Origin of the sequence: Prosthecobacter dejongeii (assembly GCF_014203045.1) — a bacterium.
Lineage (GTDB): Bacteria > Verrucomicrobiota > Verrucomicrobiia > Verrucomicrobiales > Verrucomicrobiaceae > Prosthecobacter > Prosthecobacter dejongeii.
In genome coordinates this window covers 288,358-403,700 of the sequence record NZ_JACHIF010000001.1, presented here as the reverse complement: position 1 = coordinate 403,700, position 115,343 = coordinate 288,358, and the positions used below count along the sequence as shown (strand labels likewise).

Genomic DNA, 115,343 nt, shown 5'->3' with positions numbered 1-115,343 from the left:
GTCCACTGCGCCAGGGTCACCTGAAACGCGGCTAACAAAGTATTGAACAACGTCGCGCCCGTGGTCTTTGCCAGAGCGCGGATGTTGCGGGTGGCCTCCGGCGAGAGGCTGGAGGCCCAGTAGGTGAGCTTCCCAGCACGGGCGTTTTCATCGGCAGGGCGTTCCCACAGGCGGGGGATTTCCGCCAGATGCTTGCGCCAGAAAGCAGCGCGAGTCTCCAGCTCTGCGGCTTGCCAAGAGGCGCGTTCTGCCGCCGCCCAGGCGGTGTAACTCATCTCCACTGGCGGCAGGGAGCCACCGCCAGGAAGCTTGTTTTGCAGATAGGCCGCCGCCAGTTCCTGAACGAAGACGCCCAGGGTCCAGCCATCGGCGATGGCATGGTGGATGGCAAACACCAGCACCAGATCTCCCGGCCCACGTTGCAGCATCTCCACTCGGTAGAGAGGCCCGCGCAGCATGTCGAAAGGTCGGGTAAAAATCTCCCGCATCACGGCTTCCAAGGCTTCGCCATGGGCCTGATCTGCGGGCAGTTCACGGTAATCCAGCACCACGGTGCCCGTGCGGCGGATCATCTGAAACGGCTGCTCCTTTCCGGGGAGGAAGGATAGCCGCAGAACCTCCTGCCGCTCCACCACCAGCTTCAGCGCCGCCTCACAATCCGCCTGCGTGATGTTGCCTCGCACCTCGATGAAAGCGCAGATGTGGTTGCCGATGTCACCAGGGGCGACGGGCGAATTTTCCCACAGCTCACGCTGGGGCAGGCTCAGGGGCTGGAGACGGATTTCACCGCTCTCCAGCCACTGTTTGAGGTTGGCACGAAGGTCTAGGGACATGTCAGGATGACATCGGCTTAGGCACCGGCTTTGCGTGCGGCTTTGGCAGCCGGGGCCGGGGTTTCCTCTGCCGCAGTCACATCATCCAGCAGGCTTGCGATGTCGTCATCCGAGATGGCATCCAGATCCACTTCATCCACGGAGGTGGGAGCCTCCACGACCGCAGGGGCCGCTGGCGCTTTCGCCGCCGCGCCGGAGGCACCGCCCAAATGCTCGCCAATGAGCGCGGCCAACTGGCCGATGGTGCGGGCACGCATGAGGCTGGTGGGTGGCAGGGCCACGCCGATGGTGCTTTCGATGAGGTTTTCGATCTCGACGCCCATGAGGGAGTCCAGGCCCAAATCCGTCAGCGGCTGGTCATCGCGCAGGCTGTCAGGCTTCACGCGCAAGACGGAGCCCACGACTTCTCGCAACGCTTGGGCGATGATGCCCGCGCGATCTTCGGCTGAGGCAGCGTCAATCTTCGCACGCCAATCCCCCGTCATGCCGCCAGACTCGGCACTTTCCACGCCGGAGGCGAAGATGTGCTCCAACAACGGATTTTCCTGGAGACCCCGGAAGGACTGGCGCCACTTGGCCCAGTCCACCCGCAGAGCAGCCACCTGGGCGGAGCCTGCGGTGAGGAAAGTTTCCAGCAAGGAGACGACCTCGCCCGGAGTGATGGCGGAGGTGCCCTGGCGTGCCAGGAACTCAGCCACCTTCTCATTGCGCGCCACGTAGCCTTCGCCACCCAGCACACCCCAGTTCACGGCCAGGGCAGGCAGGCCCAGGGCACGGCGATGATGCGCCAGGGAATCCAGGAAGGCATTGGCACCGGAGTAGTTACTCTGGGCCGGATTGCCGAACACGCTGGAGATGGAGGAGAACATGACGAAGCAGTCCAGATTCAGATCCAGCGTGCCTTCATGCAGCTTCCAGGCTCCGAGCGCCTTCGGTGCCAAAACGGTGCGCATGCGCTCGCGGTTCAGCACGCCCATCGGCGCATCGTCAATGACCATGGCCAGGTGGAACACACCCTTCAGCGGCACCTTCGCAGCCTCGATCTCACGCAGCATTCGCGTAATGTCCTCCGGCTCGCCAGCATCGCCTTTCAGGATCTGGATCTTCACCCCCTGATTTTCCATCTGGGTGACAAAGGCCTTCGCCTCAGGCGTGGAGGCACCACTGCGGCTGGCCAGCGCCAGATGACGCGCGCCACAGTCCACCAACCACTGCGACAGCACGCGGCCAAAGCCACCAAAGCCACCGGTGATGAGGTAAGTGCCCTCGGCCTTCACTTCAAAGCCAGGCGCTGGGGCCTCACCCCGGCGATTCACAAACGCATCTGTGAAGGTCACCACCACCTTGCCTGTGTGCTTCCCAGCCGCCATGAGGCGGAAGGCAGCATCCACACGGCTAGCTGGGTAAGCGCGGAATGGCAGCGGGCGCAGGGCCCCCTGTTCCACCAGCTCCACCAGCTCGCCTAACAAACGACGTGTCAGTTCTTCATCCCCACCAAAGACGGCATCCATCGCCACGACGTGGAAGGAGGCGTTCTTGCGCAGGTGCCACAGCGGGATGCGGGAGTTTTGGTAAATGTCGCGTTTGCCGATCTCGATGAAACGACCGAACTCGGACAAACAGGAAAGGCCCATGGGGATGGCCTCCGCCGCGAGGGCATTCAGCACCACATCCACGCCTTTACGATTCGTCAGGTCCATGACCGCATCCGCAAAGTCTGCACGGCGGGAGTCAACGACATGCTTCACGCCCAGCGTTTGCAGCAGGGCGCGCTTGGAGGCGCTGCCTGCCGTGGCGATGACTTCGCAACCCAGATGCAGAGCGATCTGGATGGCCGACATACCCACGCCACCGGCACCGGCGTGGACCAGGATGGTCTCGCCTTTGCGCATGCGGGCCACATTGTTCAGCGCGTGCCAGGAGGTCATGAAGACCACCGGCAGTGTGGCTGCACCCTCAAAGGACAGGTGATCTGGAATGCGTACCACATCCCCACCACGGGCCAGGGTGTGCGTGGCCAAGCCATACACGGCCAAACCAAAAACGCGATCCCCCACAGCGACGTGCTTGATGTCCTTGCCGATGGCGACCACGACCCCGCCGACTTCATCGCCAAAGATGCGGGCGTCCGGTGTTTCCGCCGGATACAGCGCCAGCGCTTTCAGCACGTCGCGGAAGTTCATGCCAGCGGCTTTCACTTCGATGAGCACCTCACCATCCCCACACACCGGCAGGGTGAAGGGGGTGAGTTTCAGCGTGTCCAGCATGCCGCGTTCACGCGACTCCAGGCGCAGCGGCACCTTGCGATCCAGCACGGTTTCTTTCACGGGCAGACCGCGCTTGATGCGCTGCACGTAGCGGGCTTCACCACGGATGGCGATCTCGCGCTCACCATGCTCCTGCAGCAGTTCACGCCACAGCAGGGCGGCATCTTCAGCGGAGGCTTCCGGCGGCAGATCCAGGCCACGGCAGGCAAAGTTCGGGTGCTCACTGAGGATGACGCGGAAGACACCGATGGACGGTGCCTGGGCCACATTCGTCAGTCCCATGTGCTGGCCAGCAGGCTGGGCCCCACGGGTGATGAGGTCCATCCGCAGCTTGGCTGCCGGGGTGGTGTTTTCAATCGCCTGCGTTAGGTGCAGCAGGGCGTCAATGCCCATCAGCGCGGCATCGCCTTCGCCTTTGCCCGCAGGTTCATCCAGCGTCCACAGGTAGGTCATGCGCTCTGGCGGGGTATCATCCGCGTAGGAGGTGACCAGGGTCATCCAGTCTTCTGGCGTATCGGCACGCAGGGTGTAGTCATCACCCTTCGCAGCATAGGCAGCACCCCGGCGGGCCGTGCGTACACGGACACCGGCGGCTTTGAGCTGCGCCACCAGTTGATCTCCCAGCCCCCCCTGGTCAGCGAACACCAGCCAGGAGGCTTCAGGGGCCGGTGGCAAAGTTTGTTCGGCATCGCCCTGCGTCGCCGCTGGGGTTTCCGTCCAGGCTTTGCGACCGAAAAGACCGATCTGCCCCTCTCCCCCACGCGGGCCACGCAGGCCCGGGATGGAGGTGGTTTCAGCAAAGCCTGCCGTCTTCATCGCCGCTTCCCACTCAGGGCGCTGCATCAGCGGCTGATCCGGACGCAGATCGCGATCTGTCAGATGCCACCACCCGCTGGTGAGGCCGAAGACGCTTTCCGTCCAGAGCTGCGGCGTGGCCACATCCATGAACACCAGGCTACCGCCCGGTTTCAGCACCTCATGCAGGTAACCCAGCGTGGCACGTACATCTGCCACGGCATGGATCACGTTCGTGCCGATGACGAGGTCATAGGTGCCCGCTTCGTAGCCTTGCGCGGCGGGTGGTTGTTCCAGGTTGAACACTTTGAACTCCACCTCGGGGAAGGCGGCCAGCTTTTGGCCAGCCACGGAGAAGAACCCAGCCGAGACGTCGGTGAAGGTGTAGGAATGCAGGCCGCGTGGTAGCAGCGGCAGCAGGTAGGCACTGAGGCCCCCGGTACCGGCACCCACTTCCAGGATGCGCAGTCCGCGCCCTTCCGGCAGGTTTTTCGCCGCCTCATTCACCGCGCTGGTGATGGCCGCCATCCAGTGACTGGAGAGCAAACCGTCACCGTAGAATTGATCCAGCAGGTCGCTGTTTGAGCCGCCGAAGAGCACCTGCACGGCATCTTTTTCACCGCGTAAGATCGGGCCCAAGTCGGCACAGGTGATGTTCACCAGCATGCCTTCTGGCAGGTGGCCGGGGTTTTGATCCAGGAAGGTTTTCAGCACTTCTGTGGCGTTGTCCGCAGCAGCGTCGAAGGTCGCCGTCGGCACATGGCCTGCGCCCTTCACAGCCAGCAGGCCGCGCTTGGTCAGGTCATTCACCAGGTGGTGATACACGCGCTGCATCGGCGCGGCCACTTTCAGGCTGTCCACAGTCCACACCGCATCGGCCTTCAGGTCGGCGGCCATTTGGCGCAGACCGCGAGCGATCTGGGCGGCTGCGAGGTCATCCTCAGCGGCCATGGTGGCCTCCAAGTGGGCCTTGCCACGCACGGCGATGACTTCTTCCAGGGTCTTTTGTGCGGCCTCTTTGAGGTCGGCCAAAGGCACCGGGGTGAGGGTGGCGGGGGTGCCCACAGAGGCGGTGCGCTCCCAGTCCACATGATACAGCAGATCGCGCGTGCCACTGGTGCCTGCGCGGCGGGCGGCGGCCATGCTGACGGCGCGGAAACCATCCACCAGCACGCAAGGCGCGCCGGATTCATCGTAGAGGCCGATGTTGCCCTCGATGAACTCTTCATTGAACTGCACCACCTTCGCCTGCACCCGCGTCACCGCGCCTGGAGAGCGCAGATACAGGATGCGGCCAAAGCGCACGGGCAGCTTCATCTTCGCCTTGCGATCTTCCACCGTTTTGGACCCAGCAGAGAAGGTATGCAGCGCGCCATCCAGAAGGACGGGGTGCAGGCAATATTCACCCGCACGATGAGCGATGTTTTCAGACAGCGCCACCCGGCCTGCCGCCTTGCCACCGGCTGCCCACAGCTCACGCACAGCGCGGAATTCGTCGCCATAACGCAGGCCCAGGTCACTCATGTGCTGGTAAAAATCCGTCACGTCCAGGGAGGTGAGGCCCTCCGTGGCGCCTTCCCAGGTCGTCGCATTGAAGAGAGATTCCGTACGTTCGCCGCGCATGGAGCCGACCACGTGGACAGACCATGCCGCCCCGGTATCAAATTTGCTCTGAATGGTGAAGGTGCGCTCGTTAGGCTCATAGGTCACCTCCAGCACCACGCCGGAAGGATTTTCTGTGAGGATCAGCGGCTTGCGGATCTCAAAGTCTTCCACGGCGAAGGGGCGACCTTCAAAGTATTGCGCCCCCGCTTCCAGGATGAGTTCCACAAACCCGGCTCCTGGGAAGATGACGTGGCTTTCCACCTTGTGATCTTTCAGGAAGGCCATGTGGCGATTGTCCAGACGCGCGATCCACGTCGGCGTGGCGCGGGGCAGGCGGATGTCCAGCAGGCCTTTGCCGCCAGCGCCCAGGCGGCCTTCACGCCAATCAGGCGATTCATTCCACCAGCGGGCTTTGTCCCACGCATAGGTCGGCAGGGCCAGTTGATGACGGGAAGGCGTCATGCCTTTGAAGTCCAGATCTACGCAGGCGCGGTGCAGCTCCAGCGCCGCCTCCAGCATGGCTTCATGCTCACGATCCCGGCGTGCCGAAGCCACCACCGGGGCCTTTTGATTGCGCGCGCCCAGGCACTCCTGGATGGACAGGGACAAGGCTGGGTGAGCGGTGATTTCCAACCACACATCCACGCCGAAGTCGGCCAGTGCATTCACTGCCGGGGCGAACATCACCGCCTGGCGGATACCACGGCCCCAGTGGCCTGCATCGCACTCTTTGCCCGTGATGCGGTCACCGGTGACGGTGCTGAAAAACGGCACTGTTTCTTCACGCGGTTCCAGCTCGGCCAAGGCCGCCACGAGTTCATCCGCCGCAGGCTGCATGTAAGCATGGTGGAAGGGGTGATCCACCCGCACAAAACGGGCAAACACGCTGTCCGCCTCCAGCTCCACACGGATCTTTTCCAGCGACTCCTTCGGCCCAGACAGGGTCAAAGAACGCGGGCCATTGAAGGCGGCGATGCTGACCACGCGGTCATGCCGGGCGATGACGGCCAGGGCGGATTCCTCATCCAGGCCCACGGCCAGCATGGTGCCTGCACCACGGGCGCATTCATTCATGAAACGAGCACGCAGGGCGATGACCTTCGCGCCTTCCTCCAGACTCAGCACGCCTGCCACACAGGCAGCGGCGATCTCACCCACACTGTGGCCCACGATGGCCGCAGGCTGCACGCCCCAGGATTTCCACAGTTCCGAAAGGGAAACCTGCATGGCAAAGATGGCCGGCTGGGCGATCTCCGTCATGCTCATCTTCGAGTCCTTTTCGTCGCGGCCTAACTCCTCCAGGAGGGAGAATTTGGCCCACGGCTTCAGCGCCGCAGCGCAGGCCTCCATGGCCTTGCGGAAGACCGGCTCATTCTTCATGAGTTCCCGGCCCATGCCCCACCATTGAGGGCCCTGGCCGCTCATGACAAAGCCTACCCGCGCAGCCGTTTCGCGCCGTGGAGAGAAGCCACTGCGCACATTCGGCACTTCCGAGCCGACGCCAAAGGCATTCAGCGTGGCGATGGCCTCATGCGCCGTCTTTGCCACCATCGTCAGGCGATGCTGGTGATGGTTGCGCCGCGCACCCAGGGTGTAGCACAGGTCCGGCAGCACCGGGGAGGTGCCGTTGGATTTCTCATGATCTTCCAGCCAGGTGGAAAGGCGATAGGCCGTGGCCTTCAGCGCCTCTTCCGAACGGGCGGAGAGCACCAGGGGCCATGGGCGATCAAAGGCCGAGGCAGGCAGCTTGACATGCGGTTTCGCAGGCGCTTCCGCCAGGATGACGTGGGAGTTGGCCCCGCCAAAGCCGAAGGAATTTACCCCGGCCATGCGCACTTCGTAGCTTTCCGGGAAGTCTTCCATCTCCACCGGGATGCGCAGTTTCAGCGCCTTGAAATCAATGTGCGGATTCGGTGTTTTGAAGTGCAGGCTCGGTGGGATCTTGCCGTGCTTCAGCACCAGCAGCGCCTTGACCAGACCGGCCACGCCAGCCGCTGTTTCCATGTGGCCCAGGTTCGTTTTCACGGACCCCATGGCCAGGGGGGCACCTTCCGCACGGTCTTCGCAGAGCGCTTCAGAAAGGGCTGTGGCCTCGATGGGATCTCCCACCGCCGTTCCGGTGCCGTGGGCTTCGATGTAGCCGATCTCGCTCGGGCTGATGCCCGCGTCCTGGCATGCATCCTTCACCAGCCGGGCCTGGGCCTCTGGGCTAGGCAGGGAGATACCGTTCGTGTGGCCGTCCTGGTTGGTGGACGTGCCCAGGATCACGCCCTGGATCGGGTCACCATCCGCGATGGCCTGAGACAGCTTTTTCAGCATCACCATGCCTGCACCTTCCGCGCGCACGAAGCCATTGGCATCCGCATCGAAGGCTTTGCACATGCCGTCTGGAGACAGCATGGAGGCCTGGGAGAAACCGATGAACCCACCCGGGGTGATCATGACCGTCACACCGCCTGCCAGGGCCGTGTGGCCGCGCCCGGTCCAGATGTATTCGCACGCTGCATGCACGGCCGTGAGGGCGGAGGAGCAGGCCGTATCCATGGCCACGCTGGGGCCGGTGAGATTCAGCGAGTAGGAAATGCGGTTCGCCGCGATGGAGTGCGCGCTGCCTGTGGAGGAGTGCGCGCCGATGCCGGCGGAGTCAAACGGGGTGCCCTGGATGACCTGATAGTCCGTGTGGGAAACGCCCACATACACGGCGATGTCCGTGCCTTTTTCCAGATCCAATACGATGCCGGCGTCCTCGATCGCTTCCCAGGCCGTTTCTAAAACGAGGCGCTGCTGGGGGTCCACATACGGGGCCTCGCGCGGGGAAATGCCGAAAAACTGCGGATCATACTGATCAATGGAATCCAAAAAGCCGCCGCGCTTGGCAATGGACTTCCCGGCCAGGCCTGGTTCCGCATCATAAAAACGTTCGATGTTCCAACGGTCTGGGGGCACTTCGCACACGGCATCACGCCCCTCCGCCAGTAATTTCCAAAAAGCTTCGACGTCGTTAATTCCGCCGGGAAAGCGGCAGCCGATACCAATGATGGCGATTCCTTCTTTATGCATGCAGTTCAAGCGTAGGGGGAGTTGGGGAGACGAGTTTCTTTGTCAAAACTGACGCCGCCCGTAATTCGTATCGTGCGAAGTGCCTGCTGTGCGTCCCTGTATTTTCAGAGATCGTCGAAATCAGCAGTTCACCAGGGGTCATTTGGACAAAACAAAGTTTTTTTGCAGTGGCCCAAAGGGGGCATGCACCGCTAATTTAATGACTATTGCTCAATTTTGGCGATAAGAAACGCATAAAACGTCTCAGCGACGATGCTTCTGTGAACAAAACCTTTAACTCGAGGACTGACTCAACAACATGTGTGGCATTGCAGGCGTGATGGATCTGGTCGGGCGGCGCAGTGTGCCGCACGAAATCATCGAACGAATGTCCCTGGCCCTCTACCATCGGGGTCCCGATGAAGAAGGCTTCTTCATCCGCCCCGGCCTGGCCATGGCCTCGCGCCGCCTCAGCATCGTCGGTCTGGCCGATGGCCAGCAGCCCATGCACAATGAGGACAAAAATGTCTCCGTCGTTTTCAATGGCGAGCTTTTCGACTACGTGGAAAAGCGGGTGGAGCTGGCCGCCCGGGGCCACACCCTGGTCACCCACTGCGATACCGAGATCATCCCGCACCTGTGGGAAGAGAGTGCCGAGGGCATGTTCGAGCGCCTGCGCGGCCAGTTCGCCATCGCCCTGTGGGATGAGCGGCAGCAGAAACTGACCCTGGGGCGAGATCGTTTCGGCATCAGCCCTCTGTATTGGACCCGCCAAGGCGACTGGCTGCTCTTTGCCTCCGAAATTAAGAGCCTGCTCGCCTCCGGCATGGTCCCCGCCATCCCCGACCGGCGCGGCATTGACCACGTTTTCACTTTTTCCGCCCTGCCCGGCCCCATCACCTGTTTTGAAGGCATCCAGATGCTGCCACCCGCGCATTTTCTGGAGGTGCTGCCCGGTCACAGCCACGGCAGCCCCAGCATCCGCGAGCGCCGCTACTGGGACATGGACTTTCCCGATGCCGGCCAGGAAAACCCCGAGACGAACGCCAAGACCCTGGTGGATGAGTTTGAACACGTCATGCTGGATGCCGTGGGCAAACGCCTGCGTGCGGATGTGCCCGTGGGCTCTTACCTCTCTGGCGGTGTGGACTCCAGCATGATCCTGGCCCTGGCCTGTCACCTGCGCGGCAAGTCCATCTCCACCTACACCGTCCGGGTGAATGACCCGAAGCTGGACGAACTGGATGCCGCCAGCATGGTGGCCAAATTCATCGGCGCACCGCCCCCCGTGGTGCAGGAGTTTAATCACGAGGATGCCATCTCCACGTACCCCAAACTCATCGCGGCGGCGGAGGCACCGGTCATCGACACCTCCTGCGCCTCTCTTCTCCAACTGGCCCAAAAGGTCCACGAGTGTGGCCAAAAAGTGGTGCTTACCGGCGAAGGTGCGGATGAGTGGCTCGTCGGTTACCCCTGGTACAAAGCCGCGAAGATCATCGGCTTTCTCGATGCCATCCCCGGCCTGCGCATCAGCGACAAAGCCCGCCGCGCCTTCCTCAGGTTCAGCGACGTGCCCCAATACCCCGCCAGCTTCCGTGCCCGTACCGAAGCCAACGTCGGCGGCCCGAACGCCTGGATTGATAGCTACGGCCTGCTCGGCCTGGCGAAACTGCGTTTTTACTCCGACTCCATGCACACCGTGCGGGAATCCACCGATCCCTGGGCCACGCTGGGTATGAACCTGGACCGAGCCAAAAAATGGCACCCTCTGAATCGTGGCATCTGGGTCGCTGGTCGCGTCACTCTGGCCGGGCATCTCCTTCAGGCCAAAGGCGACCGCGTGGCCATGCACTCCTCCGTGGAGGTGCGCTACCCCTTCCTGGATGAAGCCGTCTTTGACTTCTGCGCCAAGCTGCACCCCGACTGGAAACTGCGCGGCTTTCGCGACAAGCACCTCCTCCGTCTCCTGGCCGAACGCTGGCTGCCTCCGTCCATTTACAAACGTGGCAAGGTCATCTTCCGCGCTCCGCTGGACAGCTTCCACCTCGAGCCCGAGCCCCCCTACATCCGCCAGCTCCTCAGTGAAGATTCGCTCAAACGCACCGGCTACTTTGATGCCGCCACCGTCCAGCACTGGCGGAAAACTTACGGCAGCCTGCGCGCCACCTCCTTGCCTCGCCTCTCCATCGAGATGGGCCTCGCCGCCGTCGTCGCCACCCAGCTCTGGCACCACCAGTACATTGACGGCAGCCTCTGCGATCTACCCTCCCAGGCCCGCACCGGCCCCCTGGTGACGATCTAAAGCGTCGCGGATTTATCGCCCTCGCAGCGCTCGTGCAGCGAGGTATGGAACCATCTGCCCTTCGCCGCGCTTCGGAAGGGCGCGAGAAACGCACCCCCAATCCCACTCCCGCCCCCTCCACTCCTCACGCCCCGCACACCGCCGACCGGAGCGCGAATATCCTATTCGCCTAACTTTCCCAGCGCCACTCGAGTCCTTCGAAGCCGCCGCTCGCCACATCGAGGAAAGTCAGGCGAGTTAAAAACTCGCGCTCCGTCCAGGGGGCATCGAGACTGCAGCAGTAGAGGGGGCAGATGCACCCTCCGAGCCCCCTTCTCGCGCCCCTCCAGGGCGCACCACCTTGCGACACCTTTTGTTATTCCGCCCACCCGGGGGGTTCCGCTCGCCGAGCCTCGCTCCACCCCCGGCTACTTTTCTTTCGCCCCTCCGGGGCGGGGGGAGGTGCAAGTAGCAAGGTAGGGAGCAGGGTCTCCATGCGCCTTGGGGCGGGGAGATCCGCCACGTCCGCAAGTACAGTATCCATCACTCTCCGAGTGATGCGTTCGCCCCAGACATGCCTCGTCCGTGTCCTTCCGTCGCCCCTCCGGAGCCGGAGAGGTGTTTCTAGAATCGCTGGATGAACGGGGCCTGCGGGTGTCCTTAGTCTTGCGTAACGAAACCCCCGCCTAGCAAGTCGGACGCATCACCCCGCATCCTTACCAGCCCTACCCCGCCGCCTCTTCCACGCTGATGCAGGAGCAGATCAAATTGCGGTCGCCATAGACATTGTCCACGCGGGCCACGGGCGGCCAGTATTTGGCCTCCTTCACCCAGGGGAGCGGGAAGGCGGCTACCTCGCGGGTGTAGGCATGCGGCCAGTCGGTTTTCAGCATGAAGGCGGCTGTGTGCGGGGCGGCCTTCAGCGTGTTGTCCGTGGCATGGAAGGTGCCGTTTTCCACGCCCACGATCTCGCCGTGGATGCACTGCATGGCGCTGCAAAAGCGGTCCAGCTCAGCCTGGCTCTCGCTCTCCGTCGGCTCGATCATCAGCGTGCCGCCCACAGGCCAGCTCATCGTCGGCGCATGGTAGCCAAAGTCCATTAACCGCTTCGCCACATCCTCCACCGTCACCTTGTGAAAGTGGCGGAAGTCCAGGATGCACTCGTGCGCCACCAGACCGTGGCTGCCTTTGTAAAGCGTAGGGAACCAGGGGGCCAGTTTCTTGGCCACGTAGTTGGCATTCAGGATGGCGTACTTCGTCGCGTTCGTGAGTTCCGGCCCCATCATGGCGATGTACATCCAGGAGATGGTGCAGATGCTGGCGCTGCCCCAGGGGGCCGAGCACACGGCCCCTTCACGCTGCTGCTCCCACGTCAGGTGGCCGGGAAGATATGGCTTCAAATGCGCCGCCACGCAGATGGGGCCCACGCCGGGGCCACCGCCGCCATGCGGGATGCAAAAGGTCTTGTGCAGATTCAGGTGGCAGACATCCGCGCCGATCTTCCCCGGGGAGGTCAGACCCACCTGCGCATTCATATTCGCCCCATCCATGTAAACCTGCCCGCCGTGCTCATGCACCAGCTTGCAGATCTCCACGATGCTCTCCTCAAACACGCCATGGGTGGAGGGATACGTCACCATCAGCGCGGCCAGTTTGTCTGAATGCGCGGTCACCTTGGCCCGCAGATCTCCCAGCGAGATGTTGCCCTGCTCATCGCAGGTCACCGGCACCACTTTAAAGGCACACATCACCGCGCTGGCGGGATTGGTACCATGGGCACTGGTGGGGATGAGGCACACATCGCGGTGGCCTTCACCCCGTGCCTCGTGGAATCTTTTGATGGCCAGCAGACCCGCGTACTCCCCCTGGGAGCCCGCATTTGGTTGCAAAGAGGTGGCGTCAAATCCGGTGCATTCGGCTAACCAATTTTCCAACTCCGTGAACATCGCGCGGTAGCCCTCGCTTTGATCGTGCGGGGCAAAGGGGTGCAGTCCGCCCACCTCGCTCCAGCTCAGCGGCATCATTTCCGCCGCCGCGTTCAGCTTCATCGTGCAGGAGCCCAGCGGGATCATGCTGCGGTTCAGCGCGATGTCTTTGCTCTCCAGCCGGTGCAGGTAGCGCATCATCTCCGTTTCCGAATGATAACGGCTGAAAACGGGATGCGTGAGGTACGCCGACTGGCGATGAAAGACGCCAGAGCAGTTCAGATCCGCTTCATCATTGAGGTGCAGCGGGTGCTGCGCTCTGCTGATGCCGAAGGCCTTGAGGATGGCATTCAGCTCCTCTTCACGCACGCGTTCATCCAGCGCCACGGTCACATGCTGGGCATCCAGCTTGCGCAGATTCACACCAAAAAGCAGGCCCGTCCGCAGCACATCATCCGCACTGCGCACCTTCACCGTCAGTGTGTCAAAGAAGTCATCGCTGGCGATCTCCAAATGCGCCTGCATCAGCTCCCGCGCCAGCCACACCGCTGCACCATGCGTGCGCAGGGCGATCTTTTTCAGCCCCTCCGGCCCGTGATACACCGCATACATGGAGGCCATCACCGCCAGCAGCACCTGCGCCGTGCAGATATTGCTCGTCGCCTTTTCCCGGCGGATGTGCTGCTCCCGCGTCTGCAAAGACAGGCGGTAAGCGGGATTGCCCGCCGCATCCTTCGATACGCCGATGAGCCGCCCCGGCATGCGCCGTTTCAGCGCATCCTTCACCGCCATGAAGGCCGCATGCGGCCCGCCAAAACCCAGCGGCACGCCAAAGCGCTGGCTATTGCCCACGCAGATGTCCGCGCCAAATTCACCTGGAGGCCGCAGCACCGTGAGCGCTAGCAGATCTGCCGAAACGACCAGCAAGGCCCCTGCCTCATGCACCTGTTTGGCCATGGCCTCAAAATCATGGATCACTCCCTGTGTATCTGGGTACTGCACCAGCACTGCCGCCAGCCCCTTGCTGCCATCGTGCTGCCACGCGCCCACATCCGCCACCTGCACCTCCATCCCCAGCGCCTGCATGCGCGTGCGCACCACTTCGAGATTGTGCGGGTGACATTGATCCGAGACCAGTACCCGATTTGCCCCGGCCACCTGCGCTGCCGCCAGCGTCAGCGCCTCTGCACAGGCCGTCCCCTCATCCAGCAGTGAAGCCCCCGCCACATCCAGCCCCGTGAGGTCCGTGATCATCGTCTGGAAATTGATCAGCGCCTCCAGGCGGCCTTGGCTGATCTCCGGCTGGTAAGGCGTGTAGGCCGTGTACCAACCTGGGTTTTCCAGGATGTTTCGCTGAATCACCGGCGGGGTGAAGGTATCGTGATAACCCAGGCCGATGAAGGAGCGCACCACCTTGTTTCGTCCCATGAGTTGCTTCAGCCGACGCAGCGCATCCTCCTCGCTGAGGGCTGCGGGCAGATTCAGCGCCGACCGCTGCCGGATGGCCTCCGGCACCACCTGATCCACCAGGGCATCCAGCGTTTCGTAACCGAGCGATTCCAACATGGCCGCTGTTTCAGCAGCCGAAGGTCCAATGTGACGGGAGGAGAAGGGCGTGGGCATTTCGCAAGATCAGTGGAGCCGGGATTTCCCCGGATGCAATCAGTGCTTCACCCCCAGGCTAGAGATTTCGGGGGTGTGGGGGCATCTCCTCCAAAGACGGGGGATGCGGCTAGGTCCCCAGCCCCTTCCCTCGTAGGGCGGCGTGTGTCCGGCGTCTGGCCGCGTGTTTGCTCTCCCGCCTCATCGCCGGATTACCCGCCTTTCTTTGAAGCCCCGAGTCATGCCTCCTACGTCGCCTGGTAGAAAGAATCGCGTCGTCAGCCATGAGGGCACCGTCAAAGCAAGACGGGTAATTCCGCGAGTGACTTGATCCAGCCAACGAACCCAAAGGACGCGGAACACACCCGCCCTACGTTTCCAGCCCCAGCGGGGCGAAACAACCCAGCCCAGGGCCAGCGAGCCCTAGCGAGCGCAGCCCTGGGACCTGCGAGAAGAAATTACCACTCCCTCCTCAAGCCCTGAAAGGGCGAGGCAATAAAGCGGGCTCACCTTCTAGAATCGGCTCGATAAAATACGCCTGCTTATGATGCCCAGCCGTCAGATGCCGGACGATGGCCTCCGCATCCGCGTGGCAGGGGTAGTCCACCACATGAAACTGCATGCCATTGTCGTCTTGGCGGATCAATCGGGCGGGAGGGAGCCAGGCCCCGTCTGCTAACCAGCCAAGATCTGCACTGGTTAGACAGAGTGCTATCAAGGCCTGGTCCACATGCAACCCAAGGTCCCCCGGCCTGACATAAAGAGTCATGAGATCCTTCCGTGGGGAAAACTCATAATGTTGAAGTGAAAAAATCAATCCCCCAGAGCTCACAAACACAGCAAACTTCCCAGGTCCCAGCCCATCTTCGACCTCCGACTCCCACTCAATCGTTTGCCCGATCTCCAGCGACTCAGGCGTACGAAACAGGCAGGCCCCTTCGGTCAAACGCGGTCCTGTAAACTCGCTCTCTGAGATTTGACGGATCATGGGGATGAATGGGAAGGAAGGTCAAAGGCCGTAATAACGGCGATAGTGCTCAAGCGTCACCTGCGGTGTCCAATTGTCAAAATCTCCAGCCTTCTCGCATTCAGTCAGATAGTTCAAGATGGCAACTGCATCTGGGGCACTTGTCCGAGAAAGATAATCTTTGGTTAGGGCCAATCCTGCTCCACACAGAAACTGTATATCAAGGCCACAGCCAGCATCGAAGCTGGACTGTTTGGCTTCCTAGATGAGAAGCGCATCTTCAGGATATCCTAAACTGAAGAGCTGAAGACACAACGTCCGTAGCATTTCTTCTCCGCTTTCTCCTTGGCGCTCGCGCTCAATTTCCAAAGCAAGGTGCCGCCGAATTTCGCCCCGATCTTCCGGCGCTGCGGGCAAACCGAATTTCTGCAAGGCTTCTTCGCTCGTCATGATGTGAAAATATCCTCCTTACTTGGCTTCCGTTGTTTCTCGCAGGTTGGAGTCCGCGAGCAGTCTCTTCATCATCACCATCTTCGCAGCATCGTTCGTCCAAAAATCAAAAACCTCTCCCTCCCAGTTGTAGAGGATTGAATGGCCCAATGGGCTATACAAATAAGAGGACCAGGCGAAAAAAGTCGTGAGGGTCATCAGTGAAATGACCGTCTCAGACTCGTGGGTTTCTAGAAGATGACCCGGCGCATCAATGAGCCAACGCGTCTCGGCGTGCAGGGCACGAATACCCATGATGGGAATCATTTCACTCTCCGTATAAAGCCCCCAGTCCGTGATATGAACAAGCGGTGCTTCGCCACCGATCACAAGGTCCCAATACTGCCGGAAAAAGGTACCCAGAGACTGATTTGGCGGCGTGAAAAACTGAAGATAAAAACTCGTTGGGGGAACTTGGTGATAAGGGTCCTCCGGGATACCGCGCTCTCGCAACCAGTGCGAAATCTCATTTTCGGTTAGGCATTGCATAGATGATCTCATTCAGAACGGGATGCTTCCCAACGCCGCATCCCTAGCCCTTCAGTGTCAGTTACGATACCACTTCAATCAATTCATCAAACTGGCGGGAAAGATCTAAATAGGGGTCCACCCATCCAGCATTCAGGGCTGTTTCCTGGATCGAGCTCGCGGGTGCAAAATGCATTTGAAGCAAACTTGTGTCGATGGAATGACCCGCTTTCAGGCTTTCAATCGCCCTGGATAAATCACTCGCAATCTCCGTGAGGGTAAAAGGGGAGTAGATGGACTCCTCAGATTGAGCGATGTAGAGTTTCGTCTGCTCCAGCACCTCAATCAGGCGTTGCTGGGCTTTAGAAAGGCGTCGCTGTAGGAGCCACGTTTTCAGGTAGGACCACATGACCTGTCAATCCGACAACGGAGCGACTAGGTCAACGGCAGGTGGAGAAGTTTTGTGATCTATTACCAATTCGTTACTCCTGACACCCTCAACCCACTCTTCCCCCAGCCCCGGCGGGGCGAAACAACCCAGCCCAGGGCCAGCGAGCCCGAGCGAGTGCCGCCCTGGGACCCTCGAAAACAAACCTTCCCCTCTCTTTAAGCCCTGAAAGGGCGAGGCAGTAAGGGACGTGGTGCCGCTCTGCTGCCTCGCCCTTTCAGGGCTCGCTGGCACGGGGGAATACCGCCCGTCCTATCCCCCAGGGCTGCGCCTGGTTCCCAGGCTGGCCCTGGGCTTTGGTGACTCGTCCCTTCGGGACTTCTGAAGGATCTGTTTGCAGGCTGGTTTCGCGCAGGAGGATCGGCTTACTTGGCTTCCGATCTGCTACCCTGGAATGCAGCATCTTTGGTTAGGCTCCGAGTATCTTCTCCATCGCCTTCCCCTTGGCCAGCTCATCCACCAGCTTATCCAGATAGCGTATTTCCCGCATCGTCGGGTCTTCCACCTCCTCCACCCGCACGCCGCAGACGGTGCCTTTGATCAGTGTCCGTGCAGGATTCATCTGGGGCGCTTCTTGGAAGAAGGTTTCAAAGTCCGTCTGCTTTTGCAACTGCCCTTCCAGCTCCATCTGCGAGTAGCCCGTCAGCCACCGGATGATGGCGTCCACCTCGGCCTGGGTCCGCCCTTTCTTTTCGGCCTTGGCGACGTAGTGCGGATAAACGCTCGCGAAGGGTGTGGTGAAGATGCGGTGTTTGGTGGGCATGGGAGTGCGGGGGGCAAGGTCGAAGAGATGAGCGGAATCCGTCTCTTGATGAAAACTTCCCCAAAACACAACTACTTGCAGCTCGTTGGCTTTGTGGAATCCATACCCCATGAACGTCACTCTGCCACCTGCACTGGATGCCCTTGTGGCCAGAAAACTGGCTTCAGGACTTTATGAGAATGCCGCCGAGGTCGTTCGTGAGGCCTTGCGTCAAATGGATGCTCGGGAATCTGCCCTGGCTGGCTTGAAACGGGAGGTCGCCTTGGGCTTCGACCAACTGGATCGGGGAGAATTGGTCGAAATGGATCGCGAAGCCTTCTTTCAGCACATCCGTTCGCAGCGTCGTCCGGCATGACTTTCCGCCTTTCTCATGCTGCCCTTGAGGATCTGCAGTCGATTGATGATTACACTGTCCAGACGTGGGATGCAGAACAGGCCGACCGTTACCTAGCCATGATCTGGGCCACGTTTGAGCGCATCGCCAAACACCCGACTCGTTGGCGAATCCGCGCAGATCTGCATCAGGATTGCCGCATCTGCTTTTCGGGTAGGCATGCCATTCTATACCGCCTCCAAGATGGGGCCATTGAGATTGCCCGCGTGCTTCATGATGCCATGGATTTCCCCGTCCATGCCTCTGATCTTTTTCAAGGTCATGAATAACCGCCCCCTCCCTCGTAGGGCGGGTGTGTGTCCGGCGCACGGACGCGTGTTTGCACTTTCGCGTCATCGCCGGATTACCCGCCTTTCTTGGAAAGCCCTCGCCCTCGGCCCCACGTCCCCCGGCGAAAAGAATCGCGTCGGCAGCTAAGAGGGCACCGTCAAAGAAAGGCGGGTCATTCCGCGAGTGACCTGATCCTGCCAACGAACCCAAAGGGCGCGGAACACACCCGCCCTACGTTTCCAGCCCCAGCGGGGCGAGACAACCCAGCCCAGGGCTAGCGAGCTTTAGCGAGTGCAGCCCTGGGATATACGCGAGGAGCAAAGAGGGCCTCCCCAAGCCCTGAAAGGGCGAGGCAGTAGAGCCACGCCGCCTCCCTCATGCCTCGCCCTTTCAGGGCTCTTGGGCGTGAGGGGCACGGTATCGGTCTTCCCAGGGCTGCACCTGGTTCCCAGGCTGACCCTGGGCTTTGTTGTCTCGTCCCTTCGGGACTTCTACTCGCATGCGCCACGCCCAATGCCCAATGGGAAATGGACGCGCCTAACAAAGAGAGTCGCCTCCGAGGCGCGGCCAAAGTAGCCCGAGCTTTAGCTCGCCCAGACTCCACCCTTGATTCGACGCGTTACTTCTTCAACGCGATCAAAGCATGAATCCATCTTTTTTGTTAGGATAAAATTCACTCGGCGTAGCCCCCAGGCATTCACGCCGATAGACCCAGAACCTAACAAAAAGAAGTTGGCCAATAGATGCCGAGAGCTGCCTCCCCCTCTTTTACCAACCCTTTTTGGCCATAAAGTCTGAATCCCACACCCTTACCTCAACCCGCGTTCCAGTAAATTCCGCGTGATGCGCTGCACGCGCTCATCCGGCCCATGCGGACGGGAAAAATGGCTCCAGGGAATCATGTGGCCGGGTGGGCTGCTCAGCCCCTGGCTCCAGAAAATGGTGCTGGCATTGAAGACGAAGTTCTTCTTCGGCCCCTCAAAGATCGTCGCCGCGTACCGGCCCAGGCGCGTGCCGCCAGCCCAGACGTTGCCCTCCGCCACCACCTCCAGGCTGGGGCGTTGCAGATCGGGCTCGCCATGAAATTCCCACCCCACCAGGCCGGGGATGCTGTCGCCCTGCTTCATGCCGGTGCCTGCAAACAGCCAGTGGTCAGGCTTCGTGCAGGTCCAGTCGCCGCCGCCATTGAAGGGCACAATGGTGCGCGCGCCGATGATGTCGCGCTCATCTGGACCGGTCTTTTCAAAGGGGCCGAGCACCTTGGCATAGGCCTCTTTTTCTTCTTCGCGAAATTCGCCAAAGCAGGTCTCGCGGGTGAGTCGGCGATTCGGCTGCCCTTGGCCATTTGGCGTGAAGGGGGTGACCATGTACACGTCATTGGCGGAAAGCCACAGCACGTTCAGCCCGTCTGCGATGGCCTGCTTCACATGGTCATACTGGCGCAGGTCCCAGTATTCATCGTGGCCGATGCTGATCATCGTTTTGCAACGCTTGAGGTTAGCCGGGTCCAGGTTGTCCACGTTGGAGCAGTAGGTGACATCGTACCCCTCCTTTTCCAGCCAGTAGCACAGCGGGTACTCCCACAGCAAAAACTCGCCACTGCCCATGCTGAGGGGGTGATCCAGGATCTGCACATACTTCCCATACGGGCGGTCAAAGCTGACACTCACCCCAGGCGCGTGGGCAGCGCGAGGATCGGTGTAGAGAGACTCATTTTCTGGCCAGCGATTGTAAGCCTGCCAGGTATTGTCGCTGCATTGAAAGAGGACATCGGCCGGGCGATCATCCGTGACGATGAAGATGAGGTAGCTCTGCCAGAAGGGCTCCTCCGCCTGCGCAGGCAGGGTGGAGAGACGGCCCAGATACACGCCGCTGGGCCAGTCTGCGGGGATGGTCACCGTGGTGGTAGCCTCCCAGGTACACTCGCGCAGGCGCTGCTCGCCCAGGGCAGGCACGGGCTGAGTTTTTCCCTCAAAAGGCCCCAGAGTGGCCATGAGCCGTGCGCCCACGCCATCATAATAACCCATGCGAAAGAGCTCGATCTGGAACCGGGCGACGGGCGCGGTGCTGACGAAGATCTCCAGCGTTTCCCCCGCCTTCACCGACTGGCGGGAGCAGTAACCTTCGATGACGGAGGAGCGGAAAGACTTCGCGCCATCTGGCCGCATGCGGGTGAGCTGGTAGCTCGCGCCCGGTTTGGCATTTTCGGTCTTGATGAGGTCCGGCTGCCGGGCGCTGGCGCTGGCCGAATGCGCCGCTGGAGCGGTAAAAACCTGTGCCCCGAGAGCGGCTGCCGTGCTGGTTTTGAGAAAATCGCGCCTGTCCATGACAGCCATACGGCAGGGACTGGGAAACTCTTTGCCCTCCCCTGCACAGCCGTCACGGAAGTATCACTACTTGGCCTTTGGCATCGCCTGGATCAGCAGATTGAAAAACTCGTTTTCATCTGCCGTCATGCCATCGCGCTCCAGCAGATTTTTGACGATGCCCAGCACCTCGGCCTGCGCAGTCTTGGTGGTGAAGACGGCGGAGCGTTCCGTGAGGTAATCCATCACCGTGTCGTCGCTTTCCGCCACTTCACGGGCGCGGGCGAAGGACTCTTCGATGAAGAGGCTCTTCGGGTATTCAGACTTCCAGCCTTTGGACACGAAGGCCGACTGGATGAGGTCTTCTTCCACCAGCGAGATATGCGCATCGGCATAGATCGAGAGGGCAAGGAGGTCGAACAGGGCTTCGCGTTGGGGTTGAGTCATGGCCGCTACCCTGGCAACAGGCGGCCTAAGATCAAGCCGCATGATGCCAGGAAGTTCACTTTTTGGTTTTCAGGAAGCGCGATTCACCGCGCTGATCACGGCCTTGATGGAGGCCAGCTCGATGTTCGTATCCACCCCTGCACCCCAGACGGTTTTGCCGTCCTCCAGCTTGATCTGGATGTAGGAAATGGCGTTGGCTTCAGAGCCCGCTTCCAGGCTCTGTTCGCGGTAGGAGACCACCTCAAATGGCTGCGCGCCCCCGTCCTGGATCAGCGCCTGGACAAAGGCGGCGATGGGGCCATTGCCCGTGCCCGTGATGCCGATCTCCTGCCCGTTTTTCACCAAGCTGCTGCGGCAGGTAAACACGCCATCCACCCCATCCGCATGGAAATGGTGCAGGGAGAAGGGCGTCTCGCGTTCGATGTATTCCTTCCAGAACATATCGCGCAGCTCCGCCGCCTTCACCTCACGGCCCAGGCTATCCACCAAGTTATTCGCGATGGGGCCAAACTCCCGCTGCATGTCCTTCGGCAGCTCGATGCCAAACTCGCTCTCCAGCAGGTAAGCCACACCGCCCTTGCCGCTCTGGCTATTCACCCGGATCACCTCATGGTACTCCCGGCCGATGTCGTTCGGGTCAATCGTCAGGTAAGGCACATCCCAGATCGTTTTGTGCTCCTCATACCCCGTCAGCCCCTTCTTGATGGCATCCTGGTGGCTGCCGCTGAAAGCGGTGAAGACCAGCTCCCCCGCATACGGCTGGCGCGGCGGCACCGTCATGCCCGTGGTGTGCTCATACATGCGGATCAGGCCATTCATATCGCTGAAATCCAGCCCTGGAGAGATGCCGTGCATGTACAGATTCATCGCCACCTGGACGATGTCCAGATTGCCAGTGCGCTCGCCATTGCCAAACAGCGTCCCTTCCACACGGTCCGCCCCCGCCAGCAGGCCCAGCTCCGTGGCCGCCGTGCCCGTGCCCCGGTCATTGTGCGTGTGCAGGCTGATGATCAGGCTCTCACGGTTTTTGATGTGCGTGCAGATCCACTCGATCTGGTCCGCATACACATTCGGCATCGCCACCTCCACCGTATCCGGCAGGTTCAGGATCATCTTCTTCTGCGGCGTCGGCTGCCACACGTCCATCACCGCTTCGCTGATCTCCTTGGCGAATTCCACCTCCGTGGCGCTGAAGCTTTCCGGCGAATACTGCAGCGTCACCTGCGTGCCCGTTTCCTCCAGGCGATGCAGTCGATCTTTGATCATTTGCGCCCCCTTGATGGCGATGGCGATGATCTCCTCCTTCGTCTTGCCGAACACATACTTCCGCTGCGCCGGCGAGGTGGAATTGTACATGTGGATCACCACCTTCTTCGCCCCCAGCAGAGACTCCACCGTGCGCTCGATCAAGTCCTCCCGCGCCTGCACCAGGCACTGGATGGTCACATCCTCCGGGATGCGATTTTCCTCGATCAGACGTCGGTTAAAATTGAACTCCGTGTTCGAGGCCGAGGGGAAACCCACCTCGATCTCCTTAAACCCGCACTTCACCAGCGCATCGAACATCTCCAGCTTTTGGGAGACATTCATCGGCACCGCCAGCGCCTGGTTGCCATCGCGCAGGTCCACACTGCACCACAGCGGCGCCTGGGTGAGATGGCGTGTGGGCCACTGACGGTTCGGCAGAGAGACCAGCGGAAACGGCTGGTATTTAGAGGACGGATTCTTCAACATGACAGGACAGAATGAAACAGCTTTAACAAGATTGGCAGGCTTTGCAGGAAGGATTTTCCTGAAATGACCGGGGAAAGGATGCCGTGACGTGACGGCAAAGCATGGCGAGGAAACACGGGCCGCCTACCCTAGCGTAAGTCGCAGGGAGAGCAAAAGCAGAGTCTGGGCCGAAAAGGTCACTCCCCAAGCATAGGCACAGGGCGGAAGAAACGCACGCACTTTTTTCCAAAGTGAAAATCTGCCACGCACACCTTGCCAAACCTCCGCTCCTGCCTACCATGCGTGCGCTGCATGCAGCACGGAAGGGTGGCTGAGTGGTCTAAAGTACCTGACTCGAAATCAGACGTGGGCGCAAGTTCACCGTGGGTTCGAATCCCACCCCTTCCGCCATTTTTCGACAGCCTTAAGGCGGTGAAGAATGCACTCCCTAGCTCACAAAGCGCAGGATGGACTGCAACTTTGCCGCCCGGCTCCGAATGGCGCGCCACTTTTTGCCCATCCGAAATGCTATGCACTGCGTCTATCCGTTTCGGAGCTAAGCTTCCAATGACGAAGTTTATCTGGGTTTCACCGAAGACCTTCGGCACAAGCTAATGGATGACCATTAAGGTAAGAGTTTGAGGGATGAATATGCTTTTTGGAAAGCGGGTGACCTGAAGACAGCCTAACAAGGAGTTTTGCGTTTTCCTCAGGTCCATTGCCTCGCTTTTGGTTATTCCGAGAAACTGACGGCTCATGCACGCAGTTTTGAAAGGGCGTCCGAATTTAAGGTGCTATGAGTACACTTTCTACACTCAACAACCTTATCGAAACCCTCAAAGATGGCCAGGAAGGATTCCGCGCTGCTTCTGAGGACATTGCCAATTCCGAGCTTAAGACTGTTTTCAGTCAATACTCGCTGCAACGCAGCAAGTTCGCTGGGGAGCTTCAGTCCTTGGCCCATTCTTTGGGCGAATCTGACCCGGCTGACTCAGGCTCCGTCGCCGGGGCTTTGCATCGCGGTTGGATCGACCTCAAGGCGGCTTTGACGAGCCGGGACGACCATGCGGTGCTTTCCGAATGCGAGCGCGGCGAAGACTCTGCCGTGGCTGCTTATCGCAAGGCCATGGATGATGAAGATCTGCCGGCCAATATCCTGGCGGTGTTGCAGACTCAGTTCATGGACATCAAAGCAGCTCATGATCACATTCGTGATCTGCGCGACAGCCGCAAGGCTGCCTAACAGGAAACGAGTTTCAGGTCCGTTGTGACGTCTGGCGGGGTTTTTCTCATGGAGGTGAGAAGGCTCCGCCAGACTTTTTGTTAGTTTTGGACGGGTGTGATGGGGGGGATTGAGAGCGAAGGATCATCGTTGGGGCATCTGCCAATCAAGGCGAAAAGACGCCCGTGCGCGAAGCGCTTCGGAGGGTGCGCGAGAAGGACTGATTGCCCCCTTTCGAGGTTGGTGGAGCTGGCCACGCCGCTGGCATCCTTCCAGGATGCGACCTTGAGCGAAGGTATGTTTTTGGCCTAACCAGGGGTGCGTTCGCTAGGGCTCACTTACCCCTTGTATATTGATTTTCCGTTTCCTTCATGCGGATGCCCTGCATCGTTGTGATTGATCGGTTTGGCCCGGGCGGGCGGCCGCCCGCCCGGGCCAAGCAGTGGAGAGTTCGGTGACCCCTTGAACCGCTTTGCGGCGAGTTCGTTAGCCAGCCTGAACCTCTTCTGCTTCATCGGTCAGAGATCGAACAGTTGCCTGAACCTCCGCATCGCTCGCGCGAAGCGGTGAGTTCGTATCCACAAGGTTGATCCTTTCCCTCACCCACTCACCCATTCTATCCATGTCACTCAACGTTGTCTATCTCGGTGTCGATGTCTCCAAGGACTCCCTTGATCTGCACTTCCTCAACCAGTCACTTTCAGTGCCCAATCGCGCTGAAGGCTTTGCCAAAATCCTCAAGCTGGCCGCTTCGCAGCCTTGTCCGGTTCATGTCATCTGTGAAGCCACTGGCGGCTATGAGCGCGCTTTGAGCCAGGCTTTGCATAAAGGCCAGCTTACTCTGAGTGTGGTCAATCCACGCCTGCCGCGTGACTTTGCTCGCGCGCACAACCGCCTGGCCAAGACGGACCGTATCGATGCGGCCATGCTGGTGGCTTTTGGCAAGGCTCTACAACCTGCACCCACCCCTGTTCCCAGCCCTCAGGCTGAGCGTCTCGGCCTCATGGTTGCGCAGCGTGATATGCTCGTGGAGAACTGCGCTCAACATCAAACACGGCTGCTGCAAGCTACCGATAGCTGGCTCAAAAAGCAGATCACGCGCCTCATTGCCAACCTCAAAAAAGAAATCACCAAACTCGAAGTTCTGATGCGTCAGTGGGTCAAGGCAGATGCGGAGCTGACACGCAAAACGGAGCGCCTGGATGAAGTCGCTGGTATCGACTGGCGCGGTGCCCTCTCTTTGTGCGCACATATGCCGGAACTCGGCACCCTCAAGCGAGGCCAGCGCCACATCAGCGGAGGGCGGGCGCCACTGCGGCGCAGCCTTTATCTTGCCAGCCTAACTGCCGCACATAGAAACGCGACGCTCAAAAGCTTTTACCAGCGGCTGCGCGCAGCCGGCAAACCTGCCAAGGTGGCGCTCACAGCGGTGGCGAGAAAATTGCTGGAACTGCTCAATGCAGCCTTGAAAAATCCCCAAATAAAGCTTGCTCGGTAAACACAGTTGCTGGCTACCGGCTGCGATGCCTCCGGCATCGGGGGATGGAGCGAATGGGGGCAAGAAGACGTTTGAGGGTTGGGGGCTGCGTGCATGGTCGTTCCGTTACTCACGCGTGACGGTCTGGGAAAGGGCCTAACAGGAAGTGTGGATGGTTGGGGGCGAGCGGGGGTTTCTCGCGCCCCTTGAGGGCGCGGGGAGGGTGGACGCGTTGTTGGTTAGGCGGGGGTCCGGGGGTTCTCGGTGCTGCGCACCTTCACCCCCGGCTATGAGCTTTCGCCCCTCCGGGGCGAGGGGGTGTGAAAGGGGGAAAGGGTAGGGCGCAGGGTCCCCATGCGCCGCGGGGCGAAGGGACGGATAGTGGTGTGAGGTCGCCTGCGGCAGTACAGGATGAATCACTCTCCGAGTGATGCGTCCGCCCCAAACAGGATGGTCCCACCCCTCCGAACGAGTGCGGGAAGCGGGGGAAAGTGGGGCGAACGGGGATGGGGGAGTGGTGCGTGCGCGCTGGGGGAGTTAGGCGAATAGAATATTCGCGCTCCGTCTGCGGGCCTGCGATGTCGCAGGCGAGGAGGGGGAGATGTCAAGGGCACTGCACCGACATCTCTCTCGCGTACGGTGTGAAATGTCGGTGATAATGCGAAGGAAACTTCGCGCACGGTGGCCTAACAGGTAGTGTGTTTACGCGCCGAAGTAGGGGATGCCGAGGCGTTTGGCCACGCGGCGGGGGCGACGTAGGGCTTCTTCCATGCGCTGGGCTTCATCCGGGCCACGCAGGTCTTTGCAGTCGGGGTGAGCCTCGGGGGAGGCGATGAGGCCAAGGTGATGCAGGACGTGGGCGGTGCTGTGCTTGTAGGGCGCGGCACTCAGGCGGTCGTCGAGACGGAAGACGAGGTCTTCGAAGGATTGGAAGGCCTCGAAGAGTTTGTACACGTTGGTATCGAAACGGCCTGTACTGGTCTTGAATTTTTTATCCACCACGCTGTCCAGCAGCCACATGTCACGAGCGGCGGCGATGAGGGGGCAGGCGCTGACGCCGGCGCCGATAAGGAGGGGCAAGCCCAGGCGGATGGCGGTGGGGATGCCGTAGTCGTCCCCGCTGTGGGGGGCGAAGGGTAGGTTCAGGTCCTTGCACATGGCAGCCCAGTAGAGGAAGTGGGGCTCATCCAGAGTGCTGATTTTTCCACCGACGTATTTGGGGTGGTTGGCGATTTCATGCAGCAGCCACGGCTCGTAGGGGCTGGCCCATGGGACAAAGGAGGGCTCCAGCGCATGGGCGATGGCAGGGTGGGTGATGTGCTCGGCGATCTGGAAGTAGGCATCGCGGCGGGCCTCGGGGGCCAGCAGGTTGAGCAGGCGTGAGGTCATGATCATCATCTCGCCATTGTCATGGCTTTGGGCGATGTCGAGGAGGGGCCAGTAGCGTTCGGCTTTGAAGACTTCGTCTTTTTCAGCACCCCGGGCAGTGATGCCTGCGATGAATTTTTGGTTGGGGAATTCTGCGCGGAAGCGTTTCAGGACTTCCGCGTAGAGTTCGTCGCTGAGGTCAAAGATGTAGCCCGTATCGGCATTCAGGACGAAGACCATTTCCACGCCGTAGTGCTCCCCGCACTGCTGCATCCAGCGGACGCTTTTGGAAAAGCCGTCCCAGTCCGGCTGGCGATCTTTGAAGGGCAGCAGGGTGGCTACACAGAGGCGGGCCTTGGTGGTGTGGTCCACCAGGGTTTCTTCCGGTGTGTAGGCCCAGACGGTGTCTTGCCAGGGAGTGGTGGGGGTGAGATCGGCAGGGTGGGAGATCAGCTCGCGCATGGGGAGTGGGGACGGAAAAGGGGGGCAGAGATGGGCCTTGAATCACTTGCTGAGGCGGTAGAGGCCGCCGTTCCAATCCAGCACGACGAGCTCGCCCTGGGCATCTGCACAGAAGGCGGTGGGTTTAACCAAAACAGTGGGCTTTTTCTTGGGATTGTCAGAAGCCGTCTGAGGGCTGGTGTAGAGGAGGGTGTTGGCCTCGACTTTGCCATCATTGTTGGTTTTGAGGCCCCAGATTTTGCCAATGACGAAGTCGCCATAGACATACTGGCCTTTCAGCTCTGGCAGGGCCTGGCCAGTGTAGGTGATGCCGCCGGTGATGCTGAGGCCTTCGCCGTGATTGTATTCAAAGATGGGGTCAATGAGCTTAGCCTCGGCCGGAGGGGTATCTTGACGGAGGGGGAAGGGACGGCTGCCTTCACGGAAGCTCCAGCCGTAGTTGCCGCCTTTGGTGATCCAGTTGATTTCTTCCCAGAGGTCCTGGCCCACATCGGCTAGCCACAGGTGACCGGCGCTGTCAAAGTGCATGCCCCAGGGATTGCGGATGCCGTAGGCATAGACTTGGGGCTGGGCGTTCACACCATCCGCAAAGGGATTGTCAGCGGGGATGCCGTAGGCGTTGTGGTGGTCGCGCTTATTCACGTCAATGCGCAGGACTTTGCCGACGAGGACGGCATTGAGCTGGGCCATGCGTTGCTCGTCATTGCGTTTGGAGGTATCACCCACGCCGATGTAGAGGTAGCCATCCGGGCCAAAGAGGATGTTGCCGCCGTGGTGGTTCCAGTTGATGAGGGGGATCTCCAGCAGGACGCGCTCGCTGCTAGGATCGGCCTTGTCCGCATCCGCGCTGACTTTCATTTCGCTGATGACGAGGCGCTTGGGCTTTTGCTGGGTGTAGCAGAGATAAAAGAGACCGTTGTCTTTGTACTGCGGGTGGAAGGCCAGGCCGTTGAGACCTTCTTCAAATTTTCCGTTGTCGGCCTCCATGGCGCGGGTGCTCAGGTCGAGGAAGGTCTTCGCCTCCGTAGCGGCATCGTCTTTCGGGAGGATGAGGATCTGGCCACGCTGGAGGGCTAGGAACTCGCGTTGGCTGCCGTCTGGCGGGAGGATGAGTGCGATGGGGAAGGGGGTGGCCAGCTTCTCATGAATGCGGGTGAGTTTGACCGTGTCAGCCGCGAAGAGGCTGCTAGCAGCGAGGAGGCCGGAGGTGAGAAGGGTGGCGAGTTTCATGCGTTGGTGAGCTTGGCAGAGGCTGAGTGACTTTGGGAAGAAATAAACGTGCTCACAAGCGCAGAGTTAACGAGGAAAAGTGCGGCCAGCGCGGTGGGGGGAAGGGAAAGGTAGGGTCTAACGGAAAGTGTGGGAAATGGGTTCAGAAGTGAGGTTCTTCCTCCAAGGGCGGATACAGACGAACGACCTGCACGTGATGAACGGGAGGTTGCTTGGGGCGGGGTTTACGCTTTGCTAAAGGGTGGAGACTGTGGGCCGTGAGAGGCTGTACAGATCCTCTCGCTCCCACTCATGTCCACCTCCGCACATGCTGGCTCTACGGCACCCCCTCTTTATCAGGAGGTGGCGGAAAAGATCGCGCACCTCATTGAAGAGGGTGTACTGCGGCCGGGGGAGCGCGTCTCCTCCCTACGGCGGGTGAGCCAGCAGTATGGGGTGAGCCTCACCACCGCCATCCAGGCCTTCATCTGGCTGGAGGATCGCGGGCTGGTGGAGGCGCGGCCGAAATCAGGCTTCTTTGTGCGGGCCGCCCGCCCTGTTCTAAAAGAGCCGCTGATGGCCCGCCCACCACGCGCGGTGCGGGAGGTCACCGTGGGGGCGCTCCAGTCTCGCCTGTTTGAGGCCGCCATGCTACCGCACATCCTGCCTCTGGGAGGGGCGGTGCCCAGCCCGGAGCTGCTGCCCATGGTGAAGCTGAACCGGGTGCTGGCCAGCGTGGCGCGGAGATCTGGCAAACGGGGAGTGTCTTATGACATGCCGCCCGGCACTGAGCTCTTGCGGCGTGAGGTGGCCAAGCGAGTTTTGGAGGCGGGCACGATGGTGCTGCCGCAGGAGATCATCACCACCTGCGGGGCGACAGAGGGGCTCATGCTGTGCCTGCGCGCCGTCACCGTGCCGGGCAGTGTGGTGGCCGTGGAGTCACCCACCTACTTTGGCGTCCTTCATGCGCTGGAGGAGCTGAAGCTCAAAGCCATCGAGATCCCCACTCACCCGCGCGATGGCATGGACCTGGACGCTCTGGAGCGTGCCCTGCGCACTCATCCCGTGGCAGCCTGCCTAGCCGTCCCCACGTTCAGCAATCCCCTCGGCGCACTGATGCCGGATGCCCATAAAGAACGCCTGGTAAGCATGCTGGCCAAGCGGGAGATCCCCCTCATTGAGGATGACGTGTTTGGTGAGCTGCACCACGGCCCGCAGCGGCCCCGGCTGGCGAAGGGCTACGATGAAAAAGGGCTGGTGATGCTGTGCAGCTCTTTTTCCAAATCTCTGGCCCCAGGCTATCGCGTCGGTTGGGTGGCCCCAGGACGGTTTTATGAACGGGTGAAAACACTGAAGCTTACCAGCACGCTGGCCACGGCCACCCTGCCAGAGCTAGCCATCGCCGAATTCCTCGCCACCGGCGGCTATGACCACTACCTGCGCGGTGTGCGGTCCATCTATGCCGCGAATCTGCGGCGCGTGGGGCAGGCCGTGGCCGCTGCATTTCCCGACGGCACGCGGGTGACGAAGCCCCAGGGCGGCTTCGTCCTGTGGGTGGAAATGCCCATCGGGGTGGATGCCCTGCGGCTGCAGGATGAGGCGCTCGCTCGCGAGATCAACATCGCCCCCGGCCCCATGTTTTCGCCTAACCAGGGGTATCGCCACTGCATCCGCCTTTCCTGTGGCGTGCCCTGGAGTCCCCGTTTGCAAGAGGCTCTCGGTGTCTTGGGAACGTTGGCAAAACGGCAGTTGGGGTGATGCTGGGAGTTGATTCCTGAGGTGACTCGCCGCCGTCTGTGCTCACCTCACTTTTTCCAGAAAAACAGCTTCAGTCCACGCCTCGGTTCGGGTGGTGGCGGAGCGGCCTCGGCAGGTCGCACTTCCTCCGCCTTCACCGCCTTGGCATACACGGGCGGGCGCGGCACGGGTGCTGGGCCCTCAATGATGACCGTCATGCCCTGCGTGATCATTTTCACCAGGCGCACCACATCCCAGTTCGCCGTACGCATGCAGCCGTGGCTGGCGCTGCGACCGATCGTCTGCGGCTGATTCGTCCCATGGATGCCGATGCCCGGCTTGTTCAGGCCGATCCACATCACCCCCACCGGATTGTTTGGCCCCAAGGGGAGCTGGTAGTAGCTGCTGCTGCGCACCCCATACTCTAGCACACTTTTATCCCAGCGGAAGGTCGGCATCTGCGCGATGCCTAAAATGCGCCACGTCCCCGGCGGTGTCGCCAAGTGGCCACTGCCCGGCGTGATCGGCAGCGTGGCCAGCAGCTTTTCCCCTTCATAGAGGCGCAGGCGCTTTTCCCGCGTGTCGATCTTGATCACCCGCGTGAGAAATTCCGGCACCTCCGGCAGCTTGGCGATCTGCGTCAGTTCCTCGATGAGGAAAGGCTGCACGCTGGGCACCTTCACCACATCCCCCGGCTTCAGGGCCGCCATCTTCATGGGCCGATTGATGAACTCAATCAACTCAGGCGAGCAGTGAAAGCGCTCCGTCAAAAACTCCAGCAGCGAATCATACGGCAGGTACTTCTTCTTGCTCTGGGCGGAGGGCTGGCTGGGCAGATCTCCCACGTATTTCAGGTCCTCCGGGCGGATGGTGTAGGTGGTGTACACCTCCGGCACGCTGCTGAGATCCAGCGTGTGCGCCGCCACCTCCGTCTCTGGCAGGCCCTGCGTGCGCTGGTAAAGCTTCAGCGCCTGTGTGGTGATGTCCCCCGGCCGCCCATCCACCTTCCCCGGACCGAAAAGCTGCGTATCCAGGAAGATCTGCAGGCGCAAAATATCCTCCACCGGCTCCGGCGCCGCTGGCAGTGCATCTGGAATCACCGCCCTGGCAGGCAAAACGAGCGCCAGGACCAGCGTGGAAACCAAAGAAGAAAACAGCTTTTTCATAAGAAACTCCAGAAATGAGCTCAAGGGATGCCAGGAGGCCCCCTTTCAATCTCGCATTCATCAAGGGTTTCCAGAGGCTGGTCAAGTGACTGTGCGAGACAGTGTTTCACTAACTCACCGGAGTAAAAAAATGACTTCGACTCCTCCATGAGAAATAAAAGGGCATTAAATACCGCCTACAGCCGACGAGCCGACATTCTCCCTGCGGAGTCCAAGACGATTTCGACAGTAGCTTGCTTTAATACATCCGGAAGGCGGCCTCCTTTGGCCACCACGAGCAATCGTGGCGCTGCTGCGACAAACTTACCGTCTAGCTTACTGAGCCGATGCACCAAGACCAAAGCGCTCTCGGGACCGACTTCTGGCACTGTAGTGTCTGCAATTTCATTCCCAAGCTCAAATCTGGCCGCGATGAAGTCCTCTCCCTCTCTTTGGAAAGAGTAACTAACTTGACCCATCAGCGGATCGCGGCCGATTTCAGCCGTCAGTTGGGCTTGCAACTCCACAAGGTTACGAAAGAAGCTGTCGGGGGATTTGGTTGTAAACTCCAGCCGACCTTCAAAGTCCTTTTGCAGAGCAGCCTCCGCACTCAGTTCAGCGGCAGCAGCATTGTAATCATGTGCAGAGGCCATGATCTGAGACCTCCGGAAATGCATGCCGAACAAGTGCGAAGCGAACCTCCTTTTCTCCTCTTCATCAGCCTTTTCCCAGGCCAGCAGAGCTTCGGCCGTCGCTTTCAGGTAGATTTGTGAGTTGAAACCTTCTGATGATTTTTCGATCTGACTCAGGCGCTGCACCGATTCTAAAAGTGATTGCGAAAATGCACTTTGCGTGAGTGCCGCTGCACAAATGAAAGGGTGAATGAGACGGGCTGTCATGGACTTCATCTTACTGCCTGGTAATGCTGTTGCTGGTGTTAATAAACTATTCTGGCGATACAAATTTTGGGCATCTCTCTGTAAACGCTTCCAACAATCACGCCCAGCAGGTAAAAAACACACCAGGGCCAGGCTCTCCCTCCATTCAAATTCGGGGATAAGCAGGACGGCAAATAGAGCAGCCGCTAACCATCTCATCCAACCTTGAACCGCGTGAAAGGAAGAAAGAAGATGAGTCATCAGGCGCAGGATTTTACAACCCACATCCTAGCCCCCACTTCACCAAACCACACCTTCCGTTAGGCAAACATATCGCTTCACACCTTCCGCTTTTTCAAAAGCAGCCACACGAGGCCCAGGGCGGCAGCGCTCACCAGCACGATCCCGAACCAGAGAGTCGAGAAAAACCAGGGTTCGCGCACAGTCGAAGGCTTCGCTTCGGGAGTCTTGGCTGGCATCGCTATTTCCGCCGAGCGCTCAGATGTTTTAGCCTTAGCGAGAAGAGCCGCCAGTGACTGCTCAGCCGCATTAATCGCAGTCTGCCTTGAGAAAAACTGATCCCCAAACTCCGTGCGCCATGGATTCAACTCCGCCGCAATAAAGCGTGAAAGGATTTCTCGCGCCTCCGCTTGGTGCTCTGTGAGTTGGCCCATCCCCAGAGCCGCTTGCCGTTGAACTCTAGCGTCAGTTGTGGCGAGCATCGTAGAAAGCTTGGCCAGATCTTGATTCGTCACTGCTTGTTTGGCCTCTGGACTCAGAGGTTCTCTGTCCACCCATCCTCTTTTAAAGACAATGGAAGGCAGCGCTTCAAGTTCCGGAGATAAAGCGTTTGGGATAAGGATCTGTTCGATGGGATCTTGAGCTATCAAATGCCCCGCCGACCCAACAATGATCAAACTGAAAAAAAGTATGTTCATGTTCATAGAGTGTTTTCGTGCGCGGGATTCGTGGACGGGCACGGGCTGGCCTGATTGTGCGAGCTGCTGCAAACCCGCAAGCGTCATGGCTGCCCTCTGAGTGGCCCGCCGCCGCACGGCTTCGTGGGAGTCTGCAACCCCAAGGACGAGAGCCTGAACAAAATCAGTCTCCGGCTGTAGGCGCATCTTCGATTGCCCCCCAAAGAACTCGACTTTTTGTTCAACCGTTAGGGTCTCATATCTTGCCAGATCAAGGCTTTGAGCCTGAACCGCGAAGGCGAAGAGGGTGATGATCGAAAAAAGGCTCATGGGATAGGGGTTGCGGGTGTGCTCACGCTCTTTTCTTCAGACGGTCCCAGCGACCAAAGGCCCCATCTCTAGACGCCAGCCTAAGAAGCTCCATACGCCTCACCAATTCTCGGTGGTGACGTTTCAGACACGCCCCCACCCCCAAGAGTAAAATAGTTCGCTGATTCGGGGCTCTTTTGAGCGTATTTAGCTTCCCAGTTGCAGGTGTGCACCGCTGCCGCGAAGCTGGGACCCCCAACCATGACTCCAGACCGGATCGCGCTCCTTCTTTCCACCTTCGCTTTTTTGGCGGCGGTGGTGCCTGCGTTGCGTGCGCTGCAGACCGGGGATTGGCGCCGGGGAATGGCCCAAAAGCTGACCATGGCCCTGGGGTTCGTCTTTCAAACGGGGGCCATCTACCTGCGCGGCCAGGTGGTGGGGCAGTGCCCGATGAAAAGTGTGTCCGACATCCTGGTCTTCATCGCCTGGAGTGTCGTCCTCCTCTATTTCCTGGTGGGCACCACTTACCGGGTATCCCTGCTGGGCATGTTCACCGCGCCCATGGTGGTGGCCATGCACGGGCTGGCCTTTGCCCTGCCGGGTGCGTTTCCAGACTATGCGGCGAAGCCGAAGATTGATGCCTTGGTGGAACTGCACGCGGCCCTGGCGCTCGTCGCCTACGCCGCCTTTGCCCTGGCCTGCGTCACCGGCGTGATGTACCTGCTGCAAGAGCGTTTCCTAAAGCGGCACCTCATCGGCGGTCTGTTTTATCAGTTGCCGCCCATCCAGGGGCTGGCGAAGGCCATCCAGCGCCAGGTGCTGCTGGGGCTGGTCTTGCTGAGCGCTAGCCTGGCCATCACCTTCAAGCTGGACACACCCATCACGAATCCGAAGCTCGTCTTCGCCTGGGGTGTCTGGGGCCTATACGCCGTCATGGGCTTCATCGCCTGGCGGCACGCGCTTTCCCCCCGGCAGACGGCTTGGCTAGCTGCGGTGGGGTTTGTCATCCCCTTCATCTCCCTCTGGCTCGTCACCTGACCATGACCCCACCCCCTGCCACCCGCGAGCATCTGGTCTGCCTGGGCCTGAACTACCGCACCACTCCGGTGGAGGTGCGGGAGCGTGTGGCTTTCCCTGAGGCGAAGGTGCCGGATGCCGTGCAGGAGATCCGCCAACTGCCTGGCTTTGAAGAAAGCGTGGTTCTAAGCACCTGCAACCGGGTGGAGCTGTACGCCACCCACACGCTGGATGATGCCCGCGTGGCCCATGAGGCCCTGGTGGACTACCTGGTGCGCCGTTTTGAATTGCCTCAGGAACAGGCTGAGGCCCTGGTGACCTACCGCCTCCGGTCCGATGACGCTGCCCGCCACCTCTTCCGCGTGGTCAGCGGGCTGGACAGCATGGTGCTGGGCGAGACGGAGATCTTTGGCCAGGTGAAACAGGCCTACAAAGTGGCCCTGGAAACCGGCAGCACCGGCCGGGCCCTGAATAAACTTTTTCAGCAGGCTTTCACCGTGGGAAAAAAGGTGCGCAACGATACCACCATCCAGCGCGGCTCCACCAGCGTGGGCTCCGTGGCCGTGGACCTGGCGGAAAAGGTGCATGACCTGAAGCAGTGCCGCGTGATGCTCGTCGGCGCGGGCGAGATGAGCCGCACCTGCGCGCAGAGCCTGCTCTCACGAGGTGCGCGCAGCATCATCGTCTCCAACCGCAGCTATGACCGCGCTGTGGAACTGGCCACCGAGATGAAGGGCACTGCCATGAAATTCGACGAATGGGAACACGCCCTGCATGAGGTGGACGTCATCATCTCCAGCACCAGCGCGCCGCATTTTGTCATCAAGCCGGAGCTCATCCAGCAGGTCATGCGCAAACGCCGCTGGGACCCGCTGCTGATCATTGACATCGCCGTGCCGCGCGATGTGGACCCCGCCGTCAACGAGATCGAAGGTGTGTACCTTTACGACATTGATGCCCTGCAAGCCATCGCCGATGAAGGTCGCCGCGAACGCGAACGACAGCTCAGCGCCTGCGAGCGCATTATCGAGGATAGCCTGGAAAAATACGGCTTCGTTTCCCCGCCTACGCTCAGCCCACAGAAGCCTGTGGCGACTTGAGGCGAGCTTTCAGGATGAACCCTGTGTTGGTATGCCATCCGGATCGGGTTAACCAGAAGTGTGGTTAAATAATCGCTGCTGGAGTGATGGAACGATTTTGTTAAATCTCCCAAATGCGGTCAATACGCAGGATCGTTGAGAACGAAACCTTGATGTTTCAAGGTGGAGGCGAGGGCGGGAATTGAACCCGCGCATACCGGTTTTGCAGACCAGTGCATTACCACTTTGCTACCTCGCCATTGCTCGTAGAGCAGGGATGGAATTAAGCCTGTCTGAAGGGCTTGTCAACCGCCCAGACAGGCAATGATGGAACTTCAGTTCACAAAGGTGATTTTGCCCACTTGGCCAGCGGCCATGGCGGCATGCTGGGCATCGGTGCAGGCAGAATCAATCGGCGCATCCGGTGGGGTCTCGTTCTTTTCCAGAAGGTTGTTGGCGAGCATCCAGCGCTCCACTTCTTCACCGCTGATGTCAGGAAGCATGGTGCCATTGATCTCCACGCAGGGGCTCAGGGGCTGGCCGCTCTTCTGTTCCATTTCCCAGCGGAAAGCAGGGTTTTTGATGATGTCCTTTTCTTCGAAGTCGAGGCTGTATTTGCGGAAGATGGCGCGCACGCCTTCGCTCCAGCCGCAATAGGTCTTCAGGTAGGCGGTGATTTTTGGTTGGCTCATAGGATTCAGAGGTGTGAGGTTCAGGGAAGGGTTACGCCCGTGAGGGATCATCTTATTTGAAGAACTTTTTGGCCTTATCAAAGAAGCTCTGCTCCATGGTGGAGGAGGGCGTCTCGCCGAAGGATTTAGCGAAGGCTTCCAGATGGGTCTTTTGTTCAGACGTCAGTTTGGTCGGCACAGCGATTTGCACGTGTACGTAGAGGTCGCCGTGGTGGTCTTCTCCCAGGGTTTTGAGGCCTTTGCCCCGGAGGCGAAAGGTGGTACCATTTTGGGTGCCAGCGGGCACTTTCAGGTTGGCCTTGCCTTCCAGGGTGGGGACGGTGGTCTCGCCACCCAGGGTGGCCGTGGCAAAGCTAAGAGGCATCTGGCAGTGGAGGTCGTCACCTTCACGCTCGAAGATATCGTGCTGGCGCACCTGCACGACGATGTAGAGATCCCCTGCCGGTCCGCCTTTGCTGCCGTAGTCGCCATTACCACCGGAGCGGAGACGGGAGCCGTCCTCAATACCTGCCGGGATTTTCACACGAATTTTGGTGCGTTCTTTCGAACGGCCGCTGCCGGAGCAGGTCTTGCACGGGTCGCTGATGACCTCGCCAGAGCCGCTGCAGTCTGGGCAGGTCTGCTGGATCTGGAAGAAACCACGGGAGGAGATGACCTGACCCACGCCACCGCAAGTGCGGCAGGTCTTTTTACCCCCACCACTGGCGGAACCGCTGCCGGAGCAGGTTTTGCAACTGTTGAGGCGCTCGTACTCAATCTCGCGCTCGCAACCTGTGGCGGCTTCTTCAAGGGAGATTTCCAGGCCATAGCGGAGGTCGCTACCGCGCTGGGGGCCATCTTTGCGCTGGCGTCCACCACCCCCGCCACCGCCAAAGAAGCTTTCGAAGATGCCGCCTGCGTTTCCGCCGCCGCCACCGCCGAAGACTTCGCGGAAGATGTCAAAGGGATCGTGGAAACCGCCCCCCCCGCCGCCGCTGGGGCCGCCCATGCCACCCGCAAAGGCTCCGTGACCATAGCGGTCATAGGCAGCGCGCTTTTGGTCGTCGCTGAGAATGTCGTAGGCTTCGCCTACCTCTTTGAACTTGTCTTCAGCGGTCTTGTCACCGGGGTTTTTGTCCGGGTGAAATTTGACGGCCAGCTTGCGGTAGGCTTTTTTCAGTTCATCGGCAGAGACGTCTTTGGAGACGCCCAATACCTCGTAATAATCGCGTTTGTCTGCCATGATTAGGAATGCAAAAAAAGGTTACGCTGCCGGGGTGGTTTCAGCTGGGGCAGGTGCGCCTGCGACGATGACACTGGCGGCGCGGAGGAGGCGATCCTTGAGCTTGTAGCCACGCCGGGTGACCCGCAGGATGGTGCCTTCAGCGGTTCCAGGAGTGATTTCCTGGGAGACGGCATCGTGAAGGTTGGGGTCAAAAGGTTTGCCCAAAGCTTCGACTTCCTGCACGCCTTGCTCACGGAGGAAATCGGTGATTTGGCGGTGGACCATGTTCATGCCCATGAAGATCATGGATTTTTCGGACTCCGCACGGGCGGCTTCCAGACCCATTTCGAAATTATCGAGGATGGGGAACAGGGAGCGAAGCAGGTCAGCATTGGCAAAAGCACGGGTTTCCTGGGCTTCGCGGGTGGTGCGTTTGCGGAAGTTATCCAGCTCTGCGGCATTGCGGTAAGCGAGGTCTTTCCACTGGGCCACTTCAGCCAGGGCGACTTCGAGGGGGCTGAGAGTGGCGTCGGGTTGGCCGTCAGCTGGGGCTTCGGCAGCTTCGACGGTGACGGGAGACTCAGGGATTTCAGGCTGGGTCTCGGGGGAGGGACTCGGCTCGGACATGGTGTTTTTGAGGGGGTTTGAAGGTTGGGGGAAACAGTGGGTGCATCCTGGGCTGGACTTTAGATAAGCACGCCACACCTAGGATGCGGGGGTGGGATTATGCCGCCTTCTGCAGGGCAATCAAGGTGATGTCATCGTGGGAGCGTTTGCCTCCCAAAAACTTGTCCACATCGGCGATGATGCCATCAATGATGGCTTTAGCTCCTTGAGGGGCCAGGGTGGCGAGGGTAGTGTGGATGCGCTCCTCGCCAAATTCGAGGCCCTTACCATCCAGGGCTTCATTGACGCCATCCGTGTAGAGGAGGAGGCAATCGCCTGGCTGCATTTGGAAAGTCAGGTCTTTAGTGACACGCTCAAAGACGTCCCCTTTATCAATCCCCACGGCTAAGCCGCCGCTGTGCAGGCTTTCGACCTTGCCGGTGGCCTTGCGCCAAATGAGCGGAAGGGTATGCCCAGCGCGGGCGAGGGTGATCTGGTCCGTCTCGGCATCAAAGACGAGGTAGATCATGCTGATGAACATGTCTTCCCGGATGTCTGGAGCGAGCTGCCGATTCACGGCGCTGAGGACAGCCGCAGGGGAGGGGCTGCTTTCCGCATTGCTGCGCAAGATGCTGCGACACATGGCGGTGATGATGGCTGCGGCGGTGCCTTTGCCCGAGACGTCTGCAATGACCACTCCATGACGGTTCCCTGATAGAGGAATGTAGTCATAATAGTCGCCACTTAGAACTTTGGCGGGGATGTTACGGCCGGCGATCGTGTAACCCTGGAGAATGGGGTCATTTTCTGGCAGGAGGATGCGCTGGATCTCACTGGCGGCGCGGAGTTCAGCCTCGATTTGTTTTTTCTCTGAGGCGGCCTGATGTGCCATGGCATTGGCCAGAGCAAAGGCAGACTGTTCGACGATGGACTTGAAGACCTCAAAATCGTTGTCGTTGTAAGTTCGCACACCCTTCGGGGCTGTCACGGCCAGGACTCCCAACTTTTGCGGACCGAAGCTCAACGGGCCGATGAGGGTGGTGATGTTGTTTTGAAAGCTGCTGGGATGGCTTAATCGTGGGTCTTTGCGTAGATCCTCAATGATTTCCGGTTTCTGATGGGTGAACACACTGCCCACGATGCCTTCCTCGGGGCGTAAAGAATGAAGTCGAAGAAAACTCAGGAGGGCAGAAGCATTGGCTTTGCCCATGGCAGCGATGCGCTCTGGCAGGTCAATCAAAGGGGCAGAATGGTCTGAATGAAAGCGGGGAACCAGGGATTTTCCGGTTGGATCGAGAAGGTAAAGAGCCCCCCCATTGCTTTCCAAAACTCGCATGGCACCTTCGACGATGAGTCGGTACATGGTGGACTGGCTGTCCTCTCGGGTGATGGCCTCACCCAGATCATGGAGAAAGCCGAACATGCGGCGCTCTTCTTCCACGATGGCCTGTTCCTCTTTGAGCAGGTCGAGAATAGCCTTGTTTTTTTTCTTTGAGATGATCACCAAAGCAGCGAGGCAGCCTGTCAGCAACAGACTCAGCACGGTGATGATGATGATGGTCATGGGTCCAGGGATGACGGGCGGCTGGCCGGGCTGGGATTCGTCTCAGATCCAGGCGGCGTAGGCAACCCTCAGGAGGTGGCCAGTTCTGGCTGTTCCTCAAGCTCCTTCTCTAAAAAATGAATGACATCGCGGAAGCGGCCTTCGTTCGTGTTGCTCATATCCGCCAAGTTTTGATGCGCCTGGAGCACGTGCTGGGTATGCTCGAGTTTGCAACTGGCACCTTTTTCCCCGCAAGTGGCGAGTTGGGCACAGGCCAGTTCGCGTTCTTCAGGCCATGCGCTGCCTTGAGTATCCACATCCATGATGTGATCCAGCCCTAGGTCTGACAGCAATTGTAAATTTCTGGCATTTGCATTCAGAACACTCAGGGAACCACCATTTTTTTCCCGGAGGTGGAGGGCCGCCCCAGTGAGGGTGCCGAGAAACGTGGAATCCATCATCGGACATCGTTCCAGATCCACCACGAGATCATGCGTCCCGTTGGCGACGACAGCTTGCAGGGCTTTTTTGACCTGAACTGAATTTTGGAAAGTTCCACGACCTTCTACTCGCAACCAAAAAACCTTGCCTATTCGGCCCACAAGAATGGTTGATGGAGCAATCACGGCGGTCAGAGGAGGTCTTCGAGATTTAATTCGCTTCAAACATCCTCTCAGATGCAGCCCCGACGACACGTTTTCGACTGGCGTGTAGCCAGAGTGCCGATTTTGGAGAGCATTTCATGGGGGATGAAAAGAGGTTAGCAGGTTCAGTTCCACAAGTAGGATTGCTGGCTGGCCAGCTCTTCCTTACCGCGCAGGATCGTCACCTTCCATGCTGTGACGCGTCCGGAAGTATTATATTCACTGCCACTGACCTGAAACTTAGAGCGATTGCTGCGCCGGACGTCGGAGATTTCTTCCTCCAGCACCTTGGCATCCAGGCCAGTGTTTGCCTGGCGGTACTCAAAACGCACGGTCACTGGCTGGGTGCGGTCGTTCACTTTCCAGAAAATGGTGTAATAATGACCGAAACGATCCGTGACCTCTGCCCGCGTCACTGCGCCAAAAAGATGATAATCACGCTCAAACTGCACCGCAGGGTCAATCGTGCTCACAGGATTACCTGGGGCGAGGTGGTAATATTTGACCTTGGAAATCTGGCCGCCTGTCCCAACACTGACAGAAGAGCAGGAGGCAGAAAAAATCGCCAGGAATGCCAGGGCGAAAAGACGACAAAAGAATGAGCGCGACGCAGAGGCCATGTAGTGAGGTGTAATATTCAGGATGCCGGGCTGATGTCAATGCCTCCCGAGGCTTTTCGCAGCGGGGGTAAAAAGGCTCTTCCACCCAAGAACCTGCCGAAAGCTCAAAAATTCGGTTGCCCATGGCGTGGTGTGTGGCATGATCGTCGCCCCCGATGCCGGACGTTTGATCTCTTGTGATCACATCCGCACGGTAGATGACAACACTTCAGCAGACAACGTTATGGCATACGCAATCTTCAAAACAGGCGGTAAACAATACAGAGCTTCCGTGGGCGACTTCGTTGACGTGGAGAAGCTTGAAGTTGCTGAAGGCGAAACCTCTTCTTTCGACCAGGTGCTGGCAGCCGGTGCAGGCGCAGACATCAAAATCGGTGCTCCAACCGTCGCAGGTGCTACCGTTGAATTCAAAGTGTTGAAGCAGTTCAAGGCTGCCAAAGTCACCGCTTTCAAATTCAAGAAGCGTAAAGGTTACCATCTCACCAAAGGCCACCGCCAGCCGCTTACCCGCGTGCAAGTGGTCTCCATCAACGCGTAATTTCAATCATCTCACCTACACGAGGATCAAGTCATGGCTCATAAGAAAGGTCAAGGAAGTGTCAAGAACGGACGCGACAGCAACAGCAAGCGTCTCGGTGTTAAAAAATACGGTGGTGAGAGCGTCATCTCCGGCAATATCATCATCCGTCAGCGTGGTACCAAATGGGTTCCAGGCGCTAATGTTGGCATCGGCCGTGACCACACCCTTTTCGCCCTAGTCGCTGGGCGTGTTCGTTTCGACAAAGATGGTCGTCGGGTCAACATTGATGAGGCTGCTCTTCAGGCCTAATCAGTTCCGAATTTCTATTGTTGATCTTGGGCGGGCTCTTGTGAGCCCGCCTTTTTTTGTTATTTGAATGAGCCTGCTTTAATAAACTCGTTCATCTTCTTCAAGGAAATGATATGATGCGCACTGGACTGGCTCGCGCCCTATCCAAACTAGGGCACTGCTCTCGCAGCCAAGGTTTTAATCTCATCAAAGCGGGGCATGTGACTTTAAATGGTCGCGTTTGTCGCGATCCAGAAAAACCCGTGCAGTTGGATCATGACGTGATCCAGGTCAGTGGCACTCCCGTGGCTGCGGCCAAGCACGTCTATTTGATGCTGAACAAGCCTCGAGGACTCGTCACGACAGCCAGCGATGAAGAAGGGCGCGCCACGGTTTACGAGTGCTTTAAGGAGGCGGGGTTACCACATGTCTCTCCGGTCGGGCGGCTGGATAAAGCGAGTGAAGGTCTGCTGCTTTTTACCAATGATAATGCCTGGGCTCATAGCATCACAGATCCGGAAACACACATGGAAAAAACTTACCACGTCCAGGTCGCGTGTTTGGTGGATGGCGGCCTATTAGAGCGTTTGCGCCAGGGAGTGATGTATGAAGGAGTGCACCTGCACCTGCTGCATGTCTCGGTATTGCGCACAGGCGTGAAGAATAGTTGGTTAGCCATCACGTTGGATGAAGGGAGAAACCGTCATATTCGACGAGTTTTAGAGGCGAATGGAATCGAAGTACTCCGCCTCATGCGAGTCTCCATTGCTTCATTGACTTTAGGCGAACTTGCGAAGGGAAGTTGGCGGTATCTGAGCCCGCCTGAGGTCAAGGCGCTGCGACCCAAATCAAAATGACCCGGTGAAAATAATATAGGTTAGACCTGAACTGATGATTGGTCTTAGCAAACCCGAAACAGATTAACCGAACTCAAACTTGATCCAGTCTTGGTGGTGTTTTGGGAACACACAAACATGCGTTAAGAATCCCTGTTTGATACCTCGAAGCTTGTTCTGGAGTCAGTCTCCGCAAGGAGTGAGCAGTGATCGTGGGTCACAAAACTTCCTCAATTTAGGTTTGGTTGAGGCAAAGAGACTTTTTTTGCCTCTAAAGAGCGAATAAAAAATCAGCTCACTTTTAAGGCTTTTGCAATAACTTAAGTAAAAATCCGCTTAAAAGGCAAGTTCTGAATTGAAGTTGTCCTACAAGAGTTGTCATTTTTGAGATTGAGAGAAGTTGAATTTTTTCGTTTAAACAGAAAAAACATAATTTTCATTGCGAATTATCATATTTGATAATAAAATAGGGGTGTTCTTTTAGGTTATCGCCAAAAAACTCCGGAAATTCAAAATTGAGAATGCTATGAAATCCCAACTGTTGCTTTCCATGGCCATTTTCCTGGTCGGTGCGTCGCCGAGCATTCATGCCGACATTCTTTTGGGAGCTCCTGGTGTGGCGGCAGGCACTCGCATCGCGACTCGGGTTCCCTTTAAAATTGACCATGAAATAACCGGCTCGTACAAATTTGTGTTTTCAGGTATTCAGGCCAAGGGAGATACACTTGGAGCCCCAGGTGCCTCTGGCACCAATGGTAATGGTGGGCAGTTTCACCTTAAAGCAGGGGTTTCTGCCAGTGGTGGCACCAATACATCCGAGCGGGTGGGGCAAATCGAGTTTCGCAACATTCAAGAGTACAACACAGCCCCGCTGAAAACGATTTTGATTACGCCTGCGGCTGTTTTCAAGGCGACTTCTGCGCCCATTGATATCGAAATTACTTGGCAAGGGGGTGGCAATGCTCACAAGCCCAATGGCATTTTTAACGTGTTAGGGGAGTATCAAAAAGATCCGCCTATTCCTACAGGCTCTCTTTCATTTGCTTCAGGACAGTGGATCTTGGAAGACAGTCCCAATCCTGCCGGAGTAGCGACCATTGTCAGAGAGTAAAGCGCTTTGGTTGAAGGAATTCTCCCCCCAGATGAACCGTGTGGCTACAGCTTCCGTTACCTTGTGGCGCGGGAAGATCATCGCGCTGGGGGTGGCTTCGTTTTTGGGAGGCCTGATTGCCCAAGAGAGGTCTCAGAATCTGGCACGTGATGTGATTTCAGAATCCAACTTGCGTCAAAAGGTGATGACTACTCCATCTTTGAAATCGCAACTCAAGGTCCAGGCCAAGCCAGTCGTGGGCACTCCCCCTAAATTGGAGAGTTCGCTCTGGACTAAATCCATCATCCTCAGCGATGGCGAAATGTACACGCTGGTTCCGGTGGGTTCCATCTTGCACTTACCCGCCTCTTTACGCTCACGTGTGTTGGCTAAGCCTCAGGGAAATTTTACCTTCTGGCCTAACTTTCTAAAACGAAATGAATCTTGGTTAGGCGGACGAGAAGTGACTCTGGGAATGTCACGCGGGAATCGTCAAGCTGCCAAGGAATTACTTGCTAGCGTGGCTCATGATCAGCGTCTTTTGGTGGCTATTTATAAGGGCGGCCCAATCACGATTCTAGAGCCTGCTGAAGAACCTTCATCTGAAAAAAAACCGTGAGTTATGAATCTTAAACACGTGTTTTTAAATGTGATCGCTACTGGGCTTATGGCCCAGACTCCTGAAGCTTGGGTGCGGCAGACGGACCTAGCGACAGGTCAAATTTATGACACACCCATTGTCGGCACGGGAGGCAGTTATACAGCCCCTGTGCGCGTGAATGAGACGGGCTCGCTCTATGAGCTTTTTGCGCGAGGTACGGCCTGGGATACAAACGTTTATCTGTTAGATACGAAGCTGATTGGCACATACAATCCGGTGGTTAGCGTAACCATTGATACGGAAGACGATTATGTGCGTGGTGATCCCACCGGGACCACTTTTGTCAAGCGTACTCGGGCGGACAGGCCTTACACGATGAACATTCACGTGGAAGGCTTGGTGGAGGCCAGCACAAGCACGGCGGAGCGCACGGTCTATTTGGCGGTCAATGGACGTAATTTCGATGCTACGACCTATTCAGGGCTGAACCAGCCGCAGTATCTATTGGAGGATTCCAATTTAGAGAATGGAGATTATGTTTTCGGTCCTCTTTATCATCAGCTCAATTCTCCCACGGTGAGTTCAGGCAATGGGGAACAGAGTTTTACCATTGTGCGTTATGCTTCCTATCTGGTGCCTGATACCATCCTGATGCAGCCGAAAATCGAAATTTGGCCCGTGCCAGTCGCGACTGCGGCTAACGTCAGTCCTGGCCAGGTTTTTATTGATCGGATTCCCTCTATCGTGGTGTCTTTCCAGCACCTTTATCCAGACTCGCGCACCTATGTTCAATTGTATAAAGGAGGGCAAGTGCTGGGAACCGTTGGAACCTTGGTGAATGGGACTGAGCGTCGATTTGGCAGGCATTACAATCCCGAGCAAGTGGAGGAACCCACCAACGTGCCGCAGAGTTTTTCGATCTCCATTGACGATCTTTCCAACTACACGCCTGATGACGGGCACTACACCCTTGAGGTGATCACGCACACGCCTTTTTTCAATCGTGCGCCGGAGCGTCTCTTTCATGTCACGTTTGAGGTGGACCGGGTGATAACTTCACGAGGGCAGATCAGCACGCGAGAAGTGGGCGCCGCACCATGAAAACAAAGCTCCATTATGCTTCACGGATTCGGCGAGGAAGTCTTTTGATCGAAGTCTCAGTTGCCTTGGGTCTGACCACCATGCTCGCTTTGATCCTGATGCGGGCATCTCTTCTGGCCATTTCGGGAAATCAATGGTCCACTATGCAGACGCTTACGGATGCTTATCTGAGCCGTGAAACCGCTTTGGCAAATCGGCTGCCTTTTGTCGAAGTTGCGGGGGAGGGCTCGGCTTGGCCAGCTCCTGCCGGCAATGCAACTGCGGTGAATGAGCAAACGGTGACGCTGGGAAAGCTGCCTGGAGGGCGAGGTGTATCGGCGATTTTGAAGCGTTTTCGCACCTGGGAAGCGGACGGTGAATCATCGGTGGCACTGGCTGTTTGGCGTCTGCATTCCGTTTTGATTTATCGCATCGGTGAGGATGAATACACCAAAAGCAGGTCCACCCTTCGTGTGCAATGAAACGTCTCATGCCCTCACGCCGGCGTGCAGGTTTCACGCTCATGGAGATCTCCACAGCGATGGGGCTGATGGTGATGCTCAGTGGTGCCCTGGTGGTGATGCTGCAGCAGCATCTAAGCTTCATGGCGCTGGCGCAACGCCAGTCTTTTCTGGCCGAAGAAGCGCCTAAAATAGGCAATATTTTGGGCCGTATTTTTCAACAGGCAGACCACTACTTTATCTACACAAATCTTGAAGCTTCACAGGGGGGCGGCACGCCGATCCTCACGGGTGGTGGAGCGGTGAAGTTGTTTTTCAAAAGCGCTGCGCAAACGACGACAGAGCGTCTCATCGCGGCTGAAGTCGGGGCCACGGGCACCAGTCTGCGTTTTTACACGGCACAGCCAGATGGGACAGTCAGTTCTTGGCTGATCTGTCAAGGTCTGCAAGCGGCGACTTTTCGTGCAGATGAGGGCATCCTCATGGTGACTTTGACGGGGCCGAATGGCGAAGAAATCAGCTACTGTGGAGGTGCCCGATGAAAGGCTATTTCAAAAAACAGACTTGTGGTTATGCCGCTTTGCCGATTGTGACAGGTTTGGCGTTGATGTTAACCTTTAGTCTCACCATGCTTTTTAAAAAGACGCTGATGAATCGAGACCAGGCGTCTAAGACGCAATTGCGTCTGGATTATCATCAGCGTGAGGAGGCTCTGATGAGGGCTTTGGTGGCGGTATTTCCAAACAAGGTGATTGACTGTCTGCGGGCCAATCTTGCCGCTGGGGATGCCCATGACTGGAATGCCATTTTCAGTGAGGCTGTGGCACTTTCTTCGGCCTCTCAAAGTTTGTCTCCGGCGCTTCTTCAGTCTTTGGGATTGACCGGGAAACGCAGTGGCGATGTGGGAGATCGAGACAGTGAACAGGTACAAAGTTGGATCACTTCTCTCTCTGGGGTGACTGGGCAAGTGACTCCAGGCACAACGGCGTATGAGGCCGTCTTTCAGCAGCCAGCGTTTGCAGGGAAAGTGCCACCCTTGCTTGAAATGAGTGCTGAGCTTCAGGCGGCGGATGCAGAGCGGCCTTTAATCACGCCCTTGAAGCGATATACCACCCAAGAGGCAGGATTGCTGGCTGATGTGGGTGCACATCCCACTTTCAATTTGATTCCATACCCGAACATTCGTTTTGGTTATGCAGCACCTGGGGCTCCTTTCGTGGCGAAGCGTAACTGGTGGGCTTTCACGGTAAATTATGGCAATCGAGGAAGCAGTGTGGCACGCCATTACGTGCTGTCTCTTTACGAGGTGCCTTCGCAAATGCCCATCGAGGCGGCGACTTTTGCTTCCATCGGCACGCATCAAGACGGCACGGCCTGGAACGCTGGGGCGGTGAGTATTCAGGGCTCCGTTTATGCAGATCAGATGAGGGTCGAAGGGGCCTATGGAGCCACGCGTTTAGCGGGTCGAAGCGGCATCGAACTGGCACAGGAGATGGATCTCGGAGGTGTCACGGTGGCGTCCAATTTCGATGCCATGGGAGAGCGGGAGAGGCTGCAAGCAGCCGAGGGAACGGATGTTTTACCCGTAGCGATTTCTGCGAATTCGGGCAGGTTGAGCTTCATGCCTCTACCGACTGGGGCAGGGTATCTGCGGCGGAGATCGGCTGGAAGCACCTCAACTGCCTGGGATGACTACACGGCAGGAGGGCAGCGTTGTGCCATGACGGTGGAGGCCATTGACATGGTGAGTTTTGAGGATCAAACGCCCACGGCTTTACGGGTTCGGTTTCTAAATCAGGGAGGCAGTCTTTCGGAAGTGGTTCTTCGTCGTGGAGTGAACTGGCCAACGAGTTTTGAGCCAGGGGGGGCGGCTATACCCTTCCAGGTGGAATTGACCAATAACAGTCGTTCTTGTGTGACGTTTCACCCGATGCTGCTGGATGCCTGGTTGCAGGCCCAGGGCGGTGCCTCTGTAGCCAAGAATAACAGTCTTTATTTTGGAGTGGATCCTAGCCTGAAACCTTTGATCGTTCGAACCGTTAGTGAACCTCCTGCCGTGGAAGATATGTGTGTCATTATTCGTCAGGGTAAGAACCTCACGAACTACACGGCGGGGCTCTCCATCGTGGCACCTTTACGAGTGTATGTGGGGGATGACCTGAATGCGGTGGCAGCCTCTGGGGTGCCGGTGGGCTCAGGTCTGGACGAAGCCACGGAGTTTTATCCACCGCTGTCCATCTTTGCCGCCGAGCTACGAGTGGGCACCACTGGTTTCAATCGTCCCATTGATCATCGTGGCCAGTTAGGCAGTCTAGCCACAGGTGGCACGGCAGCTCCCTGGAAGCCGCTCGACATGAAATCTGGCAGTGATGATGCGGTGCATGCAGATAGTATTTCGGCTGAATTAACGCCCCTTCGCAGCCCGGCTGAACTGCCGCCGATTCACCCGATGAATTGGCTCGTTGTCATCGAAGAGATTCCGCAAGATTGATTGTCTAACCTTTTATGTGTTCTGCCCCCACTTCTCCTGATATTCTAGGTCAGCTTGCCGTCGCTTTTGCTGGGCGAGAAATTTCGGACGTGCAGGTGCGGACAGGAGGCTTGATCTACCTGCATACCAATCGAGGGTTGGAGATTGCCGAATCTTTCGGTATCCAAGATGCAGAGGCCGTTGCCCGGCTCGCCGAGGGCTTGTACACACGTCAGTCGCATGAGATTTGGTCGGATGATGCAGCCAGTGCCACGGGAGACCGCATGTGGGAACTGGTGCGCTCACGCCGAGTGATTGACTTTAGCTGTGAGGAAGGGGCGCTGGGCTCGCCCGTGCGCATGCGTGTTCAGGTGCATTTGAGTGAGCATGGTCTGGGCGTGACCTGCCGCTGGCTGCGGGCTAAAATTTCTCAACTGGAGACGCTTGGCATTGATCCACTGATTTCTGATAGCTTGCGCGATCTGATGCAGCGTCGGTTTGGTCTGGGGTTGATTACGGGCCCGACGGGCTCAGGGAAATCCACCACGCTAGCGGCGATTCTAGATTGGGTCCGGCGGAATTTTCAGAAGCACATTGTCACCATCGAAGATCCTATCGAGTACCGTTATGACACGACGATGGATGACCCGAACCAGGCTGGGGTACGCGTTCCTGCCCCCTCTCTGGTGACGCAGCAAGAGGTGGGGCGGCACACGATCTCCTACCAGAGCGGGCTCAAAGAAGTGCTGCGCAAGACGCCTAACATTATTTTGATCGGGGAAATTCGTGATCGTGAAACGATGGAGACTTGCATCGAGGCGGCGCAGACAGGGCACTTTGTGCTTTCCACTCTGCACACTCGCGGTGCAGTGAAGACGATTGACCGTATCTTGGAGTTTTTCCCCAAAGAACAGCAGTCGGGGATCTTGCATCGCTTGAGTGAAACCCTGACCTTTGTGCTTTCCCAGGGACTGCTCACGGGATTTAACGGACGTGTGCTGGTGACTGAGTATCTGCAAAACACGAATGAAGCGGTAGCCGCAGGGATGCGCGCTTACGATGGCAGTGCCACTTCCTTAGCGGATGCTCTGCGCTATAAGGGAAATCTGCGCTGGGACCAGTGCCTCATGAACCATTACCGCGGTGGGGTGATCTCTGAGGATGTGTTCAATGCCAACCTTCTGGGCTAACGCTAAGGTGTTTTTAATAAAGGGACATTGGAAGGCCCTGGCCCAGTGGAAGGCTGGGTGCGCTGGATTACCTCACGGATGTGGGTGAGGAACTTGGCGTGCTCTTCCAACTCTTGCCGGCGGAGAGGCGGTATGTTTTCCCACCAGCCTTCAGCCTGTGCGGTGCTGCGGACGTTTTGATAATGGTCAAGGCAGCGGGCCAGGGTATCGCGATGCTGAGAAATAGCCTGTGCATCCCGGAGTATGCGTTCAGGCCGCAGTTGTTCATTCAGTAGATTGATGGCGGCCCCAGCTCCAGTGAGGGCATCGGCCAAGCTGGCGTCTTGGCGCAGGCCGTAGTTCATGGCTTGCTGTGCCAGGGCTTGGAGGATCGGCACCGCAGCTTCCGATGGCCGAGTGCGCGCAGCGATGTGGTAGTGCAAGATTTCGTAGAGCGTGGCATCTCCTGGGTCGAGCTGATAGGCAAAGCGCAGCCGCACATCGCCTGCGGCATTGAGGTAGCGTTGATGAGCTTGTGAAAGAGGAAATGTGCTGTTGCGTCGGGTGCGGTTTTTTTCCAGGCGGGCCAGTTCATCCACCTGTTTTTGTAGCCACGGTGTTTTTGATGAAATGGCCGGGGGCGGCGGAGGTGCGGGCATGCCTTTTCGGGCAAAACGTCCTGCTGGCGGTGGCGGGGCAGGGCTACCTTTAGCTGGGGTTGGCACTGCGGCTGCGGTGGTGCTCTCGCCCCCATGCCAGTAGCTGTAGAGCGAGTCGCGTATCAAGCGCGCTGTGAGGCTGCCGTAGGCACTGCCTGCGAAGGCAAAGGCAGGGGGTGTCCTGGCCGCCTGGAGTGAAGGCTGCGTGCAGGTGACTGCGTGGCCGGCCCACCAAAGACCTACTGCCGCTGTCAGGCTCAGGAGCGTGTGCGAAAGAGGCATAAACCAAAGAGGGAAATGGCAGCGCCCTGAAGTGCCAGGGTGAGGGCGACGCCGATAAAATCCGCTGTTGGCAGCGGGCCCATTTTAAACACGAGTCGTGGCGTGAGATCTGCCAGATGATAGTGAGGCAAGGCTACCCACAAAGACTTTAACACGTTCGATTCTGCCCCACCCAAGATAGGGGCTAGCCAAGCTGCCCCGAAGAGCCCGCAGAAAAGTAACCCAGTAGGCAGGAGAAAGGCGATGATCTCTGCCGTGCGTGTGCCCAGAGCTACTGCCAGGAGGAGAAGAGGGGCTGCACACAGTGAAAAGACAAGGCTGTATTGGAGAACCAAGGTGGCCCACTGCTGCGCTTCTTCAGGTCTTTTTGGCATGGTGAGCGTGACGCAAACGAGGGCGGCTGTGGCAACGATGGCCAGCATCCAGATCCACAAGGCGCTGCTGAGCTGTAGGCACTGGTGGACCTTCCCCACCCCGCCAGCATGCAAGTGCTCCAGCATGCCATCCCGCCGCAGCCGCTGCCCCAGGGCCGAGGCTTGGAAAGGGAGCCAAGTGAAAAGGGCCACCCACGCATAGATCCAGGCGGCCTGTGCCCTGGCTGGCTGGAGGATTTGTGGATTTTCCTCCCACGGGGTCAACAGCGGTGCGATCCAGACAAACAGCAGTGCTCCGGGTAATAGCAGCCAGCAACTGCCGCGGCCCATGAGACCGGCGAGGCTCAGCCTAAAGAGGGGCCATGATTGGAGGTCCTTCATGATTGCAATGTTTGGTAGGTCTTCATCCAGCTATCACCCGTGCGGGTGGTGGCATGCTTGAGCTTGCCATGGGCGATGGTGAGCAGGGAGTCTGCCTGCTGCACACATTCCAGCTCGTGCATGATGATGAGGCGCACGGTCGTGCGGCCTGTTTCCGCCCACAGTTGGGTGACTTGGGTCCGCGTTTCAGCATCCAGTCCAGTGAGGGGTTCATCCATCAGTAAAACGCTGCCCTGGCTACGTGCGGCTTTGATTTCTGCTAAAATGAGGAGGACTTTCTGTCGGTTTCCTCGCGAGAGTTTACCGATCTGAGTATTGAGATCCAGCCTCAGGATTTCGGCGAGTTTTTCAGCTTGAGCCAGTGCTGCGGAACGAAACCAAGCACGGAAGAAGGTGCGGGCTTTGATTTCGGGGTCGGCCTTTAATTCATCCGCAAAGTAGTGCACACAGCCCTGCGTTTTTAAAGTGCCAGTGAGGGGGCGTGAGAGTCCAGCGAGGGTGCGTAGCAGGGTGGTTTTACCTGTGCCATTCGGGGCGACGAGGAGGTGCAGGCCAGGCCCGGTGGTGATTTCCTGAGCGGTTTCGACCAAGCAGCGGGACTGGCGACTCCAGGGTAAGCCTGTGCGGTAGCCAAAGCGGGTGCCGTCTGAGATGTGCAAAAGTGGGGCAGGAGCCATGCGTGTGAGATGCGTGGAATGTCACTGCCCTGTGTCCCAAAGTCCATCAGTTCCATTCCCAGAAGGATCATAAGGCGCGGTTCCCAATAGAAGCTGGGGAGGCATGACCGAATGATCCACCGTGAGGGAATCGTTGTCGAGACTGAGAACAGTGGGGATCCCCGTCCATCCTTCGGGCATGTAAACTTGCAGTTGTGAGGCACTTACGTTTTCCATGTCATCTGCAGGATGGTCCGCCATGTAGGCCCGCTGGGCGGCGAAAACGGCCTGGAGGGAGACCGAGGCATCTTTGCCACGCTGCCAGTCCCTCACCTGCGAGATATTCATGCCAGCAAACGTGGCGAGCCCTAATAACAGGCCGATCACTAGGCTGATTTCGATCAGGGTAAATCCGGGCCTGTGGGCTCGAAAGAGCCCGGTGGGGAGATGCGGGCAGGTTTTCATGGGATTAGTTGGTGGGCTGCAAAAGATTGGCGACTTGGTTTTTGGGAATGATCTTCACGCTGCCTTGCCGCACCTGCACATTCGATGAAGAGACCTTTTGAGGGGCCGCCACAGGGAGATCTTGGGTGAGTTCCACTGGCAGTGTTGCCCGACGGTGAATGTAGAGAACGCGGGCTTGATCAGGATTGGTGGCGGCAGGCACCGCCACTGTTTTTGGGATGCTGGGCTTCACCGATGAGATAACGGGGAGGGCCTCCGTAGCTGTCGGCAGCGTAAGGCCGGGAATAGGGCGCGGAACCAGCTTTGGAGCTGGCTCTGCAGCCAAGATGCAGGCAGCAGGAAGCAGGAAGGTGAGGAGGAACGTTTTCATAAAACCGGATTACATATTGCCAGATTGCATCATGCGAGGGCCCATGAGGAAGATGGGCAGCATGGAGCCCGTGAAGACAAAGCCGATGAGCACCACGGCTAAGGCGAGGGTGAGGAAGTTGATGACCTGAGTGAAGTCAGACATGATGGCCGCTGTATCTTCCTCATAGATATCCCTCAGCAGCTCGAGCTGCTGAGGCAGCGATGCAGAGCGTTCGCCAATGCCAATCATGTGCACGACCTGGGGATCTAGATTGGTGTTGCGTTTTAGGGCTTCAGCGAAAGGGACCCCCGAAGATTCATAGACTTGCGAGGCCTTGATGAAATCAGGATACATCGGGGTGCCCTGCACCACCCGGGCACTCAGAGCAGAGGCGCGGGCTAGGTTGATGCCATTGGCATACAGCATCTGTAGGGTGCCGATGTAGGCGCTCTGGCGCAGGCCCATGACCAGCTTGGTCAGTAGCTTCCAGCGTTTCATGGCCTGAATCAGCAAGGTCTGCCGAAAGTCTGCTGAGCGGAAAATAGCGGTGATGAAGGATGCCAGTGCGATGACAAAAAAAGGCCACGTTTTTTGCACCAAATGGCTGATGGAAAAGATGACCACCGAGATAGGGTCTGGCTCTTGGCGCACGCTCTTCAAAGTTTCTTCCACCTGAGCCACGACATACACCTGAGAGTAAATGAATAGGCCGATCTGAAAAAGAATAACCAAGGATGGAACCAGAAGAGCGCCGCGCAATTTGCTGGCGAACATGAGCTCGATCTTAATACGACGTGCGAGAGAACTGAACGCTTCCCCAAGCTGGCCTGCATCGGCCCCAGCCTCGATGATGGTGATGATGGTGGTGTCAAACTTTTGCTCTTTCGCAAAGGCCACATGCACGGGTAATCCCGCCTCTAGCCGATTGCGAATGTTCATGAGCGAGGTCTGCAACTCTGGGTTCGGCAGACCCTGGGAGTAGTATAGCAGAGCATCGGCCGTGCTGATGTTTGCCTTCAGCATAGAGGCCAGACCGCGAAAGAGTTTGATGAGTTCTTTTCGTGAAATGGCTTTGTTAGACTTTTCACTTTTGCGGGCTCCAGTCAGAGGCTTCACCATGGCTACTCGGAAGCCGGGTTTGGCTGCTAACAGAGCGGCCTGTTCCCGGTTAGGCGCTTCAAACTCAAGGACCTTGGACTGATCCGGTCTCTTGATGTTACGCAGGGTGACTTGAAAGGCATTCATGGCTTAGGATTCATAAGTGAGGTCCAGCACCTTCTTCAGTGCATCGAGGTCCGTTTTGCCTTCGGCCATGAGTTTTAGCCCATTGTCCCGCAGAGAAGGCAGGCCAGATTCACGGCGGACTTCCTGCTCCAGTTCAAAAGGGGTAATCTCACCCTTGGCCAGTTTGTCACCGATCTTGGGGCTGATGGGCAGGATCTCCAAGATGGCGGTACGGCCTGCATAACCACGGCCTTTGCATTCGGGACAGCCTTCTTTTCGGTGCACAAACACTGGGCGCTGAGCCCAGGCTGGATCCAGATGAAATAGGCGGATTTCGCGTTCTGGGATGCCCTCACGCTTCTCTCGGCAGGCGGGGCATAGCAGCTTCACTAGACGCTGGGCGCAGGCCGCTTTGAGCGTCTGGGCGATTTTCCACCGCTCCATGCCGAGCTGCTGAAAACGCTCAATGATCTGCGAGGCTCGGGGCGTGTGAATCGTGGTGAGTACTTTGTGGCCGGTGATGGCGGCCTCGATTGCGAGCTCGGCGGATTCACGGTCGCGCACCTCGCCCATGAGAATGACATCGGGGTCTGACCGCATGAAACTGGCGATCATGGGTTTGAACTCGGAGGAATCGCGCAAGTCACAGTGAGTGACGCCAGGGATCTCATCTTCCACCGGGTTCTCTAGGGTGAGGATGTTATCTTCGGGGTGGTTTAACTCACGCAGCATGGCATTGAGCGTGGTGGATTTCCCAGAGCCTGTGGGGCCAGACATGACGATGATGCCGGAAGGAACGGCCATGGCCTTGTCGAGCTCAAACAAAGTATCTTCATCAAAGGCAAGTGTGCCCATGCCGAGACGTGCTTCGAGATGCGTCTTATCGAGCAAGCGCATGGTCACATGGTAACCGCGGTAAGTGCGGTGCCGCTCATAACGCACCCCCACAGCACGCCCATAATAACTGGCGGTGAAGCGCCCCGAGATGCCGGGTCGTTTGCTGCGCTCCTCTGGGGCGAGACGCATCAAGTTGAGCAAAAAGGCGTCCACGCGATCCCGCAGTTTCACAGGCATTTCGACTCGGGCTCCTAAATCTCCATCCACTCGGAAACAGTACTGAAAACTGGTCTTTTCCGTCTTGATGTGGATGTCTGAGGCATGCTGCTTGATGGCATCACTGACCATGCTGGCCACGAGCTGAGCGATAGGCTCGTCATAGAGGCGAGTGACATCAAAGTCAGGGCTCTCATTGGAAAACTCTTCGACTTCCACCGCCTCAAGTTCTGCCCGACTCGGGCCAGATGAGTTGGAGGAGCCTTCGATGACGGCTGAGACCTCCGAAGCTAACGTGACGACTTTTAAAAGTTCATCTTCAGGAAAGCGGCTAGCGCAGTAGTCATCGGCCCGGTAGTCCCAGGGATTGGCGACGGCTAACAAAATTTGCTGAGAGCTGCGGCGCAGTGGCACGAACATGCCACGGGCAAGGACGACGGGGTCACAATAACCGACGAACTCTGCATCTGCCATTTCGCGGATCTGAGGAAATGCCGGGAGCCCTGAGGCACGACCAACGGCACCTAGGATGCGCGTCTTGGAGCATTTGCGCACCATGGCTTCATCCGAAAGGGTTTCATTCCCCGCTGTGGCAGCACGCAACTGGCTGATGATGAGCCGCTGGATGGTGTCATTGAATTCGATGCCGAGATTCAGGTTCATGCGGCAAAGTGATTTTGCATGAGGATCTGCCACGCGGGCAGGTCCATGAGGAAGGAGAATACAAACGGGGCGTCACCATCCGTTTCCCGGTTCAGCTCATGGCTGATCCAGAAGGAGGCGACGAGTGCAGATACAGGATTGATAGAGCCGATGTGGACGATGCTCGTCTCCCCAGCGAGAGTCGCGGGACAGCCCAGGGCTGCGCAAACAGGCCGTAGGCCAGAGCAGTGATCATACAGTGCGGTAGCTCTACCGGGTAGGGGGCCAAAGCTCCAGTAATGCACGCGATCATTCAGGCAATTGCGCAGCAGCTTTTGCATGCGGATGACTTCTCCTTCCTGGGTTAAGGAATGTTTTTGAGCCTGAACGTCCGCCACGTAAGTGAGAAAATCTGCCGGAGGGTGGGCGGAATTCAGGGCCGTGAGGTAAGCCGGGATCCAGGGGGCTGCTTCAGCCTCTGAGACATATCCTCCCTGCCGCAGGTGCTTGACCGTCGTTTGGGCGATGCGCTCCAACACGGGCTGCAGACTGAGGCGGTCCGTCTTAGCTGGAAGTGGAAAGCCGGTGATGGATTCAGTCATGTCAGAAATCAAAGGGGGCTTTTAGACTCTGCGGATTAGGGCGTGGTGTCGTCTTTTTTGCCAAAGAGCCGCTTCACCCAGGAGGACTTGGGGGTGACGCGAACAGTGGGAGCTTCAGGTGGGAAATCTGGGCTTTTGCTACTTGGCGTGGCATTCGGCCAGTCAGACTTGGGTAGCAGGACGGAGGCTTCACCAAGGTCTTCCGGCTGCATTCCGGAGTATTCGCGTGTGTGCCAATTCATCTCTGGGATAGCCGCAATGTCGGAGGCATCATAAACGCGTGGAGTGATGACAAAGACGAGGCTCACCTGCTCCAGTTTTTTCATGTCGGAACTGAAGAGTTTCCCCACCAGCGGGATGGTGCCCAGGACTGGAACCTTGTTATTGCCTTCGCTATTGCTGTAATCGTAAAAGCCGCCAAGGAATAAGGATTGACCCGCTGGGATTCGGCTGATGGCCTCCACTGTGGATTCGCTGACGCGGGGAAACAAATTGTTGGTTCGGCCAGGAATGAGCTCCACGATTTTAGCCACTCGTGGGCGCAGTTTCATACGCACGGTACCATCTGGCAGCAGAGTCGGGGTGACGGAAAGGGTCACGCCGATCTCGCGATTCTTTTCGGGCTCTTGCGTAGCACTGGGGTCTTCACTGTCGATTTTGTACCGCACTTTATCCGTGATGTTTTGGCCCGCCGCAGTGTTGCTGATATCGGAGGTGATGATGGGGAAGCGATCCACAATGGAAATGAGTCCTTGCTCATTATCTTCCGTGATGATGGTGGGGCAGGCTTCTTGGGTGACTAAGTCGGCTCCTTGCAAGGCGCGTAAAATCGCTTCGACCTGAACGTTGCTAAAGACCAGGCCTGCGCCTTCAGTATTCACTTGGTTGAGGCTGCTACTCAGATTATCCGGATCTCCGGTTCGGGTCAGTCGGCTAATATCCGGCAGATTAAAGAGGGCATTGAGGCTCTGGGAAATGGTAATGCTGGTGCCGTCTTCTCCGAGAGAACGACTCCAGTCCACGCCGACGTTACGGCCTTGATTGCGGCGAATGCGGAGGACGCGCACATTGACCATGATCTGCGGCTTGGCTTTATCAATCTCTTCCAACAGTTTACGCACACGCTCCAGTTTGATGGTGTTATCGCTAATCAAAAGCGTGTTGGTTTTTTCTTCGAACTCGATTTGACCCACCTCACGGGTGAGCATCGGTTTGATGATGGCTTTGAGTTTTTCAAAGTCGGAGGTGGGGCCCGATGAGCTTTCGCTACTGCTGCTACCTTCTTCCCCGCCACCCGCTCCGCTGGATGCTTGGGCAGACATGCTGCGGTTTAAAGGCGCTCCACGCAGATATTTGAGCTGATAACTCATGACTTCTACGGGCAGTTTGGCCAGTTGAGGTTCCGTCATGAGGCTGATGGAAGAGCGCTGCTGATAAACAAAGAGGCCGTGTGCGACGGCTAGGTCTTCCATTTGCTGACGGGGATCATCCAGCTTGAGATGGCCCGTGACATTGTACTGCGGGGTATTGAGGTCGTTGTTGTGGAAGAATTGCAGCCCCGCGCTGCGCGAGAGGTATTGGAAGACTTCATTGATGGGGGCGTTATCAATCCAGTAGCCGTCTTCTGGCTGCGCAGGCAGGCTGGATAGGCCACCGAGGCGTGCGGAAAGATCCACGGCTCCTACAGGTAGTGTTTGCAGGGGCTGAGGAACCGATTCCTGCTGCGCATTCGCGCTCAGGCTGAGACAGAGCAGAGACAGGAAACTGAGACGGCGAGTGTTCATGGTTTGGCGGGAGGTGCAGGTTCCACGGGAGTCATGCGGCTCTCGAACTGGGAAGCGATCTTTTGCAGCGGCTCGATGGCCAACTGAGGAATGACGTCATGTTTGAGCACGCCGGTCTCATCCCGTTTGAGATCTCTGAAAAGTAGCTGAGTGGCACTGACTTCGATGACCTGGGCTTGGAAAATTTCGCTTTTATAGACGAGTTCGATGACATCACCCTCACCCGCCTGACGACCTCCGATGAGGAACTCCCTCCGCTGTAGATTCACCCCATTGATCTTCAGAGTTTGTAGGGCTTGATTAAGCGTGATTTTTGGAGTGCTGCGGTAGATGTCTTCTTCGATGACGGGTGCATCATCTTCACGTGGGAAAGTCGAAAGACCGAAGGGGTCCATATTCCGCAGCCGTGAACTTAACTTTTGAGCCTGGGCTTCGATGCTTTCACCTTTGGGCAACAGCTCCGTCTTTGGCAACCAGGAGGCTTTCTCGCTGCCCATAAAAAGGGGCGCCCGCGTCGGCGAAGAAGGCTTACTTTTAGCTTTCGCTGTCTGTGCCTGTAGCTGTGGCAGGCAGAGGGCCAGCACCCAGAGGAAGAGTGTCGGTAGCCGGTTCATTTCTTTTCCTCCTCGGCTTTCCAGCAGGTATGGGTCATTTCGAGCACTAGATATTCCCGCTGGCTGATAAGTAGATCTGCCTTGCGGGTGATTTTCATGTCTTCCAAAATCGCCTGAGGCATGAGTGACTCCACCTGCAGGAGAGCTTCCTGCATGGGGCCTAGCCCACCTTGGAAGCTACTTTTGACCCGGGCTGCATCGGCCTTCACCTGCCGCCCAAAACGACCACGATCCAGTGGGAAAACGAGGCCACTTCTCTCCAGTTCGATCTCTTTGTACTTAGGTAGCAAGTTGTCGAGGATGCGCGTGAAAAGCTGGCCTGGATCTGCCTTCAAAATGGCTTTCTGATCTTCAAAGGTTTTGCGCTTGGGTGCGATTTCAGTCTCCAGTTTTTTCATCGCAGACAGGCGCTGTGTTTGCTCCTTGTAGCGTTCTTCCTTTTCCGCGCGCACGGTGGTCAACTTGCTGACTCCGGCCATGGCACCGGCTAACAGCAGACAATTGAAGATGGCAGGGGTGATGAGCCCGAAGCGAAGAATGGGCTGGGTGTAGGCGCTCATGAGTCCAGATTAAAAGGGTTTGGCGAGCGGGAGAGACAAGGTGTCTTTATCAGTGAGAGTTTGGGTCAGCGTGGCCTCGAAACTGAAAGGAAAAGCGAGGGTAGGATCGCGTGCGAGATCCCCTGGAGCAGCCTGCGTATCAAAGCGGGCATTCCGCCCTTGGGTGAGGGCGACGGTAAGCTGGCGTGTGGGGCTAGGGCGGTAAGAATCATCCCCAGTGGCCTCAGCCACTCGATCAAAAAAGGCACTGAGCCCACGTTGGCTGTTGAGCGTGCTTAGCAGTTCTAGAGCTTTAGGCTTCACCAGGCCTTTCAATGTCCAAGTGCGGCTGATGCCCACAGAGTCTGCGACGGCTCCTTTAGCCACGGGGGCAGCCGGGCGTGTCGCCTCAGCGTTGTATTGGAAACTTTCCAGCCTCACTCCTGAGTCCTCTGGGAAGAGCTGCAATAGAAATTCCAATGTGACCCACCCGCGCGAGCGTGGTTGCAGCAGACGTGAGGTGATATCGATTTGCTTCTTCTCTTCCAGTAGGGTGGTGTGCTGCGCCTGGGTTTTTTTCATCTGCTCGGGCGTCAATTCCCAGGAAGGATGATTCATGGCCGCAAAGAGCGAATAGGTGCCGTAGCCTGCTGTGCTGAGAAGCGCAAAGGCCAGCAGGTAAACAAGCCAGGAGGAAAAACGCAGAAGTCGCAAATCACTCTGCGCAGGATACAGGTTATCCAGTCGGCCAGTGTCCATGAAGCTCTGCCGCCCCCAGTTTCCCCATAGGGAACGGTAGGTCTCTGTCTGGGCTAGAGGCGCTTTACCTGTGCGCACTGGCTCCATCACCGCCGTGTCATAAATCAAAAATTCAGGGCGGTGACCAGGGATCTCCGTTAAGGCAGAGTGTTCAGCTAAATTCAGAGTTTCATACTCGACGGCATGACGGCTGGAATAGAGGTCCAGATCCTGTGAGGCAGCCTGCAAAGTGCTAGCCTGGGCAGAGACTAACAAGACCTTGGTGGATTCCAGTTCGGCCCCCATGGCCATGGTCCAAAGGATGTCGCCAAAGCCTGAAGGCACCTGTGAACCTCCGCGATGTGCTAGACTGCGCGCCGTTTGCAATTCTCCATCAGGGCTGATGGCAAAGACGGCCGTAAATTTGTAGAAAGAAATGGCGACGAGGCAGCCGCCAGTGATATCAGGACGCAGAATGGGCAGTGCCGCTAGACTTTCGAGTGCTGCACTGGTGACCGCGACACGGACGGGCATCCGCAGATCCTCTGCTGAGGCTAACAACTTTTGCAAAAAAGCTTCGCGGCTGCGTGACAGCATCATGGCCGTGCAGCGTGCCTGGCCTGTCGGTGCACCCCAGAAGGGCAAGAGCCGCCACGAATTCGCTTCCGAGGAAACTTCCCGGTCCGCTAAGACTTCACGGGGATCATCCACCAAATTGTAGCGGAGGATTTGAAAATCATCGCCAGTCTCTCCCACCACTTCTCCTGCCTGGGCGATTTCGGCGAGTGAAAACTCATCCGCAACATGGAGGATCACTCCCAGCGCTTTAGGCTTGTCATCGAAATAAGTCGAAGACATCAACTCTCCCAAGATTTCCCCGACACCTTCACCCGTGGTGAGATTGGCAAGGGGTAAATGAGGGCCGGGCCGCCAGCGATGATGCTGTTTTGAATAAGTGGCCGAACATACTTCACGACCACCGTCGAACCACAAATGCCACTGCCATGGCAGCTCCTCCGGCACCCGGTACCAATGACTGTCCGTGCCACGGCTCGTCTTGGATGCCACTGTGCGCGCCTGACGATAGATGTCAGCCGCTTTGAGTTCACAGGGATCCGTGATGTTGAGCATGGCCAAGAAAGGATAAGGACCAGGTGCGGAGGAAAATGCGACGGTCTTAGCCTACTGGATTACCAGTCCGTGGTGTCTGCAGCAGCCAACACGTGGGTGGAAGTAGGGCCAGTTCCTGCAAAGTCGCAGTTACCGTACGGCACGCCCACTGCTGGCACTGTGCCCTGCCAGGTGTAGTCACCGCCTGAGGGGCAGACGGGCTCATTCTCCATCAACTGCCCTGCTCCAAAGACACTCGCTTCAGCCAAGGTGGCAAGTGCGGCGAGGTTCTGCATGTTGGCACCAGAGCGGACAGCCTTTTGCACGGCAGCGAGCTGCATCTTGCATTTCGCTTTGTCAGCACCTTGGCGATAACTGCCGATGCCGAGGAAAACCACCGCAATCAGACCCAAAAGAAGGGCGATCACGAGGCTGATTTCGATGAGCGTCATCCCAGAGCGGTGAGCGAGACGACGTGAGTAAACGGTGTGGGTGTCGATTTTCATATTTGATTCGGATTTTTTGAAACCGAACTATAATTTCTATAATAATATCAAAAATGCAAAGAAAAAGGGTGGTATTTCTTATTGAACTACAAGGTTATGATTTACACCTATTGCATATCTAAAATTTAAACTGAGCAATAAATGGGTGAAAAATCATATTTGAGAAATAAGACGGCAGCCTGCAAGTGGCTCTCTCTTTTCAGCTTCTCATATTTCGTTTTCGAATCTTAAAGGTATCTAAACAGGTGCCGTGCTGAAAGATCGTTCAGTCATGAAAAGGAGAGACCTTTAAATCATAAGTCTTCATGCCTGTGCTTCACCTAGTCTGAACGTTGATAAAGTGATTTGCTTAATTAGCTACGTCACCCAAGCGGGGGATAATAAAGGGATTCATTATTGAAAAAGAATTTTGGAAATTCGTATTTGTTATGAATTCACCACTGCTCGCATCTTCATTATGTCGGACCTGGAAGGCGCTTCTCAGAACCTCCTCGGTAAAGAACTTCTTGTTAACTGCCTTGTTTTTATTGGGCGCAGCTCAGTGGGCTCAGGCTCAGGCTCCGGTAAAAGTGAACTTTGAATCCGGTGTGGTGACACTGTCTGGGGGGCAGGCGACTTCGACCACGTGGCAGACGGTGACCTTTACACGCAATTTTAATGGCATCATTCCTGTGGTGATCATGGGGCCTGCCCACAGTGTGGATACACACCCTCATACGGTGCGAGTACGCAATGTCACGGCCACGGGTTTTCAATGGCAGATTGATGAATGGGACTACCTCACAGGTGCGCATCCTGGTTCCATTACGGTGCATTTCTTTGCCATGACGCCTGGCACGCATGTGTTCGGCACCCAGCGCTGGCAGGTGGGCCGCGTGGCTGCGGTTAACCGCGCCAATACGACCGTGCCTTTGACAGGATTTATCAATGCGCCGATGGTGCTAACGCAGGTAGAAACAACGGTCAACGTGATTGCAGCGAACAATCCGCGCGCCTTAAAGACCCGTAATTCAGCCGTAACGTCCAGTGGGTTTGTGGTGAACCTGGAGACTCAGCAGAATTACACGACCGCGATTTCAAATGAAGGCATTGGTTACATCGCCGTCTCGGAAGGCATTGGTTATCTGGATGGTAAAGTACTGTGGTCTTACAGCCCCGGCACCGTGGGGAATGCGATCAAAACTTTTTACACAGGCCCTTTCACCAATCCTGTGGTCGTGGCGCAAACGCAGACAAAAAATGACACGGAGCCAGGTGATCTGCGGATGAGTAGCCTGCCGATTCTTTCGAATGGCTCTACCCGTGTTCAGTTCTCCTTTCAGGAGGAAACTTCGTCTAACTCCAATCTGACGCATGCGACAGAAACGGTGGCGGGTGTGTTTGTGGGGGACATGCCGGGGGAAAGCGCCGCGAAGCTGGTTTTTGGCAGTGTGAATATCAACCAGTCATCACCCACTCAGTGGTTTAAGGTGAATCTTGCCAGTGCTTACACTTCGCCCGTGGTGGTCTTTGGTCCCCTAACCAAAAATGATGCAACACCAGCAGGCATCCGTGTGCGCAATGTCTTGGCGGTGGATCCTGCGAATGGAAACAAGGCCAGCTTTGAATATCAATTGGATGAATGGGACTTTGCCGATGGTGTGCATGCTGCGGAGACGGCTAGCTACACGGTGATGGAAGCGGGAGTGTTCGCCATCGGTGGGCAGGTCGTGCAGGCAGGTGGGGTGGCTGGAGTCACGAATGCTGGGACGGTTCAATATCTGAGTGATAACTACTGGGCCAGTGATATCTACTACGAGCGTGAACCGGCCGTGTTTGCCCAGTGCGTGACCGTGAATGAAGCCAGTGCGGTGACGGCCCGCGTGGATAGCGTGGACACACTTTACTTCTGGCCCGTGAATTTCCGCGTGCGTCTCACGGAAGCTGAAAATGCAGATCAAACCCACGCAGGAGAAACTGTTCATTTCATTGTCATGCCTGGCGGTACGGGGCAGTTCATGAGCTCCAATAATAACTTCCGTTTTGCAACGGGCATCGGCACTTTGAGTTCAGTTACATCGGCGACTACTTTCGGCTCTAAGTATGCAGGGCCTGCTTTATTCGCAGCTGCGCAGGGCACCGCAGAGGCGAGCTTCCAGGTGGAAGGGTATTATGAAACAGGTTTGGCCAGTGATCTTGACCCCATCGTGGTCCGGCGTGGTCAGTTGAATGCTGCGGGGGTGAATTTAGTGGCAGATGAAGATGCCTCACCTGCTGCTGACAACGTGCACGCGGCTGAAAACGGTGCTTGGCTGGTCGTCCAGCAGGAAGCGGATGCTGATGGGGATGGCGTTTCTGATGCCATTGAAACACAGATGGGCACTAATCCTAGTTTGGCCACCAGTCCGGCCAATGCTTCAGGCGGCACTGCTTCAGATTGGGACACTCTTCAGAGTCTCTACTCTCTCACGGCGACGGTAACCGCGCCGACGGCTTATGAAACGGTGGATAAAAAAGCCTCCACCCTCGTTTCTTCACCCGCAGTAATTCAGCTCAGCCGCAGCTATGGCACCATGCAGTTAAATTTGCGCGTCACCGGTGAGGCGGGTAGCACCGACATCACCAAGGGAAATGCCATTGCCGCCGACTATTCCCTTTCAGGTGTGAGTGGGGGGAACCTACTGTTGCCAGCGGGCCAGGGGCTCACCGGTAGCCCTTATGTGGTGAATGTGAATCCTGTTCAAGATGCCTCGGTGGAAGTGCCAGAGAACCTGAAAGTGACTTTCGGACCCGTGCCTTCGGGGGTGAATCCAGCGGTGGTCACCTATCCTACTTATGTGCGTATTTGTGATGCGGATCCTTCCAATATCAATAACCGCACCATGTATGTGGCCTATCTTTCACGCGGCACGGGGGTTGTCTCCACCGGCTCTGGTGTGGCTGTAGCTCTTTTGGAAGGGGATAACAATGACGCCAAAACTAGTGTGAACGTGAGCGGCCTCAGTTCTCCACAAAACACCACCTACCTGCGCATCAACAATGACCAGGATATTCGTAACAACTTAGGTGTCGGGCAGATCAATAACGTCACTTGGCTCATCCGTGCGGCGGCTTCTGAGACCACCGATCAAGCCATGCTGGATGCGCTGAATGCAGGTCGTATTTACGTGGATATCAATACGGTGAACTACACCGCTGGGGAAATCTTTGGCTTCTTCAATGCCGCTCAGGGATCAGAAGATTTTGATCCAGATCGTCCCGACTTGGATGAACCTGCTTTGCCAGGAAGTCTGACCGCCACTGAGGCTGAGCGGGATATCTATCGCTTCCTGGACCAGTGTACTTTTGGTGCCAATTCTTCCTCTTACAATGAGGTGAAAGCAGAGATCGAATTGGTGGATGGAACTTTGAGCGATGGCTGCACCGCTGCGAATCTCATTCTTGGTTATACCAATTGGTTGAATAAGCAGATGGACCCAAGCACGACTCCTTCTCCTAGCTTTTTGACCTTGGTCATGTCGGCAGACAATGAAGAATTCGCCATGCGCGGTGCCAAGCCGATCCAGGCTGGTAATGATCCTCAGTTTGCCAGCTCTGGCTTCGCCGCCAGTTATGATAGCTACGGCAATCTGACGAACCCTTACAATAACAGTACGAACAACGCGTTCAGTTTTAACTCACCTCAAAATAGCGCCAATCGCCGCCGCGAGTGGTGGACCATGGTGCTTCAGTCCAAGGCTCAAGTGCGCCAGCGCATGGCAGCAGCTCTTCAGGAAATCGTCGTGATTTCAGAAAATGACAGCACCGTTGGTGCTCGTCATTACGGGGCGGCAAATTACTGGGACATGCTGGCTCAGGGGGCTTTCGGCAAATACCGGGATCTTCTCGAAAAGGTGACTTACAGCCCCATGATGGGGGTTTACCTCAGCCACCTGCGCAATCGCGCACGCTACACCAGCGGTGGTGTTGAGATCTCTCCAGACGAAAACTACGCGCGTGAAATCATGCAGCTTTTCACGGTTGGCCTGGTGCTGCGCCATCCAGATGGCAGCCTAGTTCTTGGTCAAAATGGTCTGCCGATTCCCACGTATGATCAGACGGATATCACAGAACTGGCACGTGTCTTAACCGGGCTGACCTATGGCGCACGCCATGCGGCCATCACGGTCCGGCGCAACAGCTCTCAAGGAAATGTGCTGGTGCCATCCAGTGTGAGCGCTAGCCCGCAGATCGAGTTTCAGGGCGTGAACTTTACCGACTTCGGCATCGGTGGCGGGGAGACTTGGTATCAAGCTTCATGGATCTACCCGATGAAGGCACTGGGCCGTGTCAATGGCATCAACTACCATGACTTTAATCCTTATGTAAACTCGCTCGGCGAAGTTTCATCCACCGTCTCAAAAGTGCTCTTTGCGGGTAAGGAAGGGGAAACTCAATTGCCTTTGGTCAATACCTTGGGCTTATCGGATGTGCAGACGCATCCTCTGGCAGATGAAGATCTTCGTCTGGCTCACAATGCGCTGGCGGGTGATCCGAATGCAGGGTCTTACAATGGCCATCAGAACACCCCGGTGTTCATCTCCCGGCTGCTCATCCAGCGTCTTACAACTTCCAACCCGAGCCCCGGTTACCTGTATCGCGTGAGCGAAGTTTATCGCAGTTCCAATGGCAATCTGGGCGAAGTCCTGAAAGCCATCTTACTGGACTATGAAGCCCGTTCGCTGGCGGTGGCAGATAGCCTGGTGGGGGCAGGTAAGCTCAAAGAGCCGCTGATCCAATACGCGTCCCTGTTCCGCACCTTGAAGGCATACAGCAACGCGCCTCTTTCCAATCTGGTGAACATGAAGCTGCCTTTCAGCGGTGCCGATAGCCCGATGGTGACGTCTTACCCCGCTTCGGAGGCTGCTGCTTTCATTCCAGGTGCCACACGCATTCGTTTGAATGACCAGACCGGCGCCATCGGCCAATCGCCTCAGAAAGCACCGAGCGTGTTTAACTGGTTCCTACCGGACTACGTGCAGCCAGGCCCTATGGCCAATGCGGGCCTGTTTGGTCCAGAGCTTCAGATCAATACAGAAAGTAATCTGGTGAATCGTGTGAACCGCCACTATGCCCTTACCTGGATGGGGTTAACGGGTGCCTTCCCTGGATTTGGCCTTGATGATTTCGTTACCAATTCAGCCAACACGGCTGCGCAGGTGCAGACCAGTGTGACGACTCTTACCTTTGACTCTACCAACTGGAATATTCCCCAGAGCGTGACGGTTCGAGGACTTGAAAATCAAGGTGCCGATGGCACCCGGCCCACTTCCATTCTGCATACGATGGCGAGTGCAGACGTGAACTTTGCAGGCAACTACACTCCGCCTATCAATTTCACAGTCTCAGACAATGACACGACAACGGCCAAATTGGTAGCCATCAGCCAGAGCGGCGGTAGCAGCACAGTGGTGGAAGGTGGCGCGACGGACACTTACACCGTCATGCTGTCAGCTCCTCCCGCTGCGGGCCAAACCGTGACCGTGACGCCAAATGCAGTCAGTGCCATCCAAGTCGCTTCAGCTCCTGCTGCGAGCGCAGATGTCACTTTCTCTCCTGCTTCGGTGACCTTCAATACTACCAACTGGAATACCCCTCAGGTCATCACCCTGACGGCTAACAATGATACCGTGGTAAACAGCTTCTTGGCAGGCTCTGCACCTCTCAATACACGAGTAGCGACTGTGTGCCACGCCATCACCAGCGGGGACGCTGCCTACAACGGTCTCCAGGTTTCTGACTTCAACTGCGCCGTCACGGATAATGATGTGGGCCGTCGGTTCATCCCTACCAAAGCAAGCACCACAGGAGTCGCTGTCGTGACGGAGGGTAGCACCACGGATACCTACACCGTGGCTTTTGCCAGCGGCACTGCCCCGACGGCCAATGTGACGGTCACTTTCACCTACGATCCTAACATCGTGGATATCACCTCCACCGATTCTACGTTGCTGAAACCTTCGGCTGGCGTGGCGACGCTGACCTTTAACGGTAGCACTTACACAGGTAATAAAACTGTCACCATCAGCGCGGTGGATGATGTGAATTTTGAAGGTGTTCAGTTCACTCAGATCACTCACTCCACAGCCAGCACAGATGCCACTTACAATGCCCTACCATGCGCACCGATGGATGTGCGTGTGAATGACAATGACAGTGCTGCTAACAATGGAATCTCCATCACCCAGACCTGGGGAAGCACGAATGTGGTGGAAGGAGGTCTGACAGATACCTACTTTGTGGTGCTCAACAAAGCCCCCACAAATACAGTCACGCTTACCTGGAGTGGTAACAACGGCGATGTTGCAGGGATTGGGAATCTTACCTTCACCACGGCGAATTGGTGGGTGCCACAGACCATCACCGTATCTGGCACAGATGATCTGAGTGTAGAATCTACCCACATCAGCGAAATCAAATACACCGCTAGTGGAGGCGGCTACAGCAATGTGGCCACCCTCAATGCCAATGTGGGTGATAACGACATCAATTCCTCTGCGGGCATCCAACTCGTCCAAAGCTCTGGAACCACTGCGGTGAGCGAAGGTGGTGCTACGGATAGCTTCACCGTGAAACTCACAGGGGCGCCTAACAATGACGTGGTAGTGGCCATGACAGCGACCCCGGCTGGGCAACTCAGCCTTTCGAATTCCACGCTCACCTTCAATCCAGCGAACTGGGATACCGCCCAAACGGTGACCGTGACGGCTACGGATGATACCGTGACTGAAGGTGCCCAGACCGCAGCTCTTGCCTTTGCGGTGACCAGCACGGATTCTCGGTACAATACCTTTGTGATATCAGACGTGAGTGTGGCTGTGACCGATAACGATAATGGCTCGCGCATTGTCCTCGCAGAGACGGCTGGTTCTACCACTGTCACAGAAGGCGCAGCTACGGATATCATCAATGTGAGCCTCAGTGGACCGGCTGCACCTGGTGCCAATGTGGTGGTGAATCTTGCCTCCACAGGCCAGACCAGCTTCACTCCGAATACGCTGACCTTTACCCCAGCGAACTGGACCACGGCCCAATCCGTCACCGTCACTGCCGTCAATGATGCCACGGCAGAGGCCAATGGGGTGGATACGATCACCGCTTCCACAAATGCCAGCCAGCCTGCGGGTTTTGTGAGCCTGAGTTCGACCGTCGTCGCGAATGTCTTTGATAATGATGACATCAATAGCGGTGCAGGCGTGGTGCAGATCCTCCAAACCAATGGAGCCACCCGTGTGCATGAAAGCGGCATGACCGATACCATCGAAGTGGCTCTCAGAAGAGCACCTTCGGCCGATGTGACGCTGACACCCACGCTTTCGGTCGCTAATCAAGTGATCTTGTCCACTGGTGCGCTGACGTTCACGCCTAACAATTGGTTTGTACCCCAAACAGTGACCATCACTGCTGTCGAGGATGCTGCCGTGGAAAGTGCTCATTCCACCGTATTGACCTACACCGCCAGTGCTACGGGAGGTTACGTCATCCAGGATTTCTCGACGGTTACCGTTGCAGTGGGCGACAACGAGTCTCTTCAGCCTTCGGTGAATGTGACTCCCACCTCGGGCAGTGTGACGGAAGGTGGCAGCACCTTTACCTATAACATCACCTTGGGAGCCGCACCTCTCAGCGGAGCCACTGTGCGCGTGACCCCTGCCGCCTGGTTATTGAATGCGGCGAATGGAACCGCCCAGGTGACCTTCAATCCGACTTCGGTAGATTTCACGAGCGCCACCTCTGGTGGCACCGCCTGGAATCGCACGGCCACCATCACCGTCACAGCGGTGGATAGCACCGCTGCTGAGGCTGCGCTGGATCTCGCCATTGTGAATTCCACCACGATCATCGCTGGCACGGATGCACGCTACAATGGCATGGTGGCAGCCGATGTGAACGTCACGGTGAATGACAATGATACCACCGGGCGCATCGTCATCACTCAAACGGACAATTCCACGCTGGTGCTGGAAGATGCTGGAACAGATACGGTGAACATCGCACTGGCAGGTCCAGTTCCTCCGGCAGATGTCACGGTGAATCTGGGCCGCGCTGGCACCCAGTTCCGCTATCGTGTGAATGGAAATCTCTTCGATACGACCACGCTGACTTTTACCCCAGCGAACTACACCACCGCTCAAACGGTCACCCTCATTTCCACGGCGGATACTGGCAGTGAGGGGGTGCATGCAGACACACTGAATGCGACGACTCTGGCCAGCAGCCCTGCCGGTTACGCCAGCCTCACCACCACTCAGCCTGTCCGTATCCTGGACAGTGATGATCTGGCTCGTGCGCTGATTTCAATCGTCCAATCCGGCGGCAATACACGCGTCGTCGAGGCCGGTGGCACAGATACCTACACCGTCGTGCTCCGCCGCGCTCCATCGGCAGATGTGACCTTGTCCTGCTTCTACAACCCAACGCAGCTCAGTCTCTCCGCGACGAATCTGGTCTTCACACCTGCGAACTGGAGCCAGCCACAAACAGTCACGGTGACAGCCGTGGATGACACGGATATTGAAAATGCCCATAACTCGACCATCAACTATGTGGCCAGCAGCACAGGGGGTTATCGTGTGACAGATACCGCCACAACGGGTGCGGTGTTGATTGGTGATAACGATGTGTTTGGCACGGCCTTGGTGAATGTGACGGAGAGTGGTGGTTACACCTGGTTGGCAGAAAATAGCCAGCCTTCAGATACCTACACCATCGTGCTGGGTTCTAAACCGCAGGGAAATGTGACCATCACCCCACAGGCTAACAACGCCATCGGTGGTGCGAACTTGGTGACCTTCTCCCCAGCCGCTATCACCTTCACCGATGCGAACTGGAGCACTCCGCAAACTGTGACGGTGAATCTGGCGACGAGCGCGACGAATAACTCCAACCGCGCCGTCTTCATCGGGCACAAGATCGCGTCCACAGATCTGAACTACCAGTTCTACTCCGTGCCAAGCGTCAACGCCATCATCACGGATGCCAATGAAACATCCGCCACCGTCGGTATCATCCCCACGGGTTCTGGCACGACGGTGAATGAAGGTTCCGTTGGGAATTCAGACACCGTTTATGTCTTCTTGAGAAAACCTCCAACAGCCACCGTCATTGTGACGCCTACTGTGGCTGCGGGTCAGGCCACTTGCTCACCGGCCACGTTGAGCTTCACCACAGCGAACTGGAATCAGCCTCAGATCTTGACCTTGACGGCGGTGGATGACACGACGCTGGAGGCACCTCCGCAGACAGCGGTGCTCACCTGCACGCCTAATGCTGCTGGTGGTTACGCAGTCACCGGAGTGGGCACACTGACGGTCACCATCAATGACAACGATGCGACTGGTAGCCTTATCATTACTCAGAATGGCACGGATGTGCAGGAAGGCGATGGCATCACCTACACCATTCGTCTTTCCAGTGCTCCTACAGCACCGGTTACAGTGACCATCATCACGGAGAAACATGCTCGTCCAAATGCCAACCTCGCTTTTGAGTTTGGTTACTTCGCTAGCAATGCCACTGGCAGTAATCAGCAGAAGGATAACCTGCTCTTTGATTGGTCAGAGCTCACAGGCATCTACACGGCGGCTTATACGGCCGCCCGTGGAGCCACTCCTGAGTCAACGACGACCGCGCCTGCGGGGCACTTGGCTGGATCGAAAGCCGTGATTGATAAGCTGGATCTCTACTGGGGCGGTGGGCGCTTCAAGGCCAAGTGGCCAGATGGAGCCTCGCTAACGGATAATCCGCGGCAGGTCATCATTGATGGCATCTACAACAGCTACAGCCTGACGCGCCTTTCCACGGATGTCACCAACTTTAACAATGAGGTGCGCGACCGCTGCCGCTTCGCTGCCTATCTCATGTCCATTTCACCCTCGGCTGTCACCTCACACTGATGGATCTTCACTCGTCACCGCAACTTTAGAACTACGTCTTTATGAATCTCTCTTTTCGCAAGACCCTTGATCGGAGTAAGCCTAACCGTCGTGATTTCCTGGTGCAGAGCTCCTGTGCTACTTTGGGGATCACCAGCATGGTGAATACCTTGTCTCAACTCCAGCTTGTCGGTTCTGCCGCTGCTGCCGGTGGGCCGAATGACTTCAAAGCCTTGGTGTGCATTTTCCAAGGAGGTGGCAATGATTCCAATAACATGCTGATTCCTCGCGGGGCCAGCGCTGCACGCTCTCATTATGAGCTTTATCGGGGTATTCCCACTTACGCCGGCGGGACAGGTGGCTTGGCTGTGCCAAATGCAGAGTTAGGTCTCACCGCCATCACGCCAGATAACCCGGGTGCTTATGACCCCGGTGCAGGTTATACCAATAATGACCTCGCCATCCATCCTGCCTGTGAGGGCTTAAAGTCTCTTTTCGATTCCCAGGACCTCGCCTTCGTGACCAATGTGGGCACGCTCACACAACCTGGGGTAACGCGGGCGAATTTTGCGGCTTTAGCTCCCACCAAACCACCCCAACTCTTCTCGCATGCAGACCAGGTGCTGCAATGGCAGTCTTCCATCGCAGATCAACCCTTCACCAGCGGCTGGGGTGGGCGCATTGCGGATCTCTTGGACGCGGCGAGCAACACGAACTCGGCGGGACTTGCCATGGGCGTTTCCATCGCCGGGGTAAACAGCTTCCAGGTTGGGACGAGTGAGCAGCCTTTTGTGATGAGCACCGCAGGGGCGCTGGACTTCGATGGTTATGGACCAAGCAACGTTGGTTATGCCGATGCTCTCACGAATGTGACTTTGAAACCCTTCTTGCCAGGTGCCAATGGTTACGATCCTCTGACCAGCACCAATTATAAAGCTACGGGCCAGGGGTGGCGGCTGAAAGCACTGGAAAAGCTCATGGCGATGAATCACGCCAATCTCTTCGATGCCTCCTACCAAAACACCGCGAAAACTGCCCGAGTGACTGAAGGGGTCGTCGCAGATACCCTCGCTTACACCAATGGCACCGTGGGCCCCACCCTGGATGCCTACTTCACCGCAGCCTTTGGTGGCAATGCGAACTCAGCGAATACGGACTTTGCAAACCAGCTAAAAATGGTGGCACGGCTGATCATCGGTAACTACGCCCTGCTGCAAGATGGTAAACCGGCAAATAATCGCCAGACCTTCTTCATCCAGCAAGGTGGGTATGATACTCATGCTTCGCAGATCGCGATCAATGGCAACAACACCGTCAATACTGGAGTGGGCCAGTTCGCGCTTCTAAACGTGCTGAGCCGCTCCATCAAAGGATTCTATGACTCAATCGTAGGGCACCCGCGTGGAGGACTGGCATTGTGGAATGCGGTCATGGGCTTCACGGCCTCAGACTTTACCCGCACCTTCACGCCTAACAAAACAGATTCCACCGGCGGTTCCGACCACGGCTGGGGAGGCCACATGATGGTGATGGGGGGGGCAGTGAAAGGCAAAAAAATCTATGGCACCTTCCCGCTCCTAGAGGTGGATGGCGGCATTGACTGCACCGGCTCCCGTGGCCGCTGGATCCCCAGCACCTCGGTGGACCAGTATGCGGCTAAGATCGCTGAATGGGTAGGTGTGCCTCCGGCTCAGATTGATGCGGTGTTCCCCAACTTATCCCGTTTTGGCCCCGGCACGAACTTGGATTTTGTTGACCTGACGATCTGATCTCCTTCACACTGCGAGTCATGCCGGGTGCTAGACCAGCTCGTTTTTATCTTTGGGTGGCGGCCTTCGTTTTAACGGTGGCCGCCGTCTTTATCACCACATGGTTGGCGCTGGCTCCTCCGGCGCCAGCACCGCCGCCAGTGGCGAAAAAGATCAAGCGTGCGCCGCCTCCTGCGGAGCCATTGTTACCATCCACGGCACCACCATCGCCAGGGCCTACGGACCCGATGAGCATTGACCCTGAGATCCAGAGAATGGCCGATGATCTCGCTGCGAAAACTCAGTCTCCTGCTCGCGATCTAGAGTTGGTGGACGAGTTCATCGAGATGTATCGCAAGGTTTTTCAACAGGGCAATCCCATCGGCCTCAATGAAGACATCACGGCGGTGCTCACCGGTCGAAATGCCAGCCAGGGTATTCTCTTTCCTCCGGGTAATCCGATGATCGTCAAAGGGCAGTTGGTGGACAGATGGGGCACCCCTTATTGGTTTCACCCGAATAGCAGTTACCAGATGGAAATCCGCTCCGCAGGGCCAGATAAAAACCTTTTTACTCCGGACGATGTGGTCAAAAATCCAGGTCCGGACAATATGGGGATCGGCTCTGGCTTGGCGCAGCCCTGATATCAAATTCAGACCTATTCTTTGAGAAAACGTCCGCGCCATTCAGGGCGAGGAAGCGCGCATTGATCATGCTTGCCGAACCACTGATACCGATGATCTGCAATGAAGCGGTAGGCACGATCGCGGAGAGGCTTGGGGATGACCTTGAAGACTTTGGCGAGGCTCCAGGGGAGACCCAGTTGACCGGCGATCTCCAAGGCAGCATCACTTTGGTGAAACACACCCTTGGGGCTAATGAAAAGCATCGTGTGCGGCTTCTCGGGGTCCAGCCCGTGCTGGCGATAAAGCTGGCTGCCCGCCTCGGATTGAATGGAGCCGAAGTGGATCCGGCCCTGAGGGTCATGCTTCAGGACGAATTGCACAGCACCGTCGCAAAGATTGCACACGCCATCGAAAAGCAAAAGGTAGGGGTGATCCGATGAGGTGGCTGACATGAGGGCGGCTGGTGACAAGATACCTACGAATGAAGCGATCTCAAGCGATGCTCCGTGGGCTATGAATTCGGGCAGAGCAAATTCGGCCGAAGCTTCGGCTCTTCCACACCGTAGATGTGACTCATGAAGAAAGTCTGTCTCCAGCTTTTGCTGATGGTGAGTGTGGTAGGGCTGAAGGCCGCAGAGATTCCAGCACTCCGAGGCCTGAGCCGAACCCATTTGCTCGAATATCGGGATGAGGCGGGAAAGCTGAAGACAGCGACGACGGTGGCCGAGTGGGAAGTGCGCCGGAAAGCCGCAGTGGCAGCTTTTTTGAGCATGACAGGCCCCCTGCCCGGAGAAGTGATGCGCTGCCCGCTGGACCTGCGTGTGGAGGAGGAAGTGGACTGTGGCAGCTATGTGCGGCGGCTGATCAGCTATGCCTCCTCCCCAGGGGGCCGGGTGCCTGCGTACCTGTGCATTCCCAAGGCAGCGCTGATGGGCAAACCCGCACCTGCCGTGCTCTGCCTACACCCCACGGAAAACGTCATCGGGCACAAGGTGGTCGTAGGTCTCGGGGGCAAGCCCCACCGGCAGTATGCGGCGGAGCTGGCGGAACGTGGGTATGTGACTTTGGCTCCCAGCTATCCCCTGCTGGCACAGTATCAGCCGGATTTGAAGGCTTTGGGATTCACCAGCGGCACGATGAAGGCGATTTGGGACAACATTCGCGGGCTGGATCTGCTGGAGACAATGCCGTTTGTGAAAAAGGACGCCGGTTTCGCCACCATCGGCCATTCTTTGGGTGGGCATAACAGCATCTTCACCGCCGTGTTAGAACCTCGGCTGAAGGCCGTGGTGTCCAGTTGCGGGTTTGATTCCGTGCTGGATTACAAAGATGGCAATATCAAGGGCTGGGTGCAGGAGCGTTACATTCTAAAGATGGGAGACTACCTGGGGCGGCCGCAGGACGTGCCGTTTGATTACTATGAACTCATCGCCTGTCTGGCCCCACGCGCCCTTTATGTGAACGCGCCGCTGAAAGATTCTAACTTCAAGTGGGACAGCGTGGACCGCATCGCCGCTGCTGCTGAGGCTGTTTATAAGCTACATGGCGCAGAGGAAGGTATGATCATCCGCCACCCCGATTGTGACCATGATTTTCCCGATGACGAGAGATATGAATCGTATGGGGTGATCGAGAAGGTGCTGGGCAAACCCTGAGCGATTCAGAGAAAATGGGCTGAAGATTGGACGCTTCTCTGCTGTTCTAAGCTGGTGCCCCGCAGGGCGACGTGAGATAAAAAATGCGATGAAACTCCTACCTGCCTTTTTTGCTCTCGCTGCGCTGGGGTTTTGCCTGGCGGAAGATGCACCTTCGCCAACCAACTTTGGGATCAAAGATGGCTCAGTGCCGGAAGATCCGCGGGAAGCCGGGCGCGGCGGGCAGTTTCTGGACTTCCCCACTTGGCCAGTGAGCAAGGAATTGCCGAACGACGTGTTCACCTTTGCTCGGCTGCGGTATAATTCGGAAAGCTGGGGGCGCAGGCGTGGTGGTGGCAAATGGACCACGGATTACCCCGATGCGGATCTGAACTTCAGCTACCGGTTGCAGCAGCTCACCTCTCTGCAAGTAAGCCCCAAAGGAGCCGTGGTGGACATTGATGCGGAGCAGATGCGCCACTACCCGTTCATCTACATGATCGAGCCAGGGCACATCAGCCTAACCGATGGTGATGCCAAAGTGATGCGGGAGTACATGCTGAATGGTGGCTTCATCATGGTGGATGACTTTTGGGGGGAGGAGGAGTGGGACACCTTTTACGTCGCTTTGAAGCAGATATTTCCCGACCGTGAACCGCAGGAGCTGCCGCTGGAGCATGAGGTGTTTCACATGGTTTTTCCACTGAAGGTGAAGCCGCAAATTCCTAGCGTGGGTCATGCCATGGCGGGACGTTCGCAAGGTATCACGGCGGAGCGTTTTGATGCGCAGACCCCGCATTACCGGGCCATCTTTGATGATAAGAAACGCATCGTCATGATGATCTGCCATAACACGGACCTGGGCGATGGCTGGGAAGAGGAGGGGACAGATCCGTGGTACTTCCGTGAGTTTTCCGAGAAGTATGCCTACCCGTTGGGCATCAACATCGTGTTCTACGCGCTGACGCATTGAGTGAAGCGGGCGGACGGTAGGGCCACAAAAAACCCGCCCTCCTGACGATGCAGAAGGGCGGGTGAATTAGGAGACAAGTGCTTATGCGTTGGCCGGGGTGCCTTCGATGACGGGCAGTTCCTCTTCCGCTGGGACCTGGACAGGCTCGGCCTTGCTGGTCACCTTGACGAACTGAGGCAGGTAGGTGGCCCAGTTGTCGAGGATGTCCTTAGCACGCAGGCTTTCGGTCTTCTCGAAGTGGTCTGAGATCAGTTTCTGCAATTGGTTGATGTCTTCCGGGTCGGTGACTGCATCGCCCTTGATCATCTCCGAGTTGTGGAGCTGGCCGAAGGCATTCGTGTCATCCAGCAAGTAAGCGACACCGCCGCTCATGCCAGCACCGAAGTTCTTGCCGAAGGTCCCGAGGACCGCGACGACACCGCCGGTCATGTATTCACAACCGTGGTCACCGATGCCTTCGACGACAGCCGTGGCCCCGGAATTGCGGACGCAGAAGCGTTCGCCCGCGCGGCCTGCGGCGTAGAGTCGGCCACTGGTGGCACCGTACATGACGGTGTTGCCCATGATGCTATTTTCCCAGGTCTTGCAGGCCGGGTTCAGCTTCGGACTTGGGCGGATGATGATCTCACCGCCGCACAGGCCCTTGCCGACGTAGTCGTTGGCTTCACCGATCATGGTGAGCTTGACGCCACCGCAGAGGAAAGTGCCGAAGCTCTGGCCGGCGCTGCCTTCCACGGTGATGTCCACACTGCCGTCTGGCAGGCCGTGGTTGCCGTGGTGGAAGGCGATCTCGCCGCTGAGCTTGGTGCCGATGTTGCGGAAGGTGTTTTTGACCTTGTAGCGCAGAGGCTTGACCTTGAGCTTGTCGCTGATGGCGAACTGAGCGTCCTGGATGATCCGATCGTCCAGCGGGTGCTGGTCGAGGCCGTCATTCTGGTTCATCTGGCAGGTGCGTGGCACGTCCTGATGGAGGTCCTTGCCCACGTCTTTGAGGACGCGGCTGAGGTCAATCATGTTGGCCTTCTTGTGGCCAGGGACTTCACGCTGACGCAGGAACTCGGGACGGCCGATGAGGTCGTTCATGCGGGCCACGCCGAGCTGGGCCATGATCTCGCGCACTTCCTGGGCGACGCCGTTGAAGAAGTTCACCACGTGTTCTGGCTTGCCTTTGAAGCGGGCGCGGAACTTCGGATCCGTGGTGGCGACACCGACAGGGCAGTTGTTCAGGTGGCACTGGCGCACATACACACAGCCTAGGGCGATGAGGGCGATGGTGCCGAAGTTGAACTCTTCTGCGCCGAGCATGGCGGCGATGGCGATGTCGCGACCGTTGCGGAGACCGCCGTCGGTACGCAGCGTCACGCGCTCACGCAAACCATTGAGCATGAGCACCTGCTGGGCTTCGGCGAGGCCGAGTTCCCAGGGCAGACCAGCGTGCTTGATGGAGCTGAGCGGGCTGGCACCCGTGCCGCCATCGTGGCCGGAGACCAGAATGATGTCAGCATTGGCCTTGGCCACGCCGGCAGCGACGGTGCCAACGCCGGATTCGGCGACGAGCTTCACGCAGACGCGGGCACGGGGGTTGGCTTCCTTCAGGTCATGGATGAGCTGGGCCAGATCCTCAATCGAGTAGATGTCATGATGCGGCGGCGGGCTGATGAGCATAACGCCAGGCGTGGTATTGCGCAGGCGGGCGATCATGCGATTCACCTTCATGGCGGGGAGCTGACCACCTTCACCGGGCTTGGCACCCTGGGCCATTTTGATTTCAAGTTCCCAGGCGTTGGCCAGGTACTCAGCGGTCACGCCAAAGCGGCCTGAGGCCACCTGCTTGATCTTGGAGTTCGCCCAATCACCGTTTTCGTAGGGCTTGAAGCGTTTTGGATCTTCACCACCTTCACCGGAGTCGGACTTGCCGCCGATGCGGTTCATGGCGATGGCGAGGGCTTCGTGGGCTTCAGGGCTGATGGCGCCCAGGGACATTGCCGCCGTGGTGAAACGGACGCGGATGTCTTCGATGGATTCCACCTCGTCAATCGGGATAGGACCGTCGGAGCTAGGAACGAATTCCAGCAGGTCCTTCAGGGCCACCGGGGAATTCTGAAGCTGGGCAGCCACGTAGCTGCTGTAGTCTTCAGCGGAACCGGTTTTGACAAAGGTGTGGAAGTTCTTGATGACCGGGCCGGTGATGGCATGCATCTCGCCTTTCTGGCGGGGACGGTAGTAGCCGGGGTCACCCAGGTCCACATTGCTGGCAGCGGCCTCAGGGGAAGGAACAGGCTGGCCGAAACCAAGGGCATGGCGGGCGAGCGCTTCTTCAGCGATCTCGTTGAAACCAATGCCTTCAATCTGGCTCGGGGTGCCGGTGAAGGCGTATTTCATCACTTCACTGCCGATGCCGACGGCTTCAAAGATCTGAGCGCCCGTGTAGCTGCTGAGCACGGAGATGCCCATTTTGCTCATGATCTTCAGTACGCCTTTTTCCAGGCCTTTGCGGAAGTTGTACAGCGCCTTGGCGTAGTCCACGCCTTCGAGGGCGGGCTTACGGGCGGTTTTGTCATTCTCCAAGACTTCCTGGATGGTGTCAAAAGTGAGGTAAGGGCACACAGCGCTGGCGCCGAAACCGAACAGACAGGCCATCTGGTGAGTGTCACGGGCTTCGCCAGTCTCGATGACGAGGCTGAGGCGCATGCGCACCTGCTTGCGGTTCAGGTGATGGTGGACAGCACCGGTGGCCAGCAGTGCTGGGATAGCCGCGCGGTTTTCATCCAGCCCGCGATCACTGAGGATAAGGATGCGGACTTCATCATTGACGGCGGCTTCGGCTTCATAGCAAAGGCGATCCAGGGCCTTCTTCATGCCTGCCGCGCCTTCGGAGATCGGCCAGGTAGCATCCAGCACACGGTGTGGGAAGTCAGGCAGGGCCTTGATGTCTGCCAGCTCGCTCTCAAAGAGGAACGGGGATGTCAAATGCACCACGCTGGCGTGTTCCGGGGTTTCACCCAGCCAGTTGCGCTGCCAGCCGAGGACGACGTCCAGGCTCATCACAGCGCGTTCGCGGATGGGGTCAATCGGTGGATTGGTGACCTGGGCGAAGAGCTGTTTGAAGTAGGTGGTCAGCAGGCGCGGGCGCGTGCTGAGGATGGAAAGCGAAGCATCGTCTCCCATGGAGTAGATGCCTTCTTCACCCTTCTGCAGCATGGGCACGAGGGAGAAATCAATCTCCTCCTTGGTCCAGCCGTAGGCGGCCTGGCGCTGGGAAAGCGGCAGGATGTCCAGCACTTCCTTCGGAGCCTGCGGAGTTTGTACTGTGAGGTTTTTCCGGTTGTTCAACCACTCGCCGTAAGGCTGCTGCTGGGCGAGGGCAGACTTGATCTCGTCGTTGAAACGGACCTTGCCTTTCAGGATGTCCACTTCCAGCATTTCGCCTGGGGCGAGACGGCCTTTTTTGATGACCTTGGCGTCGTCAATGTGGATGATGCCGACTTCAGAACCGAGGGCAAAAACGCCATCTTCCGTCAGTTTCCAGCGGCTCGGGCGCAGACCATTGCGGTCCAGGCTGGCGACCACGCTGAGACCATCGGTCAAGACCATGGCGGCAGGGCCATCCCATGGCTCGCTGAAGCACTCGTGGTATTCGTAAAAGGCCTTCAGCTCACTGGAGGTCGTCGGATCAATGCCGTAGGCGCTCGGCACCAGCATGCCCATGGCATGGGTGAGGGAGCGGCCGCTGAGAACGAGCAGTTCCAGAGCCTGGTCCAGGCTGGCGGAGTCGGAGCTGTTGGCATCCACAAGATCCTTCAGCAACCACTCTTCGCTGTCCCAGACTTCGTTTTCAAAGTCGCTGGCACGGCTGGAAAGCCAGTTGCGGTTGCCACGCACGGTGTTGATTTCACCGTTGTGCGCCAGCATCCGGAAGGGATGGCTGAGAGCCCAGGTGGGGAAGGTGTTCGTGGAGAACCGCTGATGGAAGAGGGCCATCGAGGTGTCGTAGTCATCGCTCTGGAGATCCGTGTAGAACTTCTCCAGGGAGGATGGCAGCAGCAGCGCTTTGTAAACGATGGTGCGGTGGGACATCGAAGCGATGTAGAACTCGGAAAGCTTAGCTTCCTTGGCCTTGATGCGCAGTTCCCGGCGCACGAGGTAGAGCTGGCGCTCAAAGGAATTGTCATCCATGGCTTCAGGCCGCTCCATGAACAGGTGCTGGATGAAGGGCATGGTGCGGCGGGCTTTTTCGCCCAGCTCATTTGGGTTCACCGGCACGTCGCGCCAGCCCAGGACTTTGATGTCGCGGTTGCGCAGGATGCCTTCGGCCACGAGCTGAATCTTCAGGCGCTCGGTCTGGTCATGGGGCAGGAAAAAGACGCCGACGGCGAGGTCCATCGGGTGTTCCAGCTTGTGGCCCATTTTTTCCACTTCGGGCAGCAGCACTTTGTGGGGGATCTGGGTCAGCACGCCTGCGCCGTCACCGGTCACGCGGTCGGCATCCACTGCACCACGGTGCTGCACGCTGCAGACGCCGCAGATGGCCTTGTCCAAAATGTCACGACTACGTTTACCATGGATGTTCGCAACAAAGCCGACGCCGCAGGCATCGCGTTCCATGTCCATCAAGTGGAGCGAGCCTTCGTTGGGGATATCCTGGTCGTAGAATGGGTATTTCATGGGGCAGAAAACCCCTCCGCCAGACGACAGCCGCCTGGTCGGAGGGGCGGGTAGTTTGTACCTTCAGGAAGAATTGGCAAGCAACTAGAGTGCCAAGGAGATAATCTGGCGTTCAGGGAGCTGCGGATATCGGCGCTAGAGGAAGGCGCTTTGCACAAGTAGGGAGCCTCCCCTGCTTTGATTTTAGAAGGGAAGGCGACCTTCCCGCCACAAAAACCCAGATTTGCAGAGGCTAAAGAAGTTGGGACAAAAAATCTTTGTGAGGTCGTGGGTGCTGGGTATGCCCCTGCACTCACGGACCTCAAATGCAGGAGATTTCCCCCTCAAAGCGGTGCTAACAAATTGCCAGGAGAATCAGGTGGGCCGGGTGATGATGAAAACCGGGGCGGGGGTCTGAGATCCCTGTGGCTGCTGAGACCACGGTGGTAGGCCTGGGAGGACCTGGGGTGGAGTGGGGCGCGGGAAACGGGGTGTGGCCTGGGGTGGTGCAGGCTTCCAGGTCCGCTTGAAGAGCCCCGCTGCGCGGTCAAATTCTTCTTCGGTTTTCACCGTGCCTGCTTGGAGCGAGGTCACACTGAAGGAAACGGCAGCGATGGCTAGAATGGAGAGAAACTTTTTCATGGGGTAGATTTCCAAAGGTTAAAGTCAATAACGGTATCTGAGGCCCAGGCCGACGATGTGGCGCTGGTATTCGGCAAAGGCGACAGAGGAGTCGGCAATGAAATAATTGTAACTGAGTTCGACGCTCAGATTCTCATTGAGGATGGGGCGTGAGAGGGAGGTGGAGACCATCCAGGCGTTATCCAGGCGCTGTGGGTTTGGGGTGTATTGGGTAAAATCCTCGCTGGAGTAGCTGAGGGCCCCGCGCCAGGTGAGTTTCCAGGGCAGGGAAACTTGTACAGAGGTGTTCACGCTGTGGGCGCTGGTTTCAAACTGAGAACCCCGGGTGTCCGCCCAGCGGTAGGCATATCCCAGGCCTAGAATGAGGCGGTTTTCACACAGGTAGAAGTATTGGTCCACCCCGGCCGTCTGGTAAGTGCCATCACGGGAAAAAGTGCCTGGCGTAGCGGTGTCATCGCTGAAGTCCTTGTCATCGAGCCCATAGTGGATGGACGTCATGGCCCAGGGTTTCCACTGGAGGTCAAAAAGCGTTTTGAAACCGACGGCGTGGTTGAAAAACTCGTTCCCCACCTCGGTGTATTCCCAGTTGCCGGAAAGGCGCGCACGATACGGCATGGTATCCAGTTTCCCTTGGCGGTCCAGGTAGGCACCGAGGATGTTTTGATTCACATCAAAATCATTCAGGGCCTGGCGCTCATGCCAGCTCTGGTAGCCATCCAGGGTCAGTCCTAGGCTGAGAGGGCCGGAATCCAGCGCCTGATGCAGCGGTGTGTAGTCCAGCGCCCAACCCAGAAGCACGCGCCCAGAGGCCTCTGGCCCCGTGAAGGGAGAATTTGAAGCCCGCGCGGCCACATTGTCATCGTATTCCATGGCTAGGCGTAATTGGGCCTTGAAGCGTTTTTCCGCCCCAGCGGGGGATTCGATCATGTTCGAGCCTAACGAAGTATCATAAAAAGGCGAAATCTCCGCCAGCATAGGCCGCAACTCTGGCAGCACCACGTCTGCCCGGCGGGCATATTCAGAGTCAGGCGCACGCAGTTTCACCTCTTCCAGCAGCCGCACCGATTCTGCGACATCGCCATTCGTTCCCAGGGCTTCGGCCAGGTAGTAGCGGCAAGCCACGCTGTCTGGATCAAGCTTCAAAGCTTGACGGAGCAGGGCGATGGCTTCCGGCAACTGCTCCTTTTCCATCAAGGCGATGGCTTTCGCCCGCAGAGCGGTGACGTCTTGCGGCTGTTGGCTCAAAAGCGCGTCCGCTGCGAGGATCGTTTGATCTGGATCTCCCGCATTCATGGTGGCAGCCAAGCGCTGATGAGCGGGGCTAAGTGCGGCCTGGAGTGGCGAGGCTAGCGCCAGCAGGAGGGCGAAGGAGCCGAGATGAAGGAGACGGGAGCAATGCATAAGGAGATGAAAAGGGAAGGTGCTGATGGCCGAGTCGTTAGTATTTATCGTAGCCGGGTTTTTCCATGTCTTTGATGGTGAAAGGATCTTTGAAGTTAATGGTACCGCCGCCTTTGTTGGCCAGTTCTTCGGGGTCGCAACCTGCGCCCACGGCGACCTTGCTGGGAGGTGGGGCATCGGACGTATCCACAAATTCCTCAGCGTCGCGGTTTTCTCCCAGAAGATCTTCGTTGAGCTGATCCTGGAGCGGGCGGATCTGGTTTTCATTGATGACGGAGGGGCCTTTTTTACCGCCGCCTTTCGAATGATTTTCGTCGCAGATCTCAGGCTCGGGAGCGGGGGCCGGTTCCGGCTCAGGAGGTTTTTCCCCACCCCCGAGACCCACTTTCTCTGCGATCCATTTTACGCCTGCTGTCACGCCGTCTGCGATCGCCCGGCCCGCTCCGGTGGCAGAGAGTGCGTAACCGATGGCCATGCCCAGGATGCCGCCGCCGACAAAACCGAGGATGAGGCCGATGGCGAGGTCTGAAGCGAGATTACCTGCTGCTGTGGCACCCGCATTCACCATGCCCGTGGTGTCTCCATTGGCGGCAGCTTCCACAAAGGAGCCGCTGCCAGGCAGCAGGATGTCTGCCCCTTTGCCGGCAGCCTGTCCCAGGCTTTCGGACTGCATGAGACCACCCACCTGCTCCATCGTTTTGCCGCCTTTGCCACCGTAGGCCTGACCTGCGGCTCCCAGCCAGCCGCCGGCTTCACCCAAAGAACCGGAGGGATCTGTGGCGGGATTGTAGGCTCCTGGGACTTCCCCCTGGTAACGTTCTTCGCCGGAGTCGTGATTCAGATCAGGACGTTCGAGCCCGCCTTGAAAACCACCCTTGAGGCCGCCGATGCCATCCTTCCCTGGTAGGCCGGTACCAGGCAGTTCGGCACCACCTTTGGGTAGTTCCACGCCCGGGCGTTCAGGCACTTGCTGGAAAACTTCGAGATCCAAAGGGCGGTAGTCAATCTGCGGCCCGATGCGCATCTCGTCCGCCTTGATGGTGGGCAAGACGGTGGTGCTGGGCGGCGGGGAGATGCTTTCCGCACTAGAGGGGGCCTCCACCGCCTCCGTTTTTACCATGACACTTTCCGGCACTCTGTCAGCGGGCACGGCCTTAGCCTCAGTGCCATGATCACGGCTTCTTGGTTCTTCGGGTGTTTTATTCTCAGGTAGGCGATTGGGCCGAGATCTAACCTTTGGTTCTTGAGAGGTCCCGCTCGCGCTTTGAGTGCTGACACCCCCTGAGGATTGTTTTTTGGTGGCTGGTTGCTCCTTGGCTTTGTCGAAGAGAGACTTGATCTTGTTCTTATCAACGGTCTTTGGCTTGTCAGGGTTCAGCGATGAAGGGGGGCGCCTTACATCCGAAGGTCGGACATCAAAGGGCCGAGAGGGATTCGGATTGATCGTGGGCGGAATTCCCGGACGTGGATTCGGCGTGATCGGGAAATACTCCCGCTCTTGGGAAAAAACACTCAATGAGAGACCCATTAGACTAACCCAAAGAATGGCAAGGAATGGATGACGGTGTCCTTGAAGCGGCCATCCACTGGGCCTCTCCGCTGTCTTTAAGATGGGTTCAGCCTTCATGTCGTAAAATGATGTTAGGCCGCTCTATGTAAAATTTTATATTTTTTACAGCATCACTTTAATACAGAGAACTTCGGAAACCATACAAAAAGAAAAGTGTAGCGAGGGTAATATCATTGGGCGCGGTTCCTTCGTGGAAGGGGCTGGTGGCTCATCGGCCTGTGCTCATTTAGAAATAGCGTCCTCACCGACTCGTGGATGGGATCGTGAAAAGCCGATAGGCATCTGACCCGCAGGCAACGATCTTTGTGATCAACACTCGAGGGAAAGCAGATTAAAGACGAGAAAAGGCCAGGCAAATGCTCGTGAACATCATGAAATCCTTGCATACCGCCTTTCGTTAGGCTTTGAGCAAGAACAGCCACCATGTGGGAAATCCTAAAACAGCATTGGCGCGATGGCGTGGAGATACTCATCCTCGCCGTGCTGGTCTATCAGGCCTACCTGTTCTTCCGCGCCACACGCGGGGCGCGCATCCTCACGGGCCTGCTCATGCTGCTGCTAGGGCTCGCTCTAGTGTCTCAGTTGCTAGAGTTGGAGGTTATCACTTGGTTGCTTCAGCGTATCTCGGTTTTCCTGGCCATCGCCCTGGTCGTCTTGTTCCAGCCAGAGCTGCGCCGTGTGCTGGCAGAACTGGGCAGTCACCGCATGTTTTCGCTGAACCGGCCGGATCCTGAATCTCTCGACGTTCTGCTGGAGGCCATGCAGCAGCTTTCCGCTCGTCGTTGTGGGGCGCTGTTTGCCATCAAGCGTGGCATTGACCTGCGCCTGCTGGCGGAGACGGGGGTGAGTGTGGATGCGCGCCTTTCGCCGGAACTCATCACCACTATTTTTCACCCGAAGACAGCCCTGCACGATGGCGGCGCCATCATTGACCAAGGCCGCATTGCCTCAGCGGGCTGCGTTTTCCCTGTCAGCCAGCGTGAGGTGCGGGACCGCGCCATCGGCCTGCGCCACCGCGCCGCCATGGGTGTGACGGAGGAGACGGACGCCATCGCCCTCATCGTCAGTGAAGAAAGCGGTGCCCTGTCCCTGGCCTACCGAGGCAAGCTGGAGCATGATCTGGAACCGGATGAACTGCGTGACCGTCTCAATGAGCTGCTGACCCTGGGTGCAGCCGCGCCTGAACCTATGCCGGAGGAACCGACCCGTGAACTGGGACCTGTTTAAAAGCTTTTTCACCCGCAACTGGCGCGAAAAATTCGTGGCTTTGCTACTCGCCTTTCTGTTTTGGTTCATGATCAAGAGCCAAATCAGCAGGGGCCCGCGGGACTATCCGCCCCTGCCGCCACTGCGGGCTGTGTGAGGGACTTTGCACGGCTGGCTTTGACACTGGGGCAGTCTTGAGGTAAACCGCGCGCTCTATGTCTGAAAAGCGTCAATTCTTCGGCACCGACGGCGTCCGCGCCGTGGCCAATCGCCATCCCATGACCCCTGAGTTTGTCCTTCGCCTGGGGCAGGCGGCGGCGGCTGTGCTGGGAAGCCGGGCTGCAGGGGGCGAACGGCCCCGCTGCATCATCGGGCGGGATACCCGCGCTTCCGGGGAGATGCTGGAGTCTGCCCTCATCGCCGGCCTGAACTCCGCCGGCGTGGATGTCGTCCTCGCAGGCATGGTGCCCACCCCTGCCGTGGCCATGCTGGCCGCGCAGACCGGAGCCAACTTTGGTGTCGTAGTGAGTGCCTCCCACAATCCTTTTGAAGACAACGGCATCAAATTTGTCCACGGCAACGGTCGCAAACTGAGCGACAAGACCGAGATCGCCATTGAGAAGATCGTCCTCGGCAACACGGAGGAAGCCACCCGCCCGGAGGGGCGCGGCATCGGTCGCGTGAGCCGGATGGCGGACAGTGTGGAGCGCTACGTGGCCCACGCAGTGGCCAGCATGGGTGGCCTGCGGCTGGATGGCATGCGAGTGGCGCTGGACAATGCCCACGGTGCGGCCTCCTACACCAGTGCGCTGGCGCTGGAGCAACTGGGTGCGGACGTGCAGGTCTTTCACAGCGAACCGGACGGCTTTAACATCAATGAAGAATGTGGCTGTACCCACAGCGAGGAGCTGGAGCGTCTGGTTCGCCAGTCCCAGGCTCAGGCTGGCATCGCCCACGATGGGGATGCGGACCGTATTGCCCTCTGTGACGAGGAAGCCATCGCCCTGGATGGGGATGAGCTGATGGCCATCGCCGCCGAATCCATGCTGCGCAAAGGCACGTTGAAGCAGAACACGCTGGCCGTGACCATCATGAGTAACTACGGCCTGGATGACCTTGTTTCCCGCCTGGGTGGCCGTGTGATCCGCACCAATGTGGGCGACCGCTACGTGCTCGAGGAAATGCACTCCCGTGGTCTGAACTTGGGCGGCGAGCAAAGCGGCCACATCATCTTTGGTGACTGGGCCACCACGGGCGACGGCCTCATCGCAGGTCTTCAGGTGCTGAAGATCATGAAGGAAACGGGTGAACCCTTGAGCCAACTGCGCAAGTGCCTCAAAAAATTCCCCCAGGCTGCCCGCAACCTACGCGTGCGCAGCAAGCCGCCGATCACCGAGCTGGCCGATGCCCAGAAGATCATCAAGGAAACCGAGAAAAAGCTGGGCGATTACGGTCGCGTGCTGCTGCGCTACTCCGGCACCGAGTCCCTCATTCGCCTGCTCATCGAAGGCCGTGACGTGGAATACCTCGAAGCCCAAGCCGACAAGATCGCCTCCGCGATCCTGGCGCAGATCGGGTAAGCTCGGAAGCCCGGCGAGATCTTTAGTTTCGCGGATGAGTTGCCGTGAAAAGTATCGTGATTGCTTTGGGGGGCGGGTTAGGACTTGGCAGGGTTTAGAGCTTCCAAGGCTCTCACCCTCACCCAGGCCTCTCCCTCGGGGGAGAGGCCTGGGTGAGGGGATGCTGGGCTGTCCTGGAGGAAACGGCCCTTGAAGATGATCGGCAGGGCATTTACACCAGTGCCAAATTTGGGTCCACATCAGCCTCCAGGGGCGAGGTGTGGCCTAACGAAAAGCGTTGGGCAGCGGCAAAGGCGATCATGCCGGCGTTGTCTGTGCAGAGGTCTGGGCGGGCGAGCAAGAGGGTGAGGCCTTCTTTGGCACAGCGGGCGGTGAGTTTTTCCCGCAGGCCGCGATTGCAACTGACACCACCGCTGACAGTGACGAGCGTTTCACCCGTCTGGCGGGCGGCGAGGACGAGCTTTTCCACCAGCACTTCTGTGATCGCTTCCTGCACGCTAGCGCACACGTCGGCGAGGACAGTGGCGTTTTCGAGGTTGAGCTTGGGCAGTTCGTACAGCACTGCGGTCTTCAGGCCGCTGAAGCTGAACTCCAGGCTCTGACCATCCAGGAAGCTGCGGGGGAAAGCGTAGGCGCGCGGATTGCCCAGGCGTGCCTGTTTATCAATCTCCGGCCCGCCAGGATAGGGCAGGCCGATCATTTTGGCCACCTTGTCAAAGGCCTCTCCCGCCGCATCATCACGGGTGCGGCCTAACAAACGATAGTCACCCACGCTGCGCACCTGCACGAGCATGGTGTGGCCGCCGCTCACGATGAGGGCGATGGAAGGGCTCACGGGGCCATTTTCATCCATGAAGGGGGAGAGTAGGTGGCCCTCCATGTGGTTCACGGCGAGGAAGGGCTTTTTCTCCGCCACGGCCAGGGCTTTGGCCATGCTGGTGCCGATGAGCAGGGAACTGACTAGACCAGGCCCGCTGGTGGCAGCAAAGGCGGCGATGTCGCCAAGCTGCATTCCTGCCTCAGCCAGCACCTCGGCGACCAGGGGGCGAACGTGGAGGATGTGATTGCGCGAGGCCACCTCCGGCACCACGCCACCGTAAAGTCGGTGGATGTCTGCCTGGGAGGCAATGCGTGAGGCGAGTAGGCGGCCATCGGGAGTGCAGATAGCGGCGGCGGTCTCGTCGCAGGAAGACTCAAGGGCAAGGATGGCCATGCGGTGGGAGGGGAAAAATCAGGCCGGGCGCACGGAGGCGCGGCGCAGTTTGTCCATCATGGCCACGCCCATGCCGTGTTCCAGCATCGGTTCAGCGATGATTTCATCCACGCCCAGTTTGTCCAGCTCGCGCAGCACGTAAAAGAAGCGCACCGCCGCCTCCGGCAGCTTGCCATTGCCAGGGCTGAGGATCATCACCTGCTCAAAATCAGCGAGGTCGAGGTAACCATCTTTCTCCTCACCACGGTAGCTCATCAGGGCGTAGCGTTTGCCCTCTTCCGGCGTGAAGTCAGAGGGCTTGCTGAGCAAGCGCAATGGGGTGCGCGGGGCATAGTGGGAGGCGAGCTGGCCAGGCGCCTCGCTGGCACCATCCACCACAGTGCGCGTCATGCGCTCCAGGCGACCGTAGAGTTTCAGATCTTCGGGCGTCACCGGGCCAGGGCGCACGATGGTGATCAGGTTTTTCGGGGTAGCAGGTGTCACCTTGATGATGGTGGACTCCAGGCCATGTAGGCAGGCGCCACCATCCACGATGAGGGGAATGCGGCCGCCCAGTTCGGCCAGCACCGCGCTGGCGGAGGTGGGGCTGATGGCACCGAAACGGTTCGCGCTAGGGGCGGCGATGGGGCGATTCAGGGCGGTGGCTACCCGTTTAAAAATGGGATGGCTGCTGATGCGGACGGCCACGGTGGGCAGGCCCGCGGTGACGAGATCTGGCACGCAGGGTTTCTTCGGCAGAAGCAGGGTGAGCGGGCCAGGCCAGTAGCGCTCGATGAGACGGGCGACGGTTTTTTTCACTTCTTCCGGAATGTCCGCCACCAAGTCCAGCATTTTGATGTCGGCGAGGTGAACGATGAGGGGATCGAAGGTGGGGCGTTCCTTGACCTCAAAGATTTTCGCCACGGCCTGGGGATTCAGAGCATCAGCGGCGAGGCCATAAACGGTCTCCGTGGGAAGTGCCACCACGTCCCCGGCCTGGAGCAGGCGCACAGCCTCCTCCACGGCATGATGCAAAAGGGGCGGTTGGTCGGTCGGCAGAATCGGGGTGGACATGAACCCGCACGTTCCGCCAAGATCCGGCGATTGCAAGAGGGGAGGGGATAAGCAGCGATATCTGAGCTCGACGGGTTTTTCTCAAGCCCTTCCAGCCAGAAGATTGCGTGCATGCTCGCGTGCGGATTCCAGCTTGCCGCCGAGCATGCGGGCGAGTTCTTCGATTCTCTCCCCATTTGCGACTTCGCGGATGTGGGATTTGGTACGGTCACCTTCGATTTCCTTGGTGACGACGAAGTGGCTGGCGGCCAGGGAGGCCACCTGCGGGAAGTGGGTGATGGCGATGACCTGATGCGTGCTGCCCAGGGAGGCCATTTTATGGCCCACAGCCTCAGCGATGTTGCCACCGACGTTGGCGTCGATCTCGTCGAACACGAGAAGGGGCACGGCATCCTGTTTAGCCAGGGCACTTTTTACGGCCAGGAGCACGCGGGACATTTCTCCGCTGCTGGCGGTAAGGCGCAGGGGTTTGAGGGGCTCGCCGGGGTTCGGAGCAAACTGGAAGTCCACCTCTTCTAAACCCTGGCGGGCAGGCTCGGTCAGGGGTGACAGTTGGGTCTCGAAGACACTGCGTTTGAAGCCGAGATCGGCCAAATGAGTGGCCACTTCTTTGGCCAGCTTGGGCGCAGCCTCCGCCCGTTTTTTGGAAAGCTGTTTGCCCAGTTTTTCCACCTCAGCCCGGCGATCCTTGACGAGTTTTTCCAGGCGCTCCAGTTCCTCGCCTCGGTTCTCGATCTTGGCCAGCCGTTGCTCGGCCTCCTGCTGGAACTCAAGAATCGCTGCGACGGTGGGGCCATACTTCCGTTTTAGCGTCTGGATGGTGTGGATGCGCTGGTCCAGCTCTGCTAACTCGGCAGGGTCGGTTTCCAGGTCGTCGGCGTATTCCTGCACGCTGCTTTCCAGCTCGGTGAGCTCAATCTGGGCCGATTTAAACCCTTCAAACATCGTGCTCGTGCCTGGATCAATCTTTTCCAATTCGTGGATATGACGGCTGAGTTCCCGCAGTGCATCCAGAATGCCGCCTTCGCCTTCACCCAGGCGGGCGGTGATGGCTGAGCAGACCTCCGTGAGGCGTGCACCATTAGCAGCGATGCGGTGGCGAGCTTCGATCTCCTCTTCCTCTCCCGGTTTCAATGCGGCAGCGGCGATTTCCTGGGCCTGAAAGCGCAGCATGTCCACCTGCTGGCTGCTGCTGCGCTCGCTATTAGCGAGGTCTTCCAGCTCTTTTTGCGCCGCGCGCCACTGCTGCCAGGTTGCCTGATATTTCAGCAGGGTGTCTTCGCTGCCGACGTACTTGTCCAGCATCTCCAACTGGCGGTCCTGGGAATTGAGCGACTGGTGATCATGGGGGCCATGGAGGTCCACAAGGTGCTCACCCAAGTTCTTCAAAACTTGAATGGTCACGGGGGTGCAATTGACGAGCTGTTTGTTCGCGCCGCTGGTGCTGATGCTGCGCTTGATCAGCAGTTCTCCGTCCTGGCAGGGATCCAGCCCGGCTTCCTCAAGCACGGCATCCACAGCCCGGCTGTCGCGTAGGTGAAAGCTGGCCTCTACGGTGCAGGTATCTTGGCCGTTGCGAATGAGGCTTCGATCAGCTCGTTCGCCCAAAATGAGCTTCAGGGCACCAACGATGATGGACTTTCCTGCGCCGGTTTCACCCGTTACTCCGATCAAACCCGCGCGTAAATCCCAGGTAACATCCTCGACGAGGGCCAGGTGACGGATCTTGATGAAAGAAAGCATGGTGGGAAAGATTTAGCAGAATGAATATGCGTAGATGTCTGCGGCATTTCAACCGCAAGTACAATTCATTTGAACATGAAAAATGCGTCAGAGACGAATCTCTGACGCATGCACAAGAACCAAGATCAACGATGAAACTTACTTCGCCAGTGTGGACTGTGTTTCTTCGATGACTTCGAGCGGGATGGGGTAATAACCATCCTTCACCACCACCTGCTGGCCATCTTTGCTCTGAATGAACTTCACAAACTCCGTGGTCAGGGCATCGAGTGGTTGGCCGGGCTTTTTGTTGATGTAGATCAGCAGGAAACGGGCGAGTGGGTATTCACCGCTCAGGCAGTTTTCATAGGAAGGCTCAGCCAGTTTGTCGGCGCTTTCGCCGATGGGCAGGGCGCGCACGCCAGAGCTGATGTAGCCGATGCCGGAGTAGCCAAGAGCAAACTCGTCTGTGCTGATCCCTTGTACCACAGCGGAGGAGCCGGGCTGCTCTTTGACACTGCTTTTGAAATCGCCTTTGCCGAGAGCATGCTCCTTGAAGAAGCCGTAGGTGCCTGAGGCGCTGTTACGGCCAAAGAGGGAAATGGCGCGACCTTTCCAGGAGTCCACTCCCAGTTGACCCCAGTCGGTGAGATCCGCAGGGGCACCCAGCTTGCGGGTGGAGGAAAAGATGGCGTCAATCTGCGCCAGGGTCAGGCCTTTCAGCGTGTTGTCTTTATGTGCAAAGACAGCCAGGGCATCCACAGCCACTTTGATTTCAGTCGGCTTGTAGCCGAATTTTTTCTCAAAAGCGTCCAGTTCTTCCTGCTTCATCTCGCGGCTCATGGGGCCCAGTTGACTGGTGCCGCTGATAAGGGCTGGAGGGGCGGTTGCTGAGCCTTTCCCTTCGATCTGGATATTCACATTCGGATACTTGGCTTTGAAGCCTTCGGCCCACAGGGTCATCAGGTTATTCAGGGTGTCTGAGCCGATGGAAATGAGGTTTCCAGAGACCCCGCTCACCTGCTTGTATTCAGGGATGGCGGCATCCACCTCAGCGCTGTGGGCCAGTGAGGCCAGGCTGCCGAGGCTGAGGGCGATGAGGAAGGAAGTGCGAGTCTTCATGCTTTGCGTAGGTTGTATTTAAGCGTGGCACGACTCATGGCGGATGGTTTGTCACATGGCGCGTAAAGACGTGTGACAGTTTTGTCACGTGCCTAGGCGCTATGTATCGGCAATGTGACAACAAGGGCAGTTGCCAAGTGGACGGCCCGGTTCATCATCTTGCCCGCTCCATGGCTGCCCCCGCAAAGAATCCCGTCTCACACCTGCCTACCTCCATCCAGGTCCGGGATGTGGACTTCTATTATGGCAGCAAGCAGACCCTGTTTGATGTGACGATGGACATTCCCCGCCATCAGGCCACAGCTTTCATTGGCCCTTCGGGCTGTGGTAAATCCACCCTGCTGCGCTGCTTCAACCGCATGAATGACCGGGTGGATGGCGCGGGTGTGCGCAAAGGATCCATCACGGTGGAGGGGACAGATATTCATAGCAATGCCTTGGACGTGGTGCAGTTGCGCCGACAGGTGGGCATGGTGTTCCAGAAATCGAACCCCTTTCCGCGCAGCATTTACGAAAACATCGCCTATGGCTTGCGTCTCCACGGTGAAAATCGTCAGGATTACCTAGACCATGTGGTGGAGGAAAGCCTGCGCAGCGCGGCCCTGTGGGAGGAGGTGAAAGACCGCCTGGAACAAAGTGCCTATGGCCTTTCCGGTGGCCAGCAGCAGCGTCTTTGCATCGCCCGGGCCATCGCGGTGAAACCTCAGATTCTTCTGATGGATGAGCCTTGCTCGGCCTTAGACCCCATCGCCACCGCGCGTGTTGAGGACCTGTTTCACCAACTCAAAGAGACCTACACCCTGGTCATCGTCACCCACAACATGCAGCAGGCCATGCGCACGGCGGACTTCACTGCCCTGTTTTACCTGGGCAAGCTGGTGGAATACGATGAAACCATGGCGCTGTTTGAAAATCCCAAGCAGAAGCTGACGGACGACTACGTTCGGGGTCGGTTTGGGTGAGGTGTCTTGCTGGGCGGTTCTTGGGCCGCTCGATGCTGATGATTGGCTGCTAGCCGGAGCTCCTCACCCTTCCCTCTCCCTCTAGGAGAGGGAAGGATTGGTCCAGAATGCTCTCAATCCCACGGTTTCCAGTCTCTGAAGCTTCACATCCTCAAATCATGATGCGTTGATGCGACATTGACGCAGGGCCGCCAGCGGCTATTTTCACCCATGCCCGCCCGTCCAAACGTCCGCTCTGAACTCGAAGCCGCCATGCGCCAGCGCATTCTGGTCATTGATGGTGCCATGGGGACCACCATTCGTGGCTACGGCCTGAAAGAAGCCGATGCCCGTGGGGACCGTTTTTTGGACAATGAAAAAGATCTGCTGAACAACGGCGACATTCTTTCCATCACACGCCCGGACATCATTGAGGACATTCACCGTCGTTTCCTGGAAGCCGGCGCGGACATCATTGAAACAAATACTTTCTCTGGCACCAGCATCGCCCAGGCCGAATTTTTCCGTGAAGTGCCGCATGGCCGCCGCAAGGATCCTGAGTTCTTCCAAGAGATGCTGGAGGACAAGTTCCTCAATGACATCGCTTGGGAGATTAATTTTAACTCCGCGCAGCAGTGCCGGAAGTGGGCCGACATCGTCGGTGAAAAGACGGGGCGCAAACGTTACGTCGCCGGGGCCATCGGGCCATTGACCGTCTCTCTTTCACAGTTCCCTGACCTCAATGACCTGAGCTTTCGCTACGTCACCTTTGACCAAGTGAAGCAGGCGTACAAACATCAGGTCCGCGCCTTGATCGCAGGCGGCGTGGACACGCTGATGGTGGAGACGATTTTTGACTCCCTCAATGCCAAGACGGCCTTGGTGGCCATTCGTGAAGTGTTTGAAGAAGATGGGCTAGAGCTGCCGGTGCAGATCAGTGCAGCGGTCGGTCCTGGGGGAGAGACGATGATCTCCGGTCAGGTGACGGAGGCTTATTTGAATGCAATGCGGCATGTCAAACCTCTGTCCATCGGTCTAAACTGTTCGTTAGGCCCGGACAAAATGCGTCCCTTCCTGGAAGAGTTGTCCGCCAAGGCTGACTGTTTTGTCTCGGCTTACCCTAATGCGGGCATGCCTAACCCTCTTGCCCCGACGGGCTTTGATCTGCTGCCGCCGGATATGGCTGTGTATGCGAAGGACTTTGGGGGCAGCGGATTTGTGAACATCATGGGCGGCTGCTGTGGCAATACGCCCGAGCACATCGCCGCCATCGCCAAGGCGGTGGAGAATTTGCCTCCGCGCCAGGTGCCTGCGGATACACACACCATGCGCCTCAGTGGCTCGCAGCCGTTTGTGTTTGATACGGTGGATAAGGAAGTTCGTCCGCCCTACCTCATGATCGGCGAGCGCACGAACGTCGCTGGTTCTCCGAAATTCGCCAAGCTGATCAAAGAAGGCAAGCTGGAGGAAGCTGTCACCATCGCCCGCCAGCAGGTGGAAAATGGTGCCAATGTGATTGACGTGTGCATGGATGAAGGCCTCATCGAAGGCGTGCCCATGATGACGAAGTTCCTCATCCTGCTGCAGACGGAGCCGGAAGTGAACAAAGTGCCCATCATGGTGGACTCCTCCAAGTGGGAGATCATCGAGGCAGGCCTGAAATGCCTACAAGGCAAAGGCATCGTGAACTCCATCTCGCTCAAAGAAGGCGAAGAGAAGTTCAAGGAATACGCCCGTAAGATCAAACAATACGGCGCTGCTACTGTGGTCATGGCCTTTGATGAGCAGGGCCAGGCGGCGACTTATGAAGACAAGATCCGCATCTGCGAGCGCGCCTACCGCATCCTGGTGGATGAGGTGGAATTTCCGCCTGAAGACATCATTTTCGATCCGAACATCCTCACCGTTGCCACGGGCCTGGAGGAGCATAACAACTACGCGCTGGACTTCATCAACGCCACCCGTTGGATCAAGGAAAACCTGCCCCATGCGAAAGTGAGCGGTGGCGTTAGCAACATCAGCTTCAGCTTCCGTGGTAACAACAAGGTGCGTGAGGCCATGCACAGCGTGTTCCTTTATCATGCCATCAAGGCAGGGATGGACATGGGCATCGTCAATGCAGGCATGCTGGAAGTCTATGAAGAGATCCCGGAGGACATGCTGGTGAAGGTGGAGGATGTCATTCTGAATCGCCGTCCGGATGCCACTGAAATCCTGGTGGACTATGCAGAGCAGTTCAAAGGCCAAGCGGGTGCTGCGAAGAAGACGGAAGTGGACATGTCCTGGCGTGAGGCCCCGGTAGCCAAGCGTCTGGAGCACGCCCTGCTGCGTGGTATCACGGATTTCATTAATGAAGACACGGCCGAGGCGCTGACCCTCCTTGGCAAACCATTGTCTGTGATCGAAGGTCCATTAATGGATGGCATGAGCGTCGTGGGTGACCTCTTTGGCGCGGGCAAAATGTTCCTGCCGCAGGTGGTGAAAAGTGCCCGCGTGATGAAGCAGAGCGTGGCTTATTTGCAGCCGTTCATGGAGATCGAAAAAGCTCGCAAGGCGCGCGAGCGTGAACTGCTGGTGGAGATCGCTGGCAAGACCGCCGAGGCCTTAAAAACGGGCGGTGAAGTGCAGGTGAGTGAAGACTTCCGCTACTTCCCGGAGCCGGGCCTGGACATCGAAAATCGGCGCATGGAAGTGAAGTTTGCCTCTGAGCTTTCGGCCGATATCGAAACTGCTTCTCAAGACACTTCGGAAACCGCTGTTGTGGTAGCCAAGCTGCCTGCAGGTCGCCACATCCTGGTGGACTTGTTTGCCGTTCATGTGGGAGATTCGCTCTACCGCAAAGAAGTTCGGGCGAAGTTCCAGGAATGGCTCGAGGCCCGTCGGGTGCTTGGTGTGGAGATCCAGGCTGGCGGTTTGACCGCTGAAGATCTCATCCCTGCCGAAGCGGCCCAGCAGGGCGGTGGAAAGATCGTCCTCGCGACGGTGAAGGGGGATGTGCATGACATCGGCAAAAACATCGTCGGCATCGTGCTGGCGTGTAACGGTTTTGAAGTCACCGACATGGGAGTGATGGTTCCTTGCTCCAAAATTCTGGAAAAAGCCGCCGAGTTAGGTGCGGATGTCATCGGTCTCAGTGGCCTCATTACCCCGTCTCTGGATGAGATGGTCCACGTGGCCTCTGAGATGGAGCGCCTGGGCATGAAACAGCCACTCCTCATCGGCGGAGCCACCACCAGCGCGGCCCATACCGCTATCAAAATCGCCCCGCATTACAGCGGCACCATCGTTCACGTGCTGGATGCCAGCCGCAGTGTGCCGGTGACCACTTCCTTGCTCAGCGAGGAGCAGCGTGAAGATTTCATCCGAACTAATGAAGCTCGTCATGCACGTCTGCGAGAGGAGTATGGCAAGAAGAAAGATCGCCAGCTTCTCAGCCTGAGCGATGCGCGTGAAAAAGCCTTCAAATGCGACTGGGCTACTCAGGACATCGCCACGCCAAGCTTCACAGGCACGAAGTCCTATGAGGGACCGGACCTTGTCGCGACCCTGCGTCCCTTCATTGATTGGTCTCCTTTCTTCCACTCCTGGGAACTGCGTGGACGCTGGATCTCTGCTGAGGGGCGGTTCAACTCCGCGCATGAAGATCCGGAAATGAAAATCCAGGCGGATGAACAAGCGCTGAAGCTTTACCACGATGCCAATGACTTGCTCGACCGCATCATTGCGGAGCAAAGATTCCAGCCGCGCGGGGTGTTTGGTTTTTATCCGGCTAACAGTACCGGCGATGACATCGAAATCTACACCGATGAATCCCGCAGCGAGGTGCGCACCACCTTCCACAGCCTGCGCCAGCAGGTGATCAAGAAGGACAATCCGAACTACGCCCTCAGCGACTATGTGGCACCGAAAGGCAGTGGCCGGGCGGATTACATTGGTGGTTTCGCCGTTGGCATCCATGGGGCGGATGAGTTTGCCAAAGAGTTCGATGCCATCCAGGACCCTTACAGCGCCATCATTGTGAAGGCCGTTGCCGATCGTCTTGCGGAAGCCTTTGCGGAATATCTTCATCAACAGGCTCGCTTCGCCTGGGGTTATGAAAAGCCCGGTGACCTGACCCATGAGGAAATGGTGAAGGAAAAATACCGGGGCATACGCCCTGCGCCAGGTTACCCCGCCCAGCCTGACCACACTGAAAAACCCATCTTGTTTGACCTCATCCAGGCTACAGAACAGACTGGGGTAGAGCTCACCGAAAGCATGGCCATGCACCCTGGCAGTGCAGTCAGCGGCCTTTATTTCGGCCACCCAGAGGCACATTATTTCGGCATCAGCGTGGTCGGAAAAGATCAGGTGGAAGACTACGCCACCCGAAAAGGCATGACCGTGGAACAAGTGGAAAAATGGTTGGGACCTTGGTTGGGTTACTAATTCATCTTTTTGATTAGGTGGCTGATCATTGTTAAATTTGAATCCGTTATCATAGTTTTAGACAATTCGCTGGCGCTCTTCGCCAGTCTCGCCATTCAATCACCTCCAATGGACCTGACCTTCGTCTTCCCCTGCCTCAATGAAAGCCGTACCATTGCACTTTGCATCAATGCGGTGCGTGCATCTTTGGAGGCAGATCCGTCTTTAAAATACGAGATTGTTGTGGCTGATAACGGCAGCACGGACGACTCGCGTCAGATCGCTACCAGCTTGGGGGCTCGGGTCGTTCCCGTGCCACAGCGTGGTTACGGTGCTGCTCTCCGGGGAGGCATCGAGGCGGCAGAGGGAAAGTATGTCATGTTCGCAGATGCGGATGGCACCTATTTTTACGAGAACGCCCTGGAGCTTTACAAAACCACCTCGGCTGCCGGCGCTGACATGGGCATCGCCTCCCGAATGAAGGGGAAGATCGAACCCGGGGCCATGCCCTTTCTGCACCGCATCCTTGGCACTCCGGTGTTAACGACTCTCATCAACGTCCTCTTCAAAGGTAAACTGAGTGACTGCAACTCCGGCTTTCGTTGCCTGAAAAAGACTGCCTACTTGACCTGGGACATCCGCGCGAGTGGCATGGAATTCGCCTCTGAATTGCTCATCAAAGCCCTCAAGAACAAAGCTAGTACGGTGGAAATCGTCTCCGGTCTCCGCCCTGCTCCTGTGGATCGTGTCCCGCACTTGCGGACTTGGCGGGATGGCATGCGCCACCTGCTTTTCATTTTATCTGAGCGCCCTCGCCTGTTTGAACTGAAAGGTCTTACGCTCATCATTCTGGCCTCGCTACTGCAGGCGGTCGCAGCCATCACGGGCCCCATCAACTTGGCTGGGCTAAATATCTTCAATATCCATAGTCAGGTGCTGCTGATGTTAGCCGCACTGCTGGGCACGCAGATTTATATGCTCTCAGCCGCCATGTTCCTGCAAAAGACGGAGAAGCCGCGCTCCATCACGCGGAAGCTCATTGAGATGGACGAAGGCAGTCTGTTCTTTTTGCTCGCGAGCTTGCTCACCGCGATTGGTGGGGTGATCGCTTGGCTCTTCACGGTCTGGGCCCTGTCGGGTTTCGGTGGGCTAAATGAAGCTGGCCCCTTGGTCATCTGGCTGCACTTCCTGGCGGTGCCAGCGGTGATTGCCTTCGGACTTCTGGGAGTGCACATCCTGCGCAAAGGCCGTCTAGGTTAAGTCTGCATAAATTTCTTGGCGACTTGGGGCATACCCTGCGAGATTGCAGGTATGCCCTACCTCATCGACGCGCTCGTCATCCTCGCCTACTTTGGGATCATCATTGGCATCGGCCTATCCCAGCGAAGTAAAAGTGGCAGCTTGGAAGGGTTTACCCTGGGGGATCGGCAGATCGCCTGGTGGGCAGTGCTGGCCTCCATCTTGGCGGCAGAGATCAGTGCAGGCACTTTTTTCGGGGCTCCTGGGGAAGGTTACGCGCTGCGAAATTACACCTACATCCAGCTCATGGCAGGTTATCTCCTGGCCCGGCTCGTGGTGAGTGCCGTTTTCATTCCTGCCTATTATAGGTACGGCGTAGTGAGCGTGTATGAGTTTTTGGGCATCCGCTTCGGGCCGCTGACACGGCGCTGGGCCTCGGGCATCTTTTTGATCACCCGGTTGCTGGCCAGCGGCTCACGGCTTTGGGTGCCCACGGTGATTCTAGTGCTGGGGTGGAAGCTGTTTGTGAATCCAGATACGAGCCCGATGCAGGAATTCTGGCTGTATGCCGCAGCGTTGGTGGGCATCACGGTACTGACAGCGATTTACACCACTTTGGGCGGTATTCGTGCTGTGATCTGGACGGATGTGATCCAGATCGGGGTGCTGTTTTCTGCCCTGGGTTTTGCCCTCTGGTATTTGCTTGGCCACACGGGTGGCTGGGCCGCTTTGGATGGGGCGATCCAGGAGCCGATGGTGATTGACTGGGGGCGTCCAGATCCAGCTCATCCCGGGGCTTGGGGCTGGGTGAAGGGCATCTTAGAAACGGAGTACACTGTTTGGGCGGCATTCATCGGCAGTACCTTTGTCACTCTGGCCACGCATGGCACAGATCAAGACATGGTCCAGCGCATGCTGACTGCTAAAAACAAACGCCAGAGCGGCATGGCCACCATCCTTTCCGGTGTCTGTGACATCCCCGTGAATTTCATGGTACTGAGCATCGGCATCCTCCTCTATGTTTATTTCCAAGCAAACCCGGCTGAACTGCTGCCAAAGAATGCCAAGGGCGCGGTGGATAGCAGCCAGGTCTTCCCATACTTCATCCTGAATGTGATGCCGCAGGGGCTGCGGGGTTTGGTCGTCGCTGGGGTATTGGCCACAGCCATGGGGTCTCTGAGCACGGCACTGAATTCGCTGGCGACTAGTTATGCTCGGGATTTCCACTTCCGCTGGTTTGGTGAGCCGGATACGGATGCGGGGCAGGTTCGAGTGCTGCGCTTCAGCACGGTGCTGTTTGCTTTCCTGCTCATCGCGGTGGCTCTGGCGACGGCTTGGGTCAAAGCGCACAATCCCAGCCTGCGTATCATTCCCATCATCCTGGGTGTTTTTGGTTATACCTACGGCTCTTTGCTGGGCGTCTTCATGGTGGGTCTCTTCACCAAGACGCGTGGCAATGACCTGGGGAATGGACTCGGTATGCTGGCGGGCTTTCTGGTGGTGGCTTACCTCAGTGGCCTGGATCAGGGATTGGCAGCCACCGTCGGCTGGGGGCAGGGCATCTCACGTCCAGATTGGATGCCGGTGGTGGAGTTTCCCTGGCGTATCTTTTTCGGGACGGTCGTGACCTTTGCCGTGGCGGTTTCTTTCCCTACCTCGCCAGGCATGCAGAGGCACCGCTACCTGGCTGAAAAATAGCTACAGTCATGGCTGAAGCAGGGTGCTTCAGTCACGCACTTTCGGGTGAAGAAGAAGCTACTCAGGACTTCTTCCACTCTTCGCCTTCGTCATCGTCGTCGGAACCCGTATAACCATCGTTATATCCGTCTTCCTCCTCGTCGTCTTCATCTTCATCCAGTGTCAGGCCTTCCAAGGCTTCAAGGTCCAGGTCGTCAGGGTCGATCTCTTCCAGGTCCTCGTCTTCCTCCTCTTCGGAAGTTTCTTCTTCCTCGGCCGCGGCGGCTTCTTCCAGACCGCGTTTTTCAATTTGGGCCAGGGTTTCTGTCACATCTTCCACGCTGTCCCATACCTTGCGGGCGACGAAAAGGGGTGCCCCTTGCTGAACAGCCATGGCGATGCTGTCACTCGGGCGGGCATCCAGTTCGATCAGTTTTTTCTGATGCAGTTCGTTGGCAGCGGAGAGAATCATCCGTGCGTGGAAGACACTGCCTTCCACGTGGTTGATGATCACCCGCTCCACCTTAGCCCCAAAGGCCAGTAAGACACTGCCTAACAAATCATGAGTCAAAGGCCGGTCCTTGGACACGCCGCGCATAAACATCGAGATAGCCGTTCCTACGGACTCATCCACATAGATCACAAAGGTCTTTTCACTGTTGCCCAGAAAAACGGCAAAACTGCCGTCCAAGGGCAGGACGGCACGCACTTGGGCTTCGATGACTTCGCGGTTCATGATGGAATTTAAGCCGTGCGTGGCTGCAAAGGCAACCCCGCCCGGTGATTAATTCTAAACTGACCCCCGTGCGGTGGCTTTACTCCTCCACCCGCACTTTCAGCATGGGAGGTGTATTGCGGGTGTTTTCCTTGCTGGCAAAGGCGTGGACGAGACCGTTGCGGGCGTGTTCATCGGTATCACGAATGACGATGAAGGTGACGATACCGTTGCTGTCGTGACGTAGGAATTCGGTGAGATCATCTCCCTTCAGCGTGAAGGCTCCGCGCGTGGTGCCCTGGGGGATGTGCAGTTCCCCCAGTTTCCGGGCCTGACTGGCCACAGGGGCTACACGGTGCTCCTGGGCCTCCGAATGCGCCGGGGCTGTTTCCCAGCGAATGGTTTTTTCATCCCAGTCATCTTGACTCTCTTCAGTGAGACCGTAGATGGAAAAAACAGCGTCGGGGACCAGGGATGCAAAGCCTAAGTCACTCGGTTCTACATGCAGAGTCAATTCCGCTTCAGCGATGCGTTTCCCCTGAAAGCGGCTGAGATCAAACCCTAGATAGGCCTTCCTTTCCAGGTTGGTGTTGTGGGTACTGTGTTTGATTCGCACATAAGATTCGCGGCCGCTGACATGGTATTTTGGGTCAGACTGGATCCAGGTGTCTTTGCCTTGACCATAGGCCGTGGTGAGGATCTGCCAGCCATCGCCCAGATCATTGATGGGACCTGGGAGCCAGCGCCCGGGTTCGGGTTGTTCTTCATGATTGTTGGCGTCCGGGTAGGTGGCGCTATGGAGAAAGCCGCCATAGTCCACACGCTGTCCTGCTCGCAGCTCTTGGCGGCCTGCTTTGCCCTGGCGCTCCACTTCGACCAATCCCTCAATCACATGGACGAGGCATTTGCCATCATCCCCTGCGCTCACGCCAAAACGGGTGCCATAGTCCACTACCTTCGTGTCGGGGGTGTGGATGGTGAAGCCCTTCGCCTGGGAGGGTACCTCAGCCACCACGGTGCCTTTTTTCACTCGGCATTCCATGGCGGAGATCAGCTCCAGTGTCACGGGAGCCTCAAGGGCCACTTCCGCCCCACTGGCAAATTTTAAGGTGGCGATGCCATCCAGCAATTCCAGCATGCCGGGTTGCAAGTGAGAGCCCTCGAGTGTGGGCAGGGCGCTATTTCCCCACTTGCAGTCGCTGGCCTTGGTCAAAGTGGCCACGGGGGCGGGCTCACGCACCAGTAACCACACCGCCCCTGCGGAGACCACGGCAGCGGCCAAGGGGAGAAGAAAGCGGGCGAGTCGTGAAGAAAAGCGCAAGTTGTCCACCCGAGGGGCAGGTAACGGAGGAGTGGTTTCCTCGCGGAAACGTCCGGTGCGCACTTCGGCGGTCAGTAAAGAAGTCTGGGCGATGAGTTGACGCACTTCGGGCCGATGAACCATAGCATGACTGAGCTGCTGACGTTCGTCCTCGCTTAAGGCGTGGTCTTGCGCACGTTCCCACAGTTCCAGCCAGCGCCAGGTTTCTTCCTGCTTCATGGTTGCGCCTCCGTTTGTTTTTCCATGCATTGCATCAGGTTCATGCGCACCCGGCTGAGGGCGCGGTACACAGCGGCTTCCGTACGGCTGATACGGTCGGCGATTTGGTCAATATCCAGCTCATCGAAGTAGCGTAGGTGGACTAGCTGGCGGTGCTCGGTGGGTAGCCGGGCTAGGCAGGTGCGCAGGACTTCTTGGCGGCAGGAGCCCCCATCTGCCAACTCTGAAACAGCATGGCCCAGCGCCTCCAGGGCCTCTTCATCCAGCGGGAGATGTGCGCGTTTTTTTTGTCGGCGATGGGTAAGGATCTGGTGAAAGGCCGTTTTCCGCGCCCAGGCGAGAAAATGAGTGCCGAGGGTAAAATCCTCGAAATGTTTCCACAGGAGTAGCTTGGTCTGTTGCAGGATGTCCTCAGCTTCACCATCTCGCGGAACCAGACCATGAACATAGAGCGAAAGCGCCCGTTCATGCGTGGTTAATAATTCCAGAAAAAGGGTGGTCTTGTCATCGGCCATGCCAGGAGGATAGGCGGGATGGGGAGCCGTTTGGACAAAAAAGTTTTCGCGGCTGCGAGCGAGCATCAAACCTGATCTTGAACCTACAAATCCTGCTTCAGGGTGGAGCTGGGTGGTTGCAGCAGGCTTGGGCTGCGGGGCGGTGCTGTTTCAGGCGGCAGGGAAGGCACGCTGATCTGGGGGGCTGCGGGGCCACGCGGGGGCTCAGGTTCCAGGGGGCGTGCCGTAGGTGATGGAAGTGTTTTGGCTGGCTGCTCCAGCACGGGTATGGCTTTCACCACGGGAGTTTTTAGCCAAAAGGCATCTCCGGAGAGATGGGCCCAAATGGCCCCTAGAACAATGGAACCCCCAATGAAAACGGCAGCCCGGAGCCAGAATGGCACAAACTCACTTGGCGGTAGAAGGACCTCTCCCGGATGAATGGTGGGGGGTGCATCGGCTGCGGTCTTCGCCCAGTCATGGTGGCCACCGCTTTCCGTCACCGAAGTATCACGGAAGAGCAACTCGGCAAAGCCGATGGTTGGCTTTTCAGAAGGAGTGGCAAATCCGCTGGTGAGTGCCATGGGAGCGGCTTCCAGCGGTAGTTTGGCCGCATCAGCGGGATCCGCTGAAATGGTGCGTGTGCGGGAGACGACCTTGGGCTGAGTGGGCACCGCGAGAGGCTCTGAAGGTGGAGCCGGTGTGGGCTTTACCGTTTCGTGGTGCTGAAGCAGGCGAGCGTAGCGGGCCAGGAAATCTGCCCGAGGGCAAACTTTGCCATCTTTATGCCGCTGCATTTCTTCATCGAAAAGACGTCCCAGGGCATCACGCTCTCTCAGCCCTGTGGTCCCGTCCTGTGAATGACCCGGGAGAGCCTCGAGACCGACGAGGTAACGCCCGATGGCTGAGAGCCAAGCGCCATTCCAGAGGCTCGATTTCGATGCCTTCGCAGTCGGTAAAAGGATGGCAGGATCCAGGCCCCGGCCTGCCATCGCGGCCAGCGTGGGGTGGGCGCGCAGGACCAGTGAAAAAGCGGGCCATTCATTCAGCTTCGTCAGCAGCAACTTTGCAGTGCGAGCATCTTCCCGGGGGAAACCTGTAAGCAGAAAAATATCTTCCAATCGCAGCTTTTGGGTGGCTAGGGCAGACTTTTCCAGGGAATCCAGAGCCCCATCCAGGCCTGCCAGGACGAGGTAAGTCTCATGCACACTGAGGGCTCGCCGTTCACGCAGAAGGTCTGCGAGGCTAACACCTTCAGCCAGTTCTTCGGCTAGGCAGGTGATCTCCTCCCCGTCATGCAAAAGGACGATGGGGATGATGCCAGAAAGTTCACGTTTCTTAGCCAAGGCCAAACCTTTGTCATCCAGAGCACGCACATGGCTGCTGACGAGGCGTGAGGGAGGTATTTGCTCCACCAGCACGGTGCGCCCCGTTTTCGTCAAGGTGCCGCGCATGGAATACGGATTGGCCATATCCAGCCGTTGGCTTTGGATGCGGATTAGATTCACCACCCCGCGGGCCACTTCCTGGTAGCTGGCAAAGTGGGGGGCCAAAAGCGCGCGGGGTTTATGCGCCGTGGGGATTTCGCCCGTGAGCTGTTCGGGACTGAGTTTTTGCAGCGTGGTTTTGAGCTCGCGGAGGGCCGAGACAACACTGCGATCTGCGCCTGTGAGGCAGGCTGCCAGAAGTTCCATGAAATCTGCCCCGGGCAAAAGTTGATCCGGCAAGGTGGGACCACCGGCGGATTGTTCCTGGAAGAAGGCGCGTAGCAGTTTGGCAGACTTTTCAAGGGCGGGCTTTAGCCCCTTTGCTTTGGTCGCACCCATGAGCAGGCGATAGTCCGCCATCTGAATCTGCACTTGCTGAGAGCCTGTCTGCACCACACGCATGGCCTTGAGTGCATCTTCTGGGAGTAAATCCGCTCGTTCGACAAGCGCGATCACTGCCTCAAGCGAGCGGCAAGCGACCATCACGGCCAGCCAGCCGGGAATTTCCTGCTGACGGGTAAGGTAAGAGCGCAGCGTCTCCCCATCCACATTGCTGGTGATGTAAAAAGGATTCCCCTCATCCTCGCCGGAATCCAGCAAGCGGGAAAGCAGCGCGTGGCCTTGACTTTGCAGGCTGCGGCAAGCCTCATCAAAGGCGGCTTTATCGGCCAGAGGTTCCAGCAGAACGTGGCAATGCACAAACTCCAGCCTGTGAGTATCAAAAGCGAGCACGGCGACTTGATCCGCGTCTCGGGTCAATTCGACGTTATTCCCGTCCGCGTCCTGGACGATTTGATAGTGCCTGAAGAGACTGGGTTCCGGCATGGGACTGCGTGGGGAAGAAAGGATAGTGCCAAGTGTCCGCCTTGAGGCGCGCTTTTCAACCAGAGACTCAAAGAGAGATGAATTGAGTGAAAGTACGTTCTGGTCAGAGCTGCTGAGTGCAGTAACTTCAATAAATCTACCCCATCACACACTGCTGGGGGATTTAGGGATTCAGATGGGGTGTTGATTCAGTCCAGAAACTTTCGCTAGCAGCCTCTTGGAGGTGATCATCTTTCAGCTTGCCGGGAGGGGATAGCCTGCCGCATTCTGATGCCTCTATGATGAATCTTCTGCGTCTTTCTTTTCTTCCTCAGTCGGCTGATCTCGGGCTGCTCATCCTGCGGGTATCCCTAGGTTTTTCCATGTTGCTGCTGCATGGCTGGGACAAGTTCCAAAATTTTAGCGTTAAGGCACCTAATTTCATCCGTCTCTTCGATGTGGTGCCTTCCCACATCAGTCTGGGAATGGCGGTGTTTGCGGAAGTGGTCTGCTCAGTCCTCATCATCCTGGGATTTTTCACGCGCTTCGCCGCGCTGAATCTGGCCATCACCATGGCAGTGGCCTTTTTCATTCAGCATAAGGGGCAGTTCACAGGTCCTGCCTCTGGAGAGCTTGCTTTTGTGTACCTCGTCGGGTTTGCCACACTGGTATTCGCTGGCAGTGGCAAGTATGCGGCCGACGGGAAGTAACTTCGGTTTTGCCGACCCGTGTGAACCAGGTCGCTCGTGGCACTGGTTCTGCGTGGTTGTGTGACTTCGCCTCAGTAATGATCCTGGTTGGGTGTTAGATTCCTGCGGTTGCCTCTCCTCATGACAGTTACTCTGCTTACCGATTTCTCCGACCGGCTTTCACCCATGGTGGTGAAGGAGCTCCGGCAGGGGCTGCGGACCCGTCTTTTCGGCGGGGTCATGCTGGTGTTGCATGCCTTGTTAGTCCTCATCACCCTCATGGGCGGAACCTCTGCTGACAGTGGGGAAGTTCACGGGATGGTGGATGGCTTGCTCGCCTTGACTCTTTACATCGTTTTTCCCCTGAGTGGCTTTTCCGCGCTCGCTGGAGAGATCAAAGGAAATACGATGGACATGCTGGTGCTCACCCGCTTGTCAGCAGGGCGCATTGTTTTGGGGAAATGGGCCTCCATCGTTTTTCAGTCCCTGTTGGTGACCGTGAGCGTGATGCCCTACGTCGTGGCGCGGTATGTCTATGGAGGGTCAGACCTCCTAGCGGATGTGCTGGGGCTGGGATTTCAGTGGCTGGTCAGTGCAGTCCTAACAGCAGGAATTGTGGCTTTATCCACGCAGAAGCAATTTTGGTTACGCTCACTTTTGATCACGTTCCCCTTGTTCATGGTAGCTCTGTCTTCGGTAAGCTGGGTTTTCGTGAATACTTTCAAAAGAGCGGCCTTGGCGGGTGGCTCCACCAGCTTGGGGATCTATGCATACCTGAGCTTGTTGGTCGGGTGTGTGTGGTTGATTTTTGCTCTGCTAAGTTTTGGTGCATCCCGCATCGCACCTGCATCCTCACTTCTTCCGGTTTGGAAACGGTCGGTCAATTTCATGGCTCTCTTCGTGCTGGTTGGCCTTACTTGGCTGGGATCAGGGAGTGCTTCTGTTATCCCGGTGGTTCTTTTGGTTCAAATCGTAGCTTGCCTGGATGCACTCACGGATGATGTCCGAAATCTGCCCTCCATCTATTTGCCGTTTTATCGGCGTTCCTGGTTAGGGCGCCTAGGAGCACTGTTTTTGGCTCCAGGGTGGATGCATGGTTTTCTATACTCGTTATTATTCACGGGAACCAGTGCTCTTCTGGTCTTCCAAATGAGCGGTCCCCACGAGGTCAGCTATGTCTGGCTCATGGGCTGCGGTCTCTGGATTTCTTCGTTTTTTGGGCAAATATTGGCCTTTCGCCGAAAGGGGGAATACCTCAGCGCTACCTTTGCTGGGATGTGCCTCCTGGGCTTTTTGACCATGATGAATTTTCTGCTGCAGGCCTCGACCCGCAAGGAAGAGCTGAAGTGGCTACGGACCCTGCTACCTCTGAACACTTGGTCCATGATGAATGAATCTCAGACGGGCCTTTTGAATCCCTTTGAAATCGGACTGGTGGTGAATGCAGTCTGGCCTCTACTACTTGCTTTGCTGGCAATGCGCGCGTTTCGCCAGACACGCTCGGCACGTCTCGAAGCCCGTCAACTCGCCCAACTATGAACGCCATGCGTCTCGGCCTACTGAATGATTTTGGGGATGGCCTCAGCCCCATGGTGGTGAAGGAGCTGCGTCATGGCCTGCGCACTCGCATGTTCACGGCTGTGCTGACGGTGTTTCAGTTTGGCATGATTATGATCGTTGGCTCCGGTGCCCTGGGTGTGGAGGCGGAGACCATCAGCGCTTTGTTCTGGGGTTTTTCCCTGGCGGCCTTGTTGGGGGCTCTGCCACTGCGAGGTTTCGGCACGCTCTCCAGCGAGCTGAGTGGCGGCACCCTGGACATGTTGACTCTGACCTCGATCTCCTCCCTGCGGATCGTTTTCGGAAAGTGGTCCGCCCTGTTCTGTCAGTCTCTTTTGTTAGCCGTCTCGCTCATGCCTTACATGGTGGTGCGTTATTATTTCGGCGGAGTGGAGATCGTCCAGGAAGGCGTCGCGTTACTGTTCGCAGTGCTGGCTTCAGGCGTCGCTACGGCGGCTTACGTGGCTTTTTCTTCTCAGCGTTCCATCATTCTCCGCCTTTTTCTCGGGGCGGGTGTTTTGGTATCGTTGGGGCCAGTCACCGGTTTTATTTTCATGCTCGTCAATGAAAATGGCGGAGACCAGGCCTTGGAAGAGTTTTTGAAACTCTCTTTGGGGGAGCAGGCGGGACTAGGGATGGGGATTCTTGTGTTCGCCGCTTACACGGTATTCACGTTTTTGACCTTGGGGGCTTCGCGCATTGCTTCCCTTTCTGAAAACCACAGCACGCTCAAGCGTCTCATCCACCTGGGGATGCTCACCCTGATCACTGTGGTCGGTATGGGTTTGAGTTTTTCGTCCAACCCAGACATGATGTTTTGGGCTTTCGTGCCCTCTTTATTCCTGACTTTGCTCATCGGGGTGGATGTGTTGACTGAGGAGATGCCTCGCTTCCCCAGTGTGCTCCAGGGAAGCGTCAATCGCGGAAACTTTAGCAAGAAGCTGGGTCGGCTTCTTTATCCCGGGTGGGCCAGTGCGGTCTTGTTTTATACCTTGTTAGGCTGTCTAAATTTCAGCATGCTGATGTGCTACGTCACGCGACCTGGGTCTTCAGGAATGGATGACTTTTGCCGCTTTGTTGCCTGTGTGCTTTTGTCTTCCGTTGTTCCCGTGTGCGTAAGTATCAATCGGAAGAACCGCTTTGCCAACTGGTGTGTGCTTCATATCGCCCTTGGCGTAGCTGGGTTTTTATTGGTCATGTTGGTCGAGCTCAGCGATGCTAAAGAACTCGCTTTTTTGGGAGTCGTTACACCGGTGACGGGGCTCATTGCTTCCGTGGACAATTATGCAAATGACGAGGCCATCCAAGGAATGGCGATCTTGTTTGGCCTTTGTTGGTGGATGAGAGCTCTGCACATGGCTGTGAAAGAACATCAGGTTTATCGTTCTTTGGAAGATGATGCATGTGTTCAAGAATCCTCTAAAGCCTCTCCTGCTGCATGAATGCACTGCCTGAGATTTCTGAGCTGCTGAGATTGCAGGTCCAGGCGCGGGAGTGGGCCCGAGTGCTAAAGCTGCCTTTTCGGCAGCAACGCTGGCGTGGCCACAGTGGGGAATTTCAAGGTACAGGCGTGGGCAGCAGTCTCGATTTTCAAGATCACCGTGTTTACATCCCTGGGGATGATCCCCGGCAGATCAATTGGCAGGCCTATGCCCGCACGGGGACCTACACCATGAAACAGTATCGTGAGGAGGTGCGGCCTTTGGTGGATCTCATCGTGGATGTTTCCGCCTCCATGTTCGCCTATCCGGCGAAGCAACAGCGTGTGCTTGAACTGCTGGCTTACGCGGTGGAGGCCAGCCTCCAAACTGGGGCCACTTTGCGCTGTTTTGCCGTGCGGGGTGGCGAGCATCGTTTTCTGGAAACGGATCTGCTTTTATCAGGTCGCTGTTGGGGGGAGATCCAGGCCCTGCCTGCCAGTGCTGAAGCCCCGGCGCTGAAGCGTCTGCCCCTGCGCGCAGGTTCGCTTCGTGTGTGCCTGAGTGATCTCCTTTTTGCAGCCGAGCCGGAGACCCTGCTCGGTAGCCTGAGTCAGCGAAATGGACGCGGCATCTTGCTCGTGCCCTTTGCCTCTCAAGAGGCGAATCCAGGCTGGGATGGCAATTACGAATTTGAGGATGCTGAAACCTCTCTTTTTCATGAGCACCGGATCGTGCCGGATATCCTCCAGCGTTATCAGCAGGCCTATGCACGGCATTTCCACCTGTGGAAAACGGCGGCGGCTAAGCATGGCGTGGCCTTAGCTCGCGTGCCCGTAGAAGCTGGCTTTATGGAAGCTTTGAGGATGGAAGGGATCCCTGCGGGCTGCGTGGAGGCAGCCTGAAAAATCGGGATAAATGCGCGTTTCAAGATCGTTGCTTGTGATTATTAGGTTTGGTTGATATTTTAACCTCATGGCTCACATCGTTGTCATTGATGACCATCCCCCTGTCTTGAAGCTCATGGCCTCCGTCTGCCGCGCAGAGGGGCATGAAGTGATGGCTTTTGACAATGGCACGGCGGGCCTGGCGGCTATTCAGGAATTGACTCCTGCCGTGGCCTTGGTGGATCGGCGGCTCGGCAGTATGGATGGCCTGGACATCGTCCGGCAGATGCGGGAACTTTCCCCCACCACCCGCTGCATCATGGTCACTGGCTGCACAGAGACGCAGGACATCGTGCAGGCCATGCGCAAAGGGGCTTACAACTACGTCACGAAACCCTTCGAGCCGGAACAACTCATTGAGGCTGTGAATGAAGCTCTGAATGCCCCACTTGAGCCCCCTATGGTGCGTCAAAAACTAGTGATCGTATATCCGAAACAGGCTGCGTAAATCACGCTCTAGGTCTCTTTGCGTCCACGAAGGGCTGCGCGGACCATGAGCACCTCACCCACGTTTTCTGCGGTGAGCAGACCCACGAGTTTTCTGGAAACAGGGTCCAGCACGGGCATGGCTGGACAGGTGATGCTGCGTAGCCGCTCCAGACCTTCTCCAAGACTGATGATGGGCGAGAGCGAATCTGGGCAACTTTCTAAAACATGGACCGCCGGGTGCATGGGGCCATTTTCACTGAGGGCAGAAACAAGGCGATTTCGTGTCACCAGTCCCAGGATGTTGCCTCTTTCATCCAGCATAGGGAAATCCTGCTGACTGCCTGCAAGTAAGAGCACCACGGCATCTCCCAGGGTGGCATCCTGAGGCAGGGTGCGGAAATCCGTCAGCATGGCATCCCGCACGCGCAGACCTCGAGTGGCCTCCTCCTGCGTCACCGCAGCGGCCTCCTGGCCGGCGGCCATGAAGATGAAGAAAGAGATCAGAAGCAGCACAGGGTGGAACTCGCGAGAAAACAGCATCCATAGGGCCACCGTAAGAGCGATGCCCTGACCTAATGTAGCGGCCCACCGTGTGGCCCGGCCATAGTCGGTGAACATGGCGAGGAAGGCCCGCAATACGCGGCCGCCATCCATCGGAAAGGCCGGGATCATATTGAAGGCCACCATGATCAAGTTCCACAGCATCAGTTTTTCCCAGAAGTGTCCAGGCTGCTCAAATTGATACTCAGGATTCATCACCATCTGGAGTCCGAGTGCCAGCTTGATCGCGGCTGCGATGGCCACATTCACCAAAGGGCCGCAGATGGCCACAACGAACTCATGAGAAGGTTTCCGTGGCATCCGCTCCAGCCGCGCAACTCCGCCGATGGGCAGAAGCGTGATGTCTGGGGTATGGATGCCATAACCACGGGCAGCAAAGACATGGCCAAATTCATGCAGCAGCACGCAGAGAAAAGCCGCACTCACAAAAAGCAGGGCATCTACCGCCCCGGCCGTGCCTTGGCCACCGCTCATGCCCTGCATCGCCACTAGCAGAAGTAAAATAAAGAAGGTCAGGTGAATGCGGACCTCTGTACCAGCCACTTTCGCGATTTTGAATGACCATTTCATAGAGCCCCCACTGTGCATGTTCCATGCCGTGATGCCAAGGGCGCATGGAGGCTTTCTCCACGCGCCCGATCAAATGCCCGTGAATGCGACTAGAAGCGAATACTGAGATCTAGGGTGAATCGGTCATCGGTCAGACCGTTGGGTTCGATGATGGCCTTTTCGTATGCCACGCCGAGGTCCACATTCTTCAAGATGCGCGAACGGAAGCCCACCGCGAGAGTACCCTGTGTCACGCCATCTGCGCCGCTGGAGCCGAAATTGATGACATCGTAGCCCTCACTGTTGAGGGCGATGTTGTTGCCTTCATTGACCACCGTGTAAGCATTGAAGGCCAGAAAGGGGATGAACCAGCGGCAGGTGTAATAGTCCGCCATCAGGCTATAATGCACGAGGGTGCTGTTTTCATCACTGTTGTTAGGCAGACGCAGGCCGAGATTTCCAGAGAGGTGAAAGTCCCCAAAGCCTTTTTGTGCTGCCATGAACAAGTCCCATTCACCACCGCCGCGACCCTGGAAGACCTGTCGGTCCCCGGTCGGGACTTTGAAAGTAAATCCTGGTGTGAGGATGAACTGCTGAGCTTCATTGTCTATGAGGGCATACTTCAGGCCCAGAGCCAGGTCCATCCAGCCTTCAGGGTTGGCGATGGCGTCGTTGTTGATGTCGAAGTATCCGTCCTGGGTCGCGATGATGGCCAGCCGATCTGTCACTGCATAGCGGATCTGCAGGGCATAGAGCTGGGCGTTGCCTCCGCCGAGGAAGGCGTCGTCAATGTTGTGATAGACAAAGACGGGGCGTAGCTCAGACCGGATCACGGCATCCTCATGGAAGAAGGGATTGGCGACGGGAGAGATAGTATGCTCCTTCCAACTCACTGCTTCCACTGGCGGCGTGGGTGCCTTGGCTGAAAAGTCAGGAGAGCCGGCCTGGGCGGCGGTGATGAGTGACACGGCTGCGCAAGTGCCCAAACTGAGGCTGCGCAACCACCGAGGGTGGGAGTATGGGTGATGGTCCATGCGCTGAAGCAAGCACGCTTTGCTTCGGCATGATCTCCACCCCTTGGCATTCAGTGAGCCTGGATTTCGTCAGCTTGAAGGACCCACGTCTTCTTGGCTCGCCAGTTCCCGGACCGTCTGTGAATCCAGCACCTCATAGAATGCGCGGCGTGCGCGATAGAGTAGGGGCTTGAGGCGGCAATGCTGCGTGATCGGGCAGGTATTGGTGGTGGGTGTGAAGCACTCCACCAGTTCTCCGCTTTCGATCAGACGCACGATTTCTCCGACTTTCGTTCCAGGGGTATGCGCAGCAAGCAATAACCCGCCTCCAGAACCCCGGCTTGCGATCAGCCAACCTCCCTGAGTCAGTCGTTTGGTTACCTTGGTGAGATGATTCAGGGAGATGTGATAAAACTCTGCCATCTCTCGGGTCGTCACTTTCTGCTCCGGACGCGTCATCATGTAAATGAGCACACGGAGGGCGTAATCAGTATGGTAAGTGAGCTGCACAAGCGGGAGAAGAAAGCAGTAACGGATAATTTCTTTGAATGGCATTGAAAGATTGTCTTTTTTGAATAGGTATTTTACATACCTATTAATCATGACGCTCTCAAATTCATCCCTGACAGACCTCCATGGTCGTGCTGAGATTGAGCAACTCGTAAATGCTTTTTATGAGCATGTGCGTGAGGATGACGTGCTGGGTTTTATCTTCACAGATATTGCACGCACAGATTGGACGGCGCACTTGCCCAGAATGTATGCCTTTTGGGAAACTGTGCTTTTCCGCACCGGAGGTTATACGGGAAATCCACTCGCCGTGCATGCGCGGCTGCTGCCATTGACCGCCATGGGGCGTCCTCAGTTTGACCGTTGGTTGCTCTTATTTCATCGAACGGTGGATGCCCATTTTGCAGGCCCGAATGCAGAGCACATCAAAAACTGTGCGTCAGACATGGCAAACGTCATCCATCGCCGGCTGAGTGAAGCCCCGGTGGGCGCAACGCTAACGGTGCAACTGACCCCTGAACAGCAAGTGCGCGACGCGCCCCTCAAGGCCGATGCTGTCTAAATCCATTTTGCGTGTCTGTCTCCAACCCGGCAGCGCGCAGGAACCCAACCTAACAAAAACCATGAAAAAATTAGTTCTTTTGTTCTCTGTCAGCCTATGCCTGACGACCTTCGCCGCCGAGCCTAGCATACCGAAGCCGCTCAACACCACCTGTCCTATCACCGGCAAGGCGGTGAATCCTGCCATCACTTTCATCTATGAAGACCAGACTTTTGCTTTTGCCGATGAAGCTAGCCGACAGAAATTTGAGGCAGATCGCGCAGCCAGCATTTATCAAAAATTGGGGGGCAAGGCTGCACTGGACGCTGCGGTGGAACTCTTTTACGTGAAGGTGCTGGCTGATAAGCGGGTGAATCACTACTTTGCAGACATCAGTATGGCAAAACAGAAGCGGAAGCAGAAAGAATTTCTCTCCGCTGCTCTTGGTGGCCCGAATCCTTATGTGGGGAAGGACTTGCGCACAGCTCATGCCGATTTGGACGGTCTGAATGATAGCCATTTTGATGCCATCGCCGAGCATTTGCAGGCTACCCTTCAAGAGTTAAAGGTGGACTCGACGCTCATCGCTCAAGCCATGGCTATCGTGGGTAGCACCCGAGATGCTGTATTGAATCGTCCCGTCAAGCACTAAAGAATGTCCCAAGACATCTGCCCTGCTAAGTGTGATGGCCAGCTGGGCAGACTCTTGGTTAGGTCATTCAGGCAGTGACGCCATGTTTTTCAATACTGATGATCCTCATTCTCATGCGTTGACCCTGAGCATTGAAGGTGATGGTTTCGCCTTCTTTGCGGTGCAGAGCCGCCTGTCCTACGGGTGCCTCGGAGGAAATTCGGCCAGCGACTGCATCGGCCTCTTGAGGGTAAACGATTTGAATGCAGAGATCATCCTCTTCAGAGGACTCGGTAGTATGGAGGGGCCGCAGACGGATACGATCGTAATAATGAATTTTGGACATAAATTTAGTTAGTAAAAGATTCGGAAATGATCCTGGCTCGAAGTGTCGAGACGTGGACATGGAAGGCCGATCCGAAACGGAATGGCTGGGAGGGAATGCGGATGCTGGTTAGGCCGCCTTAGCTCTCGCTCGTCGGCAGCACGGTCAGATTCGCAATCATGAAATCTGGGTGAGATGCCTGCATACGAGCTTTGGCTTCATCCTCGGCTTCATTCCTTGAGTTGGCATGGATGCAGTGCCTGGACTCTATCTTCAGTTGCCCAAAGCTAGCCTTGCGGGTGAGGACACCTGTAACACGCCAGAGTGGGTGGGGCGAGGGAAGTGGAAAGGCACTGCTGACATGAACTGGTGGGTCATCCTGTGCCTGCCAAGTAAGCTTGATGGCAGCGCTGAGTTTGCTGACCCAATCGCTGCATGCAGATGCAGCACCCTGCCTGGGTACAGATGTATGGACATGATTCATAAGTGAAAAAAAGAAAATGGCGCTGAGAAGCTGTGCGGGCATCCAGCAGGTGAGTCTTAATGGCCGAGTGGGAGAGCGGAGCAGTCCGGAAGAAAACCAGAACTGTCCGCTTAAGCCCGGC

89 protein-coding genes and 2 tRNA genes (1 of these 91 running past the window's edge) are annotated in these 115,343 nt (G+C 57.4%); 37 read left to right on the top strand and 54 right to left on the bottom strand.

The window, feature by feature from the left end:
* Both HNQ64_RS01380 and HNQ64_RS01375 read right to left on the bottom strand, forming a co-directional pair.
* Positions 1 to 833, bottom strand: partial view of a condensation domain-containing protein gene (locus HNQ64_RS01380; protein ID WP_184204493.1) — the 5' portion only. 517 nt of this gene lie to the left of the window's left edge; the window shows 833 of its 1,350 coding nt (coding positions 1-833); its start codon is at positions 831 to 833; its stop codon lies off the left edge, out of view.
* Between the two features lie 17 nt (positions 834 to 850).
* On the bottom strand, positions 851 to 8,560 hold the full coding sequence (locus HNQ64_RS01375; protein ID WP_184204492.1) for a type I polyketide synthase: 7,710 nt from the start codon (positions 8,558 to 8,560) through the stop codon (positions 851 to 853).
* A gap of 298 nt (positions 8,561 to 8,858) precedes the next feature.
* Here HNQ64_RS01375 and asnB point away from each other — a divergent pair, with 298 nt between their 5' ends.
* Positions 8,859 to 10,841: an asparagine synthase (glutamine-hydrolyzing) gene (gene asnB / locus HNQ64_RS01370; protein ID WP_184204491.1), complete on the top strand. Its 1,983-nt coding sequence runs from the start codon at positions 8,859 to 8,861 to the stop codon at positions 10,839 to 10,841.
* A gap of 704 nt (positions 10,842 to 11,545) precedes the next feature.
* Here asnB and gcvP read toward each other — a convergent pair.
* From gcvP to HNQ64_RS01340, 6 genes are all read right to left on the bottom strand, one after another.
* Positions 11,546 to 14,368 carry an aminomethyl-transferring glycine dehydrogenase gene (gene gcvP, locus HNQ64_RS01365; RefSeq protein WP_184204490.1) on the bottom strand — a complete coding sequence of 941 codons (2,823 nt, stop codon included), beginning with the start codon at positions 14,366 to 14,368 and terminating at the stop codon, positions 11,546 to 11,548.
* Positions 14,369 to 14,819: 451 nt separating this feature from the next.
* Positions 14,820 to 15,335, bottom strand: a complete 516-nt coding sequence (locus HNQ64_RS01360; protein ID WP_184204489.1) for a hypothetical protein — start codon at positions 15,333 to 15,335, stop codon at positions 14,820 to 14,822.
* 240 nt (positions 15,336 to 15,575) lie between these two features.
* Positions 15,576 to 15,764: a hypothetical protein gene (locus HNQ64_RS01355; protein ID WP_184204488.1), complete on the bottom strand. Its 189-nt coding sequence runs from the start codon at positions 15,762 to 15,764 to the stop codon at positions 15,576 to 15,578.
* Positions 15,765 to 15,782: 18 nt separating this feature from the next.
* Positions 15,783 to 16,292 carry a hypothetical protein gene (locus tag HNQ64_RS01350; protein ID WP_184204487.1) on the bottom strand — a complete coding sequence of 170 codons (510 nt, stop codon included), beginning with the start codon at positions 16,290 to 16,292 and terminating at the stop codon, positions 15,783 to 15,785.
* Positions 16,293 to 16,353: 61 nt separating this feature from the next.
* The gene (locus tag HNQ64_RS01345) at positions 16,354 to 16,680 is read right to left on the bottom strand and encodes a hypothetical protein (RefSeq protein ID WP_184204486.1); all 327 of its coding nucleotides are present in this window, start codon (positions 16,678 to 16,680) and stop codon (positions 16,354 to 16,356) included.
* A 448-nt stretch (positions 16,681 to 17,128) separates the two neighbouring features.
* Complete coding sequence (locus HNQ64_RS01340; RefSeq protein ID WP_184204485.1) at positions 17,129 to 17,482, bottom strand: DUF2200 domain-containing protein; 354 nt, start codon at positions 17,480 to 17,482, stop codon at positions 17,129 to 17,131.
* Positions 17,483 to 17,591: 109 nt separating this feature from the next.
* Between HNQ64_RS01340 and HNQ64_RS01335 the strand changes: the two genes are divergently transcribed.
* Complete coding sequence (locus tag HNQ64_RS01335; protein ID WP_184204484.1) at positions 17,592 to 17,837, top strand: type II toxin-antitoxin system ParD family antitoxin; 246 nt, start codon at positions 17,592 to 17,594, stop codon at positions 17,835 to 17,837.
* Positions 17,834 to 18,145: a type II toxin-antitoxin system RelE/ParE family toxin gene (locus tag HNQ64_RS01330; protein WP_184204483.1), complete on the top strand. Its 312-nt coding sequence runs from the start codon at positions 17,834 to 17,836 to the stop codon at positions 18,143 to 18,145. Before HNQ64_RS01335 ends, HNQ64_RS01330 begins: the two co-directional genes overlap by 4 nt.
* Positions 18,146 to 18,955: 810 nt before the next feature.
* On the opposite strand, the gene HNQ64_RS01325 is transcribed toward HNQ64_RS01330, so the two are convergent.
* From HNQ64_RS01325 to leuA, 3 genes are all read right to left on the bottom strand, one after another.
* The gene (locus tag HNQ64_RS01325; protein WP_221305301.1) at positions 18,956 to 20,473 is read right to left on the bottom strand and encodes a twin-arginine translocation signal domain-containing protein; all 1,518 of its coding nucleotides are present in this window, start codon (positions 20,471 to 20,473) and stop codon (positions 18,956 to 18,958) included.
* Positions 20,474 to 20,539: 66 nt separating this feature from the next.
* A complete protein-coding gene (locus tag HNQ64_RS01320) occupies positions 20,540 to 20,899 on the bottom strand; it encodes a hypothetical protein (protein WP_184204481.1) in 360 nt (119 codons plus the stop codon).
* A gap of 69 nt (positions 20,900 to 20,968) precedes the next feature.
* Complete coding sequence (gene leuA / locus HNQ64_RS01315; protein WP_184204480.1) at positions 20,969 to 22,633, bottom strand: 2-isopropylmalate synthase; 1,665 nt, start codon at positions 22,631 to 22,633, stop codon at positions 20,969 to 20,971.
* A 300-nt stretch (positions 22,634 to 22,933) separates the two neighbouring features.
* Here leuA and HNQ64_RS01310 point away from each other — a divergent pair.
* The 3 genes from HNQ64_RS01310 to HNQ64_RS01300 all read left to right on the top strand — a co-directional run bounded on the left by HNQ64_RS01310 (position 22,934) and on the right by HNQ64_RS01300 (position 25,332).
* Positions 22,934 to 23,023: transfer RNA gene (locus tag HNQ64_RS01310), tRNA-Ser, on the top strand.
* A 385-nt stretch (positions 23,024 to 23,408) separates the two neighbouring features.
* Positions 23,409 to 23,855 carry a PA2169 family four-helix-bundle protein gene (locus HNQ64_RS01305; protein ID WP_184204479.1) on the top strand — a complete coding sequence of 149 codons (447 nt, stop codon included), beginning with the start codon at positions 23,409 to 23,411 and terminating at the stop codon, positions 23,853 to 23,855.
* Between the two features lie 601 nt (positions 23,856 to 24,456).
* On the top strand, positions 24,457 to 25,332 hold the full coding sequence (locus HNQ64_RS01300; protein WP_184204478.1) for an IS110 family transposase: 876 nt from the start codon (positions 24,457 to 24,459) through the stop codon (positions 25,330 to 25,332).
* Positions 25,333 to 26,013: 681 nt separating this feature from the next.
* Here HNQ64_RS01300 and HNQ64_RS01295 read toward each other — a convergent pair.
* Together HNQ64_RS01295 and HNQ64_RS01290 are read right to left on the bottom strand one after the other, a co-directional pair.
* Positions 26,014 to 27,141, bottom strand: coding sequence for a hypothetical protein (locus HNQ64_RS01295; protein WP_184204477.1), 1,128 nt, complete (start codon positions 27,139 to 27,141; stop codon positions 26,014 to 26,016).
* Positions 27,142 to 27,183: 42 nt separating this feature from the next.
* A complete protein-coding gene (locus HNQ64_RS01290) occupies positions 27,184 to 28,371 on the bottom strand; it encodes a PQQ-dependent sugar dehydrogenase (RefSeq protein ID WP_184204476.1) in 1,188 nt (395 codons plus the stop codon).
* Between the two features lie 291 nt (positions 28,372 to 28,662).
* On the opposite strand from HNQ64_RS01290, the gene HNQ64_RS01285 reads away from it, so the two are divergent.
* Positions 28,663 to 30,108 (top strand): aminotransferase-like domain-containing protein, encoded by a 1,446-nt coding sequence (locus tag HNQ64_RS01285; protein ID WP_184204475.1) that lies wholly within the window; start codon positions 28,663 to 28,665, stop codon positions 30,106 to 30,108.
* A 47-nt stretch (positions 30,109 to 30,155) separates the two neighbouring features.
* On the opposite strand, the gene HNQ64_RS01280 is transcribed toward HNQ64_RS01285, so the two are convergent.
* The 3 genes from HNQ64_RS01280 to HNQ64_RS01270 all read right to left on the bottom strand — a co-directional run bounded on the left by HNQ64_RS01280 (position 30,156) and on the right by HNQ64_RS01270 (position 33,357).
* A complete protein-coding gene (locus HNQ64_RS01280; RefSeq protein ID WP_184204474.1) occupies positions 30,156 to 31,253 on the bottom strand; it encodes a L,D-transpeptidase family protein in 1,098 nt (365 codons plus the stop codon).
* Between the two features lie 176 nt (positions 31,254 to 31,429).
* A complete protein-coding gene (locus tag HNQ64_RS01275) occupies positions 31,430 to 32,371 on the bottom strand; it encodes a hypothetical protein (protein WP_184204473.1) in 942 nt (313 codons plus the stop codon).
* A gap of 77 nt (positions 32,372 to 32,448) precedes the next feature.
* Positions 32,449 to 33,357 (bottom strand): hypothetical protein, encoded by a 909-nt coding sequence (locus HNQ64_RS01270; protein WP_184204472.1) that lies wholly within the window; start codon positions 33,355 to 33,357, stop codon positions 32,449 to 32,451.
* A 240-nt stretch (positions 33,358 to 33,597) separates the two neighbouring features.
* On the opposite strand from HNQ64_RS01270, the gene ccsA reads away from it, so the two are divergent.
* The gene (ccsA, locus tag HNQ64_RS01265) at positions 33,598 to 34,374 is read left to right on the top strand and encodes a cytochrome c biogenesis protein CcsA (protein WP_184204471.1); all 777 of its coding nucleotides are present in this window, start codon (positions 33,598 to 33,600) and stop codon (positions 34,372 to 34,374) included.
* Between the two features lie 2 nt (positions 34,375 to 34,376).
* Positions 34,377 to 35,453 carry a glutamyl-tRNA reductase gene (gene hemA / locus HNQ64_RS01260; protein ID WP_184204470.1) on the top strand — a complete coding sequence of 359 codons (1,077 nt, stop codon included), beginning with the start codon at positions 34,377 to 34,379 and terminating at the stop codon, positions 35,451 to 35,453.
* A gap of 163 nt (positions 35,454 to 35,616) precedes the next feature.
* Here hemA and HNQ64_RS01255 read toward each other — a convergent pair.
* From HNQ64_RS01255 to HNQ64_RS01225, 7 genes are all read right to left on the bottom strand, one after another.
* Positions 35,617 to 35,691: transfer RNA gene (locus HNQ64_RS01255), tRNA-Cys, on the bottom strand.
* Positions 35,692 to 35,767: 76 nt separating this feature from the next.
* Positions 35,768 to 36,124 carry a glutaredoxin family protein gene (locus HNQ64_RS01250; protein WP_184204469.1) on the bottom strand — a complete coding sequence of 119 codons (357 nt, stop codon included), beginning with the start codon at positions 36,122 to 36,124 and terminating at the stop codon, positions 35,768 to 35,770.
* A 52-nt stretch (positions 36,125 to 36,176) separates the two neighbouring features.
* Positions 36,177 to 37,346 (bottom strand): molecular chaperone DnaJ, encoded by a 1,170-nt coding sequence (gene dnaJ, locus HNQ64_RS01245; RefSeq protein ID WP_184204468.1) that lies wholly within the window; start codon positions 37,344 to 37,346, stop codon positions 36,177 to 36,179.
* A 21-nt stretch (positions 37,347 to 37,367) separates the two neighbouring features.
* On the bottom strand, positions 37,368 to 37,955 hold the full coding sequence (locus HNQ64_RS01240; RefSeq protein WP_184204467.1) for a nucleotide exchange factor GrpE: 588 nt from the start codon (positions 37,953 to 37,955) through the stop codon (positions 37,368 to 37,370).
* A 97-nt stretch (positions 37,956 to 38,052) separates the two neighbouring features.
* Complete coding sequence (locus tag HNQ64_RS01235) at positions 38,053 to 39,498, bottom strand: PP2C family protein-serine/threonine phosphatase (RefSeq protein WP_184204466.1); 1,446 nt, start codon at positions 39,496 to 39,498, stop codon at positions 38,053 to 38,055.
* Positions 39,499 to 39,566: 68 nt separating this feature from the next.
* Positions 39,567 to 40,103: an STAS domain-containing protein gene (locus tag HNQ64_RS01230; protein WP_184204465.1), complete on the bottom strand. Its 537-nt coding sequence runs from the start codon at positions 40,101 to 40,103 to the stop codon at positions 39,567 to 39,569.
* A 143-nt stretch (positions 40,104 to 40,246) separates the two neighbouring features.
* Positions 40,247 to 40,741 (bottom strand): hypothetical protein, encoded by a 495-nt coding sequence (locus tag HNQ64_RS01225; RefSeq protein WP_184204464.1) that lies wholly within the window; start codon positions 40,739 to 40,741, stop codon positions 40,247 to 40,249.
* A 223-nt stretch (positions 40,742 to 40,964) separates the two neighbouring features.
* On the opposite strand from HNQ64_RS01225, the gene rplU reads away from it, so the two are divergent.
* The 10 genes from rplU (at position 40,965) to HNQ64_RS01175 (ending at position 49,277) form a co-directional block, all read left to right on the top strand.
* Complete coding sequence (gene rplU, locus HNQ64_RS01220; RefSeq protein WP_184206098.1) at positions 40,965 to 41,279, top strand: 50S ribosomal protein L21; 315 nt, start codon at positions 40,965 to 40,967, stop codon at positions 41,277 to 41,279.
* Positions 41,280 to 41,312: 33 nt separating this feature from the next.
* Positions 41,313 to 41,570, top strand: coding sequence for a 50S ribosomal protein L27 (rpmA, locus tag HNQ64_RS01215; protein ID WP_184204463.1), 258 nt, complete (start codon positions 41,313 to 41,315; stop codon positions 41,568 to 41,570).
* Positions 41,571 to 41,683: 113 nt separating this feature from the next.
* Complete coding sequence (locus HNQ64_RS01210) at positions 41,684 to 42,406, top strand: pseudouridine synthase (RefSeq protein WP_221305300.1); 723 nt, start codon at positions 41,684 to 41,686, stop codon at positions 42,404 to 42,406.
* A gap of 505 nt (positions 42,407 to 42,911) precedes the next feature.
* Positions 42,912 to 43,496: a hypothetical protein gene (locus HNQ64_RS01205; protein ID WP_184204462.1), complete on the top strand. Its 585-nt coding sequence runs from the start codon at positions 42,912 to 42,914 to the stop codon at positions 43,494 to 43,496.
* Positions 43,497 to 43,527: 31 nt separating this feature from the next.
* Positions 43,528 to 44,094, top strand: a complete 567-nt coding sequence (locus tag HNQ64_RS01200) for a hypothetical protein (protein ID WP_184204461.1) — start codon at positions 43,528 to 43,530, stop codon at positions 44,092 to 44,094.
* Positions 44,095 to 44,097: 3 nt separating this feature from the next.
* Positions 44,098 to 45,177 (top strand): hypothetical protein, encoded by a 1,080-nt coding sequence (locus tag HNQ64_RS01195; RefSeq protein WP_184204460.1) that lies wholly within the window; start codon positions 44,098 to 44,100, stop codon positions 45,175 to 45,177.
* A complete protein-coding gene (locus tag HNQ64_RS01190) occupies positions 45,174 to 45,638 on the top strand; it encodes a hypothetical protein (protein WP_184204459.1) in 465 nt (154 codons plus the stop codon). Before HNQ64_RS01195 ends, HNQ64_RS01190 begins: the two co-directional genes overlap by 4 nt.
* A gap of 8 nt (positions 45,639 to 45,646) precedes the next feature.
* On the top strand, positions 45,647 to 46,159 hold the full coding sequence (locus tag HNQ64_RS01185; RefSeq protein ID WP_184204458.1) for a PulJ/GspJ family protein: 513 nt from the start codon (positions 45,647 to 45,649) through the stop codon (positions 46,157 to 46,159).
* A gap of 65 nt (positions 46,160 to 46,224) precedes the next feature.
* On the top strand, positions 46,225 to 48,108 hold the full coding sequence (locus HNQ64_RS01180) for a hypothetical protein (RefSeq protein ID WP_184204457.1): 1,884 nt from the start codon (positions 46,225 to 46,227) through the stop codon (positions 48,106 to 48,108).
* A gap of 14 nt (positions 48,109 to 48,122) precedes the next feature.
* On the top strand, positions 48,123 to 49,277 hold the full coding sequence (locus HNQ64_RS01175) for a type IV pilus twitching motility protein PilT (protein ID WP_184204456.1): 1,155 nt from the start codon (positions 48,123 to 48,125) through the stop codon (positions 49,275 to 49,277).
* Between the two features lie 2 nt (positions 49,278 to 49,279).
* On the opposite strand, the gene HNQ64_RS01170 is transcribed toward HNQ64_RS01175, so the two are convergent.
* From HNQ64_RS01170 to HNQ64_RS01110, 13 genes are read right to left on the bottom strand one after another with little or no spacing between them, the layout of a single operon-like run.
* On the bottom strand, positions 49,280 to 50,197 hold the full coding sequence (locus HNQ64_RS01170) for a hypothetical protein (RefSeq protein ID WP_184204455.1): 918 nt from the start codon (positions 50,195 to 50,197) through the stop codon (positions 49,280 to 49,282).
* Complete coding sequence (locus tag HNQ64_RS01165) at positions 50,173 to 50,952, bottom strand: hypothetical protein (RefSeq protein ID WP_184204454.1); 780 nt, start codon at positions 50,950 to 50,952, stop codon at positions 50,173 to 50,175. Before HNQ64_RS01165 ends, HNQ64_RS01170 begins: the two co-directional genes overlap by 25 nt.
* Entirely contained in the window at positions 50,949 to 51,629 is a 681-nt protein-coding gene (locus HNQ64_RS01160) for an ATP-binding cassette domain-containing protein (protein WP_184204453.1), read from the bottom strand. Before HNQ64_RS01160 ends, HNQ64_RS01165 begins: the two co-directional genes overlap by 4 nt.
* A gap of 21 nt (positions 51,630 to 51,650) precedes the next feature.
* Positions 51,651 to 52,073: a type II secretion system protein gene (locus tag HNQ64_RS01155; RefSeq protein ID WP_184204452.1), complete on the bottom strand. Its 423-nt coding sequence runs from the start codon at positions 52,071 to 52,073 to the stop codon at positions 51,651 to 51,653.
* Between the two features lie 4 nt (positions 52,074 to 52,077).
* Positions 52,078 to 52,443, bottom strand: a complete 366-nt coding sequence (locus HNQ64_RS01150; protein ID WP_184204451.1) for a hypothetical protein — start codon at positions 52,441 to 52,443, stop codon at positions 52,078 to 52,080.
* A 9-nt stretch (positions 52,444 to 52,452) separates the two neighbouring features.
* Complete coding sequence (locus tag HNQ64_RS01145) at positions 52,453 to 53,670, bottom strand: type II secretion system F family protein (RefSeq protein ID WP_184204450.1); 1,218 nt, start codon at positions 53,668 to 53,670, stop codon at positions 52,453 to 52,455.
* Positions 53,671 to 53,673: 3 nt separating this feature from the next.
* Positions 53,674 to 55,365, bottom strand: coding sequence for a GspE/PulE family protein (locus HNQ64_RS01140; RefSeq protein WP_184204449.1), 1,692 nt, complete (start codon positions 55,363 to 55,365; stop codon positions 53,674 to 53,676).
* On the bottom strand, positions 55,362 to 55,946 hold the full coding sequence (locus tag HNQ64_RS01135) for a hypothetical protein (RefSeq protein WP_184204448.1): 585 nt from the start codon (positions 55,944 to 55,946) through the stop codon (positions 55,362 to 55,364). The genes HNQ64_RS01140 and HNQ64_RS01135 overlap by 4 nt, the downstream gene beginning before the upstream one ends.
* A gap of 35 nt (positions 55,947 to 55,981) precedes the next feature.
* The gene (locus tag HNQ64_RS01130) at positions 55,982 to 57,730 is read right to left on the bottom strand and encodes a type II secretion system protein GspD (protein WP_184204447.1); all 1,749 of its coding nucleotides are present in this window, start codon (positions 57,728 to 57,730) and stop codon (positions 55,982 to 55,984) included.
* On the bottom strand, positions 57,727 to 58,344 hold the full coding sequence (locus HNQ64_RS01125) for a hypothetical protein (protein ID WP_184204446.1): 618 nt from the start codon (positions 58,342 to 58,344) through the stop codon (positions 57,727 to 57,729). The genes HNQ64_RS01130 and HNQ64_RS01125 overlap by 4 nt, the downstream gene beginning before the upstream one ends.
* Positions 58,341 to 58,904, bottom strand: coding sequence for a hypothetical protein (locus HNQ64_RS01120; RefSeq protein ID WP_184204445.1), 564 nt, complete (start codon positions 58,902 to 58,904; stop codon positions 58,341 to 58,343). The genes HNQ64_RS01125 and HNQ64_RS01120 overlap by 4 nt, the downstream gene beginning before the upstream one ends.
* A gap of 9 nt (positions 58,905 to 58,913) precedes the next feature.
* Positions 58,914 to 60,752 (bottom strand): hypothetical protein, encoded by a 1,839-nt coding sequence (locus HNQ64_RS01115; protein ID WP_184204444.1) that lies wholly within the window; start codon positions 60,750 to 60,752, stop codon positions 58,914 to 58,916.
* A gap of 59 nt (positions 60,753 to 60,811) precedes the next feature.
* The gene (locus tag HNQ64_RS01110) at positions 60,812 to 61,237 is read right to left on the bottom strand and encodes a type II secretion system protein (protein ID WP_184204443.1); all 426 of its coding nucleotides are present in this window, start codon (positions 61,235 to 61,237) and stop codon (positions 60,812 to 60,814) included.
* A 506-nt stretch (positions 61,238 to 61,743) separates the two neighbouring features.
* On the opposite strand from HNQ64_RS01110, the gene HNQ64_RS01105 reads away from it, so the two are divergent.
* The 3 genes from HNQ64_RS01105 to HNQ64_RS01095 are packed head-to-tail and all read left to right on the top strand — an operon-like array spanning position 61,744 to position 73,522.
* Positions 61,744 to 71,151: a DUF1800 family protein gene (locus HNQ64_RS01105; RefSeq protein ID WP_184204442.1), complete on the top strand. Its 9,408-nt coding sequence runs from the start codon at positions 61,744 to 61,746 to the stop codon at positions 71,149 to 71,151.
* Positions 71,152 to 71,192: 41 nt separating this feature from the next.
* Entirely contained in the window at positions 71,193 to 72,899 is a 1,707-nt protein-coding gene (locus HNQ64_RS01100) for a DUF1501 domain-containing protein (protein ID WP_184204441.1), read from the top strand.
* 20 nt (positions 72,900 to 72,919) lie between these two features.
* A complete protein-coding gene (locus HNQ64_RS01095) occupies positions 72,920 to 73,522 on the top strand; it encodes a hypothetical protein (RefSeq protein WP_184204440.1) in 603 nt (200 codons plus the stop codon).
* 14 nt (positions 73,523 to 73,536) lie between these two features.
* Here HNQ64_RS01095 and HNQ64_RS01090 read toward each other — a convergent pair whose 3' ends face one another.
* Positions 73,537 to 73,956, bottom strand: a complete 420-nt coding sequence (locus HNQ64_RS01090; RefSeq protein ID WP_184204439.1) for a thiol-disulfide oxidoreductase DCC family protein — start codon at positions 73,954 to 73,956, stop codon at positions 73,537 to 73,539.
* A 123-nt stretch (positions 73,957 to 74,079) separates the two neighbouring features.
* Here HNQ64_RS01090 and HNQ64_RS01085 point away from each other — a divergent pair, with 123 nt between their 5' ends.
* Together HNQ64_RS01085 and HNQ64_RS01080 are read left to right on the top strand one after the other, a co-directional pair.
* Positions 74,080 to 75,159, top strand: coding sequence for a dienelactone hydrolase family protein (locus HNQ64_RS01085; protein WP_184204438.1), 1,080 nt, complete (start codon positions 74,080 to 74,082; stop codon positions 75,157 to 75,159).
* Positions 75,160 to 75,247: 88 nt separating this feature from the next.
* Positions 75,248 to 76,111 (top strand): DUF4159 domain-containing protein, encoded by an 864-nt coding sequence (locus HNQ64_RS01080; RefSeq protein ID WP_184204437.1) that lies wholly within the window; start codon positions 75,248 to 75,250, stop codon positions 76,109 to 76,111.
* An 81-nt stretch (positions 76,112 to 76,192) separates the two neighbouring features.
* Here HNQ64_RS01080 and gltB read toward each other — a convergent pair whose 3' ends face one another.
* From gltB to HNQ64_RS01060, 4 genes are all read right to left on the bottom strand, one after another.
* The gene (gene gltB / locus HNQ64_RS01075) at positions 76,193 to 80,776 is read right to left on the bottom strand and encodes a glutamate synthase large subunit (protein WP_184204436.1); all 4,584 of its coding nucleotides are present in this window, start codon (positions 80,774 to 80,776) and stop codon (positions 76,193 to 76,195) included.
* Positions 80,777 to 81,130: 354 nt separating this feature from the next.
* A complete protein-coding gene (locus HNQ64_RS01070; RefSeq protein WP_184204435.1) occupies positions 81,131 to 81,397 on the bottom strand; it encodes a hypothetical protein in 267 nt (88 codons plus the stop codon).
* 24 nt (positions 81,398 to 81,421) lie between these two features.
* Positions 81,422 to 82,798, bottom strand: a complete 1,377-nt coding sequence (locus tag HNQ64_RS01065; RefSeq protein WP_184204434.1) for a tetratricopeptide repeat protein — start codon at positions 82,796 to 82,798, stop codon at positions 81,422 to 81,424.
* Between the two features lie 37 nt (positions 82,799 to 82,835).
* Complete coding sequence (locus tag HNQ64_RS01060) at positions 82,836 to 83,948, bottom strand: hypothetical protein (protein WP_184204433.1); 1,113 nt, start codon at positions 83,946 to 83,948, stop codon at positions 82,836 to 82,838.
* Positions 83,949 to 84,791: 843 nt separating this feature from the next.
* Between HNQ64_RS01060 and cdaA the strand changes: the two genes are divergently transcribed.
* Both cdaA and glmM read left to right on the top strand, forming a co-directional pair.
* Complete coding sequence (gene cdaA / locus HNQ64_RS01055) at positions 84,792 to 85,595, top strand: diadenylate cyclase CdaA (RefSeq protein WP_184204432.1); 804 nt, start codon at positions 84,792 to 84,794, stop codon at positions 85,593 to 85,595.
* 194 nt (positions 85,596 to 85,789) lie between these two features.
* Positions 85,790 to 87,154 (top strand): phosphoglucosamine mutase, encoded by a 1,365-nt coding sequence (glmM, locus tag HNQ64_RS01050; RefSeq protein ID WP_184204431.1) that lies wholly within the window; start codon positions 85,790 to 85,792, stop codon positions 87,152 to 87,154.
* A gap of 211 nt (positions 87,155 to 87,365) precedes the next feature.
* Here glmM and tsaD read toward each other — a convergent pair whose 3' ends face one another.
* The 4 genes from tsaD to HNQ64_RS01030 form a co-directional block, all read right to left on the bottom strand.
* Positions 87,366 to 88,367 carry a tRNA (adenosine(37)-N6)-threonylcarbamoyltransferase complex transferase subunit TsaD gene (gene tsaD / locus HNQ64_RS01045; RefSeq protein ID WP_184204430.1) on the bottom strand — a complete coding sequence of 334 codons (1,002 nt, stop codon included), beginning with the start codon at positions 88,365 to 88,367 and terminating at the stop codon, positions 87,366 to 87,368.
* Positions 88,368 to 88,385: 18 nt separating this feature from the next.
* The gene (locus HNQ64_RS01040) at positions 88,386 to 89,420 is read right to left on the bottom strand and encodes an L-threonylcarbamoyladenylate synthase (protein WP_184204429.1); all 1,035 of its coding nucleotides are present in this window, start codon (positions 89,418 to 89,420) and stop codon (positions 88,386 to 88,388) included.
* Between the two features lie 81 nt (positions 89,421 to 89,501).
* Entirely contained in the window at positions 89,502 to 91,163 is a 1,662-nt protein-coding gene (gene recN / locus HNQ64_RS01035) for a DNA repair protein RecN (protein ID WP_184204428.1), read from the bottom strand.
* Between the two features lie 138 nt (positions 91,164 to 91,301).
* Positions 91,302 to 92,264 carry a PstS family phosphate ABC transporter substrate-binding protein gene (locus HNQ64_RS01030; protein ID WP_184204427.1) on the bottom strand — a complete coding sequence of 321 codons (963 nt, stop codon included), beginning with the start codon at positions 92,262 to 92,264 and terminating at the stop codon, positions 91,302 to 91,304.
* Positions 92,265 to 92,434: 170 nt separating this feature from the next.
* Here HNQ64_RS01030 and pstB point away from each other — a divergent pair, with 170 nt between their 5' ends.
* The 4 genes from pstB (at position 92,435) to HNQ64_RS01010 (ending at position 100,549) form a co-directional block, all read left to right on the top strand.
* Positions 92,435 to 93,226 carry a phosphate ABC transporter ATP-binding protein PstB gene (gene pstB / locus HNQ64_RS01025; protein WP_184204426.1) on the top strand — a complete coding sequence of 264 codons (792 nt, stop codon included), beginning with the start codon at positions 92,435 to 92,437 and terminating at the stop codon, positions 93,224 to 93,226.
* Between the two features lie 210 nt (positions 93,227 to 93,436).
* Entirely contained in the window at positions 93,437 to 97,633 is a 4,197-nt protein-coding gene (locus HNQ64_RS23850) for a vitamin B12 dependent-methionine synthase activation domain-containing protein (RefSeq protein WP_246430908.1), read from the top strand.
* A 108-nt stretch (positions 97,634 to 97,741) separates the two neighbouring features.
* A complete protein-coding gene (locus HNQ64_RS01015) occupies positions 97,742 to 98,872 on the top strand; it encodes a glycosyltransferase family 2 protein (RefSeq protein WP_184204425.1) in 1,131 nt (376 codons plus the stop codon).
* Positions 98,873 to 98,923: 51 nt separating this feature from the next.
* Positions 98,924 to 100,549 carry a sodium:solute symporter gene (locus HNQ64_RS01010; protein ID WP_184204424.1) on the top strand — a complete coding sequence of 542 codons (1,626 nt, stop codon included), beginning with the start codon at positions 98,924 to 98,926 and terminating at the stop codon, positions 100,547 to 100,549.
* A 61-nt stretch (positions 100,550 to 100,610) separates the two neighbouring features.
* Here HNQ64_RS01010 and HNQ64_RS01005 read toward each other — a convergent pair whose 3' ends face one another.
* The 4 genes from HNQ64_RS01005 to HNQ64_RS00990 form a co-directional block, all read right to left on the bottom strand.
* The gene (locus HNQ64_RS01005) at positions 100,611 to 101,264 is read right to left on the bottom strand and encodes a bifunctional nuclease family protein (RefSeq protein ID WP_184204423.1); all 654 of its coding nucleotides are present in this window, start codon (positions 101,262 to 101,264) and stop codon (positions 100,611 to 100,613) included.
* A gap of 79 nt (positions 101,265 to 101,343) precedes the next feature.
* Positions 101,344 to 102,783, bottom strand: coding sequence for a DNRLRE domain-containing protein (locus HNQ64_RS01000; RefSeq protein ID WP_184204422.1), 1,440 nt, complete (start codon positions 102,781 to 102,783; stop codon positions 101,344 to 101,346).
* Positions 102,780 to 103,364 carry a sigma-70 family RNA polymerase sigma factor gene (locus HNQ64_RS00995; RefSeq protein WP_246430907.1) on the bottom strand — a complete coding sequence of 195 codons (585 nt, stop codon included), beginning with the start codon at positions 103,362 to 103,364 and terminating at the stop codon, positions 102,780 to 102,782. Before HNQ64_RS00995 ends, HNQ64_RS01000 begins: the two co-directional genes overlap by 4 nt.
* Positions 103,365 to 103,381: 17 nt before the next feature.
* Positions 103,382 to 105,589 (bottom strand): hypothetical protein, encoded by a 2,208-nt coding sequence (locus HNQ64_RS00990; protein ID WP_184204421.1) that lies wholly within the window; start codon positions 105,587 to 105,589, stop codon positions 103,382 to 103,384.
* 278 nt (positions 105,590 to 105,867) lie between these two features.
* Here HNQ64_RS00990 and HNQ64_RS00985 point away from each other — a divergent pair, with 278 nt between their 5' ends.
* The 5 genes from HNQ64_RS00985 (at position 105,868) to HNQ64_RS00965 (ending at position 110,627) form a co-directional block, all read left to right on the top strand.
* The gene (locus HNQ64_RS00985) at positions 105,868 to 106,278 is read left to right on the top strand and encodes a DoxX family protein (RefSeq protein WP_246430906.1); all 411 of its coding nucleotides are present in this window, start codon (positions 105,868 to 105,870) and stop codon (positions 106,276 to 106,278) included.
* Between the two features lie 120 nt (positions 106,279 to 106,398).
* Positions 106,399 to 107,796 carry a hypothetical protein gene (locus tag HNQ64_RS00980; protein ID WP_184204420.1) on the top strand — a complete coding sequence of 466 codons (1,398 nt, stop codon included), beginning with the start codon at positions 106,399 to 106,401 and terminating at the stop codon, positions 107,794 to 107,796.
* Positions 107,793 to 109,256 carry a hypothetical protein gene (locus tag HNQ64_RS00975; RefSeq protein WP_184204419.1) on the top strand — a complete coding sequence of 488 codons (1,464 nt, stop codon included), beginning with the start codon at positions 107,793 to 107,795 and terminating at the stop codon, positions 109,254 to 109,256. The genes HNQ64_RS00980 and HNQ64_RS00975 overlap by 4 nt, the downstream gene beginning before the upstream one ends.
* The gene (locus HNQ64_RS00970; protein ID WP_184204418.1) at positions 109,253 to 110,137 is read left to right on the top strand and encodes a DUF58 domain-containing protein; all 885 of its coding nucleotides are present in this window, start codon (positions 109,253 to 109,255) and stop codon (positions 110,135 to 110,137) included. Before HNQ64_RS00975 ends, HNQ64_RS00970 begins: the two co-directional genes overlap by 4 nt.
* A 70-nt stretch (positions 110,138 to 110,207) precedes the next feature.
* Positions 110,208 to 110,627, top strand: a complete 420-nt coding sequence (locus HNQ64_RS00965) for a response regulator (protein ID WP_184204417.1) — start codon at positions 110,208 to 110,210, stop codon at positions 110,625 to 110,627.
* An 8-nt stretch (positions 110,628 to 110,635) separates the two neighbouring features.
* On the opposite strand, the gene HNQ64_RS00960 is transcribed toward HNQ64_RS00965, so the two are convergent.
* The 3 genes from HNQ64_RS00960 to HNQ64_RS00950 all read right to left on the bottom strand — a co-directional run bounded on the left by HNQ64_RS00960 (position 110,636) and on the right by HNQ64_RS00950 (position 113,286).
* The gene (locus tag HNQ64_RS00960; protein ID WP_184204416.1) at positions 110,636 to 111,739 is read right to left on the bottom strand and encodes a site-2 protease family protein; all 1,104 of its coding nucleotides are present in this window, start codon (positions 111,737 to 111,739) and stop codon (positions 110,636 to 110,638) included.
* A gap of 89 nt (positions 111,740 to 111,828) precedes the next feature.
* Positions 111,829 to 112,686 (bottom strand): hypothetical protein, encoded by an 858-nt coding sequence (locus tag HNQ64_RS00955; protein ID WP_184204415.1) that lies wholly within the window; start codon positions 112,684 to 112,686, stop codon positions 111,829 to 111,831.
* Between the two features lie 135 nt (positions 112,687 to 112,821).
* Entirely contained in the window at positions 112,822 to 113,286 is a 465-nt protein-coding gene (locus tag HNQ64_RS00950; RefSeq protein WP_221305299.1) for an RrF2 family transcriptional regulator, read from the bottom strand.
* A 46-nt stretch (positions 113,287 to 113,332) separates the two neighbouring features.
* Between HNQ64_RS00950 and HNQ64_RS00945 the strand changes: the two genes are divergently transcribed.
* Together HNQ64_RS00945 and HNQ64_RS00940 are read left to right on the top strand one after the other, a co-directional pair.
* Positions 113,333 to 113,803 (top strand): group III truncated hemoglobin, encoded by a 471-nt coding sequence (locus HNQ64_RS00945; protein ID WP_184204414.1) that lies wholly within the window; start codon positions 113,333 to 113,335, stop codon positions 113,801 to 113,803.
* Between the two features lie 61 nt (positions 113,804 to 113,864).
* Positions 113,865 to 114,434, top strand: a complete 570-nt coding sequence (locus tag HNQ64_RS00940) for a group I truncated hemoglobin (RefSeq protein ID WP_184204413.1) — start codon at positions 113,865 to 113,867, stop codon at positions 114,432 to 114,434.
* Positions 114,435 to 114,501: 67 nt separating this feature from the next.
* On the opposite strand, the gene HNQ64_RS00935 is transcribed toward HNQ64_RS00940, so the two are convergent.
* On the bottom strand, positions 114,502 to 114,759 hold the full coding sequence (locus tag HNQ64_RS00935) for a GreA/GreB family elongation factor (protein WP_184204412.1): 258 nt from the start codon (positions 114,757 to 114,759) through the stop codon (positions 114,502 to 114,504).
* 118 nt (positions 114,760 to 114,877) lie between these two features.
* Positions 114,878 to 115,264 carry a hypothetical protein gene (locus tag HNQ64_RS00930; RefSeq protein WP_184204411.1) on the bottom strand — a complete coding sequence of 129 codons (387 nt, stop codon included), beginning with the start codon at positions 115,262 to 115,264 and terminating at the stop codon, positions 114,878 to 114,880.
* Positions 115,265 to 115,343 lie beyond the last annotated feature (79 nt).

Excerpts from the sequence above, each read along its gene's own strand:
- HNQ64_RS01375 (WP_184204492.1), bottom strand. The coding sequence starts at position 8,560 with ATGCATAAAGAAGGAATCGCCATCATTGGTATCGGCTGCCGCTTTCCC.
- asnB (WP_184204491.1), top strand. The coding sequence starts at position 8,859 with ATGTGTGGCATTGCAGGCGTGATGGATCTGGTCGGGCGGCGCAGTGTG.
- gcvP (WP_184204490.1), bottom strand. The coding sequence starts at position 14,368 with ATGCCCACGCCCTTCTCCTCCCGTCACATTGGACCTTCGGCTGCTGAA.
- HNQ64_RS01360 (WP_184204489.1), bottom strand. The coding sequence starts at position 15,335 with ATGATCCGTCAAATCTCAGAGAGCGAGTTTACAGGACCGCGTTTGACC.
- HNQ64_RS01355 (WP_184204488.1), bottom strand. The coding sequence starts at position 15,764 with ATGACGAGCGAAGAAGCCTTGCAGAAATTCGGTTTGCCCGCAGCGCCG.
- HNQ64_RS01350 (WP_184204487.1), bottom strand. The coding sequence starts at position 16,292 with ATGCAATGCCTAACCGAAAATGAGATTTCGCACTGGTTGCGAGAGCGC.
- HNQ64_RS01345 (WP_184204486.1), bottom strand. The coding sequence starts at position 16,680 with ATGTGGTCCTACCTGAAAACGTGGCTCCTACAGCGACGCCTTTCTAAA.
- HNQ64_RS01340 (WP_184204485.1), bottom strand. The coding sequence starts at position 17,482 with ATGCCCACCAAACACCGCATCTTCACCACACCCTTCGCGAGCGTTTAT.
- HNQ64_RS01335 (WP_184204484.1), top strand. The coding sequence starts at position 17,592 with ATGAACGTCACTCTGCCACCTGCACTGGATGCCCTTGTGGCCAGAAAA.
- HNQ64_RS01330 (WP_184204483.1), top strand. The coding sequence starts at position 17,834 with ATGACTTTCCGCCTTTCTCATGCTGCCCTTGAGGATCTGCAGTCGATT.
- HNQ64_RS01325 (WP_221305301.1), bottom strand. The coding sequence starts at position 20,473 with ATGGACAGGCGCGATTTTCTCAAAACCAGCACGGCAGCCGCTCTCGGG.
- HNQ64_RS01320 (WP_184204481.1), bottom strand. The coding sequence starts at position 20,899 with ATGACTCAACCCCAACGCGAAGCCCTGTTCGACCTCCTTGCCCTCTCG.
- leuA (WP_184204480.1), bottom strand. The coding sequence starts at position 22,633 with ATGTTGAAGAATCCGTCCTCTAAATACCAGCCGTTTCCGCTGGTCTCT.
- HNQ64_RS01305 (WP_184204479.1), top strand. The coding sequence starts at position 23,409 with ATGAGTACACTTTCTACACTCAACAACCTTATCGAAACCCTCAAAGAT.
- HNQ64_RS01300 (WP_184204478.1), top strand. The coding sequence starts at position 24,457 with ATGTCACTCAACGTTGTCTATCTCGGTGTCGATGTCTCCAAGGACTCC.
- HNQ64_RS01295 (WP_184204477.1), bottom strand. The coding sequence starts at position 27,141 with ATGCGCGAGCTGATCTCCCACCCTGCCGATCTCACCCCCACCACTCCC.
- HNQ64_RS01290 (WP_184204476.1), bottom strand. The coding sequence starts at position 28,371 with ATGAAACTCGCCACCCTTCTCACCTCCGGCCTCCTCGCTGCTAGCAGC.
- HNQ64_RS01285 (WP_184204475.1), top strand. The coding sequence starts at position 28,663 with ATGTCCACCTCCGCACATGCTGGCTCTACGGCACCCCCTCTTTATCAG.
- HNQ64_RS01280 (WP_184204474.1), bottom strand. The coding sequence starts at position 31,253 with ATGAAAAAGCTGTTTTCTTCTTTGGTTTCCACGCTGGTCCTGGCGCTC.
- HNQ64_RS01275 (WP_184204473.1), bottom strand. The coding sequence starts at position 32,371 with ATGACTCATCTTCTTTCTTCCTTTCACGCGGTTCAAGGTTGGATGAGA.
- HNQ64_RS01270 (WP_184204472.1), bottom strand. The coding sequence starts at position 33,357 with ATGAGCCTTTTTTCGATCATCACCCTCTTCGCCTTCGCGGTTCAGGCT.
- ccsA (WP_184204471.1), top strand. The coding sequence starts at position 33,598 with ATGACTCCAGACCGGATCGCGCTCCTTCTTTCCACCTTCGCTTTTTTG.
- hemA (WP_184204470.1), top strand. The coding sequence starts at position 34,377 with ATGACCCCACCCCCTGCCACCCGCGAGCATCTGGTCTGCCTGGGCCTG.
- HNQ64_RS01250 (WP_184204469.1), bottom strand. The coding sequence starts at position 36,124 with ATGAGCCAACCAAAAATCACCGCCTACCTGAAGACCTATTGCGGCTGG.
- dnaJ (WP_184204468.1), bottom strand. The coding sequence starts at position 37,346 with ATGGCAGACAAACGCGATTATTACGAGGTATTGGGCGTCTCCAAAGAC.
- HNQ64_RS01240 (WP_184204467.1), bottom strand. The coding sequence starts at position 37,955 with ATGTCCGAGCCGAGTCCCTCCCCCGAGACCCAGCCTGAAATCCCTGAG.
- HNQ64_RS01235 (WP_184204466.1), bottom strand. The coding sequence starts at position 39,498 with ATGACCATCATCATCATCACCGTGCTGAGTCTGTTGCTGACAGGCTGC.
- HNQ64_RS01225 (WP_184204464.1), bottom strand. The coding sequence starts at position 40,741 with ATGGCCTCTGCGTCGCGCTCATTCTTTTGTCGTCTTTTCGCCCTGGCA.
- rplU (WP_184206098.1), top strand. The coding sequence starts at position 40,965 with ATGGCATACGCAATCTTCAAAACAGGCGGTAAACAATACAGAGCTTCC.
- rpmA (WP_184204463.1), top strand. The coding sequence starts at position 41,313 with ATGGCTCATAAGAAAGGTCAAGGAAGTGTCAAGAACGGACGCGACAGC.
- HNQ64_RS01210 (WP_221305300.1), top strand. The coding sequence starts at position 41,684 with ATGATGCGCACTGGACTGGCTCGCGCCCTATCCAAACTAGGGCACTGC.
- HNQ64_RS01205 (WP_184204462.1), top strand. The coding sequence starts at position 42,912 with ATGAAATCCCAACTGTTGCTTTCCATGGCCATTTTCCTGGTCGGTGCG.
- HNQ64_RS01200 (WP_184204461.1), top strand. The coding sequence starts at position 43,528 with ATGAACCGTGTGGCTACAGCTTCCGTTACCTTGTGGCGCGGGAAGATC.
- HNQ64_RS01195 (WP_184204460.1), top strand. The coding sequence starts at position 44,098 with ATGAATCTTAAACACGTGTTTTTAAATGTGATCGCTACTGGGCTTATG.
- HNQ64_RS01190 (WP_184204459.1), top strand. The coding sequence starts at position 45,174 with ATGAAAACAAAGCTCCATTATGCTTCACGGATTCGGCGAGGAAGTCTT.
- HNQ64_RS01185 (WP_184204458.1), top strand. The coding sequence starts at position 45,647 with ATGCCCTCACGCCGGCGTGCAGGTTTCACGCTCATGGAGATCTCCACA.
- HNQ64_RS01180 (WP_184204457.1), top strand. The coding sequence starts at position 46,225 with ATGTTAACCTTTAGTCTCACCATGCTTTTTAAAAAGACGCTGATGAAT.
- HNQ64_RS01175 (WP_184204456.1), top strand. The coding sequence starts at position 48,123 with ATGTGTTCTGCCCCCACTTCTCCTGATATTCTAGGTCAGCTTGCCGTC.
- HNQ64_RS01170 (WP_184204455.1), bottom strand. The coding sequence starts at position 50,197 with ATGCCTCTTTCGCACACGCTCCTGAGCCTGACAGCGGCAGTAGGTCTT.
- HNQ64_RS01165 (WP_184204454.1), bottom strand. The coding sequence starts at position 50,952 with ATGAAGGACCTCCAATCATGGCCCCTCTTTAGGCTGAGCCTCGCCGGT.
- HNQ64_RS01160 (WP_184204453.1), bottom strand. The coding sequence starts at position 51,629 with ATGGCTCCTGCCCCACTTTTGCACATCTCAGACGGCACCCGCTTTGGC.
- HNQ64_RS01155 (WP_184204452.1), bottom strand. The coding sequence starts at position 52,073 with ATGAAAACCTGCCCGCATCTCCCCACCGGGCTCTTTCGAGCCCACAGG.
- HNQ64_RS01150 (WP_184204451.1), bottom strand. The coding sequence starts at position 52,443 with ATGAAAACGTTCCTCCTCACCTTCCTGCTTCCTGCTGCCTGCATCTTG.
- HNQ64_RS01145 (WP_184204450.1), bottom strand. The coding sequence starts at position 53,670 with ATGAATGCCTTTCAAGTCACCCTGCGTAACATCAAGAGACCGGATCAG.
- HNQ64_RS01140 (WP_184204449.1), bottom strand. The coding sequence starts at position 55,365 with ATGAACCTGAATCTCGGCATCGAATTCAATGACACCATCCAGCGGCTC.
- HNQ64_RS01135 (WP_184204448.1), bottom strand. The coding sequence starts at position 55,946 with ATGACTGAATCCATCACCGGCTTTCCACTTCCAGCTAAGACGGACCGC.
- HNQ64_RS01130 (WP_184204447.1), bottom strand. The coding sequence starts at position 57,730 with ATGAACACTCGCCGTCTCAGTTTCCTGTCTCTGCTCTGTCTCAGCCTG.
- HNQ64_RS01125 (WP_184204446.1), bottom strand. The coding sequence starts at position 58,344 with ATGAACCGGCTACCGACACTCTTCCTCTGGGTGCTGGCCCTCTGCCTG.
- HNQ64_RS01120 (WP_184204445.1), bottom strand. The coding sequence starts at position 58,904 with ATGAGCGCCTACACCCAGCCCATTCTTCGCTTCGGGCTCATCACCCCT.
- HNQ64_RS01115 (WP_184204444.1), bottom strand. The coding sequence starts at position 60,752 with ATGCTCAACATCACGGATCCCTGTGAACTCAAAGCGGCTGACATCTAT.
- HNQ64_RS01110 (WP_184204443.1), bottom strand. The coding sequence starts at position 61,237 with ATGAAAATCGACACCCACACCGTTTACTCACGTCGTCTCGCTCACCGC.
- HNQ64_RS01100 (WP_184204441.1), top strand. The coding sequence starts at position 71,193 with ATGAATCTCTCTTTTCGCAAGACCCTTGATCGGAGTAAGCCTAACCGT.
- HNQ64_RS01095 (WP_184204440.1), top strand. The coding sequence starts at position 72,920 with ATGCCGGGTGCTAGACCAGCTCGTTTTTATCTTTGGGTGGCGGCCTTC.
- HNQ64_RS01090 (WP_184204439.1), bottom strand. The coding sequence starts at position 73,956 with ATGTCAGCCACCTCATCGGATCACCCCTACCTTTTGCTTTTCGATGGC.
- HNQ64_RS01085 (WP_184204438.1), top strand. The coding sequence starts at position 74,080 with ATGAAGAAAGTCTGTCTCCAGCTTTTGCTGATGGTGAGTGTGGTAGGG.
- HNQ64_RS01080 (WP_184204437.1), top strand. The coding sequence starts at position 75,248 with ATGAAACTCCTACCTGCCTTTTTTGCTCTCGCTGCGCTGGGGTTTTGC.
- gltB (WP_184204436.1), bottom strand. The coding sequence starts at position 80,776 with ATGAAATACCCATTCTACGACCAGGATATCCCCAACGAAGGCTCGCTC.
- HNQ64_RS01070 (WP_184204435.1), bottom strand. The coding sequence starts at position 81,397 with ATGAAAAAGTTTCTCTCCATTCTAGCCATCGCTGCCGTTTCCTTCAGT.
- HNQ64_RS01065 (WP_184204434.1), bottom strand. The coding sequence starts at position 82,798 with ATGCATTGCTCCCGTCTCCTTCATCTCGGCTCCTTCGCCCTCCTGCTG.
- cdaA (WP_184204432.1), top strand. The coding sequence starts at position 84,792 with ATGTGGGAAATCCTAAAACAGCATTGGCGCGATGGCGTGGAGATACTC.
- glmM (WP_184204431.1), top strand. The coding sequence starts at position 85,790 with ATGTCTGAAAAGCGTCAATTCTTCGGCACCGACGGCGTCCGCGCCGTG.
- tsaD (WP_184204430.1), bottom strand. The coding sequence starts at position 88,367 with ATGGCCATCCTTGCCCTTGAGTCTTCCTGCGACGAGACCGCCGCCGCT.
- HNQ64_RS01040 (WP_184204429.1), bottom strand. The coding sequence starts at position 89,420 with ATGTCCACCCCGATTCTGCCGACCGACCAACCGCCCCTTTTGCATCAT.
- recN (WP_184204428.1), bottom strand. The coding sequence starts at position 91,163 with ATGCTTTCTTTCATCAAGATCCGTCACCTGGCCCTCGTCGAGGATGTT.
- HNQ64_RS01030 (WP_184204427.1), bottom strand. The coding sequence starts at position 92,264 with ATGAAGACTCGCACTTCCTTCCTCATCGCCCTCAGCCTCGGCAGCCTG.
- pstB (WP_184204426.1), top strand. The coding sequence starts at position 92,435 with ATGGCTGCCCCCGCAAAGAATCCCGTCTCACACCTGCCTACCTCCATC.
- HNQ64_RS23850 (WP_246430908.1), top strand. The coding sequence starts at position 93,437 with ATGCCCGCCCGTCCAAACGTCCGCTCTGAACTCGAAGCCGCCATGCGC.
- HNQ64_RS01015 (WP_184204425.1), top strand. The coding sequence starts at position 97,742 with ATGGACCTGACCTTCGTCTTCCCCTGCCTCAATGAAAGCCGTACCATT.
- HNQ64_RS01010 (WP_184204424.1), top strand. The coding sequence starts at position 98,924 with ATGCCCTACCTCATCGACGCGCTCGTCATCCTCGCCTACTTTGGGATC.
- HNQ64_RS01005 (WP_184204423.1), bottom strand. The coding sequence starts at position 101,264 with ATGAACCGCGAAGTCATCGAAGCCCAAGTGCGTGCCGTCCTGCCCTTG.
- HNQ64_RS01000 (WP_184204422.1), bottom strand. The coding sequence starts at position 102,783 with ATGAAGCAGGAAGAAACCTGGCGCTGGCTGGAACTGTGGGAACGTGCG.
- HNQ64_RS00995 (WP_246430907.1), bottom strand. The coding sequence starts at position 103,364 with ATGCTCGCTCGCAGCCGCGAAAACTTTTTTGTCCAAACGGCTCCCCAT.
- HNQ64_RS00990 (WP_184204421.1), bottom strand. The coding sequence starts at position 105,589 with ATGCCGGAACCCAGTCTCTTCAGGCACTATCAAATCGTCCAGGACGCG.
- HNQ64_RS00985 (WP_246430906.1), top strand. The coding sequence starts at position 105,868 with ATGATGAATCTTCTGCGTCTTTCTTTTCTTCCTCAGTCGGCTGATCTC.
- HNQ64_RS00980 (WP_184204420.1), top strand. The coding sequence starts at position 106,399 with ATGACAGTTACTCTGCTTACCGATTTCTCCGACCGGCTTTCACCCATG.
- HNQ64_RS00975 (WP_184204419.1), top strand. The coding sequence starts at position 107,793 with ATGAACGCCATGCGTCTCGGCCTACTGAATGATTTTGGGGATGGCCTC.
- HNQ64_RS00970 (WP_184204418.1), top strand. The coding sequence starts at position 109,253 with ATGAATGCACTGCCTGAGATTTCTGAGCTGCTGAGATTGCAGGTCCAG.
- HNQ64_RS00965 (WP_184204417.1), top strand. The coding sequence starts at position 110,208 with ATGGCTCACATCGTTGTCATTGATGACCATCCCCCTGTCTTGAAGCTC.
- HNQ64_RS00960 (WP_184204416.1), bottom strand. The coding sequence starts at position 111,739 with ATGAAATGGTCATTCAAAATCGCGAAAGTGGCTGGTACAGAGGTCCGC.
- HNQ64_RS00950 (WP_221305299.1), bottom strand. The coding sequence starts at position 113,286 with ATGCCATTCAAAGAAATTATCCGTTACTGCTTTCTTCTCCCGCTTGTG.
- HNQ64_RS00945 (WP_184204414.1), top strand. The coding sequence starts at position 113,333 with ATGACGCTCTCAAATTCATCCCTGACAGACCTCCATGGTCGTGCTGAG.
- HNQ64_RS00940 (WP_184204413.1), top strand. The coding sequence starts at position 113,865 with ATGAAAAAATTAGTTCTTTTGTTCTCTGTCAGCCTATGCCTGACGACC.
- HNQ64_RS00935 (WP_184204412.1), bottom strand. The coding sequence starts at position 114,759 with ATGTCCAAAATTCATTATTACGATCGTATCCGTCTGCGGCCCCTCCAT.
- HNQ64_RS00930 (WP_184204411.1), bottom strand. The coding sequence starts at position 115,264 with ATGCCCGCACAGCTTCTCAGCGCCATTTTCTTTTTTTCACTTATGAAT.